98 protein-coding genes (1 of these 98 running past the window's edge) are annotated in these 111,860 nt (G+C 69.5%); 33 read left to right on the top strand and 65 right to left on the bottom strand.

Translation table 11 applies throughout. The features are described 5' to 3' along the window. Window positions 1–141: 141 nt before the first annotated feature. From N8A90_RS10725 to N8A90_RS10760, 8 genes are all read right to left on the bottom strand, one after another. Window positions 142–624 (bottom strand): histone H1-like DNA-binding protein, encoded by a 483-nt coding sequence (locus tag N8A90_RS10725; protein WP_262074852.1) that lies wholly within the window; start codon window positions 622–624, stop codon window positions 142–144. 196 nt (window positions 625–820) lie between these two features. Next, on the bottom strand, window positions 821–2,050 hold the full coding sequence (locus tag N8A90_RS10730) for a ribonucleotide-diphosphate reductase subunit beta (protein ID WP_262074853.1): 1,230 nt from the start codon (window positions 2,048–2,050) through the stop codon (window positions 821–823). A 150-nt stretch (window positions 2,051–2,200) separates the two neighbouring features. Continuing rightward, window positions 2,201–5,137, bottom strand: coding sequence for a ribonucleoside-diphosphate reductase subunit alpha (locus tag N8A90_RS10735; protein WP_262074854.1), 2,937 nt, complete (start codon window positions 5,135–5,137; stop codon window positions 2,201–2,203). 355 nt (window positions 5,138–5,492) lie between these two features. Then, window positions 5,493–6,104 (bottom strand): 1,6-anhydro-N-acetylmuramyl-L-alanine amidase AmpD, encoded by a 612-nt coding sequence (gene ampD, locus N8A90_RS10740; RefSeq protein ID WP_262074855.1) that lies wholly within the window; start codon window positions 6,102–6,104, stop codon window positions 5,493–5,495. Continuing rightward, entirely contained in the window at window positions 6,097–7,644 is a 1,548-nt protein-coding gene (locus tag N8A90_RS10745; protein ID WP_262074856.1) for a sigma-54-dependent transcriptional regulator, read from the bottom strand. Before N8A90_RS10745 ends, ampD begins: the two co-directional genes overlap by 8 nt. A 4-nt stretch (window positions 7,645–7,648) precedes the next feature. Next, complete coding sequence (locus N8A90_RS10750) at window positions 7,649–9,340, bottom strand: sensor histidine kinase (RefSeq protein ID WP_262074857.1); 1,692 nt, start codon at window positions 9,338–9,340, stop codon at window positions 7,649–7,651. A gap of 19 nt (window positions 9,341–9,359) precedes the next feature. Beyond that, a complete protein-coding gene (locus tag N8A90_RS10755) occupies window positions 9,360–9,605 on the bottom strand; it encodes a PP0621 family protein (RefSeq protein WP_262074858.1) in 246 nt (81 codons plus the stop codon). Then, window positions 9,602–10,411, bottom strand: coding sequence for an inner membrane protein YpjD (locus tag N8A90_RS10760; RefSeq protein ID WP_262074859.1), 810 nt, complete (start codon window positions 10,409–10,411; stop codon window positions 9,602–9,604). Before N8A90_RS10760 ends, N8A90_RS10755 begins: the two co-directional genes overlap by 4 nt. Window positions 10,412–10,521: 110 nt before the next feature. Here N8A90_RS10760 and ffh point away from each other — a divergent pair, with 110 nt between their 5' ends. Both ffh and N8A90_RS10770 read left to right on the top strand, forming a co-directional pair. Further along, entirely contained in the window at window positions 10,522–11,910 is a 1,389-nt protein-coding gene (gene ffh / locus N8A90_RS10765) for a signal recognition particle protein (protein ID WP_262074860.1), read from the top strand. Between the two features lie 145 nt (window positions 11,911–12,055). Further along, window positions 12,056–12,301, top strand: a complete 246-nt coding sequence (locus tag N8A90_RS10770) for a GlsB/YeaQ/YmgE family stress response membrane protein (protein ID WP_262074861.1) — start codon at window positions 12,056–12,058, stop codon at window positions 12,299–12,301. Between the two features lie 240 nt (window positions 12,302–12,541). Here N8A90_RS10770 and mdoH read toward each other — a convergent pair whose 3' ends face one another. The 16 genes from mdoH to N8A90_RS10850 form a co-directional block, all read right to left on the bottom strand. Beyond that, window positions 12,542–14,539 (bottom strand): glucans biosynthesis glucosyltransferase MdoH, encoded by a 1,998-nt coding sequence (mdoH, locus tag N8A90_RS10775; RefSeq protein WP_262074862.1) that lies wholly within the window; start codon window positions 14,537–14,539, stop codon window positions 12,542–12,544. Window positions 14,540–14,958: 419 nt separating this feature from the next. Further along, window positions 14,959–16,383, bottom strand: a complete 1,425-nt coding sequence (locus N8A90_RS10780; RefSeq protein WP_262074863.1) for a sigma 54-interacting transcriptional regulator — start codon at window positions 16,381–16,383, stop codon at window positions 14,959–14,961. 21 nt (window positions 16,384–16,404) lie between these two features. Next, window positions 16,405–17,055: a hypothetical protein gene (locus N8A90_RS10785; RefSeq protein ID WP_262074864.1), complete on the bottom strand. Its 651-nt coding sequence runs from the start codon at window positions 17,053–17,055 to the stop codon at window positions 16,405–16,407. A gap of 73 nt (window positions 17,056–17,128) precedes the next feature. Beyond that, window positions 17,129–18,556, bottom strand: a complete 1,428-nt coding sequence (locus N8A90_RS10790) for a sensor histidine kinase (RefSeq protein WP_262074865.1) — start codon at window positions 18,554–18,556, stop codon at window positions 17,129–17,131. Beyond that, on the bottom strand, window positions 18,556–19,935 hold the full coding sequence (gene miaB / locus N8A90_RS10795; RefSeq protein WP_262074866.1) for a tRNA (N6-isopentenyl adenosine(37)-C2)-methylthiotransferase MiaB: 1,380 nt from the start codon (window positions 19,933–19,935) through the stop codon (window positions 18,556–18,558). The genes N8A90_RS10790 and miaB overlap by 1 nt, the downstream gene beginning before the upstream one ends. A 97-nt stretch (window positions 19,936–20,032) precedes the next feature. Next, window positions 20,033–20,524: a hypothetical protein gene (locus tag N8A90_RS10800; protein WP_262074867.1), complete on the bottom strand. Its 492-nt coding sequence runs from the start codon at window positions 20,522–20,524 to the stop codon at window positions 20,033–20,035. An 82-nt stretch (window positions 20,525–20,606) separates the two neighbouring features. Further along, window positions 20,607–21,605, bottom strand: coding sequence for a serine aminopeptidase domain-containing protein (locus N8A90_RS10805; protein ID WP_262074868.1), 999 nt, complete (start codon window positions 21,603–21,605; stop codon window positions 20,607–20,609). Next, entirely contained in the window at window positions 21,598–22,407 is an 810-nt protein-coding gene (locus tag N8A90_RS10810) for an alpha/beta fold hydrolase (protein WP_262074869.1), read from the bottom strand. Before N8A90_RS10810 ends, N8A90_RS10805 begins: the two co-directional genes overlap by 8 nt. Beyond that, entirely contained in the window at window positions 22,404–23,135 is a 732-nt protein-coding gene (locus tag N8A90_RS10815; protein ID WP_262074870.1) for a 4'-phosphopantetheinyl transferase family protein, read from the bottom strand. The genes N8A90_RS10810 and N8A90_RS10815 overlap by 4 nt, the downstream gene beginning before the upstream one ends. Before the next feature lie 11 nt (window positions 23,136–23,146). Then, window positions 23,147–28,150 (bottom strand): non-ribosomal peptide synthetase, encoded by a 5,004-nt coding sequence (locus N8A90_RS10820; RefSeq protein ID WP_262074871.1) that lies wholly within the window; start codon window positions 28,148–28,150, stop codon window positions 23,147–23,149. Beyond that, entirely contained in the window at window positions 28,147–35,481 is a 7,335-nt protein-coding gene (locus N8A90_RS10825) for a polyketide synthase (protein WP_262074872.1), read from the bottom strand. Before N8A90_RS10825 ends, N8A90_RS10820 begins: the two co-directional genes overlap by 4 nt. A 385-nt stretch (window positions 35,482–35,866) precedes the next feature. Then, window positions 35,867–36,511 (bottom strand): histidine phosphatase family protein, encoded by a 645-nt coding sequence (locus N8A90_RS10830; protein ID WP_262074873.1) that lies wholly within the window; start codon window positions 36,509–36,511, stop codon window positions 35,867–35,869. Between the two features lie 25 nt (window positions 36,512–36,536). Beyond that, window positions 36,537–37,190 (bottom strand): DUF4136 domain-containing protein, encoded by a 654-nt coding sequence (locus N8A90_RS10835; RefSeq protein WP_262074874.1) that lies wholly within the window; start codon window positions 37,188–37,190, stop codon window positions 36,537–36,539. 50 nt (window positions 37,191–37,240) lie between these two features. Then, on the bottom strand, window positions 37,241–38,155 hold the full coding sequence (gene ttcA, locus N8A90_RS10840; protein ID WP_262074875.1) for a tRNA 2-thiocytidine(32) synthetase TtcA: 915 nt from the start codon (window positions 38,153–38,155) through the stop codon (window positions 37,241–37,243). Then, entirely contained in the window at window positions 38,152–38,523 is a 372-nt protein-coding gene (locus N8A90_RS10845) for a dihydroneopterin aldolase (protein ID WP_262074876.1), read from the bottom strand. The genes ttcA and N8A90_RS10845 overlap by 4 nt, the downstream gene beginning before the upstream one ends. A gap of 7 nt (window positions 38,524–38,530) precedes the next feature. After that, complete coding sequence (locus N8A90_RS10850; RefSeq protein WP_262074877.1) at window positions 38,531–39,316, bottom strand: SDR family oxidoreductase; 786 nt, start codon at window positions 39,314–39,316, stop codon at window positions 38,531–38,533. Between N8A90_RS10850 and N8A90_RS10855 the strand changes: the two genes are divergently transcribed. After that, window positions 39,315–40,445, top strand: coding sequence for a class I SAM-dependent methyltransferase (locus N8A90_RS10855; protein WP_262074878.1), 1,131 nt, complete (start codon window positions 39,315–39,317; stop codon window positions 40,443–40,445). The two genes, N8A90_RS10850 and N8A90_RS10855, sit on opposite strands and share 2 nt — an antisense overlap. 15 nt (window positions 40,446–40,460) lie before the next feature. Here the strand turns inward: N8A90_RS10855 and N8A90_RS10860 are convergent, their stop codons facing one another. Next, window positions 40,461–40,874: a DUF5329 domain-containing protein gene (locus N8A90_RS10860; RefSeq protein WP_262074879.1), complete on the bottom strand. Its 414-nt coding sequence runs from the start codon at window positions 40,872–40,874 to the stop codon at window positions 40,461–40,463. Between the two features lie 83 nt (window positions 40,875–40,957). On the opposite strand from N8A90_RS10860, the gene hisN reads away from it, so the two are divergent. From hisN to N8A90_RS10875, 3 genes are read left to right on the top strand one after another with little or no spacing between them, the layout of a single operon-like run. After that, window positions 40,958–41,731 (top strand): histidinol-phosphatase, encoded by a 774-nt coding sequence (gene hisN / locus N8A90_RS10865; protein ID WP_262074880.1) that lies wholly within the window; start codon window positions 40,958–40,960, stop codon window positions 41,729–41,731. 10 nt (window positions 41,732–41,741) lie between these two features. Next, complete coding sequence (locus tag N8A90_RS10870) at window positions 41,742–41,936, top strand: DUF2905 domain-containing protein (protein WP_262074881.1); 195 nt, start codon at window positions 41,742–41,744, stop codon at window positions 41,934–41,936. 22 nt (window positions 41,937–41,958) lie between these two features. Further along, a complete protein-coding gene (locus tag N8A90_RS10875) occupies window positions 41,959–42,888 on the top strand; it encodes an ROK family protein (protein ID WP_262074882.1) in 930 nt (309 codons plus the stop codon). Window positions 42,889–42,892: 4 nt separating this feature from the next. Here N8A90_RS10875 and N8A90_RS10880 read toward each other — a convergent pair whose 3' ends face one another. Next, window positions 42,893–43,657: an SDR family NAD(P)-dependent oxidoreductase gene (locus N8A90_RS10880; RefSeq protein ID WP_262074883.1), complete on the bottom strand. Its 765-nt coding sequence runs from the start codon at window positions 43,655–43,657 to the stop codon at window positions 42,893–42,895. 105 nt (window positions 43,658–43,762) lie between these two features. Between N8A90_RS10880 and N8A90_RS10885 the strand changes: the two genes are divergently transcribed. Further along, window positions 43,763–44,674, top strand: a complete 912-nt coding sequence (locus tag N8A90_RS10885) for a LysR family transcriptional regulator (protein WP_262075169.1) — start codon at window positions 43,763–43,765, stop codon at window positions 44,672–44,674. A 6-nt stretch (window positions 44,675–44,680) separates the two neighbouring features. On the opposite strand, the gene otsA is transcribed toward N8A90_RS10885, so the two are convergent. The 3 genes from otsA to N8A90_RS10900 form a co-directional block, all read right to left on the bottom strand. Then, window positions 44,681–46,069, bottom strand: a complete 1,389-nt coding sequence (otsA, locus tag N8A90_RS10890) for an alpha,alpha-trehalose-phosphate synthase (UDP-forming) (protein WP_262074884.1) — start codon at window positions 46,067–46,069, stop codon at window positions 44,681–44,683. Beyond that, the gene (gene otsB / locus N8A90_RS10895) at window positions 46,066–46,842 is read right to left on the bottom strand and encodes a trehalose-phosphatase (RefSeq protein WP_262074885.1); all 777 of its coding nucleotides are present in this window, start codon (window positions 46,840–46,842) and stop codon (window positions 46,066–46,068) included. The genes otsA and otsB overlap by 4 nt, the downstream gene beginning before the upstream one ends. A 72-nt stretch (window positions 46,843–46,914) precedes the next feature. After that, a complete protein-coding gene (locus N8A90_RS10900) occupies window positions 46,915–48,174 on the bottom strand; it encodes a multifunctional CCA addition/repair protein (RefSeq protein WP_262074886.1) in 1,260 nt (419 codons plus the stop codon). A gap of 118 nt (window positions 48,175–48,292) precedes the next feature. Here N8A90_RS10900 and N8A90_RS10905 point away from each other — a divergent pair, with 118 nt between their 5' ends. After that, window positions 48,293–49,018: an OmpW/AlkL family protein gene (locus tag N8A90_RS10905; protein WP_262074887.1), complete on the top strand. Its 726-nt coding sequence runs from the start codon at window positions 48,293–48,295 to the stop codon at window positions 49,016–49,018. Between the two features lie 61 nt (window positions 49,019–49,079). On the opposite strand, the gene N8A90_RS10910 is transcribed toward N8A90_RS10905, so the two are convergent. The 3 genes from N8A90_RS10910 to N8A90_RS10920 form a co-directional block, all read right to left on the bottom strand. After that, a complete protein-coding gene (locus N8A90_RS10910) occupies window positions 49,080–49,769 on the bottom strand; it encodes a glutathione S-transferase family protein (RefSeq protein WP_262074888.1) in 690 nt (229 codons plus the stop codon). Window positions 49,770–49,851: 82 nt separating this feature from the next. Beyond that, entirely contained in the window at window positions 49,852–50,421 is a 570-nt protein-coding gene (locus N8A90_RS10915) for an MgtC/SapB family protein (RefSeq protein WP_262074889.1), read from the bottom strand. Next, window positions 50,421–52,418: a lytic transglycosylase domain-containing protein gene (locus tag N8A90_RS10920; RefSeq protein ID WP_262074890.1), complete on the bottom strand. Its 1,998-nt coding sequence runs from the start codon at window positions 52,416–52,418 to the stop codon at window positions 50,421–50,423. The genes N8A90_RS10915 and N8A90_RS10920 overlap by 1 nt, the downstream gene beginning before the upstream one ends. 9 nt (window positions 52,419–52,427) lie before the next feature. On the opposite strand from N8A90_RS10920, the gene N8A90_RS10925 reads away from it, so the two are divergent. Continuing rightward, window positions 52,428–53,057, top strand: coding sequence for a 5-formyltetrahydrofolate cyclo-ligase (locus tag N8A90_RS10925; protein WP_262074891.1), 630 nt, complete (start codon window positions 52,428–52,430; stop codon window positions 53,055–53,057). A 121-nt stretch (window positions 53,058–53,178) separates the two neighbouring features. Here N8A90_RS10925 and N8A90_RS10930 read toward each other — a convergent pair whose 3' ends face one another. Continuing rightward, complete coding sequence (locus tag N8A90_RS10930; RefSeq protein WP_262074892.1) at window positions 53,179–54,162, bottom strand: LysR substrate-binding domain-containing protein; 984 nt, start codon at window positions 54,160–54,162, stop codon at window positions 53,179–53,181. Window positions 54,163–54,291: 129 nt separating this feature from the next. Here N8A90_RS10930 and N8A90_RS10935 point away from each other — a divergent pair, with 129 nt between their 5' ends. Continuing rightward, window positions 54,292–54,621: a DUF2917 domain-containing protein gene (locus N8A90_RS10935; protein ID WP_262074893.1), complete on the top strand. Its 330-nt coding sequence runs from the start codon at window positions 54,292–54,294 to the stop codon at window positions 54,619–54,621. A 6-nt stretch (window positions 54,622–54,627) separates the two neighbouring features. Here the strand turns inward: N8A90_RS10935 and N8A90_RS10940 are convergent, their stop codons facing one another. Continuing rightward, window positions 54,628–55,029 carry a BLUF domain-containing protein gene (locus N8A90_RS10940; RefSeq protein WP_262074894.1) on the bottom strand — a complete coding sequence of 134 codons (402 nt, stop codon included), beginning with the start codon at window positions 55,027–55,029 and terminating at the stop codon, window positions 54,628–54,630. A 160-nt stretch (window positions 55,030–55,189) separates the two neighbouring features. On the opposite strand from N8A90_RS10940, the gene N8A90_RS10945 reads away from it, so the two are divergent. After that, window positions 55,190–55,891 carry a Crp/Fnr family transcriptional regulator gene (locus tag N8A90_RS10945; protein ID WP_262075170.1) on the top strand — a complete coding sequence of 234 codons (702 nt, stop codon included), beginning with the start codon at window positions 55,190–55,192 and terminating at the stop codon, window positions 55,889–55,891. A 124-nt stretch (window positions 55,892–56,015) separates the two neighbouring features. Then, window positions 56,016–57,308 carry a hypothetical protein gene (locus N8A90_RS10950; RefSeq protein WP_262074895.1) on the top strand — a complete coding sequence of 431 codons (1,293 nt, stop codon included), beginning with the start codon at window positions 56,016–56,018 and terminating at the stop codon, window positions 57,306–57,308. A gap of 7 nt (window positions 57,309–57,315) precedes the next feature. Here the strand turns inward: N8A90_RS10950 and N8A90_RS10955 are convergent, their stop codons facing one another. Continuing rightward, window positions 57,316–58,248 carry a hypothetical protein gene (locus tag N8A90_RS10955; protein ID WP_262074896.1) on the bottom strand — a complete coding sequence of 311 codons (933 nt, stop codon included), beginning with the start codon at window positions 58,246–58,248 and terminating at the stop codon, window positions 57,316–57,318. Window positions 58,249–58,418: 170 nt separating this feature from the next. Here N8A90_RS10955 and glmU point away from each other — a divergent pair, with 170 nt between their 5' ends. Beyond that, window positions 58,419–59,843 carry a bifunctional UDP-N-acetylglucosamine diphosphorylase/glucosamine-1-phosphate N-acetyltransferase GlmU gene (glmU, locus tag N8A90_RS10960; protein ID WP_262074897.1) on the top strand — a complete coding sequence of 475 codons (1,425 nt, stop codon included), beginning with the start codon at window positions 58,419–58,421 and terminating at the stop codon, window positions 59,841–59,843. On the opposite strand, the gene N8A90_RS10965 is transcribed toward glmU, so the two are convergent. Then, complete coding sequence (locus tag N8A90_RS10965) at window positions 59,840–60,337, bottom strand: Lrp/AsnC family transcriptional regulator (RefSeq protein ID WP_262074898.1); 498 nt, start codon at window positions 60,335–60,337, stop codon at window positions 59,840–59,842. The two genes, glmU and N8A90_RS10965, sit on opposite strands and share 4 nt — an antisense overlap. Before the next feature lie 140 nt (window positions 60,338–60,477). On the opposite strand from N8A90_RS10965, the gene glmS reads away from it, so the two are divergent. Further along, window positions 60,478–62,358: a glutamine--fructose-6-phosphate transaminase (isomerizing) gene (gene glmS / locus N8A90_RS10970; RefSeq protein ID WP_262074899.1), complete on the top strand. Its 1,881-nt coding sequence runs from the start codon at window positions 60,478–60,480 to the stop codon at window positions 62,356–62,358. 134 nt (window positions 62,359–62,492) lie between these two features. Then, the gene (locus N8A90_RS10975; protein ID WP_262074900.1) at window positions 62,493–63,497 is read left to right on the top strand and encodes a sodium:calcium antiporter; all 1,005 of its coding nucleotides are present in this window, start codon (window positions 62,493–62,495) and stop codon (window positions 63,495–63,497) included. A gap of 37 nt (window positions 63,498–63,534) precedes the next feature. Here the strand turns inward: N8A90_RS10975 and N8A90_RS10980 are convergent, their stop codons facing one another. Then, window positions 63,535–65,256 (bottom strand): EAL domain-containing protein, encoded by a 1,722-nt coding sequence (locus tag N8A90_RS10980; RefSeq protein WP_262074901.1) that lies wholly within the window; start codon window positions 65,254–65,256, stop codon window positions 63,535–63,537. Between the two features lie 271 nt (window positions 65,257–65,527). Between N8A90_RS10980 and N8A90_RS10985 the strand changes: the two genes are divergently transcribed. The 3 genes from N8A90_RS10985 (at window position 65,528) to N8A90_RS10995 (ending at window position 66,425) form a co-directional block, all read left to right on the top strand. Beyond that, a complete protein-coding gene (locus N8A90_RS10985) occupies window positions 65,528–65,827 on the top strand; it encodes a hypothetical protein (protein WP_262074902.1) in 300 nt (99 codons plus the stop codon). A gap of 32 nt (window positions 65,828–65,859) precedes the next feature. Beyond that, the gene (locus tag N8A90_RS10990) at window positions 65,860–66,108 is read left to right on the top strand and encodes a hypothetical protein (protein ID WP_262074903.1); all 249 of its coding nucleotides are present in this window, start codon (window positions 65,860–65,862) and stop codon (window positions 66,106–66,108) included. Window positions 66,109–66,176: 68 nt separating this feature from the next. Further along, window positions 66,177–66,425 carry a hypothetical protein gene (locus N8A90_RS10995; protein ID WP_262074904.1) on the top strand — a complete coding sequence of 83 codons (249 nt, stop codon included), beginning with the start codon at window positions 66,177–66,179 and terminating at the stop codon, window positions 66,423–66,425. Window positions 66,426–66,433: 8 nt separating this feature from the next. Here N8A90_RS10995 and N8A90_RS11000 read toward each other — a convergent pair whose 3' ends face one another. Beyond that, window positions 66,434–66,958 (bottom strand): chemotaxis protein CheW, encoded by a 525-nt coding sequence (locus N8A90_RS11000; RefSeq protein ID WP_262074905.1) that lies wholly within the window; start codon window positions 66,956–66,958, stop codon window positions 66,434–66,436. 185 nt (window positions 66,959–67,143) lie between these two features. On the opposite strand from N8A90_RS11000, the gene N8A90_RS11005 reads away from it, so the two are divergent. Further along, window positions 67,144–68,139 (top strand): Bug family tripartite tricarboxylate transporter substrate binding protein, encoded by a 996-nt coding sequence (locus tag N8A90_RS11005; RefSeq protein WP_262074906.1) that lies wholly within the window; start codon window positions 67,144–67,146, stop codon window positions 68,137–68,139. A 13-nt stretch (window positions 68,140–68,152) separates the two neighbouring features. Here N8A90_RS11005 and N8A90_RS11010 read toward each other — a convergent pair whose 3' ends face one another. Both N8A90_RS11010 and N8A90_RS11015 read right to left on the bottom strand, forming a co-directional pair. Next, window positions 68,153–70,447 carry an FdhF/YdeP family oxidoreductase gene (locus N8A90_RS11010; protein WP_262074907.1) on the bottom strand — a complete coding sequence of 765 codons (2,295 nt, stop codon included), beginning with the start codon at window positions 70,445–70,447 and terminating at the stop codon, window positions 68,153–68,155. Between the two features lie 23 nt (window positions 70,448–70,470). After that, complete coding sequence (locus N8A90_RS11015) at window positions 70,471–70,968, bottom strand: antitoxin Xre/MbcA/ParS toxin-binding domain-containing protein (RefSeq protein WP_262074908.1); 498 nt, start codon at window positions 70,966–70,968, stop codon at window positions 70,471–70,473. A 259-nt stretch (window positions 70,969–71,227) separates the two neighbouring features. Between N8A90_RS11015 and N8A90_RS11020 the strand changes: the two genes are divergently transcribed. Then, window positions 71,228–72,853, top strand: coding sequence for a hypothetical protein (locus tag N8A90_RS11020; protein WP_262074909.1), 1,626 nt, complete (start codon window positions 71,228–71,230; stop codon window positions 72,851–72,853). Between the two features lie 40 nt (window positions 72,854–72,893). On the opposite strand, the gene N8A90_RS11025 is transcribed toward N8A90_RS11020, so the two are convergent. The 3 genes from N8A90_RS11025 to N8A90_RS11035 all read right to left on the bottom strand — a co-directional run bounded on the left by N8A90_RS11025 (window position 72,894) and on the right by N8A90_RS11035 (window position 74,782). Then, entirely contained in the window at window positions 72,894–73,181 is a 288-nt protein-coding gene (locus tag N8A90_RS11025) for a hypothetical protein (protein WP_262074910.1), read from the bottom strand. A 163-nt stretch (window positions 73,182–73,344) separates the two neighbouring features. Then, the gene (locus N8A90_RS11030) at window positions 73,345–74,220 is read right to left on the bottom strand and encodes a RibD family protein (RefSeq protein WP_262075171.1); all 876 of its coding nucleotides are present in this window, start codon (window positions 74,218–74,220) and stop codon (window positions 73,345–73,347) included. Window positions 74,221–74,428: 208 nt separating this feature from the next. Then, complete coding sequence (locus N8A90_RS11035; protein ID WP_262074911.1) at window positions 74,429–74,782, bottom strand: HPF/RaiA family ribosome-associated protein; 354 nt, start codon at window positions 74,780–74,782, stop codon at window positions 74,429–74,431. Window positions 74,783–75,089: 307 nt separating this feature from the next. Between N8A90_RS11035 and N8A90_RS11040 the strand changes: the two genes are divergently transcribed. The 3 genes from N8A90_RS11040 to N8A90_RS11050 are packed head-to-tail and all read left to right on the top strand — an operon-like array spanning window position 75,090 to window position 77,463. Then, a complete protein-coding gene (locus N8A90_RS11040) occupies window positions 75,090–75,953 on the top strand; it encodes a methionine ABC transporter ATP-binding protein (protein ID WP_262074912.1) in 864 nt (287 codons plus the stop codon). Continuing rightward, on the top strand, window positions 75,946–76,608 hold the full coding sequence (locus N8A90_RS11045; RefSeq protein ID WP_262074913.1) for a methionine ABC transporter permease: 663 nt from the start codon (window positions 75,946–75,948) through the stop codon (window positions 76,606–76,608). The genes N8A90_RS11040 and N8A90_RS11045 overlap by 8 nt, the downstream gene beginning before the upstream one ends. Before the next feature lie 30 nt (window positions 76,609–76,638). Next, on the top strand, window positions 76,639–77,463 hold the full coding sequence (locus tag N8A90_RS11050) for a MetQ/NlpA family ABC transporter substrate-binding protein (RefSeq protein WP_262074914.1): 825 nt from the start codon (window positions 76,639–76,641) through the stop codon (window positions 77,461–77,463). A gap of 6 nt (window positions 77,464–77,469) precedes the next feature. On the opposite strand, the gene N8A90_RS11055 is transcribed toward N8A90_RS11050, so the two are convergent. After that, window positions 77,470–77,721 (bottom strand): hypothetical protein, encoded by a 252-nt coding sequence (locus N8A90_RS11055; protein WP_262074915.1) that lies wholly within the window; start codon window positions 77,719–77,721, stop codon window positions 77,470–77,472. 271 nt (window positions 77,722–77,992) lie between these two features. Here N8A90_RS11055 and N8A90_RS11060 point away from each other — a divergent pair, with 271 nt between their 5' ends. Beyond that, window positions 77,993–78,994, top strand: a complete 1,002-nt coding sequence (locus tag N8A90_RS11060) for a ferritin-like domain-containing protein (protein ID WP_262074916.1) — start codon at window positions 77,993–77,995, stop codon at window positions 78,992–78,994. A 70-nt stretch (window positions 78,995–79,064) separates the two neighbouring features. Further along, a complete protein-coding gene (locus N8A90_RS11065) occupies window positions 79,065–81,185 on the top strand; it encodes a TonB-dependent receptor family protein (protein WP_262074917.1) in 2,121 nt (706 codons plus the stop codon). 33 nt (window positions 81,186–81,218) lie between these two features. Here N8A90_RS11065 and N8A90_RS11070 read toward each other — a convergent pair whose 3' ends face one another. From N8A90_RS11070 to N8A90_RS11145, 16 genes are all read right to left on the bottom strand, one after another. Next, entirely contained in the window at window positions 81,219–81,515 is a 297-nt protein-coding gene (locus N8A90_RS11070) for a DUF3325 domain-containing protein (RefSeq protein WP_262074918.1), read from the bottom strand. After that, window positions 81,512–83,128 carry a PepSY-associated TM helix domain-containing protein gene (locus N8A90_RS11075; protein WP_262075172.1) on the bottom strand — a complete coding sequence of 539 codons (1,617 nt, stop codon included), beginning with the start codon at window positions 83,126–83,128 and terminating at the stop codon, window positions 81,512–81,514. Before N8A90_RS11075 ends, N8A90_RS11070 begins: the two co-directional genes overlap by 4 nt. A 23-nt stretch (window positions 83,129–83,151) precedes the next feature. Then, window positions 83,152–83,451, bottom strand: coding sequence for a DUF3649 domain-containing protein (locus N8A90_RS11080; RefSeq protein WP_262074919.1), 300 nt, complete (start codon window positions 83,449–83,451; stop codon window positions 83,152–83,154). Further along, window positions 83,448–84,164 carry a DUF4198 domain-containing protein gene (locus N8A90_RS11085; protein ID WP_262074920.1) on the bottom strand — a complete coding sequence of 239 codons (717 nt, stop codon included), beginning with the start codon at window positions 84,162–84,164 and terminating at the stop codon, window positions 83,448–83,450. The genes N8A90_RS11080 and N8A90_RS11085 overlap by 4 nt, the downstream gene beginning before the upstream one ends. A 170-nt stretch (window positions 84,165–84,334) precedes the next feature. Beyond that, window positions 84,335–85,054 (bottom strand): type 1 glutamine amidotransferase, encoded by a 720-nt coding sequence (locus N8A90_RS11090; protein ID WP_262074922.1) that lies wholly within the window; start codon window positions 85,052–85,054, stop codon window positions 84,335–84,337. Between the two features lie 5 nt (window positions 85,055–85,059). After that, entirely contained in the window at window positions 85,060–86,439 is a 1,380-nt protein-coding gene (locus N8A90_RS11095) for an amidase (protein WP_262074923.1), read from the bottom strand. After that, entirely contained in the window at window positions 86,439–87,611 is a 1,173-nt protein-coding gene (locus N8A90_RS11100; protein WP_262074924.1) for an ABC transporter substrate-binding protein, read from the bottom strand. The genes N8A90_RS11095 and N8A90_RS11100 overlap by 1 nt, the downstream gene beginning before the upstream one ends. 92 nt (window positions 87,612–87,703) lie before the next feature. Further along, on the bottom strand, window positions 87,704–88,423 hold the full coding sequence (locus tag N8A90_RS11105; protein WP_262074925.1) for an ABC transporter ATP-binding protein: 720 nt from the start codon (window positions 88,421–88,423) through the stop codon (window positions 87,704–87,706). Next, window positions 88,416–89,192, bottom strand: coding sequence for an ABC transporter ATP-binding protein (locus N8A90_RS11110; RefSeq protein ID WP_262074926.1), 777 nt, complete (start codon window positions 89,190–89,192; stop codon window positions 88,416–88,418). Before N8A90_RS11110 ends, N8A90_RS11105 begins: the two co-directional genes overlap by 8 nt. Beyond that, entirely contained in the window at window positions 89,189–90,148 is a 960-nt protein-coding gene (locus N8A90_RS11115; protein ID WP_262074927.1) for a branched-chain amino acid ABC transporter permease, read from the bottom strand. The genes N8A90_RS11110 and N8A90_RS11115 overlap by 4 nt, the downstream gene beginning before the upstream one ends. Beyond that, window positions 90,145–91,005 (bottom strand): branched-chain amino acid ABC transporter permease, encoded by an 861-nt coding sequence (locus tag N8A90_RS11120; protein ID WP_262074928.1) that lies wholly within the window; start codon window positions 91,003–91,005, stop codon window positions 90,145–90,147. Before N8A90_RS11120 ends, N8A90_RS11115 begins: the two co-directional genes overlap by 4 nt. Window positions 91,006–91,069: 64 nt before the next feature. After that, entirely contained in the window at window positions 91,070–92,269 is a 1,200-nt protein-coding gene (locus N8A90_RS11125) for an ABC transporter substrate-binding protein (protein WP_262075173.1), read from the bottom strand. A 25-nt stretch (window positions 92,270–92,294) separates the two neighbouring features. Beyond that, the gene (locus tag N8A90_RS11130; protein ID WP_262074929.1) at window positions 92,295–93,539 is read right to left on the bottom strand and encodes an NAD(P)/FAD-dependent oxidoreductase; all 1,245 of its coding nucleotides are present in this window, start codon (window positions 93,537–93,539) and stop codon (window positions 92,295–92,297) included. Continuing rightward, complete coding sequence (locus N8A90_RS11135) at window positions 93,539–93,862, bottom strand: (2Fe-2S)-binding protein (protein WP_262075174.1); 324 nt, start codon at window positions 93,860–93,862, stop codon at window positions 93,539–93,541. Before N8A90_RS11135 ends, N8A90_RS11130 begins: the two co-directional genes overlap by 1 nt. A 22-nt stretch (window positions 93,863–93,884) precedes the next feature. Continuing rightward, entirely contained in the window at window positions 93,885–95,324 is a 1,440-nt protein-coding gene (locus tag N8A90_RS11140; RefSeq protein ID WP_262074930.1) for a glutamine synthetase family protein, read from the bottom strand. 13 nt (window positions 95,325–95,337) lie between these two features. Further along, on the bottom strand, window positions 95,338–96,672 hold the full coding sequence (locus N8A90_RS11145) for an aromatic ring-hydroxylating dioxygenase subunit alpha (protein ID WP_262074931.1): 1,335 nt from the start codon (window positions 96,670–96,672) through the stop codon (window positions 95,338–95,340). Between the two features lie 285 nt (window positions 96,673–96,957). Here N8A90_RS11145 and N8A90_RS11150 point away from each other — a divergent pair, with 285 nt between their 5' ends. After that, on the top strand, window positions 96,958–97,692 hold the full coding sequence (locus N8A90_RS11150) for a GntR family transcriptional regulator (RefSeq protein WP_262074932.1): 735 nt from the start codon (window positions 96,958–96,960) through the stop codon (window positions 97,690–97,692). A gap of 483 nt (window positions 97,693–98,175) precedes the next feature. Here N8A90_RS11150 and N8A90_RS11155 read toward each other — a convergent pair whose 3' ends face one another. Further along, entirely contained in the window at window positions 98,176–99,078 is a 903-nt protein-coding gene (locus tag N8A90_RS11155; RefSeq protein WP_262074933.1) for a LysR family transcriptional regulator, read from the bottom strand. 119 nt (window positions 99,079–99,197) lie between these two features. On the opposite strand from N8A90_RS11155, the gene N8A90_RS11160 reads away from it, so the two are divergent. From N8A90_RS11160 to N8A90_RS11180, 5 genes are read left to right on the top strand one after another with little or no spacing between them, the layout of a single operon-like run. Beyond that, a complete protein-coding gene (locus tag N8A90_RS11160) occupies window positions 99,198–100,433 on the top strand; it encodes an NAD(P)/FAD-dependent oxidoreductase (protein ID WP_262074934.1) in 1,236 nt (411 codons plus the stop codon). Further along, a complete protein-coding gene (locus N8A90_RS11165) occupies window positions 100,433–102,388 on the top strand; it encodes a hydantoinase/oxoprolinase family protein (RefSeq protein WP_262074935.1) in 1,956 nt (651 codons plus the stop codon). Before N8A90_RS11160 ends, N8A90_RS11165 begins: the two co-directional genes overlap by 1 nt. Beyond that, window positions 102,385–104,007, top strand: coding sequence for a hydantoinase B/oxoprolinase family protein (locus tag N8A90_RS11170; RefSeq protein ID WP_262074936.1), 1,623 nt, complete (start codon window positions 102,385–102,387; stop codon window positions 104,005–104,007). Before N8A90_RS11165 ends, N8A90_RS11170 begins: the two co-directional genes overlap by 4 nt. After that, on the top strand, window positions 104,004–105,008 hold the full coding sequence (locus N8A90_RS11175) for a tripartite tricarboxylate transporter substrate binding protein (protein WP_262074937.1): 1,005 nt from the start codon (window positions 104,004–104,006) through the stop codon (window positions 105,006–105,008). The genes N8A90_RS11170 and N8A90_RS11175 overlap by 4 nt, the downstream gene beginning before the upstream one ends. Window positions 105,009–105,015: 7 nt before the next feature. Next, window positions 105,016–105,402, top strand: coding sequence for a RidA family protein (locus tag N8A90_RS11180; RefSeq protein WP_262074938.1), 387 nt, complete (start codon window positions 105,016–105,018; stop codon window positions 105,400–105,402). Window positions 105,403–105,681: 279 nt separating this feature from the next. On the opposite strand, the gene N8A90_RS11185 is transcribed toward N8A90_RS11180, so the two are convergent. Genes N8A90_RS11185 through N8A90_RS11195 form a run of 3 tightly spaced genes read right to left on the bottom strand, consistent with a single transcriptional unit; the run spans window position 105,682 to window position 108,409 of the window. Next, entirely contained in the window at window positions 105,682–106,551 is an 870-nt protein-coding gene (locus tag N8A90_RS11185) for an ABC transporter permease (protein WP_262074939.1), read from the bottom strand. A gap of 23 nt (window positions 106,552–106,574) precedes the next feature. After that, complete coding sequence (locus tag N8A90_RS11190) at window positions 106,575–107,381, bottom strand: ABC transporter ATP-binding protein (RefSeq protein ID WP_262074941.1); 807 nt, start codon at window positions 107,379–107,381, stop codon at window positions 106,575–106,577. A gap of 2 nt (window positions 107,382–107,383) precedes the next feature. After that, window positions 107,384–108,409, bottom strand: coding sequence for an ABC transporter substrate-binding protein (locus N8A90_RS11195; RefSeq protein WP_410087671.1), 1,026 nt, complete (start codon window positions 108,407–108,409; stop codon window positions 107,384–107,386). Window positions 108,410–108,563: 154 nt separating this feature from the next. Here N8A90_RS11195 and N8A90_RS11200 point away from each other — a divergent pair, with 154 nt between their 5' ends. Together N8A90_RS11200 and N8A90_RS11205 are read left to right on the top strand one after the other, a co-directional pair. After that, the gene (locus N8A90_RS11200; protein WP_262074943.1) at window positions 108,564–109,238 is read left to right on the top strand and encodes a response regulator transcription factor; all 675 of its coding nucleotides are present in this window, start codon (window positions 108,564–108,566) and stop codon (window positions 109,236–109,238) included. 1 nt (window position 109,239) lies between these two features. Continuing rightward, window positions 109,240–110,655: a sensor histidine kinase gene (locus tag N8A90_RS11205; RefSeq protein ID WP_262074944.1), complete on the top strand. Its 1,416-nt coding sequence runs from the start codon at window positions 109,240–109,242 to the stop codon at window positions 110,653–110,655. Between the two features lie 328 nt (window positions 110,656–110,983). Here the strand turns inward: N8A90_RS11205 and metK are convergent, their stop codons facing one another. Continuing rightward, window positions 110,984–111,860, bottom strand: the 3' portion of a protein-coding gene (gene metK / locus N8A90_RS11210; protein ID WP_262074945.1) for a methionine adenosyltransferase. Its footprint extends 305 nt past the window's final position; 877 of the gene's 1,182 nt are visible here — the last part of the coding sequence; the start codon falls outside the window, past its right edge; it ends in the stop codon at window positions 110,984–110,986.

Consider the following 111,860-nt stretch of genomic DNA (forward strand, 5'->3'; position numbering starts at 1 on the left):
TGTGCGCTTGACACTCGATTCCATGACACCTGCCCTTTCTGCAAGGTCGAGGTGTCAACGCTGGGTAGGACGGGTCAGCGCCATGAAAAAAGCCCGGCACCTTGCGGTACCGGGCTCTTGCCTTCAAGGCCGCTGAGAAACTCAGGGCTTGCTGGCCGTCGGAAACGGCCATGCAGCCTGAGGGTTCAGCGTCGTTTGCGCAGCAGGGGCAGGCGCTACGGCGGCAGCCTTGGCGGGCGCTTTCGCAGCCTTCTTGGCAGCGGGCTTCTTCGCAGCTTTCTTGGCAGCGGGCTTCTTGGCCGCCGCCTTTTTCGCGGGGGCCTTCTTTGCAGGCGCCTTCTTGGCAGCAGCCTTTTTGGCCGGCGCCTTCTTGGCAGCAACTTTCTTCGCAGGCGCCTTCTTGGCGGCTACCTTCTTGGCAGCAACCTTCTTGGCCGGGGCCTTCTTCGCTACGACCTTCTTGGCCGGCGCCTTCTTGGCGGCTACCTTCTTGGCAGCGACTTTCTTGGCCGGAGCCTTCTTCGCTGCGACCTTCTTAGCCGGTGCCTTCTTGGCCGCGACCTTCTTGGCCGGAGCCTTCTTTGCTGCGGCTTTCTTCGCCGGCGCTTTCTTTGCAGTTGCCATTTCTTTCTCCTTGGTCAAGTTGAAAAATCAACCTTTTGAAGCACTTCGCGCGCGCTGTTGCGCTTGAAGCGATCCATGGCGTTGGAAATCAAGTCCCAGCACCATGAACACCTGAGCCCTCGGCACCGCCGCGCTCTGTGGCGCAGTCGATGTGGAGGGCAATTCCTGAATCCATCGATTGTTGTCGTTAAAAAGCTCAATCCCAGGAGAGCGCGCCACCCGACTGGTATTCGATCACGCGGGTTTCGAAGAAATTGCGCTCTTTCTTCAGGTCAATCATTTCGCTCATCCAGGGGAACGGGTTTTCTTCGTTCGGGAAGAGCGTCTCGAGGCCGATCTGCTGCGCGCGCCGGTTGGCGATGTACCGCAGGTAGCCCTTGAACATGGAGGCGTTCATGCCGAGCACACCGCGGGGCATGGTGTCTTCGGCGTATTGGTATTCGAGCTCGACGGCCTTCAGGAAAAGGGCCTTGATCTCCGCCTTGAACTCTGAGGTCCAGAGGTTGGGGTTCTCGAGCTTAAGCTGGTTGATCAGGTCGATGCCGAAATTGCAGTGCATCGATTCGTCGCGCAGGATGTACTGGTACTGCTCGGCCGCGCCGGTCATCTTGTTCTGGCGGCCGAGCGCCAGGATCTGCGTGAAGCCGACATAGAAGAACAGGCCTTCCATCAGGCAGGCGAACACGATCAGCGACTTGAGCAGGGTCTGGTCGGTCTCGTGCGTGCCGGTCTTGAAGTTCGGGTCGCTGATCGCTTCGATGAAGGGGATCAGGAACTCGTCCTTGTTGCGGATGGAGGCGACCTCGTTGTACGCGTTGAAGATCTCGCTCTCGTCCAGGCCGAGCGATTCGACGATGTACTGGTAGGCGTGCGTGTGGATCGCTTCCTCGAAGGCCTGGCGCAGCAGGAACTGGCGGCACTCGGGCGCCGTGATGTGGCGGTAGGTGCCCAGCACGATGTTGTTGGCGGCCAGCGAATCGGCGGTCACGAAGAAGCCGAGGTTGCGCTTGACGATGCGGCGCTCGTCTTCGGTGAGGCCGTTCGGGTCTTTCCACAACGCGATGTCGCGCGTCATGTTCACTTCCTGCGGCATCCAGTGGTTGGCGCAGGTGGCGAGGTACTTTTCCCAGGCCCACTTGTACTTGAACGGCACCAGCTGGTTGACGTCGGTCTGGCCGTTGATGATGCGCTTGTCCGCAGCGTTCACACGGCGCGCGACGGTCGGCGCTGCGACTTGCCGAACAGGTGCCGATGCGCCGTCGTCGAGCGTCGTGCGAGGCGCAGGCGTGGCGGTGGAGGCTGTTTGCGGCGTCGGGAATTCCATCGAGCGGGCGACAGGTGCGCCGCTTTGCGATGGTGAGTGCTGCAATCCTTGTGGCATGTCCTTTGGCAAGGATGGCTTGACTTCTTCGTCCCAGGTCAACATAGAAAAATCCAATGCTCAAATTATGTGAGCAACGATGCGAGTTGCAAAGTGCAGCCTCGCATCGCGCCCGAATTATCTCTTGCTTATGTTGTTCGCAGGCATCGCATTTTGTCGGGCGATGCCGCGAATCACATTCGCATCACGCCGACATCACTGGCACGCTTCGCAGGTCGGGTCGTCGACACCGCAGAACGCGATGTCGGTGGCGGGCATCGCATTGAGCTGCGCTTGCGCAGCGGCGGCTGCGGCTTCGATCGCGCTCATCTTGGGCGCGTCGTTGCTGCCGCCCGAGGACACCGCGTTGAGCCGGCCCGACTGCACGGTCGACTTCTCGGCATGCGTCGCGCTCTGCGTGCGCAGGTAGTAGGTTGTCTTCAGGCCGCGCAGCCAGGCGAGCTTGTAGGTGTCGTCGAGCTTCTTGCCCGATGCACCCGCCATGTAGATGTTCAGCGACTGCGCCTGGTCGATCCACTTCTGGCGACGTGCGGCGGCTTCGACCAGCCAGGTGGTCTCGACTTCGAACGCGGTGGCGTAGAGCGCCTTCACGTCCTGCGGCACGCGGTCGATGGGGCGCAGCGAACCGTCGAAGTGCTTCAGGTCCATCACCATCACGTCGTCCCACAGGCCCAGGCGCTTGAGGTCGCGCACCAGGTAGTGGTTGATCACGGTGAACTCGCCCGACAGGTTCGACTTGACCGACAGGTTGCCGAAGCAGGGCTCGATCGAGGCGTCGACGCCGATGATGTTCGAGATGGTCGCGGTCGGCGCGATCGCCACGCAGTTCGAGTTGCGCATGCCGTCGGCCTTGATCTTCTGGCGCAGTGCGTCCCAGTCGAGCGTGGCCGAGCGGTCGACCTCGACGTAGCCGCCGCGCGCCTTCTCGAGCAGGTCGAGCGTGTCGATCGGCAGGATGCCCTTGTCCCACAGCGAGCCCTTGTAGCTCGAGTACTTGCCGCGCTCCTTGGCCAGGTCGGTCGACGCCCAGTAGGCGTGGTAGCAGATGGCTTCCATCGACTCGTCGGCGAACTGCACCGCTTCCTGCGAGGCGTAGGGGATGCGCAGTTCGTACAGCGCGTCCTGGAAGCCCATCAGGCCCAGGCCCACCGGACGGTGGCGCAGGTTCGAGTCGCGCGCCTTCTTGACCGCGTAGTAGTTGATGTCGATCACGTTGTCGAGCATGCGCATCGCGGTCGAGATCGTCTTCTTGAGCTTGGCCTGGTCGAGCACCTTGGCGCCGGCCTCGTCTTTCAGGTGGTTGATCAGGTTGACCGAGCCGAGGTTGCAGACGGCGGTTTCGGTGTCGCTGGTGTTCAGCGTGATCTCGGTGCACAGGTTCGACGAGTGCACGACGCCGGCGTGCTGCTGCGGCGAGCGCACGTTGCAGGCGTCCTTGAACGTGATCCAGGGGTGGCCGGTCTCGAACAGCATCGTGAGCATCTTGCGCCACAGGTCGGCCGCAGGGATCGTGCGCGATGGCTTGATCTCGCCGCGCTGTGCCTTCTCTTCATAGGCGACGTAGGCGCGCTCGAACTCGGCGCCGAAGAGGTCGTGCAGGTCGGGCACGTTGTTGGGCGAGAACAGCGTCCAGGTGCCCTTTTCCATCACGCGGCGCATGAACAGGTCGGGGATCCAGTTGGCGGTGTTCATGTCGTGCGTGCGGCGGCGGTCGTCGCCGGTGTTCTTGCGCAGCTCCAGGAACTCCTCGATGTCGAGGTGCCAGGTTTCGAGGTAGGTGCAGACGGCGCCCTTGCGCTTGCCGCCCTGGTTCACGGCCACGGCCGTGTCGTTGACGACCTTGAGGAAGGGCACGACGCCCTGCGATTCACCGTTGGTGCCCTTGATGTGGCTGCCCAGGGCGCGCACGCGGGTCCAGTCGTTGCCCAGGCCGCCGGCGAACTTCGACAGCAGCGCGTTTTCCTTGATCGACTCGTAGATGCCGTCGAGGTCGTCGGGCACGGTCGTCAGGTAGCAACTCGACAGCTGCGAGCGCAGCGTGCCGGCGTTGAACAGCGTGGGCGTGCTCGACATGAAGTCGAAGGACGACAGCACTTCGTAGAACTCGATGGCGCGGGCTTCACGGTCGATCTCGCCCAGCGACAGGCCCATGGCCACGCGCATGAAGAAGGCCTGCGGCAGTTCGATGCGCGTCTTGCGCACGTGCAGGAAATAGCGGTCGTACAGCGTCTGCAGGCCGAGGTAGTCGAACTGGTTGTCGCGTTCGGCCTTGAGCGCGGCGGCCAGGCGCGGCAGGTCGAACTGCAGCAGCTTCTCGTCGAGCAGGTCGTTGTCGACGCCCTTCTTGATGAACTGCGGGAAGTAGTCGACGTAGGCTTGCGAGCGCTCGGCGGGCATCACTTCGCGGCCGATGATCTCCTTGAAGATCGTGTGCAGCAGCAGGCGGGCGGTGGCGAAGGTGTAGTCCGGATCTTTTTCGATCAGGGTGCGGGCGGCCAGGATCGAGGCCTTGTAGACCTCGTCGAGCGGCACGCCGTCGTACAGGTTGCGCATCGTCTCGGCCTGGATCGGTGCCGCGGTGATGCTGTCGCCGAGTCCCGAGCAGGCCGATTCGATCAGGCCCTTGAGTTCGTTCACGTCGAGCGCGACGCGCTCGCCGCGGTCGAGCACATGCAGCGTCGGTGCCGCCGGCGCTTCCTGCGCGCCTTGCCTGGAGCGCTCCTGCGTGCGGCGTTCGCGGTACAGCACATAGGCGCGGGCGATCTCGTGGTGCCCGCCGCGCATCAGGCCGAGTTCGACCTGGTCCTGCACGTCCTCGATGTGGAAGGTGCCGCCGCCCGGACGCGAGCGCACCATGGCGCGCACCACGGCCTGCGTCAGCGTGTCGACCGTCTCGCGCACGCTGGCCGATGCCGCGCCCTGGGTGCCGTGCACCGCGAGAAAGGCCTTCATCATCGCGATGGCGATCTTGTTGGGCTCGAAGGGCACCACGGCGCCGTTGCGGCGGATGATCTGGTAGTGCGCGAGCGCGTTGCCGGCAGGCGAGCCGGCGGTGTCGCGGGCCGCCGCGCCAGCGGTGGGCGAGGGGGTGGCGCGAGCGGTGGTGGACGGGGTGTTCAGAGCTGTTTGCATTCGGTCCTCGGTTGGCAAATTCTTGTTGGGGGCGCGCGGCGGAAGCGGCGTCCGGCGCGGTCGACCGGGGGATATCGGTCGGGCAGCACACTATATCTAGTGTGTGGGGGGGTCACAATCACTAGATGTAGTGTTTTTCACGAAGATCAATGTCCGTGAAGAATTTCACATGGGACGCAGGGGCCGGCGCATGCCGCATGGTGACTGCATCAGTCTGAACGAAGCCAGCAGCGATGCACTTTTCCGGCGGATTTGGGCTTGAAAGCCGCATGGTTGCTGGACATTCGCCGATGGCTTCGCGCGGCACGCCGGTCGATCGGCCGGGCATCGAGTGCCGGGCCTCGATTGAAAATTTTTAGCGGCTCGCGGTCTGCGGCTGACACTGCGGCGGAAACATCGCGCTCGGCCACCCGGTGTCGGCCTGCAGGCGCGCCCACCGGAAGCCTGCGCCCGGGTCGTGCTTGCGGCCCGGCGCGATGTGCTCGTGGCCGGCGACGAAGCCGATGGGGTAGTGCTGCGCGATCGCCGGGCAGAGCGTGGCGAGGGTGGCGTACTGCGCCGCTTTGAAGGTGTCGCCCTCGAGGCCTTCGAGTTCGATGCCGACGGAGTCGTCGTTGCAGTTGCCGCGGCCGCGCCAGGCCGACGCCCCCGCGTGCCAGGCGCGCGCATCGCAACTCACGAACTGCCAGAGCGCGCCGTCGCGCCGCACATAGAAGTGCGAGGAGACCTGGGCGCCGCGGATCTGCTGGAAGTAGGGGTGCGCGTCCCAGTCGAGCTGGTTGGTGAAGAGCCGCTGCACCTCGTCGCCGCCGTACCGGCCGGGCGGCAGGCTGATGGAGTGCAGCACGATCAGGTCGATGTGCGCGCCCGGCGGCCGCGGGCCGAAATTCGGCGAGGGCAAACGGTTCGCGCTGCGCAGCCAGCCGTCCTGCCAAAGGCCGGAGGCCGCCTCCGGGGCGTCATTCATCGCCGCCGGCATCGTCGTTGCCGTTGGGCGTGCCGATGCCCAGCCGCGCGATGCGGTAGCGGATCTGCCGCAGGCTCAGGCCGAGCCGTGCGGCCGCGGCGGTGCGGTTGAAGCCGCTCTCGCGCAGGGCGCGCACGAGGATCTCGCGTTCCTGCTGGTCGAGGTAGGTCTGCAGGTCGGCCGGCACGGCCGGTGGCGTGTCCACGCTCGCTGGCACCGGCGCGGTGGTCACGGGCGCGGGCGGCGGCGGTGCCGGGGGCGGCGCGGCGATCGCCATCGGCGCGAAGTCGGACACGCGCTCGAGCGGCGCGATGTTGCTCGGCTCGAAGTCCAGGTGCAGTTCGTCGCCGTCGTTGAGCGCCACCGCGCGGTGCAGCAGGTTTTCGAGTTCGCGCACGTTGCCCTGCAGCGGGTGGGCCGCCAGGCTGTCGATCACCGCGGGCGACAGCACCGGCACCTCCATGCCGGCGTCGTGCGCGATGCGCGCAAGCAGTGCGGTGCACAGCGCGGGCAGGTCCTCGCGCCGGTCGCGCAAGGCGGGCACGGCGATCTCGATGACGTTGAGCCGGTAGAACAGGTCCTGCCGGAAGCGGCCGGCCTGCACCTCGCCCTGCAGGTCCTTGTGGGTGGCGCTCACGATGCGCACGTCGACCGCATCCTCCTGCGTCGAGCCGATCGGCCGCACGCTGCGCTCCTGGATGGCGCGCAGCAGCTTCGACTGCATCGCCAGCGGCAGGTCGCCGATCTCGTCGAGGAACAGCGTGCCGCCGCGGGCCGCCTGGAAGTAGCCGTCGCGGTCGGCCGCCGAGCCGGTGTACGACCCCTTGCGCGCGCCGAAGAACTCGGCCTCGAGCAGGTTCTCCGGAATGGCGCCGCAGTTGACGGCAACGAAGGGGCCGTCGCTGCGCTGGCTGCAGGCATGCACGGCGCGCGCGACCAGTTCCTTGCCGGTGCCCGATTCGCCGCGCACCAGCACCGGCGCCATGCCGCGCGCCACCTTGGCGATGCGCGACTTGACCAGGCGCATCGGCTCGGATTCGCCGACCAGCCGCGCCAGCGCCGCGTTGCCGTGGCCACCGACGGCCGGCTCGCTGCTGCGTCCGTGGTCGGCGGTGCCGGGGGCCGGCGTGCTGGGGCGTGCCGCTGTGGGTTGCGCCTGCACCGCAGAGGCCACGACCCCGCGGAACTGCTTGAGGTCGACCGGCTTCGTGAGGTAGTCGAAGGCACCGGCTTTCAGCGCCTCGACCGCGTTCTCCGCCGAGCCATAGGCCGTCATCACGATGCAGCGCTCGCTGCGCTGTTCGCGGTGGATGCGCTGGAGGATCTCCATGCCCAGCCCGTCGGGCAGCCGCATGTCGGTGATGACCACGTCGAAGCGCTCCGCCTGCAGGCGCTGCGCCGCTTCGGCCACGCTGCCGGCGGCCTCGACGCGGTAGCCCTCGCGCAGCAGCGTCAGTTCGTACAGGGTGCGCAGGTCGGGCTCGTCGTCGATGACCAGGATCTGGGCGATGCGCGGCGCGGACGGGTGGGGAGTGCTCACGGCGTTATTGTGTCAGCCGCACTTCGGCGGCCGCGAAGTTGACGAAGAAGGCGTTGCCTTCCGGGCCGTCCCGCACGGCGATGCTGCGGTCGTAACCCATGGTCGCGCCGTGCCGCTCGCAGAGTTCGCGGCACAGGAAGAGGCCGAGCCCGCTCGAGCGGCTTTCCGACGAGAAGAAGGGCTCGAACAGGTGCCGTTGCACGGCGGGGTCGAGCGGCGCCCCGTCGCTCCACACCAGCAGGCTGGCGCGCCCGGCGCTGCCGCGCCGCGTGCTGACCTGGATCGCGCCCTCGCGCGCGCTGGCGTAGCGCGCCGCGTTGTCCAGCAGGTTGACCAGGATGCGGCGCAGGTGCTCGACGTCGAATCGCACGTCGAGTCCCGCAGCCTCGAGCACCACCTGCACGCCGCGGCACTGCGTCTGCTGCACCCACTCGTCGACCATCGCGCGCACCGTCGGGTCGAGCGACAGCTGCTCGTCCAGCGGCAGCACGCGCTGCTGGCGCGCGCGCGCCACGTCGAGCACGTCGTCGACGATGCGCGCCAGCCGCAGCGCGTTCTGCTCGACCATCGCGGTGAGCTGGCGGTGTGCCGGATCGGTCAGGTCTTCGCTGAGCAGCGCGCTGGCCTGGGTGATCGCGGCCAGCGGGTTGCGGATCTCGTGCGCCACCGCCGCCGACATGCGGCCCATCGCCGCCAGCTTCTCGGTGCGGATGCGGGCCTCGAGTTCGCGCAGGTCCTGCAGGAACATCACGCACAGGCTGTCGTTGCGCCCGTTGCTGGAGGGCGTGAGACGGGTGCGCACCCGCACCTCGCGCGCCGGGCCCTGGGCCTGTGCCACTGGCAGTTCGCGCGACTGCGCGGCACGTCGCGAGAAAGTGCGCCCGGCGAGCGCGGCCAGCGGGCGCCAGGCCGGCTGCGACGCCAGCACGAAGGGCGGCGTCATCGACGCCAGGCCGTGCCCGAGGATCACGTCGGCCGCCGGGTTGGCGGCATGCACCCGGCCGTCGGCGTCGATCACCAGCACGCCTTCGCTCAGCGTTTCGATCACCAGGTCGTTGACTTGCGCGTGCATCTGCGCCGCGCTGCGTCCGCGCTGCGCCAGCGCTTCTTCGCGCGCCAGGCGCCGCGCCAGCTCGTGCGCCAGCAGCGCCACCACGAACAGACCGGTGCCGGTGAGCGCCGCCTGCACGAAGCGCGCGCTGGCGTCGCCCGACGAATCGATCCAGCGCCAGCCCGCATCGGCCAGCAGCAGCAGCGTGACGGCCGCGCTGGTGCCCAGCCCGACGGTGACCGTGCCGAGCACCGCGCCCATCAGCACCGGCAGCGCGAACAGCGGCGTGTAGTTGATGCTGCCGACCTGCAGCACCTGCAAGGCGGTGAAGGTGGCCAGATCGATGCCGATGGTCACGGCCCAGGCCGCGCCGAAGCCGCGGATCGGCGGCCGGAAGGGCGCGAAGCGCGCGCCCAGCAGCGCGGCGATCAGGTAGCCGGACGAGAGGCCGACCGCGACCCAGTGCACCGACTGGCCGATCGCATAGGTCACGAACTGCAGCAGCAGCAACACGGCCGCCACGAAGCAGCGCGCCGTCATGAAACCGCGCCACAGGCGCTGCAGGGCGGTGTCGCGTTCGGTGCGGGTATCGAGCGCGGCCCAGTCGGTCAGGGGGTCGCCGCGTGACCAGAGCAGGGAGGCCATGGCGGGGCGGTTCAGCTTCTCAGCCTTCGGCCGCGCGCCGATGCGCCGCGCTGCAATACAGCGCACCGCCCGGCCCCGGCAGGGCGTCGGTCGCCGGCAGATGCAGGCCGCAGTGCGCGCAGCGCACCATCGCCTGCGGCGCACCGACCGCGGGTGGGGCAGAACGCTTGGGCGGCGCCGCGCGTTCGCGGATTTCGTCTTGTCTGTTCTTGCGCCAGAGCCAGATGCCGACCGCGACCACGAAGAGGACCAGCAGGTACTTCATGCGGCGCCCCGCGCCAGCAGCACTTCGAGCACGAAGCGCGAGCCGACATAAGCCAGCAGCAGGAGCGCGGCACCCGCATACAGCACGCGCCGCGCGGTGCGGCCGCGCCAGCCGAAGCGGGCACGCCCGACGAGCAGCATCGCGAAGGTCAGCCAGGCCAGCACCGAGAACAGTGTCTTGTGGTCCCACTTCCAGACCCGCCCGGCGGCGCCATAGAGCGCCTCGCTGAACAGCAGCCCGGCCAGCAGCGTGGCCGACAGCAGCACGAAGCCCGCGCTCACGAAGCGGAAGGTCAGGCGCTCCAGGGTGAGCAGCGGCACGCCGGCCTGCGGTTCGGTGGCCAGGCGAATCTGCTTCTCGGCGCGGTTCGTGAGCCAGGCGTGCACCACCGCAGCGCCGAACAGGCCGTACGACGCGACCCCCAGCGCCAGGTGCAGCGGCAGCCAGGGCGAGGCCGACACGTGCAGCGGCGTGCCCGGAAACAGCACGGCGAGCAGCACGGCCAGCGCGCCGAGCCCGGCCAGGGTACGGCGCACGGTGAGCTGGGGGAACATGCGGCTTTCGACGGCATACACCGTGAGCACCAGCCACGCCATGACCGACAGCGCCGGCGCGAAGCCGAAGCGCGGCATGGCGCTGATCAGCCCGACGCCGAGCGCCAGCGCATGAAGCAGCCAGGCCAGGCCCAGTGCGGACTGGGTGGCCTGTCGGTTCAATCGAGGGGCCGCGGCGGCCGTCAAGGCATAGGCACCGGCAGTGGCGATGCCCAGTGCCACGCCGAGTGGGGAGGGGCTCGCTAAAATCATCCGTCGATGATAAGGGCTTGCCCGTAGAGCCCGTCGCGTTTCGCAACGCCGCCCCCGGCGTTCCGCCCCCATTTCAAAGCGCCCGCAGCTGCGGGCACAAGGCACCCTCCATGGCCACCGCGCTCACCGAAAAATTCTCCCGCCTCGTCAAGACGATGAGCGGCCAGGCCCGCATCACCGAAGCCAACGTGCAGGACATGCTGCGCGAAGTGCGCATGGCGCTGCTCGAGGCCGACGTGGCGCTGCCCGTGGTGCGCGACTTCGTGGCGCGCGTGAAGGAGAAAGCGCTCGGCCAGGAGGTGCTGGGGTCGCTCAAGCCCGGCCAGGCGCTGGTCGGCATCGTCAACCGCGAGCTCGCCGCCACCATGGGCGAGGGTATTTCCGACATCAACCTGGCGGCGCAGCCCCCGGCCGTCATCCTCATGGCCGGCCTGCAGGGCGCCGGCAAGACGACGACCACGGCCAAGCTGGCCAAGCACCTGATCGAGAAGCGCAAGAAGAAGGTGCTCACCGTGTCGGGCGACGTCTACCGCCCGGCGGCCATCGAGCAGCTCAAGACGGTCACCAAGCAGGCCGGCGCCGAGTGGTTCCCCAGCACCGCCGACCAGAAGCCGATCGACATCGCGCGCGCCGCCATCGACCACGCGCGCCGCCACTTCTTCGACGTGCTGCTGGTCGACACCGCCGGCCGCCTGGCCATCGACGAAGTGCTGATGGAAGAGATCAAGGCGCTGCACGCCGAGCTCAACCCGGTCGAGACGCTGTTCGTCGTCGATGCCATGCAGGGCCAGGACGCGGTGAACACCGCCAAGGCCTTCAAGGACGCGCTGCCGCTCACCGGCATCATCCTGACCAAGACCGACGGCGACTCCCGCGGCGGTGCGGCGCTGTCGGTGCGGCAGATCACCGGCGTGCCCATCAAGTTCGCCGGCACCAGCGAGAAGATCGACGGGCTCGAGGTGTTCGACGCCGAACGCCACGCCGGCCGCATCCTGGGCATGGGCGACATCGTCGCGCTGGTCGAGCAGGTCACGGCGGGCGTCGACGTCGCCGCGGCCCAGAAGCTCGCTGCCAAGGTCAAGAGCGGCGCCGGCTTCGACCTCAACGACTTCCTCGGCCAGCTGCAGCAGATGAAGCAGATGGGCGGCCTGTCGAGCCTGATGGACAAGCTCCCGCAGCAGATGGCCGCCAAGGCGACCGAGGCCGACATGACCCGCGCCGAGCGCGACATCCGCCGCAAGGAGGGGATCATCCAGAGCATGACCCCGCTGGAGCGTCGCAAGCCCGAACTGCTCAAGGCCACCCGCAAGCGCCGCATCGCCGCCGGCGCCGGCGTGCAGGTTCAGGAGGTCAACCGCATGCTCAACGAGTTCGAGCAGATGCAGACCATGATGAAGAAGATGAAGGGCGGCGGCCTGATGAAGATGATGAAGAAGATGGGCGGCATGAAGGGGATGCCGGGCATGGGCGGGCCGGGGGGGCCGAAGCTGCCGTTCTGAAATGAATCCAGCCGAAGCGCCGTGGCGCTGCCCCTCTCGAGGGGCACCCCGCCGGTTCCATCGGCTGCGGCGGGCTCCTCGGACGCAGCCCATCGACGTGCGACTAGACTTCAGCCGCCGTTTTGGCATCTTTCGGGAGTAATAAATGAGTCTTCTCTGGTTTCTTGTGGTTGGTCTTGTCGCTGGTTGGTTGGCCGGTGTGCTGGTCAAAGGTGGCGGGTTCGGCCTGGTCGGTGATTTGGTGGTCGGTGTCATCGGGGCCTTCCTGGGCGGCTTCCTGTTCAGCACCTTTGGCGTCTCGCTGGGCGGCGGCCTGATCGGCAGCATCGTCGTGGCAACCATCGGCGCCGTGGTGTTGCTTTTCCTCGTTCGCCTTGTCAAGCGCGCCTAGCGTCTGACCCTTCCCTCAGGCGGACTTGCTTGGGCGGGTCCGCTTGAATTGCGCATCGGGGCGTGTCGGTGCGCATCCTTGGGCCGGCGCCTCCCCCGCGCGAGCTTTTCCTCTTTTCCTGCACCGATTCGGCAACTGCTCGCCCACCAAAGAGAAAGCCCGCTCAAGGCGGGCTTCTTGTGAATGCGACAGGCCGTCAGGCCCGTGCAGTCTGGGCGAGGCGCTGTGGGTCCCCCAGCATCAGGCGGTCGCCAGTGCCGGGCGCGCCAGCTTCAGCGCATGCATCCAGGCGCGGCGCAGGACGGCCGGCGAGCGCGATTCCTCGGGGATCAGCAGGTAGCCGCGGTCGCGCAGCGTGGTGCCCAGCGCGATCTGGCTGGTCAGCACGGTCAGCGGGATCGCCAGCAGCAGCGGCAGGCCCACGGGCATCAGCCAGATCAGCGCGCTCGGGTCGATCAGCGCGATGCCGACGGCCAGCAGGGCAACGATCGCAGTCATCGGTGCGAGCTGCGACAGGGCGATGCGCCACGGCACGGCAGCGGCTTCACGGGGAGGCGACTTCCAGTTCAGCTTGACACCGGTGAGGGCGACCACGACGAACAGCGAGTGCGCCAGCATGCGGACCGGGGCTTGCACGATGGCCAGCGCGCTTTCCAGCAGCGAACTCTTGAGCAGGCCACCCAGGCCACCGAACTGGCGTTGCTCGCCGCGCATCAGCACGGCAGCGATGCCCAGCACGCGCGGCAGGAACAGCAGGCTCAGCGTCCAGGCCCACAGGGCAGCCAGCTCGCCCGGCAGCACGTGCCAGCTCGAGACCAGGCTCGAACCCGACAGCCACAGGGCGGTGCCCAGCGTGAGGAAGGCCAGCCAGAGCGGGGCCGAAACATAGGCCATGGTGCCGGTCACGAACATCGCGCGGTGCACCGGGTGGATGCCGGGCTCGGCCATCAGGCGGGCGTTCTGCAGGTTGCCCTGGCACCAGCGGCGGTCGCGCTGCAGTTCGGACAGCAGGTCCGGCGGTTGCTGCTCGTAGCTGCCGACCAGGTCGGACACCAGCCACACGTGGTAGCCGGCGCGGCGCATCAGCGCGGCTTCGACGAAGTCGTGCGACATGATGCCGCCCGACATGCCGCCGGTGCCGGCGATCGGTGCCAGCGCGCAGTGGTCCATGAAGGGCTTGACGCGGATGATGGCGTTGTGGCCCCAGTAGTGCGATTCGCCCAGTTGCCAGAACTGCATGCCCAGCGTGAACAGGCGGCCCGTCACGCGGGAAGCGAATTGTTGGGCACGGGCGTGCAGCGTGACGTGGCCGATGGCCTGCGTCGCGGTCTGGATCACGCCGGCCGTCGGGTTGGCTTCCATCAGCTTGACCATGGCGGTCAGGCAGTCGCCGCTCATCACCGAGTCGGCGTCGAGCACGACCATGTACTTGTAGTCGTTGCCCCAGCGGCGGCAGAAGTCGGCCACGTTGCCGGCCTTGCGGTGCGTACGGCGGGTGCGCAGGCGGTAGTACACCTCGACCTGCGGCTGGTTCGGGCTCTCGGCCAGTGCGGCGCGCAGGTCTTCCCAGGCGGCGCGTTCGGCCTTGGCGGTCTCGGCGTCGTAGCTGTCGGACAGCACAAACACGTCGAACTGCTTCGAATGACCGGTGGCGGCGACCGATTCGCAGGTGGCGCGCAGGCCGGCGAACACCGTGGCCACGTCCTCGTTGCAGATCGGCATGATGATCGCGGTGCGTGCGTCCGGGTTCATCGGGTGGTCGGCCACCTGCTTGACGGACAGCGCGTGCTTGTCACCGCGCACGGAGACGTAGAAGCCCATCAGCGCGGTCACGAAGCCGGTGACGACCCAGCCGGACAGCAGGCCGTACAGGCCGATCTGGCCGTATTCGAGCCAGACGTTGTCGTAGTCCGGTTGCACGCTGGCGAACAGGACCGACGCGATCACGGTGCTGACCAGCGCCAGCACCATGAAGGCCAGGCGCCGCTGCTTGGCGGCGCGCTGCCACGGTTGCTGCGGGCCGAGCTCGACGGCCTGCTCGCGGGCGGTCTGGCCGCCGGCGCCGAGCTTCACCAGCATGGAGGTGCCGATGCTGTTCCAGAAACCGCGCCAGGGGCGGGGTGCCATGGAGCCGCGGTTGATCGGCGGCGCAGTGACGGCGTTGGGGTGGCGGTCCTCGCGAAACGCGCTGCGTTGCGGGCCGAGGGGGCCGAGGTCGGCCGGGGTCAGAACCTTCATCTGGGAGAAATCGTTTGGTTTCATGTGCGGCTCACCAACGTTGCTTTTGAAGGGAAGAGGGGGTGTCGCCAATCGCTGGAAAGCGCTTGAAGACGCAGTCGGGGGCGGCGCCGCCCAATCCGTCGGATCCGGCCGCCAGGGGGCTGGCGGCACGGGGCCGCGAGAGGGAAGCCTGCGCAGAACGCAGACCATCGCGCTGCGGACGCAGTGCGAAAGAGGGGCTGGAAAGGACGGTCATGCCTCTACAGGGGCAAACCCTGTGCCAGCATGGAAAAGCGCTTTTAAATCAAAGGCTTAGGTGAAAACCAGGTCAAAAAAACCGGGGAAAGCGAAGAGGCCCGCTGAAAACCCCTTGATTTTGTCGCCAAACCCCGACAACCCGGGAGGCTGAGAGGCACAAATTCAATGAAATCAAAGGCTTATGTGCGTCGCTCGTCAGCGACAGCGTCGCCGGGTGGTGACGACGGGCCGTCCGCCTTGAAGTGGCCGGGGGTCAGTTCGTGCTTCTGCAGCAGCCGGTAGAACTCGGTCCGGTTGCGGTCGGCCAGGCGCGCGGCGTCGGCCACGTTGCCGTCGGTCAGCTTGAGCAGGCCGACCAGGTAGTCGCGCTCGAAGCGCTGCTTGGCGTCGGCGTAGGTCTGGACCTCCACGCTGGGCACGCGCAGCGCCCGCTGCACCAGCGCCAGCGGAATCAGGGGTGAACTCGACAGCGCACAGACCTGCTCGACCACGTTGAACAGCTGTCGCACGTTGCCCGGCCAGGAGGCGGTGGTGAGCGCCTTGATCGCCTCCGGCGCGAAGCCGGACAGCCGCTTGCCGTATTTGGTCGACAGGCGCTGCAGGAAGTGGTTGGCCAGCAGCGGGATGTCTTCGCGCCGGGCCGACAGCGGCGGCAGCGTGAGCGTCACCACGTTGAGCCGGTAGTACAGGTCTTCGCGGAACTGGCCCGCCTCCATCGCGGCGTCGAGGTCGCGGTGGGTGGCCGAGACGATGCGCACGTCGACCGCGATCGACTGGGCGGCGCCCACGGGCCGCACCGCGCGCTCCTGCAGCACGCGCAGCAGCTTGACCTGCAGGGCGGGCGGCATGTCGCCGATCTCGTCGAGCAGCAGCGTGCCGCCGTCGGCCTGCTGGAACAGGCCCTTGTGGTTGGCATGCGCGTCGGTGAAGGCGCCCTTCATGTGGCCGAACAGTTCCGACTCGAGCAGGGCCTCGGGGATGGCGCCGCAGTTCACCGCCACGAAGGGCTTGTCGGCGCGTGCGCTGGCCTTGTGGATGGCGCGGGCCAGCAGCTCCTTGCCGGCGCCGCTGTCGCCGCGCAGCAGCACCGACGCGTCGGACTTGGCGACCATGCGCGCCTCGGCCAGCAGTTCGGCCATGCGGTTGCTGCGGCTGACGATCTCGGAGCGCCAGCTCTCGTCGCCGCTGGCGCTGGGCGTGGTGGCCGGCGAGCCCATGGCCAGGGCCTGGCTGATTTTCTCGAGCAGTTCGCGGGCGTCGTAGGGCTTGGTCAGGTAGGTGAAGACGCCGCGCGCCGTCGCCTCGACCGCGTCGGGGATGGTGCCGTGCGCGGTGAGCAGGATCACCGGCAGCGTCGGGTGGTCCTTGCGGATCTCGTCGAAGAGGGCGAGCCCGTCGCGGCCGGGCAGGCGGACGTCGCTGAGCACCAGTTGCGGGTGCTCGATCTCGAGTTGCGTCAGGGCCGATTCGGCCGAGGTCACGGCCGTCACTTGGTAGCCGGCCGAGTTCAGCCGCATCGACAGCAGGCGCAGCATGTCGGGGTCGTCGTCGACCACCAGCAACCGGGCGCCGGTGGCTTTCGCGGGACTGGGTGCTTCACTCATGGGCGTTCCTTGGTGCGCCGCTCAGGGCTTGCCGCCGTGGGCCGGCGCCGGTGCATTCGGCCGGGCGAAGCTGCGCTCGATGGCACGCAGCGCTTCGATGCGGTCGTTCAACTGGTCGATGCGGCGCTGGGCGTCGCGCGCCTGCTGGGCCTGGCGGTCGCGGTCGTCCTCGACCTTGCGTTGTTCGAGAAAGCGCGCGGCCAGCAGGCGGGCCAGCGGCTGCAGCGGCCGCGCGTCGGCCGATGGATTCGAGATCACGCGCTGCAGCAGCCCCAGCGAGCGGGCCAGGTCGGCCGGCACGCGCGTCTGCGCCAGCACCAGGGCCACCTGCATCTGCACCAGCGGTGTGTCGCCCGGCTCGCCCAGCCGCGCCAGTTCGGCCGTCAGCTCGTTGGCACCGAGCGAACGCAGGCGGTCGGCGTAGGTGAGGACGGCGTCGGCCGGGGAGGCGCCGCGCAGGGCGAAGGCCAGCGCCGGCTGGGTCGCCAGGGCGATCGGCTCGGCCTCGACCGGGGTCACGCGCACCGCCGGCGGCGGTGGTGCCGGCATGGGCGCTGGGGTGGGCGGCGGTGCCGGCGCGGGCGGCGGCGTGGTGCAGGCGCCCAGCAGGGTCAGTGACGAGAGGGCGAGCGCCGAGGCAAGGGCCGGACAGCGGACGAACGAAAAAGACATGGTGCGGGACAGCGTGGGACGCGAGGTGTTCGGGGCGGGGATGGCGCGAGGATGGAGCGGAGAGGGTGGTGGCTCAGGCGGAGCGCGGAAGCTCGATGCGGAATCGCGCCCCGGGGCCGTCGGGAAGCAGCGCGATGTGGCCACCATGTGCAGCAATGTACTCCTGCACGATCGACAGGCCGATGCCTGTGCCTTTGACCGCGTGCTCCGGTTGGCGTTCCCCGCGGAAGAAGGGCTCGAAGACGCGGTCTCGGTCGCCCTCGGCGATGCCGGGGCCGGCGTCGGCGATCTCGATGCGCGCGGTGTCCGAGGTGCCGGAGACCTCGAAGCGGATGGTGCCGCCGCGCTCGGAGAAGCGGATGGCGTTCGACAGCAGGTTGGCCAGGGCGGTGCCCAGCTTGGCCGGGTCGACCGTGATCGACAGCGGCTCGCCCTCGACCTGCACCTGCAGCCCGTGCGCCTGCCATTGCAGGCGCTGGGCCTCGACCTGCTCCTCGATCAGCGGCAGCAGGGCCGTGCGCTCGCGGTGCAGGTCGCGCGCCTCGAAGGCGGCGGCGTTGAAGCGCAGCAGCGCCTCGATCTGGCTCTGCAGCGAGATCGCGTTCTGCTGCAGGATCTGCGCAACCTCGCGCTGCGCCGGGTTGAGCGCGCCGGTCACGCCGTCTTCCAGCAGCGAGATGCCCTCGCGCAGGGCCGCCAGCGGCGTCTTGAGTTCATGCGACACATGACGCAGGAAGCGTGCCTTGTCGGCATCGAGTTCCGTCAGACGAAGCCGCAACCATTCGAGCTGCTGCGACACGCGCCGCACGTCGGCCGGCCCGCGGATGTCGATCGGCTCGTCGAGCCGGTTCTCGCCCAGGCCGACGATGGCGCGCTGCAGCCGCTTGAAGGGCCGCGCCAGCCACACGCCGAAGGCCAGCGCCAGCGCCACCGCCAGCGCACTGGCGGCCAGCACCTCGCGCATCAGCCGCGTGCGGGCGTCTTCCAGGCGGGTCGAGAGCGCGGTGTTCTGCGCCTCGATCTGCGTCTGCGCCTGCTGGGCGATGTCGGTGTTCACGGCGTCGAGGTCGCGGAACTGCATTGCCAGCGTGGTCTCGCGCGTGAGGGCCGTCTCCGACGGGCCGACCAGCAGCCGTTCCATCGCGTCGAGCTGCATGCGCCAGGCGTCGATGGAGGTGCGCTGCACGCCGTTGTCGGCCAGCCGGGTCAGCACGTTCTGCGCGTCGCGGGCGGCGTCGTCGAAGCGGCGGCGCAGCACCGCGTCGTTGAGCACCAGCGACTGGCGGCCGGCCCGCTCCATCGCCGCGCTGCGCTCGGCCAGCGACTGCGCCGCGCCCGAGAGCGTGAGCGCGCGCGTGGCCGCATCGCGGCTCTGCGCCATCAGCGCGTCGTACTGGAACACCGCACGCAGGGCCACGCCCACCAGCAGGGCGGTGATCAGGAGGAAGGCGAAAAGCAGCAGTTGCTGGAACGAACCGCGTGTCGTGGTGAGCTTGGCCATCAGACGGCGATCGCGGCACTGGCTGATGCGGCGTCGGTGACCTCGCGCGTGGGCACTTCGCCGCGGAGCGTGTAGGCCAGCGAACGGGTGATGCGCAGGTCGATCATCTGGCCGACCAGGCGTGCGTCGCCCTCGAAATTCACCACGCGGTTGCAGGCGGTGCGGCCCATCAGCTCGTTGGCGTTCTTGCCTGCACTTTTTCGTGAAGCACCTTCCACCAGCACGCGCTGGGTGGTGCCGACCAGCGCCTGGCCGAAGCGCTTGACGTTGACGTCGATCGCGGCCTGGACCTGCTGCAGGCGCGCCAGCTTCACGGCATGCGGCGTGTCGTCGTGCAGCGCGGCCGCGGGCGTGCCGGGGCGCGGGCTGAAGATGAAGCTGAAGCTCGAATCGAAGGAGCAGTCTTCGATCAGCTTCATCATCTTGGCGAAGTCCTCGTCGGTCTCGCCGGGGAAGCCGACGATGAAGTCGCTGCTCAAGGCCAGCTCGGGCCGGATGGCGCGCAGCTTGCGCACCGTGCTCTTGTATTCCATGGCGGTGTAGCCGCGCTTCATCGCCATCAGGATGCGGTCGCTGCCGTGCTGCACCGGCAGATGCAGGTGGCTCACCAGTTTCGGCACCTTCGCATAGGCCTCGATCAGGCGCGGCGTGAATTCGTTCGGGTGGCTGGTGGTGTAGCGGATGCGCTCGATGCCGGGGATCTCGGCGATGTACTCGATGAGCAGCGCGAAGTCGGCGATCTCCGCCGTGTCGCCCATGCGGCCGCGGTAGGCGTTCACGTTCTGCCCCAGCAGCGTGACCTCGCGCACGCCCTGGTCGGCCAGGCCGGCGACCTCGACCAGCACGTCGTCGAGCGGCCGGTTCACTTCTTCGCCGCGGGTGTAGGGCACCACGCAGTAGCTGCAGTACTTGGAGCAGCCTTCCATGATCGAGACGAAGGCGGTCGCGCCCTCCACCCGTGCCGGCGGCAGGTGGTCGAACTTCTCGATCTCGGGGAAGCTGATGTCGACCTGCGGGCGGTCCTGCACGTCGCGCTGGGCGAGCATCTCGGGCAGGCGGTGCAGCGTCTGCGGGCCGAACACCACGTCGACGTAGGGCGCGCGCGCGATGATCGCCGCGCCTTCCTGGCTGGCCACGCAGCCGCCCACGCCGATCTTCACGCCGCGCGCCTTCAGGTGCTTGATGCGGCCGAGGTCGCTGAAGACCTTTTCCTGCGCTTTTTCGCGCACCGAGCAGGTGTTGAACAGGATCAGGTCGGCCTGCTCGATGTCCTGCGTCGGCTCGTAGCCCTGCGCGGCGTTCAGCACGTCGGCCATCTTGTCCGAGTCGTACTCGTTCATCTGGCAGCCGAAGGTTTTGATGAAGACTTTTTTGCTCATGGCGTGTGGAGAAGAGGGGAAAACCGCCGCAAGAGGCAGCGCAGGCGCTCGATGAAGCGCCGAACAAGAGGGATGGACGCGGCGCCGGCCGCCAGCGTCATTGCCCGAAGGTGGGCAACTGGTTGTACGGCGTCTTGCCGTCGTCGGTCGCGCCGCTGGTGGCCACGAAGGGCCAGAAGTTGAGGAAGGGCCGCCCGACCGAGGCGCGCTTCACGCTCGCTTCGGTCGCCGTGAGGACCCAGACCTCGCGCACCAGGCCGGCCGGGTCGCGCGTGTAGTTGACCAGCAGGTTCTGGCCGGTGATGGCGCCCGTGGTGACGACCATGTTCTCGGCGCTGCGGATGCGTGCGCCGGGCGACAGGCGGTCGGGCTGGCCGTCGAGCAGGATCTCGGGGGCGGCGACCACCATGAACTGGCCACGCAGCGTGCCTTCGGGGAAATTGCGGCCGCCGACGGCGGCCTCGTTCTGCACGGGGGCCTCCAGCGTCTGTGCCGACGCGGGCGGCGCCCAGGCGAAGGCCGCCACCAGGGCGACCAGGGAGAGGAAGGGGAAAAGGGCGGGGGCGGCGATGCGCGGGCAGCGGTTCATGGGGTATATCCAGAGGCTGTGGAGCGGCCGATTTTAGCGGCCGGCCCCACCCCCGCCGCGCCCATCGGCTCCGCCGCGCCGCTCAGGCCGCGACCGATGCCTGGCCGGCGGCCTGGCGCGCCGCTGCCGCATTCGTGCCCACGCCGGCCCCGGGCAGCGGCTGGCGGGCGCTCGTCCCGAAGGCGGCGATGCGCGCCCATTCCTCGACGGCGTCGAGCAGCTTGGCCTGCATGACCCGGGTGGTCGCCGTGTGATCGATGTCGGGCCAGAAGCGGTACTTCACGCGCTCGAACAGGCGCGATCCGCGCAGCTGGCTCAGCATCCCGTGGTTGCGGTCGGTCGAGTTGTAGGTCACCGAATACATCAGGGACACATCCACGCCGCGATCGACCAGCGACAGCAGGCGGCGTTCGTGCTCGGCGGCATCGACCACCGGTGCCTCGGCGCTGCCGAAGATGCTGCCCTGCTCGACGGCCGGTGTGCGGTTCGGCAGCAGCGCGGCCACGCGCGCCATCGTCCGTTCACGGGCGGCGGCATCGCCCGCACCGAGCCAGTCGGTCAGGTCGCGCCACCAGAGGTAGCTCGCACGCACCGCGGCATTGAAGGGGAAGGCGGCCAGCCGGCGCAGCTTGCGCTCCAGGCGCACGCCGCGCGTCAGGTACATCTCGCCGTCGAAGGCGAGCATGCCGGTGATGCGCGGATCGGCCAGCGCCACCGCCATGGCGTTCTCGGCGCCCGAGCAGATGCCGAACACCAGGAAGCGGCGCACGCCGTAGCGCTCGCCCAGGAAGTCCATGGCCGCCTTCATGTCTTCCACGGCCTGCGCGCGGAAGGCGTTGCGGCTCTGCGCGGCCACGCTGTCGCCGATGCCCGAGAGGTCGAAGCGCAGCGTCGGGATGCCGGCGCTGGCCAGCCGGCGCGCCGTCTTCACGTTGATGCGGTGCGGCCCGATGCGGTGGTTCACGCCGGTGTTGAGCACCAGGCATGCCACGTCGGTGCGGCCGGCCTGAGGCTGGCTGAGCATGCCGAACAGGCCCTCGTCGGGGCCGAACAGAACGGGTGTCTCGCTGTAGTCATTCATGGATTTCTGCCATCACGCGTTGCAATGCCTCTGCGGGAACCATCTCATTATTGGGGTGGGGATTGCTCGTCCATATCATGGTATGCGGCAATGGCACATGCCGCGCGCTGCGGTCTTGCGTCTGCGCCGTGACCCACTGGCGCGTGGTCGCGTCGTCGGGTTTGGCGATCACCACCAGTTCGGTGCCGGTGCCCAGCTGGAGGCTGTCGGGCGTGAGCGCGGCAACCTGGCGGCGCAGCAATTCGGAGATGCCGAAGCCGAAGGCCTCGCCGCTGAAGGCGTCGGGGTCCTTGCGCAGGCTGCGGCGCCATCCGGCGTCGGGAATGGAGTGGCTCAGTTCCAGTTCGGCCACGTGTTTCTCGCGCAGGTCCTGCAGGTAGCTGCGGCCTTCCAGCACCGGTTCCCACAGCACCAGCCGCGCGATGCGGGGACTGGCCGAGGCGGCGGCCTGCAGTGCCAGCGTGGCGCCGATGCGCGCGCCGAACCACACGATGCGCGCCGCGCCGGAGCGCGCGATCAGTTCGCGGTGCGCCTCGCCGATGTCGCGGCGCCAGCCCTCCAGGTCGCCGTCTTCGTCGTCGCCGGGCGAGTCGCCCGTGCCGTAGGGGTCGAAGCGCAACACCGGCACGCCGCGGCGCGACAGGCGCAGCGCGAGCAGGCGGTAGAAGCGGTGGCTGCGCAGGGCTTCGTGGCCCATCGGCGGGCACAGCAGCACGGCCGTGTCGCTGGCCCGTGCGCCTTCCGCGTCGTGAAAAAGACCGAAGAGCCGCCGCGAGGGCGGACCGAACATCAGGGGGGTCATGCGGTGAATTCCAGGGGCGCTGCGGCGCTCGTGCCGGCGTCCGCCGTGTACGAGCCGCGGCGCGGCAGGCGCAGCGCCAGGGCACCGATCGTGTCGTCGCCGTCCTCGAAGGACTGCAGGCGCAGCTGCTCGACGCCGTCGGGGGTGGTCAGGGTGACGGGCTGCGCGACCGGCGCGATGCCGACGTCGAAGCCGTTCGTGGCCAGGTCCAGCCCGATGCCGACCGCCTTGAGGCAGGCTTCCTTGCGGGTCCAGCAGACGAAGAAGGCGCGGTCGCGCTGGGCCGGCGGGCAGGCGGCCAGCGCAGCCTGCTCGGCGGGTGAGAAATAGGCGGCGGCCAGCGCGAGCGCGTCGGGCATCGGCCGAACGACCTCGACGTCCACGCCGAGTTCGTCGCGGGTCGACAGCGCGACCACGCCGGTATCGTGGCTGTGGCTGAGGTTGAAGTGCAGGTCGGCCGCCACCAGCGCCGGCTTGCCGAAGCGGCCGGCCACGAAGCGCAGCCCTTCGCCGGCCTGGCCGCAGCGCTGCGCCAGCAACTGGCGCAGCGCCGCATGGGCGGCGATGAAGCGGTGCCGGTCGCGCTCGAAGACGAAGCGACGCGCCCGCGCCACCTCGTCGGCCGAGAGCTTGGCCAGGGCGGCGGCAGGGACGTGCTGGTCCAGGTCGATGCGCCACAGTTCGCAGTGGGGCGCATCGACGGGGAGGACGAGCGGCGAGACGATCATGCGCACCCCGCTCAGCCCTTGCGACCCCAGCCGGAGAACACCCGGCCGAGCAGGCCGGGGCGCGCGGACGCCGGCTCCTCGGCGGGGGTCAGCGGCGCGGGCGATGTCACCTGCGACGCCGCGAGCTGCGCCAGGCTCTCGAACATGTAGCGGCGCGCCTCGATGCGCTGGCCGAAGCTCTGCTCCGACTGCTGCACCACGCGCATCGCCAGCAGCGAGTCGCCGCCCAGGTCGAAGAAGTTGTCGCTCGCGCGGATGTCGTTCACGTCGATGTTGAGCACGCCGGCCCAGATCTGCGCGAGCTGCGCCTGCTCGGGTTGCAGCAGGGGCGCGCCGCCGCCTCGGGCCGCGGCGGCCTGCTCGCGCGCGGCCACCGTCTGCGGCGGCGGCTCGGCGCTCGACGCCAGGCGCGAGAGGATGCGCGCACTGTCCGAATCCGCCGGTGCCAGCAGCTCGGCCACCGGCGCGTCGGGCCGGTCGGCCAGCGTGCGCAGGATCTCGACGAAGCGGTCGCGAAAGGCGGTGCCGGTCTCGGGCAGGTAGATGTCGGCGTTGTAGGCGATGGGGCCTTCGAGGCCGTGCGGCTTCTCCAGCAGCCACAGGCCCAGGTCGTCGGTCGCGCCGCGCTGCAGCAGGTGCACCTGCTTGTGCGCCAGGCCGCCGAAGTCGAGCGGTCGCTCGCGTGCATCCTGGAACGAGAAGAGGCCCTGGTACAGCCCCGCGCCCTGCGCCAGATTGACGAACTCGGGCTCGGTCGCCATGCGCTCGAAGGGCACCTGCTGGTAGCCCATGACCGCCACCAGCTCGTTCTTCACGTAGCGGATGAAACCCCCGAAGCCCAGCGTCCGGTCGACCTGGAAGGGCAGCGGCAGCACGTTGTTGAAGAAGCCCATCACCGATTCGAGCTCGGGCACTTCGCGGCCGCGCACCGGCGTGGCGATCACGACCGATCGGCTGTCGATGGCGCCGCTCATCATCAGCACGTAGGCGCCCAGCGCCAGCATGCTGAGCGTGACGTCGTGCTGCCGTGCCACTTCGCGCAGGCGCTGCGTGGTGGGCTGGTCGATGTGGATCCAGTTCACGCCGCCCTTGCCGGACATGCCGGCCTTGCGCGGCATGTCGGTCTTGGCGGCGCGCGGGGCGGGCATGCGTGCGAAGCGCTGCTTCCAGAAGTCGAGCTGCCGGGTGAATTCGGGCTGCGCCATCCAGTCGGCGTACCACTGGGCGTAGTCGCCCATCGACACCGGCGGCTCGGGCAGCGTGTGCTTCTGGCCGCGCACCAGCGCACCGTAGATGGCCGACAGCTCGGTCTGGTAGATGTCGAAGGACCAGCCGTCCCACACCAGGTGGTGCGGCACGAACATGAAGGCGTGGTCCTCCGGCCCCATCCGGTAGAGCGCCATGTGGAAGAGCGGCGCGCGGTGGATGTCCAGCGGCTGGTCGGCCAGCTGCTGCATGCGGTCGGCGAGTTCGGCCTCGCGCGCTTCCTCGGGCATCGCGCTCAGGTCGATCAGCGGGATGTCGAAATCGACCTGCGGCGCGATGACCTGCACGGCCCTCCCGTCTTCGTCGGTGCCGATCGCGGTGCGCAGGGCGGCGTGCCGCTGCACCATCGTCTGCAGCGCGCTGCGGAACTTCGCGACGTCCAGCGGCCCGCGGAAGCGGTGGCCCGACGGCGCGTTGTAGACCGGACGGCCCGGGTGCAGTTCTTCGAGGAAACGGATGCGCTCCTGCATCGGCGTGAGCGGCGCGCTGCGGCGATCGGGCATGGCCACGATCGGCTGCTGCGCTTGGGCCTGGCCGGTGCCGCGCAGGCGGTTCACGGTCTGCGCGATGCGCTCGACCGTGGGTGACTCGAACAGCGTCGACATCGGCAGCTTGAGCTGCAGGTCGCGGCCGAGCTGGGCCGTCAGGCGCGCGGCCAGCAGCGAGTGCCCGCCGAGTGCGAAGAAGTCGTCGTGGATGCCGAGGCCAGGCAGGCTCAGCGTCTGCTCCATCGCCGCCAGGATCTGGCGTTCGAGCTCATCGCGCGGCGGCACCGCGGCGTCGCGGCGCGTGGCGGCGGCGCTGACGGGCGGAGGCAGCGCCTTGCGGTCGATCTTGCCGTTGGGCAGCAGCGGCAGCGCCTCGAGCGCGACGTAGTGCTGCGGCAGCATGTACTCGGGCAGGAAGCTGGCCAGGTGCTGGCGCAGCGCCGCGGCCTCGGGCATGGGGCCGCGCGGCACCACGTAGGCCACGATGCGCACGTCGCCCGGCGCGTCCTCGCGCGTCACCACCAGCGCACGGTCGATGGCGCCGTGGCGTGCCAGGTTGGCTTCGATCTCGCCGAGTTCGATGCGGTAGCCGCGCACCTTCACCTGGTGGTCGGCCCGGCCCAGGCATTCGAGCACGCCGTCGGCGCGCCAGCGGCCCAGGTCGCCGGTGCGGTACCAGCGTGCGCCGCTGCCGTCGTGGGCGGGCACGAAGCGCTCGTCGGTCAGTTCGGGGCGGTGGAGGTAGCCGAGCGTCACGCCGGCGCCGCCGATGTAGAGCTCGCCGGTCACGCCCACGGGCAGTGGCTGCCCCTGGGGGTCGAGCACGTGGAACTGGGTGTTGATCACCGGACGGCCGATGGGAATGACGCCCTCGGCGCGCAGCACGCGGTGGAAGCTCGACCAGACGGTGGTCTCGGTTGGGCCGTAGCCGTTCCAGAGTTCGCCGACCATCGGCAGCAGCTGGCGCGCCAGGTCCGCGGGCAGCGGCTCGCCGGTGCAGATGGCCAGCAGGTCGCGCCGGCCGGGCCAGCCCGCGTCGATCAGGATGCGCCAGGTGGAGGGCGTCGCGTCGACGAAGTCGACTTCCTCGGACTCGATCAGCTCGCGCAGGCGGTCGCCCTGCATCGCCTGCGTCTTGTCGGCCACCACGATGCACGCGCCCACCGTCAGCGGCAGGATCACTTCGGACACGGCGATGTCGAAGGACAGTGTGGTGACGGCCAGCACGCGGCGCTGGGCGTCGATGCCCGGCACTGTGCGCAGGCCGGTCAGCAGGTTGACGACCGTGCGGTGCGGCACGCGCACGCCCTTGGGCCGGCCGGTGGAGCCGGAGGTGTAGATCACGTAGGCCACGTTGCCGGCATCGCCGCCGTGCGCGGGTTGCCCGGGCGTCGGCTGCACGCCGTCGGCTCGCACGCGGGCCAGCGCCTGCAGCGGGGCGGTGGCATCGGTGTCGGCATCGGTCACGGCGACGCGCAACTGCGCGTCCTCGATCATGAATTCGAGCCGCTCGCGCGGGAAGGCCGGGTCGAGCGGCACGTAGCCGGCGCCCGACTTCAGGATGCCCAGCAGCGCCACCAGCATGTGCGCATTGCGCGCGCAGCACAGGCCGACCAGGTCGCCCGGGCCGATGCCCTGCGCCTGCAGTGCGGCGGCGAGGCCGTTGGCACGCTGGTCGAGTTCGCGGTAGCTGAGCGACGCGCCGCCGGCACGCACCGCCACGGCATCGGGCGTGGCCTGGGCCTGCCGCCCGATGAGCGTGTCGATGCGCAGTTGCGCGTCGTAGGGCGCGGCCGTGGCGTTGAAGGACTGCAGCAGCGTGAGGTCTTCGCTGCTGCAGGCCAGGGCCTGGGCGACGGTGGCCTGGGGCTGGCGCGCGAGCTGCGCCAGCGCGTCGCCGTACAGCGCGAGCCAGCGCCGCACGGTGGCTTCGTCGAACAGCGCCGTGTTGTATTGCAGCTCGAGCTGCAGGCCGTCGGCCGCCGGTACCGCGTTGAGGAACAGCTCGAAGTTCTCGTAGTGGCGGGCGTTGCCCGACAGCCGGCTCTGCAGCCCGGGGAAGCTGCCGCCCTGCACGGTCGTTGCGCGGTCGAGGTTGAACATCACACTGACCAGCGACGGGCGGCTGGGGTCGCGTGTCACCGGCAGGTGGCGCAGCAGCGTGCCGTAGGTGAGCGTCTGGTGGTCGAAGGCGTCCAGCAGCGTGTTGGCGACCTGGCGCAGCAGGACGTCGAAGGGCTGGGCCGGATCGATCGCGACGCGCACCGGCAGCAGGTTGACGCAGTGGCCGACCAGCTTGGGCATGCCGCTGGCCGCCTGGCCGGCGGAAGGCACGCCGACGACGAGGTCGTCCTGCTGCGACAGGCGATGCACCAGCGCGGCAAAGACGCTGAAGAGCGTGGCGAACAGGCTGACGCCGGCGCGCGCGCCGAGCTGGCGGGCCGCCTCGACCAGCGGCGCCGGCAGCAGCACGTCGACACGCCGCGCGTCGAAGCTGCGGCGCGCGGCGCGCGGGCGGTCCAGCGGGAGCTCGAGCGCGGGCAGCGCGTTGCCGGGGTACTGGCCGAGCCAGTACGCCAGTTGCGTCTGCGCCATGGGCGTGGCGGCTTCGGCGCGTTCCCACTGGGCGTAGTCGCCATAGCTGGGCGCCGGGTCGAGCGCCGTGACCTGGCCGCGCTGCGCAGCATAGAGCAGGCCCAGGTCGTCGGCGATGACACCCCACGACCAGCCGTCGCACACCGAGTGGTGCGCCGTCATCAGCAGCACATGCTGCGTGGGCGCCAGCCGGTAGAGCGCGGCACGAAAGAGCGGGCCCTGTTCCAGGTCGAAGGGGGTCTCGACCGCTTCGGTGTGCGCCTTGGCCATGGCCAGGGCTTGCGCCTGGGCGTCCAGCGCGCTCAGGTCGTGCAGCGGCAGCGTGAAAGCGCCGGGCACGGCGACGACCAGTTGCTCGCCATCGGGCGAGAAGCTGGCGCGCAGCGCATCGTGCCGCGCCAGCAGGGCGGTCAGCGCCGCCGACAGGGCGGCGGTGTCGAGCGTGCCGTCCAGGTGCAGGTCGACCGACTCGTTGTAGGCCAGCGAGGCCTGGCTGCCGAGCCGATGCGCCAGCCAGACTTCGCGCTGGGCCTCGGTGGTCGGGATGACACCGGAGATCGCGCCCAGGGCGAAGGGGTCGAAGTCATCGGCCTCGGTGTCGTGGGAAACGTTCTGCAGGTTCACGTCGTTCTTCGCTGCGTCGTGGGTGTCGGGCCAGCTGCTCACGCGTCCACCTTCCGGTACTTGCCGGGGCTCGCGGGGTCGGGCACGAACCAGGCGGGCTGGCCGTCCTTGTCGCGGCCCAGGCGCGCATCGGGCACCGGCGGATGCGCGGCGTCGAAGGCGCGGCTGGCCGGTGCGCGGCCCGGCAGGAACTCGGCTTCCTGCATCTCGGCGATCGATTCCTTGAAAGCCGACTTGATGGTCGCGATGTCGTCCCGCGTGTGTGCGGTCGTCATGAAGCAGGGGAAGTTGTCCAGGATGTGCACGCCGCGGCTGCGCATCATCGCGAAGAGCAGGTCCTGCAGCGGGTGGTCTTCCAGCCAGCTCACGCGCCAGAGCGACGCGAAGTAGCGGATCTCCAGCGGCGCGCCCACCTCGCGGCAGAAGGCCGTGAGCTCGTCGGCCATCGCGGCCGTGTGCAGGTTCAGCTGCGTCTGCAGCGCGTTGCCCGAGGCCTTCAGGTGGTCGAGCGATGCCTTGGCCGCGGCCAGCGTGAGCGGGTGCCGCACGAAGGTGCCGGCGAAGTAGGTGACGCCGACGGTCGGAATGGAGTCGTCGCCGTAGTTCCAGGCGCCGCCATCGAGCGCGTCCATGTACTCGCGCTTGCCGGCGATGGCGCCGATGGGCATGCCGCCGCCGATCACCTTGCCGTAGGTGGCGAGGTCGCCGCGGATGCCGAACAGCGCCTGGGCGCCGCCCGGGTGCGAACGGAAGCCGGTGATGACCTCATCGAAGATCATGCAGGTGCCGCTCTGCGCCGTAATGGCGCGCACTTCCTGCAGGAATTCCTTCGGCTGGAAGTCGGGGCGGCGGCTCTGCACCGGCTCGATCAGCACGGCCGCCAGCTCGTCGGCGTTCTCGCGGATGAACGAGAGCGATTCGGGCGTGCCGTAGTCGAGCACGCGCACGTCGCCGAACATGCCGCTCATCACGCCCGGCGTGGCCGGGATGCCGCGGGCGCCGCGGCCGGCACGCACCAGCACCTCGTCGAAGGTGCCGTGGTACGAGCCGCTGAACAGCACGATGGTGCTGCGGCCGGTGTGGGTGCGCGCGATGCGGATGGCCGCCATCACAGCCTCGGAGCCGGTGTTGCACAGCGCGGCCCGGTCGAAGCCGGTGAGTTCGCAGATGCGCTGCGTCACCTCGGCGGCCAGCGGGTGCTGCGGGCCGATCTCGTAGCCGAGGTCGAGCTGCTTGCGGATCGCGTCGTTCAGAAAGTCCGGCTGCCAGCCGAACATGTTCATGCCGAAGCCGTTGAGCGTGTCGACGTATTCGTTGCCGTCGATGTCCCACACGCGCGAGCCCTTGGAGCGGTCGACCACCAGCTGGTAGGTGATCTCCTTGGTCGCCGGGCGGAAGCCGTTGACCACGCGCGGGTCGGCCATGTGGGCGCGGTTGGCGGCGGTGAATTCCTTGCTCTTGCGGCTGCGTTCGACGTAGCGCCGCACGAAGGCATCGAGGCGGGCCTGCTGGCGCGGCGTGATCTCGCGGTTGGGCGTGGTGTGGATGCGCGCGATGGCGCCGAAGGCCTTCTTGACGTCGTAGGGCACGCCGCCGGTCGGCCGGTCTTCCGTCGGCGTGGCCGTTACCACGGGTGTCACAGCGGCGACGGGCGGCTCGGCGGCGACAGCGGCGGGCGCGGCCAGGGCCGGCGTGCCGGCCAGCAGCGCGAGCTGCTGCTGCATCAGCTGCATCTGCTGCGCGATCACCTGCTGCAGCACTGGCGCGCCGGCCTGCGGCAGCGCGGGCGCGAAAGTCGGTGCCGCCATCGACGGCAACGCGGCCGCGGTGGCCTGCGGCGCGACGACCAGGGCCGGCGCGGCGCGCACCGGCGCCGGGGTGACGCTCGCCGTCGGCTCGGGCGGCAGGCTCTTGTCGAGGTGGTCGACCAGCAGGTCGAAGCTGCGGCAGCCTTCCATCAGCTGGCGGAAGCTGAGGTTGATCTTGAAGTGCTTCTTGACCTGCAGCGCGGCCTGCGTGAGCACCAGCGAATCCATGCCCTGGTCGATGAAGGTCGTCGCGCCGTCGGCGTCGGCCATCGGCGTGCCGGAGATGTCTTCGAAGAGTTCGCGCACCTTGGCGTGCAGGGCGGCGTGGCGGGCGTTCAGGACGGCGGTGGGCATGGCGTGCTCCGTGGATGGTTCGATGACAGGGGCGGAAGCGGCAGGCGCGGGCGGCACCGGCACGGCGGCCGAGGGGGCCGGTGCTGCGATGTCGACCCAGTGGCGCTTGCGCTCGAAGGGGTAGGTGGGCAGCCGGACGCGGGCCTTGCGGCTGCGCGTGTCGAGCTGCTGCAGGTCGGGCGTGGCGCCCAGCGTCCACAGCCGGCCGAGCGCCAGGCGGTGGGCGACGAGTTCGTCGGCCGGCGCGGTGCCGAACACCGGCAGGGCGGTCGGCGCCGGCCGATCGCGCGTGGCCTGCTGGCGCACCAGCGTGCTCAGCGTGTTGCGCGGGCCGAGTTCGACGAAGAGCGGCTGCGCGAACTGTGCGAGCGCCTCGGTCACGGCGGGCGCGAAGCGCACCGCCTCGCGCAGGTGGCGCGCCCAGTAGGCCGGGTCGGTGGCTTCGGCGGCGCTCAGCACGCGGCCGGTGAGCGTCGAGAGGATGGTGCGCTGCGGCGCCGAAAGCGTCACCTCGCGCACCAGCGCCTCGAAGGGCGCCATCGCCGGCACCATCATGGCCGAATGGAAGGCGTGCGAGGTCTGGAGCAGGCGGGCGGCGACGCCGTCGGCTTCGAGCCGCGCCTGCAGCCGGGCGATGGCCTCGGCCGGACCGGCGGCGACGCAGGCGTTGGGGCCGTTCTCGGCGGCCAGCGACAGGTCGTCGCCCAGGTAGGGCGCGAGCTGGGCGGCGGCCAGGCGCACCGACAGCATCTGGCCGGCCGGCAGCGCCTGCATCAGCGCACCGCGCTGCGCCACCAGGCGCGCCGCGTCGGTCAGCGACATCACGTTGGCGATCACCGCGGCGGCGAATTCGCCCACGCTGTGGCCGATCATCGCCGCGGGGCGCAGGCCGAAGGCCAGCGTGCGGCGGGCCAGCGCGACTTCGAGCGCAAAGGTGGCCGGCTGCGTGACGGAGGTCGGCAGCAGCGCGTCGGCGTCGTCCGAGAACATGCGTTCGCGCAGGCTGAAGGGCAGCACGGCGTCGAAGGCGGTGAAGCATTCGTCGAGCGCGGCCCGGAAGATCTCGTCGTGTACGTACAGCGTGCGGCCCATGCCAGCGTACTGCGCGCCCTGGCCGGGGAAGAGCAGCACCAGGTCGTGCGAGCGGGGGGCCACGGCGCCGCTCACCTTGTAGGGCGTGGCGGCGTCGCGCAGGAAGGCCACGGTTTCCGCGCTGCTGTCGGCCACCAGCGCCAGCCGCTGGGCGAAGGCCTTGCGGCCGACGCGCAGCGTGTGGGCCACGTCGCCGAGGTTGAGCGTCGGCTGGGCCTCGAGGTGGTCGGCCAGTTGCGCGGCCATGCGGGCCAGCGCGGTGGGCGTGCGGGCCGACAGCGTGATCAGCTGCGGACCGGCGACCGGCTCGGAGGGCTGTGCCAGCGGCGCTTCTTCGAGGATGATGTGCGCGTTGGTGCCGCCCACGCCGAAGGAGCTGACGCCCGCGCGGCGCGGCGTGCCGGCCTCGCGCGGCCAGGGCGAGAGCTGCGCGTTCACCTGGAACGGCGTGCCGTCGAAATCGATCGAGGGGTTGGCGCTGTCGAAGTGCAGCGAAGCCGGCAGGCGCTGTTCGTGCAGGGCCAGCGCGGTCTTGATCACGCCGGTGGCGCCCGCGGCCATCAGCGTGTGGCCGATGTTGCTCTTGACCGAGCCGATGGCGCAGAAGCCGCTGTCGGCCGTGTGGCGTGCGAAGGCGCGGGCCAGGGCGGCCACCTCGACCGGGTCGCCCATCGGTGTGGCGGTGCCGTGCGCCTCCACATACGAGATGCTGCGGGCATCGACGCCGGCCGAGGCCAGCGCCATCGACACCACGGCGGCCTGGCCGTCCACGCTGGGCGCGGTGAAGCTGGCCTTGACCGCGCCGTCGTTGTTCACGCCCACGCCGCGCAGCACCGCGTAGATGGTGTCGCCGTCGGCCTGCGCGTCGGACAGGCGCTTGAGCATGACCACCGCGGCACCGTCGCTGAACACCGTGCCCTGGGCCTGGGCGTCGAAGCTGCGCGTGTGGCCGTCGGGCGAGTACATCGCGCCTTCCTGGTACAGGTAGCCGCTGTTCGGCGGGCAGTTGATGGCCACGCCGCCGGCCAGCGCCATGTCGCACTGGCCCGAGCGCAGGGCGTGGAAGGCCTGCGCCATGGCGACCAGCGAGGTCGAGCAGGCGGTGTTCAGGCTGATGGCCGGGCCGGTGAGGTTGAGGCGGTTGGCCACGCGGGTGGCGAGGTAATCCTTCTCGTTGCCGAGCATCACGGCGAAGTCGCCGATGGCGTCGATCAGGTCGTCGCGCGGCATCACATGGCGCTGGAAGTAGGTCGCGTTGTGCATGCCGGCGTACACGCCGACCGGGCGCTGCTGCTGGTCGGGCGCGTAGCCGGCGCGCTCCATGCATTCCCAGCAGATCTCCAGGAACAAGCGCTGCTGCGGGTCCATCAGCGTCGCTTCCTTCGGGTTGATGCCGAAGAAGGCGGCGTCGAACTGGTCGATGTCGTCGAGCACGCCGCGGGCGCGCACATAGGCCGGGTCGGCCCGCAGTGCGGCGCTCACGCCGGCGTCGAGCGTGGCGTCGTCGAAGAAGCGGATGGTGTCGCGGCCGGCGACCAGGTTGTCCCAGAACTGCTCGACGTCGGCGGCGCCAGGGAAGCGGCCGGCCATGCCCACCAGGGCGATGGGTTCCTGCGCGTCGCCGCCGAGGGGTGCGGCGCGCACGGCCGCCGGCGCAGCGGCCTCGCCGTCGAGTTCGCGGGCGATCGCCTGCGGCGTCGGGTTCTGGAAGAAGAGGTTGGTCGACAGGCGCTGGCGGCTGCTGGCCTGCAGGTCGGCCAGCACCTTGAGCACCCGCAGCGAGTCGCCGCCCAGGTCGAAGAAGTTGTCGGCGCGGCCGGCCTGGTCGATGCCCAGCGCACGCGCGAAGGCGGCGCACACCAGGCGTTCGGTGTCGGTGCGGCCTTCTTCATAGGGCTCGGCCATCTCGGGGCGCTGGGCCAGCGGCTCGGGCAGGGCGCGGCGGTCGATCTTGCCGTTGGGCGAGCGGGGCAGCACGTCGAGCACCACGAACAGGCCCGGCACCATGTAGGGCGCCAGCGTGGCCTTGAGGTGGGCGCGGAAATCGTCGGCGCCGGGCGCGGTGCCCGGTTGCGTGGTGACATAGGCGACCAGGCGCGCGTCGCTGCCGCCGTCGTGGCGGGCCAGCACCGCGCACTCGCGCACGGCGGGGTGCGTCAGCAGCACGCTTTCGATCTCGCCGAGCTCGACGCGGAAGCCGCGCACCTTCACCTGGTGGTCGTTGCGGCCGATGTAGTCGATCTCGCCGATTTCGCCGTCAATGCGCCAGCGGCCGATGTCGCCGGTCTTGTAGAGGCGCGCGTCGGGGTCGTCGCTGAACGGGTCGGCCACGAAGCGCTCGGCCGTCAGCTCGGGCCGGTGCAGGTAGCCGCGCGCCACGCCGACGCCGCCGATGTGGATCTCGCCGGCCACGCCCAGCGGCGCGACCCGGCCATGGCGGTCGAGCACGTGGATGCGGTTGTTCGCCACGGGCCGGCCGATGGAGGGCAGGGCGGCCCATTCGCGCGGGTCGGCGGCCAGCTGCAGCGCGGTGACGACGTGGCTTTCGGTCGGGCCGTACTGGTTGTGCAGGCGGCAGCCGGGGTGGCGCGTGAAGAAGGCGCGCACGGCCGGGCTGGCGTGCAGTTGCTCGCCGGCGGTCATCACGTCCTGCAGGTCGGGCAGCGATTCGCCGGCGGCGACCGCGTACTCGGCGAAGTTCTGCAACGCGATGAAGGGCAGGAACAGGCGTTCGACGCGGTGCTCGCGCAGCACGGCGACCAGCGCCTGGGGGTCGCGGCGCACGCTCTCGTCGATCAGCACCAGCGTGCCGCCGGCCACGAGCGTCGCGAAGATTTCCTGAAAGGCCACGTCGAAACCCAGCGCCGCGAACTGCAGCGTGCGCTGCGGCCGGGCGACCTCGGGGTTGGACCGCTGCCAGTGCAGCAGGTTGACCAGGCCGCGGTGCGGCATGGCCACGCCCTTGGGCGTGCCGGTCGAGCCGGAGGTGTAGATGACGTAGGCCAGCTGCGACGGCGACATCGGGAGCACGGGGGCCGGCAGCGGTGCGGCGGCATCGGCCGATGCGTCGGGTGCCGACATCAGCGCGTCGAGCAGCAGCACCTCGGCCGTGCCGGCGGGCAGCGCAGCCTGCAGCGAGCGCTGCGAGAGGATGACGGCCGGGCGGGCGCCTTCGAGGATCACGGCGGTGCGGTCGGCCGGGTGGCTCGGGTCGAGCGGCACGTAGGCGCCGCCGGCCTTGAGCACCGCCAGCAGGCCGACCACCATCTCGAGGCTGCGTTCGACATACAGCGCCACCGGCACGTCGGGGCCGACGCCGCGGGCCCGCAGCTGGCGGGCGAGGCGGTTGGCCTGGCGGTCGAGCTCGGCGTAGCGCAGCGTGCGCTGGCCCAGGCGCACGGCCTCGGCGTCGGGCGTGCGCGCGGCCTGCGCCTCGACCAGTTCATGGATCAGTCGATCCGACGGCCAGGCGGCGGTCGTGGCGTTGAAGGCGTCGAGCAGCGCCTGTTCGTCCGCGCCGATCATCGGGAGCGCGTGCCACGGCGTGTCGGCGTGGTCGGGCAGCGCCGCCAGCACGGTCTGCACATGGCCGGCCCAACGGGTGGCAGTGGCCGCATCGACGCTCGCCGCGTGATGCAGCACGCCGTCGAGGCCGCCGTCGGGGCGCGCGGCGAGCGCCAGGGTGAGTTCGCAGGGAGCGTCGGTGCCCCGGGGTGCGAGGGCGCCGAAATGGAAGGCCGCCTGCGTGTGCGGGTCGGCGGTGCCGGGCTGCGCTGCGGTCTCACGCAGCATCGCGTCGAGGCGCGGCAGCCAGGCGGCCAGCGTCGGTTCGCCGCGCAGGTCGATCTGTAACGTACGCAGGGTCGCGTCCGCGCCGGGGCGGCCCGCCAGCAGGAATTCGTCCTGGGTGCTCAGCCGCGCCAGCACCACGGCCCAGGCCGCGAGCGCCAGCGTCTGGACGGAGGACCCGTGCGCACGGGCCAGCCCGTCGAGGCGGGCGGTCAAGGCCGGGGCGACCGTGAAGGCGAAGGCGGCGGCGCTGCCTGTGGCGAGCGGCGACGGCAACGGGAGCTCGAGGGGGCCCGGGGAGGAGCGAAACGACGGAAGTGCCTGGTTCATCGGTGTGCCTTTCAGGCGACGGTTCCCAGTCCGGAAACCTCCGCGCTCATCTCTCTCGGTTCGCCCTGTCTGACTTGTCAGATTTAATAACAAAGCGCTCTTTTTTGCTGCTGATCTTCCACCTTGTGGATTGCGTTCGCCCATCTGCCGAAAGTCAGTCCAACGGCATAGGCCGTTCCGACAGATGTGACCGTGGAGATGCAATTGGTTGCTATTGCCAACTTGACAGCAATCACCGTCACAAGGCGTTACGCACGCTGCATTGTGCGCCCATTCGCGCAAGAAATGAATACTAAACACCTCAGGGTGACGCGAGGGCGACCCGACTGGCCGGCGGATGTGTGATGTATTTCCGCTGGGCGCTGCCAGGGCGCCAGCCGGCCACTCAGTCGATGGCTTCGTCGAGGGCGTCGTCGACGAGGTGGCCCACGTCACCCCAGCCGACCAGGCTCAGGCCCTGCGGCGTCCAGAGCAGCCGGTTGATGGCGGCGTTGCCGAGGTGCCAGGTGCGCGGGGCCTGCAGGTCCTGCCGCGTGGCGGCGCGGTACAGCACGTCCATGACGCCGCCGTGCGCCACCAGCACGACCAGTTCGCCGGCGTGCCGCGCCGCCAGTTCCTCGGCCACGCCGGTCACGCGTGCCCGGAAGGTGAGCAGCGACTCGCCGTGGCCGCCGGGCCGGTATTCGGGGTCACGGGTGCGCCAGCGCCGGGCGTCGTCGGGCGTCTCGGCGTCGATCTCGGCGAAGGTCCGCCCCTCGAAGCTGCCGAAGGCGCGCTCGCGCAGCCGCGGCTCCGGTTGCACGGCCAGGCCTCGGGCCGCGCCGATGGCCTCGGCCGTCTGCCAGGCACGGGCGAGATCGCTGGCGTAGATCGCCGAGATCGGCTCCTCGCCGAGCGCCTGCCCGAGCTGCCGGGCCTGGCGCAGGCCGGTGTCGTTGAGGCCGATGTCCAACTGGCCCTGGATGCGCGTGTCCACGTTCCAGGCGGTTTCTCCGTGGCGGACGGCGATGAGCCGGGTCGCCTCCATCATGCGGCGGGTGCGCGCCGGCACTGCGTCATGGCGCGGCCTTGGGAATCTCGATGTTCACCCGGCGCTCGCCCTCGGGCGGGTTCGGAAAGCCCTGCAGGGCCGCCTGGAACATCACCGGCAGGACGGCCGAATCGGCGCTGTACGGCCCGTCGTTGCGGGCACGGGTCTCGTACACCACCTTGTTCGACGGCAGCTCGCGCAGCACCACGCTGACTTCGCGCAGGTACCAGGGGCTGGCCGCCGGCGGGAAGCCCGGGCCGTACCAGCCGGGGCCGTACCACGCCGAGCCGTACCAGCCGCGCCCGTAGCCCGGGCCGAAGCGCGGCCCCGGACCCCATGGGCCCCAGCCCGGATAGAAGCCGGGGTCGGCCCATGGGGAGTAGGTCGGCGTGACGCGGGCCCCGATCTGCGCGGTGTAGCGGGCGCCGGCGTCGTCGCGCCGCAGGCCCGCGCGTTCGAGCGCCGGGGCGGCCATGGCTTCGAGCGCCGCCGCACCGCGCGCGCCGTCGCCGCCCTGCTGCGAGGGCAGCCGCTCGAAGCGGTAGGTGGCGCCGGCCGCGACGTCGGCAGCCGGCAGGTTCGAGAAACTGCGCACGTCGCTGTCGACCACCCAGCGGGTGGCGCAGCCGCTGAGCGTGATCAGCAGCGCGGCGGCGGTCAGGATTCGGCGAAGAGGCATGGCAAGAGATCTCCAAAGGCGCGATGACGGCGCCAGCGCCGTCGCGCCGCTCAGAGCTGGACGATGCGCAAGGACGAGGCCGCCGCAGGGAATTCGGGTGTGTCGAAGGCCTTGTCGCCTTCGGGGTCGGGCACACCCGTCGCCTTCAGACCCTTGAAATCGAAGGATGTTCCGTCGAGCAGGTGCGACGGCACGATGCTCTGCAGGGCGCCGAACATGTTCTCGATGCGGCCCGGGTGCTTCTTCTCCCACTCGCGCAGCATCTCGCCGACCTGCTGGCGTTGCAGGTTTTCCTGGCTGCCGCACAGCGTGCACGGGATGATCGGGAATTCGCGGTGCTGCGCCCAGCGCACCAGATCCTTCTCGGCCACGTAGGCCAGCGGGCGGATCACGACGTGGCGGCCGTCGTCGCTCACCAGCTTCGGCGGCATCGACTTGAGCTTGGCCGCGAAGAACATGTTGAGGAAGAAGGTCTGCAGCATGTCGTCGCGGTGGTGGCCCAGCGCGACCTTGGTGGCGCCCAACTCGTCCGCCACGCGGTAGAGGATGCCGCGTCGCAGCCGGCTGCACAGGCCGCAGGTCGTCTTGCCCTCGGGGATGACGCGCTTGACGATGCTGTAGGTGTCCTGTTCCTCGATGTGGAAGGGCACGCCCAGCGCCTTCAGGTAAGTCGGCAGCACGTCTTCGGGGAAGCCCGGCTGCTTCTGGTCGAGGTTGACCGCCACGATGTCGAAGTGGATCGGCGCACGGGCGCGCAGCTTGAGCAGGATGTCGAGCAGCGCGTAGCTGTCCTTCCCGCCCGAGACGCACACCATGACCTTGTCGCCCTCTTCGATCATGTTGTAGTCGACGATGGCCTTGCCGACTTCGCGGCACAGGCGCTTCTCGAGCTTGTGCGTCTCGCGCTCGATCTTCAAGACCTTGTCCTGCGACACAACTTCTTCCTCGACCCAGATAGCGCTCATGACCATTGCCCCGTTTCCACGCGAATCGCCACTTCGCAGTCGTCGAAAATCTTCAGCTTGGCGATCTTCACCCGCACGCCGAGCACGCCCGGCAGCTGCATCAGCCGGTGCGCCAGCTTGCCGATGAGGCTTTCCAGAAGGTTCATGTGCACCTCGGTGCACTCCTCGATGATGATGCGGCGCACCTTGCGGTAATCCAGCACATGCGTGATGTCGTCGTCGGCCGGCAGCAGCGGCTGGCTGCCGAGGTTGAGCTCGGCGTCGACCTGGATCTGCTGCGGCGCGTCTTGTTCCTGCGCGAGGATGCCGACGCTCGCGTCGAAGCGCAGGCTGGTCAGCGTGAGGATCTGGGTGCCCTTGGTCAGCATCGGTGGCTCACATCAGCGAAAAATCGCGTTTGAATTTCATGAGGTGCTGGCCACCGTCCACCAGCAGCGTGGTGCCGGTGATGGAGGAATTCTCCAGCGCGAATCGCACGGTGGCCGCCACGTCGGCGGCCGTCGAGGAGCGGCCCAGCGGGCTGGCCGAATGCAGGCTGCGGAATTTTTCTTCGCTCAGCATGTGGCTCGTGAGCGTGAGGCCCGGCGCGACGCCCACCACTCGCAGTTGCGGCGCGAGGGCCAGCGCCAGCATGGTGTTGGCGGCTTCCAGCGCGGCCTTCGACAGCGTGTAGCTCAGGAAGTCGGGGTTCTGGTTCCAGAGCTTCTGGTCGAGCAGGTTCACCACGGCGCCTTGCGCCTCGGCGCCGCGCGACAGCAGGTGCGTGTGCAGGGCCTGCGCCAGCAGGATCGGCGCCGCCGTGTTGGTGCGCAGATGCGCCTCCAGCGACGCGAAGCCGATGCTCGCGGCGTCGTCGTGCTCGAACAGCGAGGCGCTGTTGACCAGCGCGTCGAGCCGACCGAACTGCGCGACCACCTGCGGCACCAGTTCGCGCGCCTGGGCCTCGTCGGCCAGGTCGGCGCTGACCATGGCCGAGGGCAGCCCCGCGCGCGCGGCGCAGTCGGCCGCGGTCTGGCGGGCCTCGTCGGCCGAGTGCCGGTAGTGCACCGCCACCTGCCAGCCGCCGTCGGCCAGCGCGAGCGCGATCTCGCGGCCGAGCCGCTTGGCGGCGCCGGTGACGAGAACGGTGCGCACGGGGCGCGCGGACGAGGTCTGGGGCATGGGGGAGGAAGTGAAGAGAGACAATCGTGGCGTGACCACGACCCCCCCAATTTTAACGACCGCGCTCGACCGGCTCATCGGCCAGGCCATTCAGCGCGCCGGCGGCTGGATCGGCTTCGACCGCTTCATGGCGCTCGCGCTCTATGCACCGGGACTCGGCTACTACGCCAACGCGAGCCGCAAGTTCGGCCACCTGCCGTCGTCCGGCAGCGACTTCGTGACGGCCCCCGAGCTCACGCCCCTGTTCGGCCAGACGCTGGCCGTCCAGGTCGGCGAGGCGCTGGAACGCAGCGGCACCGACGAGGTGTGGGAATTCGGCGCCGGCTCCGGCGTGCTGGCGCTGCAACTGCTCGACACGCTGGGCGAGCGCATCGCGCGCTACCGCATCGTCGACCTGTCGGGCACGCTGCGCGCGCGCCAGCAGGAGACGCTGGCGGCCCACGCGACGAAGGTCGAATGGCTCGACGCGCTGCCCGAGGCGATGCAGGGCGTGGTGGTCGGCAACGAGGTGCTCGATGCCATGCCGGTGCAGCTGCTCGCGCGCGTCGGCGGCCGCTGGTTCGAGCGCGGCGTGGTGGCCGGCGCGCAGGGGGGCTGGGCCTGGGAAGACCGGCCCACCACGCTGCGCCCGCCGATCGAGATCGAGGGCGAGCACGACTACCTCACCGAGATCCATCCGCAGGCCAAGGCCTTCATCGCGACGCTGGCGGACCGGCTGAAGAAAGGCGCCGCCTTCTTCCTCGACTACGGCTTTCCAGAATCGGAGTACTACCATCCGCAGCGCCACATGGGCACCGTGATGTGCCACCAGGCGCACCGTGCCGACGACGACCCGCTGGTCGACGTCGGCGCCAAGGACGTCACCGCGCACGTCGACTTCACCGGCATCGCCCTGGCCGCGCAGGACGCCGGGCTGCACGTGCTGGGCTACACCAGCCAGGGGCGCTTCCTCATCAACTGCGGGCTGCTCGGCCTGTCCGACCAGGCCAGCGTGGCACAGCGCGCGCTGGCGGGCCACCTGGTGCACGAACACGAGATGGGCGAGCTCTTCAAGGTGATCGGGCTGGCCGCCGGCGAGCCGTGGGAGCCGATCGGCTTCGCCGCAGGCGACCGCAGCCACACGCTGTAGGGTGCCGAGCCGGCGTCAGGGCGGTGGCAATCCGCGGAGGGCGCGCAGCTCCTTCTTCAGGAAGGCGTTGGCCTCCACCGGCGCGGCGTCGCCCAACTTCACCAGGTACGGCTTGCCGGTCATTTCCGAGCGCGAGGCGCACCGCTCGATGAAGTCGTCGGCGGTGACGATCTCGTCTTTGAAGTGCGCGTACTTCGCCTGCATGTGCTTCGCCGCCTCGGCGGCGTTGTGGGCGCTGCCGTTGCGCAGGAAGGTCAGGGTCGACATCTGCTCGACGCGCCGGATCAATGTCTGGATGATCGCGTGCTCCTCGGGCGAAGGCGTTGCCGCGCTCGACGACGCCCAGGCCAGTAGCAGCGTCGGCAGCAACAGCCACCGAAGCCAACGATGAAACGCCATGCCTTTGTCTTTCATGAAGGGATCGGCCATGCTTGCAGCCTCGGCGCGGCGTGTCAAACCCACTCGGGTCTAATGGCGCCTCGTCCCTGGTCACTTCCCCCGAATTCCGCCCGATGAGCCTCACGCCCGATCTCCTCCGCACCGCCCATGCCCTCGCCGACGCCGCGGCCGCCCAGTCGATGGCGTACTTCCGCACGCCGCTCGACATCATCACCAAGGCCGACGAAAGCCCCGTGACCCTGGCCGACCGCGCCGCCGAGACGGCGATGCGCGTGGTGCTCGCCGCCGAGCTGCCGGCCGACGGCATCTATGGCGAGGAGCACGGCTCGGAGCGCGTCGACGCTGCAAGGGTGTGGGTGCTCGACCCGATCGACGGCACGCGCAGCTTCATCACCGCCTCGCCGCTGTGGGGCACGCTGATCGGCGTGCTCGAAGGTGGGCGTGTGGTGCTGGGCATGGTCGACATGCCGGTGCTGGGCGAACGCTGGGTCGGGCAGGCCGGCGTCGGCGCGCACCGCAACGGCGTGACCGTGCAGGCGAGCGCCTGCCGCGAGATCGCGCAGGCCCGCATCGTCACCACCTCGCCCGACATCTTCAGCGCCGCCGACTGGCAGGCCTTCGACGCCTTGAGCCGGCGTTGCGCCATGCGCCGCTTCGGCGGCGACTGCTACGGCTACGCGCAACTGGCCGGCGGCACGGTCGATCTGGTGGTCGAGACCGGCCTGCAGCCCTACGACTACCTCGGGCCCGCCGGCCTGATCGAGGCGGCCGGCGGCGTGATCACCGACTGGGAAGGCCGCGCGCTCGGCCTGCAGTCCGACGGCCGTGTCGTGGCGGCGGCCACCCCCGAGCTTCACCGACAGGCGCTGGCTGCGCTGGCCGCCTGACCTGGGTTGCATGATCCGCTGGCTGGTCGTCGTCGTGCTCGCGTTGCTGCTCATGAGCGGGCTGACGGCGTGGCTGCGGCGCTTCGGCTTCGGGCGCCTGCCCGGCGACTTCGAGTTCCGCGCCTTCGGGCGCGAATGGCAATTGCCGATCGGCAGCACGGTGGCGCTCAGCACCCTCGCCGCGCTGGTGGCCAAACTGATCTGATTCCCAAAGAGACACCCACGCCATGAGAGCCTGCGTCGACATCGGTGGTACCAAGGTCGCGGTCAGCCTGGCCCTGCCGGGCAACGACACGCTGATGGCGCGCCAGACCGCGCCCACCGCCAAGACCGGCCGCCACGACGCGGTCGCGCAGCAGGTGCTGGGGCTGATCGATGCGGCCTGTGCCGCCATCGGGGTGTCGTCGTCGGCCATCGAAGCGGTCGGCGTGTCGTCGGCCGGGCCTTTCGTGCTGAACGGCGGCTGCATCGAACTGGCCACCCCCAACATCTGCGGCGGCCTGGCCGGCCCGGCGCGCGGGCTGCCCAACGACTGGATGACCGCCCCGATCGAGGCGCCGCTGCGCGCGCGTTTCGCGCGCGTGCGGGTCGAGAACGACGCGGTGGCCGCGCTCGAGGCCGAGCGCCGCTGGGGTGCGCTGCAGGGCCTGGACCACTGCGCCTACGTCACCTGGAGCACCGGCGTGGGCGTCGGCCTGTGCGTCGACGGCCGCCCGCTGCGCGGCAAGAACGGCAACGCGGGCCATGCCGGCCACACCTTCGTGGCCGACGACGACAACCGCGATGCGCTGTGCGGCTGCGGCAACGTGGGCGACGTGGAAGGGCTCGTTGCGGGCAACGCGATCGCGCGCCGCTTCGGCCTGTCGGCGCAAGCGCTGTTCAAGGCGGCGATCACCGGCGAGCCCGAGGCCCTGCGCACCACCGACGCGCTGTGCCGCGTGATGGGCCGCACCCTCTACAACCTGGTCGCCACGCTCGACCTGCAGGCGATCAGCCTGGGCGGCAGCGTGTTCTGGCACAACCGCGACTTCCTGCTGCCGCGGCTGCAGGCGCAGATCGACGGCCACCTGGCGCCGCTGACCCGCGGCGTGCGGCTGCACGCGGCGGGCCTGGGCGACAAGGTCGGCGACTACGCCGCGCTGGCGCTGGTGGACTGAGACCTCACAGGAACATCCCGCCGGAAGCCTCGATGCGCTGGCCCGTGATCCAGCGGTTGCCCGGCTGCAGCAGCATTGAGATGGCGCCGCCGATGTCGTCGGGCAGGCCGACGCGGCCGAGCGCGGTCTGCGACGCGATCATGGCGTTCAACTGCGCGTTGTCGCGCACCGCGCCACCGCCGAAGTCGGTCTCGATGGCGCCGGGCGCCAGCACGTTCACCGAGATGCCGCGCGGGCCCAGTTCCTTCGCGAGATAGCGCGTCAGCACCTCGATGCCGCCCTTCATCGACGCGTAGGCGGCGTAACCGGGCAGGACGAAGCGGGCCAGGCCGGTGGAGACATTGACGATGCGGCCGCCGTCGGCGATCAGCGGCAGCAGCGCCTGCGTGAGGAAGAACGGGCCCTTCAGCTGGATGGCGACCAGCGTGTCGAACTGCGCTTCGGTCGTCTCGGCGAAGGCCGCATGGATGCCGATGCCGGCGTTGTTCACCAGGTGGTCGAAGGTCTCGCGCTGCCAGACGCGGGCCAACGCGGCTTTCACCTCTTCAGCGAAGGCCGGGAAGCTGCCGCTCTTGGACACGTCCAGCGGCAGGGCCACCGCGCGGCGCCCGAGCGCCTCGATCTCGCGAACCAGCGCCTGGGCTTCGTCGGCGCCGCTGCGGTAGGTCAGGATCACGTCGGAGCCCTGGCGGGCGAGGTGCTGCGCGGTGTTCTTGCCGAGGCCGCGGCTGGCGCCGGTGATGAGGGCGATGGGTGCGTTCATGGTCATTCCTTGTGGGTTGAGATGCAGTGGAATGAACTGTAGGGAAAGACAATTGTCGGATAAATTCCCTGAAATCAACCAGACTGTTCAGCCATGAAGAATAATGGCGCCATGGTCATGGAACTCGGCGCGCTGCGCACCTTCGTCACGGTCGCCGAGCTGGCGAGCTTCACCCGCGCGGCCGAACAGCTCGGCATGCCCAAGGCGCGGGTGTCGACCACGGTGCAGCAGCTCGAGGCCGAACTGGGCACGCGGCTGTTGCACCGCACCACGCGCACGGTGCGCCTCACGCCCGACGGCGAGCAGTTCCGCGAACGCGCGCTGCTGCTGCTGGCCGATGCGGACGAACTGCAGGCGCTGTTCCAGCAGGCGCCCAGTGCGCTGCGCGGCCGGCTGCGGCTCGACCTGCCCATCGGGCTGGCGCGCGCGGCGGTCATCCCGCGGCTGCCGGAGTTCCTGGCCCTGCATCCGCAGCTCGACGTGGAGTTGAGCACCACCGACCGCCGCGTCGACCTGATCCACGAAGGGTTCGACTGCGTGCTGCGCATCGGCACGCTGGAGGATTCGGGCCTGGTGGCGCGCCGCCTGGGCGAACTGGCGCAGATCAATGTCGCCAGCCCGGCCTACCTGGCCGCGCACGGCACGCCGCACACGCTCGCCGATCTGGCGGCCCACCGGCTGGTGCGCTATGCGCCAGGGCTCGGCGGCGCGCCGGCACTGTGGGAGTACGACATCGGCGATGGATTGAAGACGCTGCCGATGGCCAGCATCGTCACGGTGACCAGCACCGACGCCTACCAGGATGCCTGCATCGCCGGGCTCGGCATCATCCAGGCGCCGTCCTTCTGGCTGTGGGCATTCATCGATGCGGGCCGGCTGGTCGAGGTGCTGCCGGCATTCCGCGCACCGCCGATGCCGGTGTCGCTGCTCTACCCGCACCGCCGCCATCTGTCCAAGCGGGTGCAGGCGCTGATGGACTGGATCGACGGCGTGCTGCGTCCGTTCCTGCAGGCGCCCGCCTGAGCCGCGTCAGGAGCGCACGTTCGGCAGGGCGCGCAGCGTGTCGAGGAAGGTGTTGCGCCACCAGTGCACATCGTGGTCGCGGATGCGCTGCAGCAACTTCTGATGGCGCGCGCGCCGTTCATCGAGCGGCATCTGCAGCGCCTGCTGGATCGTCTCGGCCGTGCCGTGCACGTCGTAGGGGTTGACCAGCAGCGCTTCCTTCATCTGCTCGGCCGCGCCGGCGAAGCGCGACAGCACCAGCACGCCGGGATCGGCCGGGTCCTGGGCCGCGACGTATTCCTTCGCCACCAGGTTCATGCCGTCGCGCAGCGGCGTCACCAACCCGACGGCCGCCGCCCGGCACAGGCCCGGCACGCGCTTGCGCGCCACCATGCGGTGGATGTAGCGCACCGGCATCCAGTCGAGTTCCCCGTAGTCGCCGTTGATCGCGCCGCACAGCGACTCGAGTTCTCGCCGGATGTCGCCATAGGCGTCGACGCTCTCGCGCGTCGGCGAGGCGATCTGGATCAGCGTTGCGCTGCGCCGGTTCTCCGGGTAGTTCGCCAGCAGCTCGCGGAAGGCGCGCACGCGGTGCGGGATCCCCTTGGAGTAGTCGAGCCGGTCGATGCCCAGCAGCAGACGACGCTGCGAATACTCGCGCTTCATCGTCTCGTACATGTCCTTGGCTTCCTTGGCATGCGTGAGCGCCAGGAACTGGTCCACGTCGATGCCGATGGGGAAGGCGCGGCAGCACACCGTCTGCCCGTAGGCGCGGTACATGTCGTTGCCCAGCGCCTGGCCATGCGCCTCGTTGATCACGTAGCGCTCGAAGTGCTGCACGTCCTGGTTGGCCTGGAAGCCGATCAGGTCGTAGGCGAAGAGCGAGCGCGCCAGCCATTCGTGCTGCGGGATCGCCGCCAGGATGATCTGCGGCGGCAGCGGAATGTGCAGGAAGAAGCCGATGCGCTGCCGGCACCCCATGGCGCGCAGCTCGGCCGCCAGCGGGATCAGGTGGTAGTCGTGCACCCAGATGATGTCGTCTTCCTTCAGAAGCGGCATCAGCTTGCGCGCGAACAGCTGGTTCACGCGGCGGTAGCCGCCGATGAAGCCGGCGTCGAAATTGGCCAGGTCCAGGCGGTTGTGGAACACCGGCCACAGCACGTCGTTGCTGTAGCCCGCGTAGTAGCTGTCGTGGTCTTCGCGGCAGAGGTCGAGGGTGGCCAGCGTGACCTTGCCGGCCTGGTGCTTGTGCATCTCGCCTTCGCCGGTCGGGCCGTCTTCGACGATGGTGCCGCTCCAGCCGAACCAGAGCCCGCCGGTCTCCTGCAGCGATTCGCCCAGGGCCACGGCCAGGCCACCGGCGGCGGGCTTGCGCGGGTCGGCCACGCGGTTGGAAACGACGACCAGGCGGCTCATCGTTGCGTCTCCGGTCGCGGACCGCCCGGCCTCGGGTGGGGTCCATCCGCCAGCAGGTCGCGCGCCTCCAGCAGCCATTCGTAGACGGCCAGTGTCGAGTCGAGCCGGTGCAGCGCCTGCGTCGGTCCGGAACCCACCTTGATGGCGATGCCGCCGCGTGGCTGGACGACCGCGAAGCCGGTCTCGTCGGTCGTGTCGTCGCCGGCGAACACCGGCACGCGCCCGGCGAAGGGCGCCTCGCGCATGAAGGCGTCGATGGCGACGCCCTTGTTCACGCCGGCCGGCTTCACCTCGAAGACGAACTTGCCGTGCAGCAGTTCGAGTTGCGGTTGGTCGTCGAGCAGGCGCACGAGTGCGTCGCGGCAGACCTCGCCCAGGTCGGGCGCCATGCGGTAGTGCAGTGCGATGGCCGAATGCTTGCGCTCCACCAGCAGGCCCTTGTGCGCGCCGGCGAGGTCGTTGCACGCATCGAGCACGAAGGCGAGGTCGGGCGGGCGCTGCTCCTGCATGTCGCCTTCGGCGTCACGGCGCTGCACGCCGTGCTCGCCGGCAGCCGGCAGGCGCAGCGGCGCGAGGAAACGGTCGAGCACGTCGATCTGGCGACCCGAGACCACGGCGAGTGCGCCACCCAGCAATCCGTGCAGATCGGTGAGCAGGGCCACCAGCGCGGGTGGCACTTCGATGGCTTCGGGGGTTTCGGCCAGGGCGACCAGCGTGCCGTCGAAGTCCAGGAAGAGGGCGGCGTCGGGGGTGAGTCGGGGAGGCTTCTGCATCGCGACAGACCTTAACAGCCGTTGCTGCGGCGTCGCGTCGGCCAACGCCGCGAGTGCCTGGGACCGTATGGCTCAGCCCGCCTCGCCCAGCAATGCCGCCACGGCCTCGGTGCGCGCGCGGCTCACGGCCTCGCCGATCTTGGGCCCCGTGGCGCCCCGCTGCGCCGCCGCCTCGGCGATGGGCCGCGTCGGCACGGCCAGCGCGGCGTCGAGCACGCGCTGCAGGCGTTCGCGCGGCGGATACGGCCGGTCCTCGAAGCCGAGCCGGCCGCGCGCATCGCATTCGCAGGCCAGCAGCGCCTGAGCGAAGCGCCCAGGCTTGCGCAGCGCGTCGCAGCGCTCCAGCAGGCGCATCAATGCCGCGGCGCCCAGGTCGGCACTGCGGTGGATGTTGCCGTGCTCGCGCGCCACCACGTTGGCCAGCTCGCGCAGTTCGACCGGAATGCGCCAGCGTTCGCACACGGCCTGCAGCAGCCGGGCGCTGCGCTGCTCGTGCCCGATGTGGCGCGGCAGTTCGTCGGCGCGGGTCGTGCCCTTGCCCAGGTCGTGCACCAGGCAGGCGAAGCGCACCGGCAGCGGCGCCTGCAGACGGGCCGCCATGTCGAGCACCATCATCAGGTGCACGCCGGTGTCGACCTCGGGGTGGTGCGCCGCCGGCTGCGGCACGCCCCAGAGCCGGTCGACCTCCGGCAGCAGAACCTTCAACGCGCCGCAATCGCGCAGCACCTCGACCATGCGCGACGGGCGCGTTTCCATCAACCCACGCGACAGCTCCTGCCAGACGCGCTCGGGCACCAGGGCATCGACCTCGCCGGCGGCCACCATCTCGCGCATGAGCGCCTGGGTCTCGGGCGCGATCGAGAAGTCGGCGAAACGTGCCGCGAAGCGCGCCACCCGCAGGATGCGCACCGGGTCTTCACGGAAGGCGTCGGTCACGTGGCGCAGCACCTTCTGCCGCAGGTCGCGCTGGCCGTGGTACGGGTCGACCAGCGCCGACGCGTCGATCGGGACGTCGGCGGCGCGCTCGGCGGGCAGGGCGATGGCGTTGATCGTCAGGTCGCGCCGGGCCAGGTCCTGATCGAGCGTGACGTCGGGCGCCGCGTGCACGACGAAGCCGCGGTAGCCCGGCGCGCTCTTGCGCTCGGTGCGGGCCAGGGCGTATTCCTCGCGCGTCTGCGGATGCAGGAAGACGGGGAAATCGCGGCCCACGGGCAGGTAGCCGCTCGCTTCCATCTGCGCCGGTGTGGCGCCGACGACCACCCAGTCGCGGTCGCTGCCGGCCCGGCCGAGCAGGGCATCGCGGATGGCACCGCCGACGAGAAATGTGTTCATTCGTTCAAGTGTAGGGATTGCCCGGAGATGAAAAAAGCACGATCGTTCGTAATATTCCGGACGGCAGATACGCAGAGGGCGAATGCCGGCATTCATCTTCACTCGGAGCAACTCGTCAATGAAAAAATCACTCTTCGCGCTGGCGGCCGTCGCGGCCTTGGGGTCGGGCAGCGCCATGGCACAGAACGCGGGCGATTGGGTGCTGGGCGCCGGCTGGATGCACTTCGCACCGCAGGATTCCAGCACGCCGCTGCGCTTCACCTCCCCGATCAACGCCGTCGTGCCGGGCTCCGGCGCCAGCGTCGGTAGCTCGGACACGCTGGGCCTGACCACCACCTATTTCTTCGACAGCAGTTGGGCGGTCGAAGGCGTGTTCGGCATCCCGCCGACATTCAAGCTGGCGGGCGAGGGCTCGCTGGCGTCGCTGGGCAAGCTCGGCGACGCCAAGCAGTGGAGCCCGACGCTGCTGGCCAAGTACTACTTCGGCAACGGCAACGATGCGTTTCGACCCTTCGTCGGTGCGGGCGCCACCTACGTCTGGTACAGCGACGTCAACCTGACGTCGAACCTGCAGAACACCCTGGGCGGCCGGCTGGGGCGTCCGGCGGGCAGCACCAGCACCAAGGCGAAGCTCGGCGACTCGTTCGCACCGGTCGTCAACATCGGCGCGGGCTACCAGATCGACAAGCACTGGGGCGTGTCCTTCTCGGTGTCGTACATCCCGCTGAAGACCAAGGCGAAGCTCACCACCCGCACGGCGGCAGGCACCACCATCGGCACCAGCGAGACCAAGCTCACGCTGAACCCGATCGTGACCTACCTGCAGGCAACCTACCGCTTCTGAGCCTCGTCCGAATAGAAAACGCCGCGCAGTGCGCGGCGTTTTTCATGGCCGTGGAGGGTGCTCAGTTCTGCAGCCGATACGGCTCGTCTTCCACGACGAATTGATGCTCCGCCAGCGCCGCGTCGGTCCAGGCCCTGACCGATGGCAAGGCATGCACGCGCGCCACGTATTCCGCGATGGCCGGCGGCACCGGCAGCGCGTAGGTCTTCAGGCGCGAGGCCATCGGCGCGAAGTAGGCGTCGGCAATGCTGAAGTCGCCCAGCAGCATCGGCCCGCCGTGCTGCGCCAGCAGGCCGCCCCACAGCTGCACCAGCCGCGCGAGCTCTTGGCGCACGTTGGCCCGGTCGCGCAGCAGCAACCGGCCCTGGGAGGCGAGTTCGGCCTCGATGTTCATGCCGCAATGGTTGCGGATTGCGCGGAAGCCCGCGTGCATCTCGGCGCAGGCGCTGCGGGCCTGCGCGCGGCGGGTCTTGTCGGCGGGCCACAGCGCCTTGTCGGGGAAGGACTCGGCCAGGTACTCGGCGATGGCCAGCGTGTCGGACACGACGATGTCGCCGTCGACCAGGAACGGCACCGTGCCGGCGGGGTTGATGGTCCGCACGGCCTTCTTGAAGGCGGCGTCGGGGCTGGAGAAGTCCGGGCCGAAGCGCACCATGACTTCCTCGAACGGAATGCCGGCCTGCGTCATGAGCACCCAGGGGCGCATGGACCAGGACGAGTAGTTCTTGTTGCCGATGTAGAGCTTGAACATGGCGGTTTCCCCATTCAAAACATCCGATGCTAGCGGCGAAGCACTGCGCGATTGATGTCCAAGCGCAGCGCGATTGATGCGCTCAGCGCGGCGGCGGCCGGTCGTCCGACGAACCTGCGATGCGCCGCTCGTCGCCGGCGCTCTCCGGCGGCGACTGGCCGGGACCGACGAAGCGCTCCAGCAGCGCCACCACGCGCGGCACCAGCGACAGCACCGCCAGCGCCAGCAGCGTGCTCAGGATGGCCGTCGTTTCCCGGCCGAGCCCGCAGGCCATGCCGATGGCGGCGGTCATCCACAGGCCGGCGGCGGTGGTCAGGCCCTGCACCTGCTGCTCGTCGCGGCCGTGCTTGAGGATGGTGCCCGCGCACAGGAAGCCGACACCCGCCACCAGCCCCTGGATCACACGGCTCATGTCGGCCGGCACGATGCCGGTCTGTTGCGGGATCAGCACGAACAGCGCCGAGCCGACCGCCACCAGCATGTGCGTGCGCACGCCGGCCGCCTTGCCCTGCTGCTCGCGCTCGAAGCCGAGCGCGAAACCCAGCACGCTCGCGAGCGTGAGACGCACCCCGATGCGGGTGAACTGGGCGCCGTCGCCGGCGTCCGAAAACTCGGCCGCGACGGTGTCGAGCACCACGTCCACCCAGGCCATCAGGGCAGGTCCTTGTTGGGCTCCGGCTCGGCGGCATCGCGCGGGCCGATGCGGCCGAGCCGGCTCCTGAGCGACTGCGGCTGCCCGCTGATGATGGCGGCGTAGTTGGTGGTGTTGGCCAGCACCTTCTTCACGTAGTCGCGCGTTTCGTTGAAGGGCACGTTCTCGGCCCAGATGGCGGCGTCGAGCACCGGCCCGTTGCGCCAGTTGCGCGGCCGGCCCGGGCCGGCGTTGTAGGCGGCCGCGGCGAGCGCCATGGAGCCGTCGAAGTCGTCGAGCGCGAGCTTGAGGTAGTTGGTGCCGATCGTGATGTTGGTTTCGCGGTCGTTGATCTGGTTGGGCGTGAAGCCCGTCAGCCCGATCTTTCGGGCGGTCCACCGCGCGGTGGCCGGCATCACCTGCATCAGGCCGGAGGCACCGACGCCCGAGCGTGCCTCCATGATGAAGCGGCTCTCCTGGCGGATCAGGCCGTAGACGTAGGCCGGGTCGAGCCCGATGTCCTGGCTCTTGCGCAGCACCGTGTCGTGGAAGGGCATCGGGAAGCGCTGCTCGATGTCGATCGCGCCCTTGGTGCGCTCGCTGGTGTTGATGCAGCGGTCCCACACCTCGCGCTGGCAGGCGAGGTCGGCGGCGGCGAGCAGTTCGCGGTCGCCCATGCCGCCGTTGTCGTGCAGGTTGGTGGCGTAGTTCCACTCGCGCACGCCCTCGGGCCGCAGGCCGATCGCGATGGCGTACAGGCCGCGCGCGAGCGACGGGTTGTTGCGTGCGGCCTGCTTCTCCTCGGGCGTGAGCGGGTCGGGCTTGGTCGGCACCACGGCGCGCTGGCCCAGGTCTTCCAGCGCCAGCAGCTCGTAGAAGCCGCGCGTGCCGGCGATGGTCTCGAGCAGCGTGCGCGCCTGGGTCTTGCGCTCGTCACCGCCCATGGCGGTGAGGGCGCGGGCGCGCCAGTAGACCCAGGTCGGGTCGTCCTGGGCCTTCTCGCTCATGGCCAGGACGGCGGCATTCACGTCCTTCCACTGGCCGGCGCGCAGGGCGGCGCGCACCTTCCAGCCGAGCATGTCGTCGGTCAGATCGCTGTTCTTCGTGACGTTGGCGAAGTAGACGTTGGCCTGCGGCGAGAGCTTGGTCGCGGCCTGCCGGCCGATGGTGCCCCACAGCCAGTTGCGCTCCTCGGCGCTGAGCATCGGCGCCCATTTGCCCTCGAGCTGGCCGGCGGCCTGGTCGGGGTCGGCGACGGCGACCTTGATGAGGGCCAGCACCACCATTTCCTTGCGGGCACGCGATGCGGCGATGATCGCGCCGCCCAGGAACTTCGCGGCGCTGGCGTTGACCTGGTCGAACGTGGGCAGCGCATCCGGTGCGGCCAGCGTGATGGCGGCGCGCGCGGCCTGCGGCCGGTTGGCCTCGATCGCCAGACGGGCCTTCTTCCAGGCCGTCTCGGGCGTCAGCAGGCGGGAGGCGATCAGCCGGTCGGCCGCGGTCAGACAGCCGTCGTCGGCGTCGCGCTGGCGCAGCCAGGTGTCGCGCACCGATTCGACCTGTGCCTTGGTGGCCGCGCCGGTCTTGAGGACGTCCACCAGCGTCGCGTAGCACTGCACCTGCGCGTCGTCGCGCATGCGAAAGCCGGCGTACATGTCGGCGAAGCCTTCCCAGTCGCGGCGCTGGCCGAGCAGCAGCAGCCAGTCGTTGCGCAGGCGGTCTTCCTGGTAGGTGCCGGCGTAGCGCGCGAGGAAGTCCTGCACTTCGAGCGGGCTCGCTTCGTTGAGCCGCGCCTTGAGTTCCCAGTAGGCGGCCCAGGGTTCGAGCGCATGGCCGCGCGCCTGCGGCAACAGGGCGGCCAGACGCGCCTTGTCGCCGCGCTGGAAGGCCTGTTTCATCTGGACGAGCACGTCGTCGTTCGTGTTCTGCGCGCACGCGGGCTGGAACAGCGCAGCGAACGTGAGGGCGATCGCGCCGAGGAGGTGGCGCCGGGGTGCCAAAATGCCAGTAACTTGCATCGGGGGATTATGGACAAGGCACACGACGAAAACGCGGCGGATGGCCGCAAGGAAACGGCTGCTTTTCTGAAGGCTCAGCTGCGGGCAGCGCTCATCGAGCAACGCCTGACGATGCCCGACCGTGGACAGCGCGCCGATCTTTTGCAGCGCGTCATGCGCATCTGGCTGGTCGGCCGACCCGACACGGTGATCGGCGCCTACTGGCCGATCAAGGGCGAATTCGACCCCTTGCCCGCGCTGCACCGCTGGAAGGAGGACGGCGAACTGCAGGGCGAACCGCATCGCCGCCGCATCGGCCTGCCGGTGGTCAACCGCGACCACAAGACCCTGACCTTCCACGCGTGGTACCCGGGCTGCCCGATGGAGAACGATGCCTACGACATCCCCAAGCCCAAGGACACCGAACTGATCGTGCCGACGCTGCTGTTCGTGCCCTGCCTGGGCTACAGCGCCGGCGGTTACCGGCTGGGCTACGGCGGCGGCTTCTACGACCGCACGCTGGCCTCGCTCGAGCCGCGGCCGTTCACGGTGGGGCTGGGCTTCACCGGCGGTTTCCTCGACGACCTCGAACCCGAGGCGCACGACGTGCCGCTGGACGCCATCCTGAACGACAACGGCGTGGTCTGGCCGATTTCTTGACTCTCCCCCGAGGGCTCGCGCACTGCGTGTCGCGTCGCCTTCCCCCATCCGGGGGCGACACCAGCGGCCCGGCAAAGCCGGTTCCGCGGTGTCTCTGGCCTGGAACACCCAGGTGCCAGCATCAGTCCAGATGATCGACGGTGTCCGGGTCGGGCACCTCGCCGATGGTTTCCCGCGTGATGGCCGCCTGCTCGCGCAGCCAGTCGCAGAAGGCCTTGATCTCCGGTCGCGGCGCGCTGCGCGGGCCGATCAGCAGCCAGTAGGCCATCGGTGAATCGAGCCGGTGCTGCGGCAGCACCTCGACCAGGTCGCCGTTGGCCAGGCTCTCGGCGATGAGCGAGCTGCGCGCCAGCACCACGCCCTGGCCGGTGAGGGCGGCCTGCACCATCTGGTAGGCGTAGTTGAAGTAGAGCCAGCGCTTGGGCTGGGCGCGGCTCTGGCCGTTGTCCTCGAACCAGCGGCGCCAGGTCAGCCATTCGAGGTGCGTGCGGTGGGCGTCGCCGGCCTCGATCAGCGTGAAGCGGGCGATGTCCGCCGGCGTCCTGATGGGCGGGTTGCTCTTGATGAGCCAGGGGCTCGCCACCGGCGTGAGCGTCTCGCCGAACAGGCGGATGGCCTCCGGCGGCATGTTCTCGCGCGGGGCGTAGCGCAGCGCCAGGTCGACGTCGGCCACGTCGAGGTCGACGGCCGTGTCGCTGGCGTCGATGCGGATGTCGATGTCGGGGTTGTCGCGCTGGAAGGCTTCCAGCCGCGGGATCATCCACATCGAGGCGAAGGACGCGAAGGTGGTGAGCGACACGCTCTTGCGCCCGGCGCTCTGGCGGATCTGCCGCACCGCCCCGTCGATGCGCGGCAGCGACTGCTGCACTGCCAGCAGCAGCAGCGCCCCGGCGCTGGTCAACTCGACCGCGCGCGTGTGGCGCAGGAACAGCGCCACGCCGACTTCCTCCTCCAGCGACTGGATCTGCCGGCTCACCGCGGACTGCGTGAGCGCCATCTCCTCGGACGCGGCCCTGAAATTGAGGTGGCGTGCGACCGCCTCGAAGGCGCGCAGGTGGCCGGCCGAGATCGGGCGGGTGCGCAGGTGGGTCTGGGAGTGCTGCATGGATTGATGCGGGAATGGAATCAGTAGCGTACTTCCATTTCATTGGACCGCCAATGGCAGGGCGCCGATCATTCATTCCCGAAGCGTGCCATTGCGCTTTGGAGATCCAGCCCGTCAAAGGAGTCCGCCATGTCCGCCGCCCTCAGCCCTACGTCCTCGCTTTCCTCTCTGCCGTTGCCCAGCGCGGCGCTGGTCCCGCCGGCGGTTCGCCGCGGTGCCTGGCAGATCGCCGCCGGGCAGGCGATGACGCTGAAGGCGCGCAGCGAGAGCGTACTGCGGGTGCGCCAGGGGCGGCTGTGGGTCACCTGCAATGCGACCGCCCAATGGGGCAGCGAAGACCTGGTGCTGGCGCCGGGCGAGTCGCTGGTCGTGGCGGCCGGGCAGCAGCTGGTGATGGAACCCTGGGACAGCTTCGGGGCGACCTACAGCTGGGATGGCAGCGCAGACGCGGCGGCCTGAGCGCCTTCAGCCATTGACGTCGAAGCTCGGCCGGAGCGCCAAAAAGCGCTCCAGCGCGGCCGGGCCTTCGAGCGCATGGATGCCCGCCATGTCGTCCGGTTCGTCGCTCTGCGCGAAACCCAGGTCGAAACGATGGTAGCGGCGCTCGGCGCGCGGGCCCTCGTACAGCACCCGCACGTCCTCGTGCCGCGCGTCCTGCCGAATCCGGTCCATCAACGGGGCCAGGGCGTCGGGCGGACCTTCGAAGTGCTGGCAGAAGTGGAGGCCGTCGAACACCAGCAGCCCCGTGATGCCGCGCTCGGCATTGCGCGCGCGCGCCTGGGCGACGATCTGGCCGACCACGGTGGGCCGCTGGCGGGGGGCGAGAACGCTGACGTAGAGAAGTTCGAGAAGTGCGGGTGCGGACATGGACGCGAGAGAGTGGCCCAGAAGTGTAGGAAGCAGCGGCCATTCTTGAAATGTCAAAAGACACTCCCGCCGCGCCTATAGTCCCGGCGTGAAATTCGACGAACACACAGGGCCCACGCCCCTGCCGCCCCATTGCGACCGCCCGTGCGAAGCGTGCGGGCTGCGCGGCAACGTGGCCTTCCTGCCGATTTCGGCCGAGGAACTGAAGGCGATCGAAGCCTTCCGGGTCGGCACCCGTCGTGTCGAGGCGGGCGGCACGGTCATCGAGGAGCATTCGCGCAGTGCCCAGCTCTACACGCTCTACGCAGGATGGGCCTTCCGCTACAAGTCGCTGAGCGACGGCCGGCGCCAGATCCTCAGTTTCCTGCTGCCGGGTGACTTCATCGGGCTGCAGGACGAGTTCGCGGAAGGGCAAACACACGGGGTGGAGGCCGCATCGGACGCGAGCTTCTGCGTGTTCGAGCGCCGCCGGCTGTGGGACCTGTTCCATGCGCAGCCCAAGCTGGGCTACGACATCACCTGGCTCGCCGCGCGTGAGGAGAAGATGATCGACGACAACCTCGTCACGACCGGCCGGCGCAATGCCGGCGAACGGGTGGCGATGCTGCTGATGCATCTCTACCGGCGGGCGGAGCGCGTGGGCATGGTGCGCGACGGCTGGGTCCCGTTCCCGTTCAACCAGCGGCACATCGCCGATGCCCTGGGGCTGTCGCTGGTGCACACCAACAAGACACTGCGGCGATTGCAGCGCATGGGGCTGCACAAGATCGACGGCGGCTGGCTGCGCATCCTCGAGCCGCATGCGCTCGAGGCGCTGGGCGACTATTTCGAGCGGCCTTTGCGACATGTGCCACTGATCTGAGGCGCCCGCCTGGCCGAAACGGCCGCGCCTTCGCGTATCGTCGGGGCTCCTCGCCGGGAGGCGGCCGCTGCTGTCGGCTTCGTCCTCCCCCTTTCATGCCGTCACCCTGCGCCCCCTCCATTCCGTGAAGCTTTTTTCCCGCGAACGCCTGCGCCAGGTCGTCATGGTCGGCGGCATCGAGTCCTTCGGCGTGATCCTGAGCGGCATCGCCGGCCTGCTCATCGTCAACGTGCTGCCCAAGGATCAGTACGCCGCCTACACCTTCCTCATCGCCTGCACGACGCTGATGATGGGCATCACCGACCTGGGCGTGGCGCATTGCTGCATGCCGGTGGTGGGCCAGCGCACGCGCGACGTGCCCTGGGTCGTCGCCGTCTGCCATCACGTCTTCCACAAGCGCTGGCTGTTGCTGTCCCTCGGGCTGGTGATCATCGTGCCGTACTGGTACTTGAGCTCGCGCGAGCACCGCTGGACCGGGCCGGGCTACTGGCTCGCCTCGGCGGTGGCGATGGGCGGGGTGCTGGTGACGCTGCGCGAGCACAACGCCAATACCGTGCTGCTCATCCTCGGGAAGATCTCGACGCTCAATCGCGTTGCCTTCAGCACCCATGCCGTGCGCATCGTCTTCGTCGGTCTGGTCCTGTTGCTGCCCATGACCATTTATTCGACAGCCGGGTTGATCGCTGCGACCGTGGCGGCCAGCATCGTGTCGCTGGTGTTGTACATGCGCGCGTTCCGCGCCCAGCACATCGGCGATCACCGGCTCGATGCCGAAACGGGCCGGCGCGTCGATGGCGAGATCATCCGGATTGCCAAGCCGCTGATACTGCCGGCCATCTTCTACCAGGTGCAGGGCGTGGTGACCGTCTTCATCGTCTCGCTCTTCGGCACCGCCAACATGGTGGCCGAGGTCGGCGCCTTCGGCCGCCTGGCGATGGCGCTGGTCGTGGTCGACCGGGTGGCGAACATTCTGCTGTTCCCGGCCATCGCCCGGGCACAGACGGGGCCGCGCTTCGTGCGGGTGCTGGCGCAGGTCCATGGCCTCTACCTGCTGGCGATGGCCTGCACCTTCATGACCTCGCTGCTGTTCCCGCAGTACTGGATCCTGCTGTTGGGCGAGCAGTACCGCAGCATGACGCCGCTGGTCTGGATGATGTTCCTGTCGTCGCTGCTGAGCAATGCGTCGGGCTTCGCCTTCCGGACGCTGACCGTGCGCGGCGCCACCGCGCGGCAGAGCTTCAGCATCGTGGCGACGTTGGTCACGCAGGTGCTGTACCTCTGGCTGATCGGCATCAGCGATCTGAAGTCGGTGCTTGGTTTCGGCCTGGCCAGCAGCGCCGCCAACTGCGTGTTCCAGTACGCCCTGCTGCTCGCGCGCTGGCGTGAATGGCGCACCGAAGCGCCGGCGTCCGCCTGAAGGCGCTTCAGCGCCGCTGGTAGACCCGGCCGATGGCCGATGCCACCCGCAGCGCGAGGCGGTGGCGCTTGAGTTCCGCGTCCGAGAAGATCCGGATCGGCCCCTCGACATGCTCGAAATACGCCTTGGTCGCCACCGACGGCGACTGGCCGGCGAGCGCCTTGCGGATGTGCGGCGTGTTCCAGGGTTTGGGCGAGCCGATCGCGTGCGACAGGTAGTAGCCGCCCGCGATGAAGTCCATCGCGTCGGGGCCGGCCGTGTTGAGCGCCGCCTCGTGCGCGGTCAGCGCGAAGTTCAGCGCGTCCTGGTCGGTCGAATGGAAGAGCGCCGCCGAGCCGCCCGCCTTCAGGTGCTTGACGCCCTGGTTGTAGCCGAGCACCAGCTGGCACAGCCGCTCCCAGAGCACGAGGAAGTCCAGATGCTGCCGCGGCACGCCGATGAAGCCGGCGTTGTAGTAGCGCTCGCCCGGCCGGATCGACGGGATGCCGTGCTCGGTGAAGAAGGCGTTCCAGAGCAGGCGCTTCGGGTGGCGCGACGGGAAAGCCCAGTTGACGTCCTCCGCCAGCGACAGCGCGTCGTCGGTGAACCAGCCGCAGAACGACGGCCAGTCGCACTTCACGACGATGTCGGGGTCGATGTAGGCGACCAGGTCGGTGTCGGGCGCATGCTTCTCGAAGACCTCGCGCAGGAAGGTCGGCTTGTAATAGGTGAAGTGCATCGGCGTGTCGAGCAGCACCATGCGCAGCTGGAAGGCCGGACTCACCTGGTAGGTGGCGGTCGCCGCGTCGTAGGCGGGCGATTCGGTGAGCCACGCCGGCAGGGCGCCCCGGTAGCCGGCCCACAGCACGCCGGAGAATCCGGCCGTGACGAGCGAGTTGGACAGCGCGGCAACCCCGAAGTGGTAGTTCCCTTCGAACAGCGTACAGAGAGAAATTTTCATGAAAGCTTGGGTTGGCGGCGCCAGAAGTGTATTCAAAAGTTTTAGTTTCCAGGTGCTTTTCCAGGAGCGCCGCGCGATTGTTGCAGTTTGGGGGCGCCAAACCGTGACGAAATGGGCAGTGCACCTCGGCCGATAATCCGGCCCCACCGAACGCGAGAGAAGCAAGAAGCATGAACCAGGCGCAAACCGAGAAACACGCAGCGGCGGTCGATGTCGTGGTGATGGCCGCGGGCAAGGGCACCCGCATGAAGAGTGCCCGCCCGAAGGTGCTGCACCGTCTGGGCGGCCGGGCGCTGGTGGCGCGGGTGCTCGACACGGCGGTGCGCATCGGCGCGCGCCATGTGGTGGTCGTCACCGGCCATGGCGCCGACGCGGTCGAAGCGGCCATCGGCGCCGAGTTCGCCGGCATGGCGCCCCGTTTTGCGCGTCAGATGCCGCAACTCGGCACCGGGCATGCGGTGCAGCAGGCGGCTCCGTTGCTGCCCGACGATGGCGTCGTGCTCATCTTGTCGGGCGACGTGCCGCTGATCGGCGAGCCCGCGCTTCAGGCGTTGATCGCGGCCTGCGCCGGCGAGCGGCTGGCGCTGCTGACCATCGAGTTCGACGACCCGACCGGCTACGGCCGTGTCCTGCGGGATGCATCCACCGGCCAGGTGCTCGCCATCGTCGAGCAAAAGGATGCCACTGCGGCGCAGCGCGCCGTGCGCGAGGTCTACAGCGGCGTGATGGCCGTGCCGGCGCGGCAGCTCAAGACCTGGCTGGCCCGACTGGACAACCGCAATGCGCAGGGCGAGTACTACCTCACCGACATCGTCGGCTTCGCGACCGCCGACGGCGTGCCGGTGGTGGCCCACCGCATCGACGACCCGGTCCAGGTGGCGGGCGTCAACAGCCCGGCGCAGCTGGCCGCGCTGGAACGCGCCTTGCAGCAGCGCCAGGCCGACGCGCTGATGGCCGACGGCGTGCGGCTGGCCGACCCGGCGCGCTTCGACCTGCGCGGTACGCTGGCCTGCGGCATGGACGTCGAGATCGACGTCAACTGCGTGTTCGAGGGCGCCGTGGTGCTGGGCGACGGCGTGCGCATCGGCGCGAACTGCGTCATCGCCAACGCGCGCATCGAGGCGGGTGCGGTGATCCACCCCTTCACCCACATCGACGGCGAACAGGCCGGCGTGACCGTCGGCCCCGATGCGCGGGTCGGCCCCTTCGCCCGTCTGCGCCCCGGCGCCCAGCTGGGCGCGGAGGTGCACATCGGCAACTTCGTCGAGGTGAAGAACTCCACGCTCGCCGCCGGTGCCAAGGCCAACCATCTGGCCTACCTGGGCGACGCCACCGTGGGCGCCCGCGTCAACTACGGCGCGGGCAGCATCACCGCCAACTACGACGGCGCGAACAAGCACCGCACCGTGATCGAGGACGACGTGCACGTCGGCAGCAACTGCGTCTTGGTGGCGCCGGTGACCATCGGTGCGGGCGGCACCGTCGGCGGCGGCTCGGTCGTGAGCAAGAGCACGGCGCCCGGCGCCCTCACGGTGGCGCGCGCGCGGCAGACCAGCTTTGCGAACTGGCCGCGGCCGCAGAAAAAGCAAAGCTAAGGCGCTGCGGCCGGCAGGACCGGCAGCCGGGTGTCGAACTTCGCCCGCTTGATGGCGAAGAAGGCCTTGACGTTGCGCACGTTCGCGTCGGCCGTGAACAGGCGCTGCGCCAGGGCCTGGTAGCCCGGCATGTCGCGCGCGATCACCACCAGCAAGAAGTCGGGGCCGGGCGAGACGCGCCAGCACTGCTGCACCGCGTCGTCGGCGATCGCGCGCGCCTCGAAGGCGTCGAGCGCCGCGGCGTCCTGCCGATCGAGCGAGACCTCCACCAGCGCCTGCAGGCCGTGGCCCAGCAGCGGCGCCAGCCGGTCGGGCGACAGGATCGCGACCTGGCGCTCGATCAACCCGGCGGCGCGCAGCCGCTGCACCCGGCGCAGGCAGGTCGGCGGCGAGATGTGGTGGTCGGCGGCCAGTTGCTGGTTGGTCTGCGAGGCGTCGCGCTGCAGGGCATCGAGCAGGCGCAGGTCGATCGCATCGAGTGATATGGATTCCACTATCGGCCAATCAATGGAATAAAAATTCATACAAATGAGTGGATGGAATTTTATTGCTATCAACCTCAAATAAGGAAAACATCATTCATGCGGTGCGGCCTACGATCGCCGCACTCGGACACAACCCCAAAGGCCCTCCCATGTGCGGCATCGTCGGCGCAGCCTCCCATCGCAACATCGTTCCCGTCCTCGTGCAGGGCCTGCAGCGGCTGGAATACCGCGGCTATGACTCCTGCGGCGTGGCCGTCCACGCCAACGGCCTCACCCGCACGCGCACGACCTCGCGCGTCGCCGACCTGGTGGCGCAGGTGCGCGACGACCATGTCGAGGGCCTGACCGGCATCGCCCACACGCGCTGGGCTACGCATGGCGCGCCGGCCGTGCACAACGCCCATCCGCACTTCAGCTACGGCCCCGGCGAAGGGCCCGACAGCACGCGCCCGCCGCGCGTGGCGCTGGTGCACAACGGCATCATCGAGAACCACGAGGCGCTGCGTGCGTCGCTGCAGGCGCGTGGCTACGTGTTCTCCAGCCAGACCGACACCGAGGTCATCGCCCACCTGATCGACAGCCACTACGACGGCGACCTGTTCGAGGCGGTCAAGGCGGCGGTGCAGCAGCTGCACGGCGCCTACGCCATCGCCGCGATCTGCCGCGACGAGCCGCACCGCGTGGTCGGCGCGCGCGCCGGCTCGCCGCTGATCGTCGGCCTGGGCGCCGACGGCACCGAGCGCTTCCTGGCCAGCGACGCGATGGCGCTGGCCGGCGTGACCGACCAGATCGTCTACCTGGAAGAGGGCGACGTGGTCGATCTGCAGCCGGGCAAGCACTGGATCGTTGATCGCGCGCACAAGCCGGTGAGCCGCGCCGTGCGCACGGTGCAGGCGCACAGCGGTGCCGCCGAGCTCGGCCCCTACCGCCACTACATGCAGAAGGAAATCTTCGAGCAGCCGCGCGCCATCGCCGACACGCTCGAGGGCGTGCAAGGCATCGTGCCCGAGCTGTTCGACGGTGTCGGGCAGGACGGCGCGGTCGGTGCCAGCGCGCACCGCGTCTTCCAGGCCATCGACAAGGTGCTGATCCTCGCCTGCGGCACCAGCTACTACAGCGGCTGCGCGGCCAAGTACTGGCTCGAAGGCATCGCGAAGATCCCGACCCAGGTCGAGATCGCCAGCGAGTACCGCTACCGCGACTCGGTGCCCGACCCGAAGACGCTGGTGGTCACCATCACGCAGTCGGGCGAGACGGCCGACACGCTGGCCGCCCTGAAGCACGCCCGCTCGCTCGGCATGGCGCACACGCTGACCATCTGCAACGTCGCCACCAGCGCGATGGTGCGCGAATGCAAGCTGGCCTACATCACGCGCGCCGGCGTGGAGATCGGCGTGGCGTCGACCAAGGCCTTCACCACGCAGCTGGCGGGCCTGTTCCTGCTGACGCTGGCGCTGGCGCAGGCCAAGGGGCGCCTCCGCGACGAGGCCGAAGCCGGCTACCTGAAGGCGATGCGCCATCTGCCGGTCGCGCTGCAGTCGGTGCTGGCGCTCGAGCCGCAGATCATCGGCTGGGCCGAGGACTTCGCGCGCAAGGAGAACGCGCTCTTCCTCGGCCGCGGGCTGCACTACCCGATCGCCCTGGAAGGCGCGCTGAAGCTCAAGGAGGTGACCTACATCCACGCCGAGGCCTACGCCGCCGGCGAGCTCAAGCACGGGCCGCTGGCGCTGGTCACAGCCGAGATGCCGGTGGTCGCCGTCGCACCGAACGACGCGCTGCTCGAAAAGCTCAAGAGCAACCTGCAGGAAGTGCGCGCGCGCGGCGGCGTGCTCTACGTGCTGGCCGATGCCGATACGCACATCGAGAACAGCGAAGGCATCCACGTCATCCGCATGCCGGAGCACTACGGCGCGCTGTCGCCGTTGCTGCACGTCGTGCCGCTGCAATTGCTGGCCTACCACACGGCCTGCGCGCGTGGGACCGACGTGGACAAGCCGCGGAATCTGGCCAAGAGCGTGACGGTGGAGTGAGAGGCCCCTTCAGGCCGCAGCAGCATCTTCTGTTCTGCGACCCCGCGATCCTGCGCTGAATCAACCCCGGCGAAGAAGGCGCCGATAGACTCACGGCTCCTTCCCTCCTGGCATCGCCAGCACCGGCCCTTGAGATGACCCTGTCTTTCCTCGCGTGGGCGAAGTTCTTCCTGTGCGTTTCCGTCATCGGTCTGGCCGGCTTCAGGCTGGTCCGGTACGGCGATGCCATCGCGGCCCTGACGGGCATGTCGCGCAACTGGGTCGGCATGATCCTCATCGCCACCGTGACCTCTTTGCCGGAGTTGGTCACGGGCCTCAGCGCCGTGACGCTCGTCGCGGCACCGGATATCGCGGTCGGCGACGCCTTGGGGAGCTGTGTCTTCAATCTGGCGATCTTCGCGCTGGTCGATCTTCTCTATCGTGACGAATCGGTCTACGCGCGGGCCAGTCCGACCCACGTCCTGTCGGCCGCTTTCGGCGTCCTGCTGCTTGGCGGGACCGGTCTGGCGATTCTGCTGTCGGCGGGCGAAGTCATCCCTGTCTTCGGCCACGTGAGCGCCGCCAGTGGCGTTCTGCTGATGCTCTACCTGTTCGCGATGCGCACGATCTATCGACTGGAGCAGCGCCAGGGCATCGATCCTGCGGCGGAACTCACGGGCATGTCGCTCGGACGCGCATTGACCGGCTACGGCATCGCCGCCTCGGCGATCGTCGCAGCAGGCATCTGGCTGCCGTTTGTCGGTGTCGAACTCGCCCAGACCATGGGTTGGACGAACTCCTTCGTCGGCACGCTTTTCATCGCCTTTGCCACATCGGTGCCGGAAATCGCAACGACGCTCGGGGCGCTGCGCATCGGGGCCATCGACATGGCGCTGGGCAACCTTCTGGGCAGCAACCTGTTCGACGTCCTCATCCTGGTGCTGGACGACCTGGTCTATCGGCCAGGCCCGATCTTCCGAGACGTGGCGCCCGTGCACGCTGCCACAGCGATCTTCGCCTGCGTGATGAGCGGCGCCATCATCGTTGCGCTTGTCGTGCGTCCGACGACGCGGGTGCTTCGCACGATGAGCTGGGCCAGCCTGTCGCTCGTCGCGCTGTACCTGATCAACGCGGCGGTGCAGTTTCGGCACGGTCAATAGCGCGCACCTGCAGGCATGGGTCGCGGCGCCGGCCTCCTCACACGACGGGGCCGCCCGCCTCGCGGATGGTCAGCCCGGTGGCGCCCAGCTTGGCTTCGTGCTTGGCCAGGGCGGCGGCGTTCGCCACGTCCTGGGCGTCCTCGAAGTCGCCCGGCGCCACCAGCAGCGCGCCGATCGACAGGGTGGTGAAGCCGAAGAAGCGCAGCACGCCGTGCCGGTCTTCGCCCTCGATGCCGCCGGCCTCGAGTTCGCTGTCGTCGTAGAGGCGCATCGCGGCGCTCTCGAACTGGTCGATCATCCGCAGGCAGCGCTGCTTCCAGTCGGCGCTCCGGAAGAGCACCAGGAAATCGTCCCCGCCGATGTGGCCGACGAAATCCCGCGTCGCATCGGCGTTGCGCACCGCGATGCGGGCCAGCAGCCGGATCATCTCGTCGCCGCGCCAGTAGCCGTAGTGGTCGTTGAAGGCCTTGAAGTTGTTCAGGTCGCCGTAGCAGGCGACGAAAGGCGTGTTGTCGATCAGCAGTTGCTCGATGTGGATGCTGATCGGGATGTTGCCCGGCAGGAAGGTGAGCGGGTTGGCGTGGCGCGCGGCCTCCACGCGCAGCTCGGTCACCGCACGCAACAGCTGGTCGGCCCGGCCGAGCCCGGCGTATCGCCCGTTCTCGGTGACGATGAAGCCTTCGCTCAGGTAGCGCGGGTCCGAGGCCATCAGCGTGGCCACCAGCTCCTGCACTTCGGCGTCGAGTTCGACGATGTGCGGCGACGGGTTGGCCAGGGCACGGCACGACGCGCGGCCCGACATCTCGCGAAAGCGGGGGTGTGCGTAGGCGTTCATGAAGGCCAGGCGCCCGATCAGTGCGACCGGCCGCCCGTCTTCCACCACCGGCAGCGCCTGGAGGTCCATGCGCGATTCGAAGAGGGCGAAGACCTCGTCGTTGACCGTGTGCCACGGCACCGTGGGTGCGTCGACCATGGGCAGGCTGCGCAGCACGGTCTTGAGCGATCCCTGTGCCGGCGGCGAATCGATGTCGGGCGCCGGGCCGTGCAGGGCGTCCTGCACGGCCGGCGCCACCTCCGGCGTGGCAGGGTCGGAGGTCGCGGTGCCGACGAGCAGCGGCCCCTGCGCATGCGACACGCCGATGTCGCGCAACGCGGCGAGGTCGTCGGGGTCGGCCACACCGGTGGCGATCAGCGTGCTGCCCATGGCGTGTCCGAGTGCCACCACCGCGCGTGCGACCTCGAGGCGCCGCATCGACCGGGCGATCCCGCGGGTGAGGGCGCCGTCGATCAGCATGTAGTCCGGGGCGAGCTCCGCCCACAGCCGGACATGGGTGGATTCGTCGCCGAGCTGGCCGATGGCCCAGCGCAAACCCTGGTGGCGCAGGGCGGCGACGATGCCGCGCAGGTCGGCGTCCGAGCATGTGCGGACGGCGGCGCTCACATCGATGACCAGCGGCGCCCGGGGCATGCCGAGCGCGGCGAGCAGCTTCTGCGTCCAGCGTGCGGTCGGGCAGGTGGCCGCTTCGTGCAGCGCGGCCGCGCCGGGCGCCACGATCAGCAGCGCGGTGCTGCTCGTGGCATCGAAGGCCGCCGCATCGGCCGGCGCGCGGCTCGGCGCCGCGGGCAGCCGCGTGCCCCATCGGCCCGGCAGGCGCAGGTGGTGGCCCACCGCGACGACCCGGTTGAGGTCGACGATGGGCTGGCAGCGGAGCGCGAGCGGATCCGTGTCGATCTGTTCGGGCAGGGTGTCGATGGGCATGGGGCATTCACCGGTTTCATGAACCGGTCCCTGGATATCGGCACGGGCCGTGCAATCTTGAAGCGCGGGGCCCTCCGTGCGAGGAGGCGCCGCCGAATGTCAGAGGGTGCCCGAAGGCGTCAGCACCTTGTCCGATTGTTGGATGTGACGATTTCCCATAGGGTGTTCGCATGCCGAATGCCTGCTGCTGCCTCCCTGATCATCGCCCCTCGCGGGGCCGCGTGCCTCGTTGCGCCCTCCTCTCGGTGTTGCCTGCCAAGGGGCGATCGCGATGAGCTTCATGTCGACGCTGGAGGGCCTGCGCGAGGCACTGGCGTGCTGCGCGGCCACGCTCGTGGAGCACCGGGCCGACCTGATCGAGTCGCTGGGCGACCGCATGTGCGGCAGCGGCACCGGGCCCCGGCCGGAGGAGGTGGAACACCTGCACCTGCTCGAGCGGATGCATGACGCGCTGCGTCTGGCCTATGCAGAGGGGTTGCTGCGCGCGGGGCAGGGAGCCACACCGGAGGCACTGCAAAGTAGTACCTTGGTTTTCGTTAAAAACGCCCGCGATGCGGCTTCAATTCGTTGACAGTCTTGTGACTGCAAGAAAGTGTAGGCACAATGTACTACATGACGCCTACATGCCCCCCCTCATGGACCTCGAAGGGACTGCTCGCGGTCCTGCGTGACACCCTTCCGGAGCACGACCTCGCCTCGGCCACCGCGCCCGAGGCCGTGCCGGCCACGCTGCGCGCGCCGTTGCTCGACGACGTCGACGCCCGGCAGGCGCGGATCGAACGCATGGGGCAGCGCCTCAAGCAATTGGTGCAAGTGGCTGACGCGCCCGCCGCGACGGCCGTGACAGCATAGTCCTTGCAAGCAGGCGACTTCTCCCGTCTTTCTCGTTGTCCATCCAACCTTCCAGCAGGGCCACTCCCATGAAATCTCAATCGGAAGCCATCCGCGACGGTTACTCCGTCGATCTGTCCGGCCCGGGCCGCCCCATGGGCGCGCGGGGCAAGTACCCCAACTACGACGTGATTCCCCTGCTGACGGACATGGAAGCCGAGTTGCTCAACACGCTGTCGTTGATTCGTTCGCTGCTCGCCGAAGGCGCGGCCACCGAAGACTCGAAGCACGGCGTGGTCCAGGCGATCGACGGCTTGCTGTCGGTGGCCCGTCACTGAGGCGTGCGTCAACCCGCCTCGGCACAGGCCGGCGCCCGGTCGTCGTCCGGGTGTGTCGGGCAGGCCTGGCGCGCGTCGGCCTCCAGGAGCCGGTCGAGGTCCAGCAGTCGCAGGGCTTCACCGTCGTGGGTCCGAATCTCCAGGCTGTAGGCGTCGTCCCGCCGCGGGGCATGCGTCATGTCGCTGCGGCGCACGCCCAGGACACCATCGGCGGTGAAGCACGCCAGCCCTGCATCGATGGCCGCCACCACCACCACGGCCGAATGCGCCAGGTCGGCGGCGGGCAGCCCGAGTGCACGGCGCAGATCGAGGTGCGGAACCATCGCCCCCCGCAGGTCGAGCCAGCGCCGCTGCTGCACCGAGGGCCGGCTCAGGCTGGCCACGGCGCCATACCCGCGCAACTCCTGCACCTGCCGCATGTCGATGCCGCAGGCCGTTCCGGCGAGCCGGAATGCCAGGCATTCCGAAGGCAGGAACGAGGCCACCCGCATCGCAGGGGGAAACGATCGCGTGGGGGGCAGGGCTTCTCTCATCGGGCGGCTCCGGTGGCAGGGGCTGGCGGTGCGGGCGACGGCCGTCGTCTCGCTTCCTTTCCTCTATCGTCCCTTTCCGAAGAAACTTGAGGGGCCCTTCATTTCGTCGAATGAAACATTTTGTTGACTTGTGTGATGGAGTTTCCATGCGTAACGTCATGTAACCCATTTCCTCGTCTCTTTCGATGATCACCAAGCGCCGCGCCCTCGAATCCCTCGCCCTGACCCTCTGCGCTCCGGCCGCCTGGGCACAGAAGCCGACCGCTTCGGGCGGCACCGGCGCCTGGCCCGTCAAGCCGGTGCGGCTGCTCGTCGGCTTCCCGGCCGGCGCGTCCCCCGACCTGGCGGCGCGCGCCATCGCGGCGCCCCTGTCGAAGGCGCTCGGCCAGCCGGTGCTGGTGGAGAACAAGCCGGGCGACAGCGGCAACCTGGCGGCCGATCTGGTGGCGAAGGCGCAGGACGATCACACCATCGGCGCATTGATCAACGGCAATCTGACGATCGCCAAGCTCCTCAACCCCAAGACCCCTTTCGATCCCGAGAAGGATTTCGCGCCCGTCGCCATGGTCGGCACCGCGCCGCTGGTGCTGGCCGTCACCGGCAAGGCGCAGGGCGCCACGCCCACCGAACTGCTCCTGTGGGCGCGCAACCTGAGTTCGCAGGGCAGGTACGGCACGCCGGGCATCGGCACCGTCGGCCATCTGGGCATGGAACTGGTCAAGAGCCGCAGCGGCATTCTGGCGACGCACGTGCCGTTCACCGGCAACCCGCAGGTCATCGCGGCGATGCTCGCAGGCGATGTGCAGCTCGCGCTGCTGCCGCCGGCGCTGGTCAGGCCGCACCTGCAATCGGGCAAGCTCAAGGCCATCGGCGTGACCTCGCCGCAGCGCAGCCCGCTGTCCGGCGACATGCCGACCCTGCGCGAGGCCAACGTGCAGGGCGCCGATCTGGAGATCTGGACCGCCATCGCGGCGCCTGCGGCCATGCCGACGGCCGCCGTGGCGCGTCTGAACGAAGCCCTGTCGGAAGTGACCCGGGTTCCCGAGGTGCAGCAGGCGTTGCTCGCCGCGGGCTGGCAGGCCCAGCCGGGCACGCCGAAGGCGCTCAGTCACCGGATGCGGCAGGACACCTCGCTGCTGGGCGGGGTGATCCTGATGCGCGGTATCAAGATCGAGACCTGAGTCCGCTCACGCTTCAGCCGGCGCGCCGCAGCCGCACCGGCACCGACTTGTACGACGGCGTCCCGCTCTGCGGATCGCGGTGCGCCAGGGCGACCAGCACGTTGGCTTCCGGGTAGTAGGCGCCAGCGCAGCCACGGGGGATGTCGTACGCGACCGCGGTCAGGTTGCGCAGGACCGCACCGGGCGCCGGCGCCTCGCCCTCGAAGGGCGCGGCCTCGAGGTCGACACGGTCGCCGGCGGCCAGGCCTTGCGCCGCCAGGTCGTCGGCGTTGACGAAGACGATGTCGCGCCGGCCGACGATGCCGCGGTAGCGGTCGTCGAAACCGTAGATCGTGGTGTTGTACTGGTCATGGCTGCGCAGCGTGGTCAGCGTCAGCACCTGGTCGCCGGCGGTGCGCGGGTCTTCCTGGATGCCGGGCATGACGATGAACGCCGCCCGGCCCGACGCGGTGGGCCAGACCCGCTCGGCCGGCCCGATCGGCAGGCGGAAGCCGCCCGGCTGCCGGATGCGCTGGTTGAAGCGCTCGAAGCCCGGCAGCACGCCTTCGATGCCGTCGCGGATGCGGTCGTAGTCGGCGACCATGCCCTCCCAGTCGATGCCGTACCGGCCGGCGAGTACCGCCTTCGCGATGCCCGCGACGATCGCGGGCTCGGAGCGCACCTGGTCGGACGGCGGCGGCAGCCGGCCGGTGGAGGCATGCACCATCGACATCGAGTCCTCGACGGTGATGGACTGCGCGCCGCCGGCCTGCAGGTCGAGTTCGGTGCGGCCGAGGCAGGGCAGCAGCAGGCTCTGGCGGCCGATGAGCAGGTGCGAGCGATTGGGCTTGGTCGCGATGTGCACCGCCAGTTCCAGTCGGCGCATCGCCGCGAAGGTGCGGCCCGGGTCGGCCATCGCCACCGCGAGGTTGCCGCCCAGGCACATGAGGAAGCGGGAGCGCCCCGCGGCGATGGCCTCGATGGCCTCGCCCGCGTCGTGGCCGCACTCGGCGGGCGGCACGAAGCCGTAGACGCGCTCGATGCCCTGGCGCAGCGCGAGCGGCGCCTTCTCGTCGATGCCCACGGTGCGGTTGCCCTGCACGTTGGAGTGGCCGCGCAATGGGCAGATGCCCGCGCCGGGCCGCCCGTAGTTGCCGCGCAGCATCAGCAGGTTCGAGATCTGCTGCACGTTGTCGGTGCCCAGCCGGTGCTGGGTGATGCCCATGCCGAAGGCGACGATGGTCGACCTGGCATGGCAATACAGCGCGGCCACGCGTTCCATCGCGGGCCGGTCCAGACCCGAGGCGCGTTCGATGTCGGGCCATGCGGTGGCGTGCAGGTCCTGCACCAGCGCGTCGAAGCCGTTCGTGTGCGTGGCGATGAAGTCGCGGTCGAGCACGCCCGGCCCGCCCGCGGCGAGGTCGTTGGCATCCAGCGCCAGCACGCCTTTCATGATGCCCTTGAGCGCGGCGGCGTCGCCACCGACCTTCACCTGCAGGTAGTCGCTGGCGATCTGCGTCGCGCCGAAGGTCGCCATCTCGAGCGGGTCCTGCGGCGCCGCGAAGCGCTCCAGCGCGCGTTCGCGCAGCGGGTTGAGCACCACGATCGGCGTGCCGCGCCGCGAGGCCGCGTGCAGCGTCGTCATCATCCGCGGGTGGTTGGTGCCGGGGTTGTGCCCGATCGAGAGAATGAGATCGGCCTGGTCGAAATCCTCCAGCGACACCGTCCCCTTGCCGATGCCGATCGAGCGCGGCAGGCCCACGCTGGTGGCCTCGTGGCACATGTTCGAGCAGTCGGGGAAGTTGTTGGTGCCGTAGGCGCGCACGAAGAGCTGGTAGAGGAAGGCCGCCTCGTTCGACGCGCGGCCCGAGGTGTAGAACTCGGCCATGTCGGGCGAGGGCAGCGCGTGCAGCACGGCGGCGATGCGGGCGAAGGCATCGTCCCAGCCGATCGCCACGTAGCGGTCGGTGGCCGCGTCGTAGGCCATCGGGTGCGTGAGCCGTCCCAGGTCTTCGATGTCGTGGTCGTTCCAGCCGAGCAGTTCGGTCACGCTGTGGCGCTGGAAGACTTCGGGCGTCGCACGCTTGCGCGTGGCTTCCCAGGTCACGGCCTTGGCGCCGTTCTCGCAGAACTCGAAGGTCGAGGTGTGCTTCGGGTCGGGCCACGCGCAGCCGGGGCAGTCGAAGCCGTGCGGCTGGTTGTTTCTGAGCATGATGCGCGTGCCGGAAATCGCATTCATCTGGCCGTGGATGGCCTTCGCCACCGCGCCCAGCGCGTCCCAGCCGCCGGCGGGGTGCGCATAGTCCCGGATGCCTGAATCGTTGGCCATGGGTGTCTCCGATCGATGGGTGTTCAGTGGCCGCAGGCGAAGCGCAGCGCACGGGCCGTGTCGTGCACGCGGGCGAAGTCGGTGTCGACGAGACGCAGCGGCGGCGCACCGCCCAGCCAGGCATTGGGTTCGACGAACCAGTCCGCGAGCTCCCAGTCGTCGAGCACGTCCGACAGCTCCTCGATCAGCACGCGCACCGGTGGACGCACGGCCAGATCGCCCGGCTCGAACTGGAAGATCGGCAGCCAGCGCTGTCCCGCCCAGTCGAGGCTGACCACCGTGCGCGCCGTGATGGCGCGGGCGAGCGCGGACAGCCCGGTGAACGGCTGCCGGGCCGCGATCTCGGCCCCGTCGGCGAGCCCGCCCGACGCGCGGTAGGCGTTCAGCAGGGCGATGAAATGCGCGTCGCTGTCGGCGACGGCGACGGCGACGGCGACGGCGTCCATCGCGCCAGGCCACGCCGCCAAGCCGGCGCTGCGCGGTGGGGAACGGGTGTCGGCGGGGTTCTGGATGGCTGGCATGAGGGCTCCTCGGCGGCAGTGCGAACGCGTTGAAGCCCCGATGGTGCGAGCCGGTCCTTGCCGGGCGGTGTCATTTCGCGGGCGGCATGTTTCAGTTGCAATGCAGTGCGCCTCGGAGCGCCGCGCGAGGTCCGCCCCCGCCTGTCCGTGTCGCTTCCGCTTGCGCGGCTGCGCGTGGCGTGCGCTCAAGTTTTTCACGCTGCGGCCGATAAGAAGGATGACCCGGTCATCGGGCGCCTTCTTTCGATTGGAGTTCGGAGTGATCCTCAACCTGACCACGGTCAGCCCTTCGGTGGGGGCCGCGGCGATGGGTTCCTCGCGCACGACCAGCCCGGTGGCCCCCACGGACAGCGCATCCTCGCAGGCAACGGCCGTACCGGCCGCCGTCTCCGTGACCCTCGGGCAGGCGGCCCGGTCCGCCGATACGACCTATTCGATGTCCAGCCGCACGGCCGTGGCGACGGTGTGGGAGCAGCGGCCGGACGACGCGATCTCGTCGCGCATGGCGAGCAATGTCGCCTACCGCTCGTCCGGAAGCCGGTTCCAAGGCCTGGGCGCCGCGATGCTGGAGCGCTTCGGCACGGAGGCTGTCGACTTCTCGCAGTCGGTGACGGTGCAGAACACGTCCGCTGCCAACCAGGGCTCGGCTGTCTCGGCCCTGCAGGCCGCGATGCAGTCATCGCTGCACACCGACGCCGACAACCAGATCACCTTGTCGATCCAGACCGCCAGCGGCGCGACGGTCGAACTGAGCCTGGGCAGCCAGGACGAAGGCCTGGCCGTGCAGGTCAAGGTCTCCGGTGGCGAGCTCACCGAGGCCGAGCGCGAGGCGCTGGTGCAGCTCTCGGGCGCCTTCCAGGAAGCCATCGACGGCCTGGGCGCCCTGCCGCCGAAGCTGGCGCTGAGTGGCCTCGCGAAATTCGATCCGACGGTGCTGTCGTCGGTCGACTTCCAGGCGCGCATCGAGACCGACGACAAGGGCGCCATCGGAGCCGTCGCGTTCCATGCCGACGCGCAGTCGCGGTCGGTGAGTGCCACCGGGCCGTCCGGCACGGTGAAGGTCGACGTCGATCTGTCGAACCCGGCCATCCTCGGCAATGCCGCGCAGCAGGCCCGGACCATGGCGCGCTATCTGCAGCAGTTCGACACCGCCGGCAGCCGGGGCCGGGGTGACGCGGCCCTCGTGGCGATGTTCAAGGATGCCTTCACACAGATGAACAGCGACTACGGCGTGACGGCCCCCGTGGAGGGCCGCGCGGCGCCGGGTGTGATCGCGCTGAACGCGGGTGACCACAGCCTGCTGAGCGGGCTGGCCGACTTCAGCGCGTCGATGGTGCAGGCCTCGGAGGCGTCGAACCCGATGCGGTCGGAAGAACTCGACACCTTCTCGTACAAGGTCTCGCAGAACACGAGCGTGACGGGCCGCGATCCGCGCGACCGCAGCATCCACCAGGACCAGCAGGCGCAACTGAGCGCCAGCTACCACCGGGCGCTGTCGCCGGAGCTGTCGCTCTTTCTCACGATGGCGAAGGAATCGCAGTTCTACGAGTACGTCCAGATCGACGACGAGGCCAAGGTGTCGACCGATGTCGCGTACAGCGACGGTGTGCGCATCGATGCGTCGGTCCAGCAGTCCGCGCGCCAGTCCACGCGCGTCCAGCGCTACCTGATGGGCAAGCTGGAATCCGACACGACCTTCCCGTCCGAGGTCACGCGTGCCGCGAACGTGCGCGAACTGCTGAGGACCGTCGAGAAGGCGGCGCTGTCGCGCGACCCCGAGGATGCGCGCCGCCGCGACCAGGCGCTGGCGGTGGCCGGTTCGCTGGCGGTGCTGCCGGACAGTCCGGCAGCGCTGCAGCGGGGCATCGACACGACGCCCCCTTGATCGTCGTGTCGCCGGCGCGTGAGCGGCACGGAACGAATACTCAGGCGCCGACGAAGCTCAGCCGTGCCTCGTGGGCGACGCTGTCGCGCACGATGTCGCGGGCCTCGTCGTCGGCGAAGTCCATCAGGGCATCGCCGATCTCGTCTTCGTCGAGCGCGAACAGCAGTTCGATCGCCTCCTGCTGCGCTTCCGAGAACGTCCCGGCCTGGCTCAGGCGGTCGAACGTCGCGGCGGTTTCCTGCGGGGCCAGCAGACGCATGTCGAGCAGCTCGAGGACATGGCGGATCTGCGAAGGGGTCAAGGGCTGCGGGTTGGCGAGAGGCTTCATGGCGATGGATCTTTCAGTGGGTTCGGGGACCGTTCCTTTGTGGCGAATCGTGTCTTGGTGGTGAGACCCGAGCGTCGCCGAAAGGGCTGCCAGCGTGCTGGCGGGTCCGCGCAAAGCGCGGGCGCCCGTGTGGAAAGTCTCGAACGCGTGGGGTGTGCTGTCGTTAATTCGATACGGGCCGCTGCGCCGGGCTCAGGTCGAGGTCCCACAGCACGTCGCCGCCGAGCGCGAAGGTGCGCGCAGGCGGACGCAGCGCGTCGCCCATGGCGTCCGAGCGCCGGACCTGCAGGCCCGGTTGCCCCGCGCCGATGACCACCGGCGCCACGATGAGATGCAGCCGATCGAGGCAGCGCTGATGCACGAACTGCGAGACGGTCACGCCGCCGCCTTCGACGAAGAGCAGGCGCAGGCCGCGTTCGCGCAGTGCGCCGACCACCTCCGGCAGCGACAGCCGATCCCCCAGCGCCGGGTGACGGGGCAGGGCGATGACGTGCGCAGCGCCCAGGCGCGTTTCGGCGCGCGTGCGATGCGCGGCGTCGCACACCAGCAGCGTGGGCGCCAGCCCGTCGGTGAAGACGCGCGACGTGGCTGGCACGCGCAAGGAAGGGTCGAGCACCACGCGCGTCGCGTTGTCGCCGGGCACGCGCCGGGTCGTCAGCTGCGGGTCGTCGAGGCACACGGTGCTGGCGCCGACGATCACGGCATCGCACAGCGCGCGCAGCCGGTGCAGGTGCACCAGCCCTTCCGGGCCATTGACGAAGCAGGAGTCGCCGCAATGCGTGGCGATGCAGCCGTCGAGGCTTTGCCCCAGCTGGCCGACGGTCCAGTCGGCGTCGTCGCCGCGGCGGTCGAGCAGGGGCTTGAGCAGCGCGAAGAGTGCGCGCGCCTCGTGGTCCCAGCCGTGCTGCAGCGCGTAGCCCTGCGTGGGCGACCACGAGAGCGGCAGGTCGGCGTCGACCGGGCGCAGTCCCTGGCGACGGCGGCGCGCGATGTCGATGCACCACGGCCACAGCGCGGCGACGTCGCCCTCGGCGGGCATGGTGTTCAACGGAAGCGGAACAGCGCTCACACGACCTCCTGTCGCGCCATCGTGGCGCCGACGGCGCCAGACCGGGGGCTGGCCAGCCAGCAAAGTTGTAACGGGATCCTCAACTTTTCCCGGGTGGCGCCGATGAAGTAAGTGGTTTCTCCATGGATCCCTTACCAAGATCCCTTCGGCCCGCTTCGTGCGGGCCGTTTTTTTGGGGTCAGAGAATTTCCGGCTCGGTCCGGATCGACGTGTGGTCGCGCCGGTCGGTCAGCTTGCCGATGGCGCTGTCGAGCGCGCGCCGTGCCTTGGCCTCGGCGCCACGGAAGGCTTCGTCCATGTTGTCGGCCTGGTGCGTCACGGCCACGGCGGCATGGCCGATCACGTGTGCTTCGATCATGCAGCGCTTGTCGTCGGCGCCGCCCTTGCCGCTGTTGTCGTCCGACAGGTGGACCTCGATGCGGCGCACGTCGTTCGAGAAGCGGCCCAGGGTGCGGCGGATCTCGGCGTCGGCCCAGGCCTCGAGCGTGGCCTTGTTGTCCATGCCATTGCCGGTGTTGATGTGGATTTCCATGCGGATGCGTCTCCGGGGTAAGCGCTGCTTTGCTGCAGCGGGCCACGCGGTGCGGCGTGCCGCTGCGTGGTTCGATGAATGCCAGCATGCCCCATACCGGCCCGGTCGCGACGTAGGTCAACGGAGGCTTTTGGACGGTGTCGGCCCGGTGCCCAGGCGAGGCCGATGTCCCGGGGCTGTGGGCGGCGGCATATAAGACCAGCGAATAAGCAGATCGCGATTCGGTCGTTCGTTTCTCTCCGAACATCTCGCATACTCGCGTCCCCTTCTCCTGCCCGAGGGCCGCCCAGGCCCCGGCGATTGCGTCGTGACCTCCATTCCCCTGACCGACGCGGCCCACAGGCCGCCGGTGATCCGCCTCGAAGCGGTCCAGAAATCATTTGCACTGCCCAGCGGCGACGTCTTCGACGCCGTGCGTGCGCTGTCGCTCGACATTCCCGAGGGCGAGATCTTCGGCCTGATCGGCAAGAGCGGCGCGGGCAAGTCCACGCTGCTGCGCCTGATCAACCTGCTCGAGCGCCCCGACGCCGGCCGCGTGATCGTCGGCGGCCGCGACCTGACCACGCTCACGCGCCGCGAGCTGCGCGACACGCGGCAGAACATCGGCATGATCTTCCAGCAGTTCAACCTGCTGCAGAACGCCACGGTCTTCGATAACGTCGCCTTTCCGCTGAAGATCCACGGCCGCCATTCGCGCGCCGAGATCGACGCGCGGGTGCGCGAATGCCTGGCGCTGGTCGGCCTCTCGGAAAAAATCGACACCTACCCCGCGCAGCTGTCCGGCGGCCAGAAGCAGCGCGTGGCCATCGCCCGTGCGCTGGCGCCGCGCCCGCAGGTGCTGCTGTGCGACGAACCCACGTCGGCGCTCGACAGCGAGACCACGCGCTCGCTGCTCGAGACGCTGCGCGACATCAACGCCAAGATCGGCGTGACCATCGTGATCGTCACGCACGAGCTGTCGGTGGTCGAGGTGCTGTGCCGCCGCGTCGCCATCCTCGAGAAGGGGCAGCTCGTCGAGCAGTTCGCCGTCGACGAGGCGCCCGATGCCGAGCGCCTCACGGCGCTGGGCCGCGAGATCGACGCGCTGGTGCGCCGCCGCGAACGCGATGCGCGCGAAGCTGCCAACGCACCCCTGTCCACGACTGCCGCCCGAGGAATCGCCCATGCCTGAGAACATCGCCGCCATCCTGCCCGAGCTGTGGCTCGCCGCCGGCCAGACCTTCTTGATGCTGGGCATCGGCCTGTCGGCCGCGGTGCTCATCGGTGGCCCGCTGGGCGTGCTGCTGTTCCTGCTCGGCCCCGGCCAGTCGCTGGCCAACAAGCCGGCCTTCCTGGTGCTGAACTGGCTCGTCAACACCGTTCGCTCCTTCCCCTTCATCATCCTGCTGGTGGCGCTGGTGCCCGTCACGCGCGTCATCGCGGGGACGTCCATCGGGCCACTCGCGGCAGCGGTGCCGCTGTCGGTCGCGGCCATCCCGTACTTCGCGCGGCTGGTCGACCAGTGCCTGCGCGAAGTGCCACGCGGCGTCATCGAAGCGGCCCACGCCATGGGCGCGTCGGAACTGCAGATCGTCTGGCGCGTGCTGGTCGTCGAGGCTCGCTCGGGCCTGGTGCTGGCGCTCACCGTGCTATCGGTCAGTTTCCTCTCCTACTCGGCCATCGCCGGTGTGGTGGGCGGTGGCGGCATCGGCGACCTCGCCATCCGCTACGGCTACTACCGCTTCCAGACCGACGTGATGGTCTTCACCGTGGTGCTGCTGGTGGCGCTGGTGCAGATCATCCAGTTCGTCGGCAATACCTTCGCACGTCGCTTGGACAAGCGCTGATTTCCTCTCCTGTTCCCTGATCCCTCTGTCATGAAAACCTCTGCCCTCCGCCGCTCCTTCCTCGCCCTTTCGATCGCCGCGATTTCGCTCGGCGGTCTCTCGCTCGACGCCCAGGCGCAAGCCGACAAGAAGAACCTCGTGATCGGCGGCACGGCCGGATCGAACTTCGACCAGCTCAAGCTGGGCATCGTGCCGATCCTGGAGAAGAAGGGCTACAAGGTGAAGCTGGTCGAGTTCAACGACTACGTGCAACCGAACCTCGCGCTGGCGCAGGGCTCGCTCGACGCCAACTTCTTCCAGCATCTCGTCTACCTCAAGAAATTCGCCGCCGACCAGAAGCTCGACATCGTCGAGCTGGTGCAAGGCCCGATCGCGCCGCTGGGCGTGTACTCGACCAAGCGCAAGACCCTGGCCGAGGTGAAGGACGGCGACCGCGTCACGCTGCCGAACGACCCGAGCAACCTGGCGCGCGCGCTGGTGCTGCTGGAACAGAACAAGCTGATCACGATCAAGCCGGGCGTCGACGCCATCCGCGCCTCGGAGAAGGACGTCGAGCAGAACCCGCACAAGCTGAAGTTCATTCCGCTCGAGGCCGCGCAGCTGCCGCGCTCGCTGGGGGATGCCGAGTACGCCATCATCAACGGCAACTTCGCGATCTCGTCGGGCCTGAAGCTGAAGGAGGCGGTGGTGCTCGAGAAGCCGGCCGACCACTACCTGAACGTGGTGGCCGTCAAGCGTGCCGACAAGGACACGCCGTGGGCCAGGGACATCGCCGACGCCTACCGCTCCAAGGAATTCAAGGCCGTCGTCGACAGCAAGTTCCCGGGCTACGCCAAGCCCGCCTTCCTGCAGTAAGCCCGGTCAGCGCCGCGCGCCGGTGAATGCGCGTACCAGGCGATCCAGCCCGCCGCGCCCGCTGGCCGCGCGGCCGAGCAGCGCGCTGCCCGCGGCGCCGGCCAGCGTGCGCCCCAGGAACGAACGGCTGCGGCCTGCCGCCAGCAGCAGGAAGAGGCCGGCGCCCATGACGGCCCAGTGCTCGCCCGGCAGGTCGGGCCGTCGGTCGTCGGCCTTGCGGGCTTCGTCGATCCAGGATGTCGCGTCATTCGAGTTCATGCAGGTCCTTGCAGCGTGATGCATTGAGAAAGAAGCCCTGTTGATAGGCCATCGCAACGCACAGCGCATGTAGGCCGTGCCCGGCGTTGCAGGGCGTCGCGTACCGCAGGCCGCGCAGGCGATGCCCTACAGGCAGCGTCTGGCGTTCCTGACCCGGAGATGCCTGCGCGTGTTCAGGATGAAGTCTTCAACGCGCCACCGCCGAAGCCTCTTGCGTATCGCGAGGTATTCCGGCGGAGGGCATTTCCAACCCTTCTCTCAAGGAGCCGATATGGCCAAGGAAAAAGACTTCACGACGAACGACATGAACCGCGATCCCATCACGGGCGCGCCGGGCGCACACCCCGTCGGCACCGGGGTCGGTGCGGCGGGCGGTGCGGTGGCAGGCGCTGCCGCAGGTGCCGTCGCGGGGCCGGTGGGCGCTGTGGTCGGCCTGGTGGCGGGCGGTCTGGCGGGCGGGCTGGGCGGCAAAGCGGTGGCCGAAAGCGTGAATCCCACCGCCGAGGAGGCGTACTGGCGTTCCAGCTACGACCGCGAAAGCTATTACGAGCCGGGCCGCAGCTACGACGACTACGCGCCGGCCTATGCGCTGGGATGGTCGAGCCGCGCTGTGCGCGAGGACAGCTTCGACACGCTCGAACCCACGTTGGCCGATGAATGGGCCACGCGCCGCGGCAACTCGACCCTCGACTGGCCGCAGGCACGCCACGCGTCCCGCGCCGCCTGGGTGCGTGCGGACCGCACCTACTTCGGCGAGGCGGCGGTGATGGCGTCGCGCGGCACGGCAGCGTTCGATGCCGATCGCACGACGGGTGATGCGATGTCGAACGACGACGTGGTGGATGTGCTCAACGACCTGATCGAGAACTCGCACGACGGCGAGTACGGTTTCCGTACCTGCGCGGAGGAGGTGGAAAACGCCAGCCTCAAGCAGGTGTTCGCGGAGCGCGCGGCGGGCTGCCGTACGGCGGCCAACGAGCTCGCCCAGCTGGTCACGCAGTACGGCGGCACGCCGGCCGACGGTGGCACCACGAGCGGGGCGATGCACCGTGGCTGGGTGCACGTGAAGGGCGCGGTGGGCGCCAACAGCGAGGCATCGATCCTCAACGAGTGCGAGCGTGGGGAAGATGCGGGGCTGGCACGCTACCGCAAGGCGCTCAAGCAGGCGCTGCCGGCCGACGTGCGTGCCGTGATCGAGCGCCAGGCGCAGGGCGCGCAGCGCAACCACGACCAGATCAAGGCGTTGCGGGACCAGGCCCGCGCCCGCAGCTGACGGGGTGACGCCTCGACCATAGGGCCGATCCTGTCAGGTGCATCGCGTGGTGCCCTGCAGAATCGGTCCCATGAGAAAGACCACTGCCGCTACCGTCACCGCCTTGTTCGCCACCACCCTGTACGCGCAGGAGGCCGCCGGCGACGCCCCCAGCTTGCGGACGGTCACCGTCTCCACCCCGCGCGGCGCCGCGGTGCCCTTCGACCTGCCGGGCTCGGTCGACCTGGTCGACCGCCAGCAGTTGCGCGACGGCAAGCTGCAGGTCAACCTGTCGGAAAGCCTCGGTGGCGTGCCGGGTCTGCAGGTGCAGAACCGGCAGAACTACGCGCAGGACTTGCAGATTTCCATCCGCGGTTTCGGCGCGCGTTCGACCTTCGGCCTGCGCGGCGTGCGGCTGTACGTCGATGGCATCCCGGCCACATTGCCCGACGGGCAGGGCCAGAGCACCAACATCGACATCGGCTCGGCCGACCGCGTCGAGGTGCTGCGCGGACCCTTCTCGGCGCTGTACGGCAATTCGTCGGGTGGCGTGATCCAGGTCTTCACCGAAGACGGCGAGGCGCCGCCGCGGCTCGGCTTCTCGGTGGCGGGCGGCAGCTTCGGCAGCACGCGCTTCGGCGCGAAAGCCTCCGGCGCGAGCGGCAACATCGACTACGTGCTGAGCGCGAGCCGCTTCCGCACCGACGGCTACCGCGACCACAGCGCGGCCACGCGCGACATCGCCAACGGCAAGCTCGGCGTGCAGCTCGACGACGGCAGCCGGCTCACGCTCATCGCCAACAGCGTGCGCATCGATGCGCAGGACCCGCTGGGCCTGACGCAAGCACAGCTCGACAGCAACCCGCGCGCCGCACCGCTCGCGACCCAATACGACACGCGCAAGACGGTCGACCAGACGCAGGTCGGCCTGCGCTACGAACGCCGCATCGACGCGGACCAGGACCTGCGGCTGATGCTCTACGGCGGCGACCGGCGCACCACGCAGTTCCAGTCGATCCCGCCATCGGCGCCGCCGCAGGCGAGCGTCCTCGGCGCGGGCGGCGTGATCGATCTGCAGCGTCGCTACGCCGGCTTCGACGCGCGCTGGACGGTGCGCACCGCGCTGGCCGGCCGGCCCTTCGAGCTGTCGACCGGCCTGGCCTACGACACGCTGCGCGAGCAGCGCCGCGGTTACGAGAACTTCGTCGGCACCGGCACGACGCAACGCCTCGGTGTGCAAGGCGCGCTGCGGCGCGACGAGCGCAACGAGGTCGGCAATGTCGACCCCTATGTGCAGACGCGCTGGGACTTCGCCGAACGCTGGTCGCTCGAAGCCGGCCTGCGCCAGAGCACCGTGCGCTTCGACTCGGACGACCGCTACCAGCGCGGCATCAACGGCGACGACAGCGGCGACGCGCGCTATCGCCAGCTGCTGCCGGCGGCCGCGCTGCGCTTCGCGGCCACGCGCGACCTCAACCTCTACGTGAGCGCGGGGCGGGGCTTCGAGACGCCGACGCTCAACGAACTCTCGTACCGGCCGGGCAACGTGGGTGGCCTCAACTTCGCGCTGCAGCCGTCGGTGAACCACAGCCTGGAAGTCGGTGCGAAGGCGCGCGTGGCCGACGGCCTGCTGACCGCCGCGGTGTTCCAGACGCGCACCGACGACGAGATCGTGACCGCCACCAACAGCGGCGGCCGCGCCACCTTCCAGAACGCCGGCCGCACGCAGCGCGACGGCGTCGAGCTGGCCTGGCTGCATGAGACGCGCAGCCATTGGCGCACACAGCTGGCCTACACCTGGCTCGATGCGCGCTACCGCGACGGCTTCTGCTCGCCGTCGCCCTGCACGGGCGGCAATGCGGTGGCGCCGGACAACCGCATCCCGGGCATCGCGAAGCAGTCCTTCTTCGCATCGTTCGGCTATGCACCGCCTGTGGGTTGGCGCGCGGGCGCCGAGCTGCGCGCGCTCAGCCGCATCCAGGCCAACGACGCCAACACCGCGAGCGCGCCGGGCTACGTCGTCGCGGCCCTGCAGGCAGGTTACGTGCAGCGCTGGGCGGGATGGGAGTGGAACGCCTTCGCCCGCGTCGACAACCTGTTCGACCGCCGCACCGTCGGCTCGGTCATCGTCAACGAGAGCAACGGCCGCTACTTCGAGCCGGCCCCCGGCCGCAACTGGACGGTGGGGGCGGGCGCGACCTACGTCTTCTGACGGCGGGCGCCCGCAGTGCCGGTGGGCCTGCCCTCAGCGTCGGCCGGGCCGCTTCGCCTTGCGCCGTGTGCCGATGACCAGCGCCCCGAAGACGAGGCCGGCGCCCAGGCTGGTGTGGCCGCTGAAGCTCGCCAGGCCCACGCCCCAGCCCTGGGCCCTGACGATGACTCCGAGCGCCAGCAGCAATGCCGCCCACCCGATGCCGCGCAACCCGTGGGTCGTGTTCGCCGGAAGCGCGCGGCCCAACAGGTCTTCCTGGTGGCGCTCCATGGCGAGCGCGAGCGCCGTGAAGCCCAGCGTGCTGAGCAGGAAGACGGTCAGATGCGTCATGCGCTTTTCCCGGCCGACGATGGCGTGGTGCGAAGTGGGGCGGGCCGGCGTGCGGCCCGGGTTTGGGGGCTGTGTCGCGCCGTACGGATCGCCAGCATCGCGTGCAGCGCGGCCAGCACCCACAGCATCCCGTCGACACCGGCGAAGACCCAGTCGCCTTCGGCCAGGCTGCGCCACAGCGGGCGATCGGTCGTGACCGCGTTGAGCAGGGGCAGCAGCGCGAGCGCCGCGGTCGCCAGCCAGAGCTGTTCCAGCCAGGCCTTCTTCGCGGGCCGCAGCACCGCGTGCACGCCCATCAGGCCCCAGACGATGAAGAAGGTGTGGATCTCCCAGGCGCCGCGATCGGGCAGGCCGGTCGGCAGCAGGCGGTTGGCCCACAGCATGCCGGCCATGGCGATCGACAGGCCCGCGATGGCCGCGATGTTCAGCCGCTCGACGATGCGAAAGCCCAGGTAGGGCCGCTCCGGATCGGCCAGTTTCTGCCGACGCTTGACGGTCCACATCACGAGGCCGGTGCCCACCATCGCCGTGCCCGCGAGGCTGACGATGAAATACAGCCAGCGCGTCACGCCGTCGCCGAAGCGGCCCAGGTGCAGCGCGTACATCACGCCGCGCGTTTCGGCCGCGGGGCCGACGTGGTCCCTGGTCTCCAGAAGCCGGCCGGTGCTGCCCTCGAACAGCATGTACTGCGGGCTGACCGACGCGCGGCCGGGGTCGCCGCGCGACACGCTCACGCGGGCTGCGGCATCGCCGGCGTTGGTGATCGTCACGCGTTTGATCTTGTCGCTGCCCCAGCGCGCCTGCGCCTGGCGCACCATGTCTTCCACCGGTGCGAGCCCGGCCTTCTGCCCGCTCGGCTTGACCGGCTGGATGAAGGCGCTGAGTTCGGCCGTGAGCTGCTGCCGCTCGGCCGGCGTCTTGAAGGCCGCCTGGCTGCTCCAGGGCATGTACAGGGCCATCAGCGTCACCAGGCCGGTGTACGTGATCATCAGGTGGAAGGGCAGTCCGAACACCGAGAGCGCATTGTGCGCATCGAGCCACGAGCGTTGCCCCTTGCCCCATCGGAAGGCGAAGAAGTCGATGAAGATCTTCTTGTGCGTGATGACGCCGCTGACGATCGCCACCAGCATGAACATCGCGCAGAAGCCGGCCAGCCATCGGCCCCACAGCACCGGCATGTAGTGGAACTGGAAGTGGAAGCGGTAGAAGAATTCGCCGCCGGGTGTCTCCCGCGATGCCACCTTGTGGCCCGTGTCCGGGTCGAAGCTCGCGCTCTTGAAGGCGCGCCGGCCCTCGGCGCCGGGGATGCGCCAGAACGCCGAGGCGACGTTGTTGCGCGCGTCCGGCAGCCCGATGCTCCACTGCGGGCTGTCGGCGGCTGTCGTCGCGAGTTCGTTCGCGATGCGCCGGGCCACCCCCGCCGGGTCGGGCACGGTGGCCTGGTGCGGCAGCTCGGGCCGCATCCACTGCGAGAGCTCGTCCTTGAAGTAGCTCACCGTGCCGGTGAGGAACATGGCGTAGAGGAACCACCCCGTCAGCAGACCGGCCCAGATGTGCAGGTCGGACATGGTCTGGCGGATGCCGCGGACCTGGGGCTGCGCCCTGCGCGCCATCGAAGGCCGGTCGTTCAGGAGGCTCACGAGGCGGCACCTCCGGCCCACACGGACCAGGCCGCGAGCAGCGGCGGCACGGCCGCGACCAGCAGCCCGGCCCAGGCACGCCGCGCGCTGCGCACCGCGAAGACCCAGACCACCGCACCGGCGTAGATCGCGAAGCTCGCCAGCGTGCCGGTGATCACCGCCTGCGTCTTGTCCATCGGAAGCGCGAGTGCGGCGACGCTGCCCAGGGCTGCCAGCACATAGCCGCCGAACACGGCGGCGACGATGCGCGAGAGGAGCGGGCCCACGCGCCGGGCCCGGTCGAGCGCGGCGATCACTTGTTGGGCGTGGCGGCCGGTCCTGCGGGGATCGGGGCGACGCCGTCGGCCTTGACGTAGGTGAGCGTGGTGACGTAGCTCACGCCGTCGTACCTGTCGGCGCCACGCTCGCCCGGCGTGCGGTCGGTGTGGCTGGCCTCGGCCACGTAGGTGCCCTGCCAGGGCATGTCGAAGGTGACCACGCCCTGCGCGTCGGTACGGCTTTCCTTGGCCCAGCCCGATTGCGTGACCAGCGACACCTTGGTCTTCGGCAGCGGCTGGCCCTTGAGGACGAGCTTGAATTCGCCCGGCGTGCCGGTGGGCACGATGTCGAAGGCCAGCTTCGGCGCCTGCGCCGCGAAACCGGTGATCAGCCGCGCGCCCGGGCGGTACCAGTTCTTCGTTTCCTTCTCGCCCTGCTTCATGGTGAAGAGCGGGTAGCTGGCGTCTTCGGCCACGATGCTCTCGCCGGCGCCGGCCTGGAAGGGCAGCGTGAAGCCGTCGCCGGTCTTGGTGCCGTCGCCCACATTTTCACCTTGGGCCGACACCAGCGTGCCGGTCGGCTTGACGAACTTGTCCAGCAGGCCGGGCGATGCCTCGCGCAGGTTGTCGCCGAATTCGCCGAAGCGGATCACGGCGCGCTGGCCGGCGGGCTGTTCGAGCCAGATCTGGTGGGCCTGGGCGGTGGTGACGAAGCCCAGGAGGGCGGCGACGACGATCCGTGTGTGTTTCATGGCTGAGGGCTTTCGTGCAGCGTTCGGTCGATGCCGACAGCTTCCGCATGCGGTCGGCGCGACGTTCTTTAGAAATGAGAACGTTTCTCATTCTAATTCCATAAGAGGCTGCGATTCAGCCATCGCCCTGCGACCCCGGCCCCTGGCGCGGATGATTCGTTCGCAGCTTCTCAGGGGAGGGTGCCGCACCAACGGGCGTAGAGCCGCTGCAGATGGCCCGCCATGCGTGCGGTCCGCGCAGGCACCTCCTGCTGCGTCGCATCCATCGACGCCACGGCCGGATTGCCCGCAGCGTGCTGGCGCAGCAGCTGCGCGCCGTTGCGCGCCAGCGAGAGCGCCACCAGCGCCGGCGTCATCTCCAGGTGCGACTGCACCAACAGGTGCCGGTCGTCCAGCACGTAGGCCTGCGCGGCGCAGTGCACGCCGGTGGCGATGCGCACCGCGCCCGGTGGCGGCGTGAAGGTGTCGCCATGCCACTGGAAGGTCTCGATGCGCTGCCCGGCCGCGTCGCCCCACCAGTTGCGGGCCAGCGCGTGGTCGTCGGCCACGATGTCGTTCCAGCCGATCTCCGGGCGCGTGTGCGTGTGCACGCTGCCGCCCAGCGCGCGCGCCACCAGCTGGCTGCCGAGGCAGTGGCCCGCGACAGGGATGCCCTGTGCGGCGGCGGCGCGGATGAGGGCCAGTTCCTGCCCGATCCACGGCAGCGGGTCGTTGGCGCTCATGTAGCCACCCATGAAGACGAGGCCCGCGAAGGCGGACGCATCGGTAGGCACGGGCTCACCGTCGACGATGCGCACCACCTGCACCTCACGCCCCAGCGCCTGCAGGATGGGCACCACCGTGCCGGGTGCGCCGACCTCGGTGTGCTGGAAGACGGCGATGGGTTTCATCGTCGTCACGCGTCGTGCGCCAGCAGCGCTTCGACCGTCCGCCCGAAGCCCAGGACCTGCGCGTCGTGGTACTTGCGCCCGGCGATCTGCAGCCCGAACGGCAAGCCAGCAGGGTCGCGGCCGAGCGGCAGGCTCAACGCCGGTTGCTGCGTGAGATTGAAGGGGTAGGCGAAGCCGTTGTCCGAGAACCAGTTGGTGACCTGCGCGAGATCGGTCTGCAGCGCGGGGGCCACGGTAGGCGTCGACGGGCTCAGCAGCAGGTCGAAGTCGGCGAAGGCACTGGCGAGCTGGCCGCTGAATTCGCGCAGGCGAGCGCGGCTGCGCGAAAGCGCGTCGACGCCGAGCGCTGCGCCGTCGGCGTACACCGTCTGCAGGCCGGGGCCGAGCTTCTCGCGCTCCGCGGGCGGCCAGGCGACGAAGGATTCGTGGACGCGTGATGCCCAGACGGTCCACATGTCGGTGGCGCAGTTGGTGCCGGTGCTGGTGGCGGGCAACGGCACCAGCGTGTGGCCGGCGGCGGAGAGCCGCCCGAGCAGTGCCTGGAACGCTTCGACGATGACGGGTGCCACCTGCATCTCTGCGCCCAGTTCCAGTGTCCAGCCGATACGCAGCGGCCGCGTGCCCGTGGCGCGAACCACGTCGCGCGGAAAGAGCGATGTCGGGTCGCGCACATCGGGCTGCGACAGCACGCCCATCGCCACGATGGCATCGTTCACGTTGCGCGTGAGCGGCCCCATGTGCGCGAACTCTGCGAAGGCACTCTGCGGTGCCACGGGGATCGCACCGAAGCTCGGCTTGAAGCCCACCAGGCCACAGTACGAGGCGGGGATGCGCACCGATCCGCCGGCATCGCTGCCCAGTGCCAACGGGCCCCAGCCGGCCACAACCTGCGCGGCTGCGCCGCAGCTCGATCCGCCGGGCGTGCGGGTGGTGTTGAGCGGATGGCGCGTGGTGCCGGCCTGCGGGCTGGTCGAACCGATCTGCCAGCCGAACTCGGTCGTGGTCGTCTTGCCGAAGAGCACGCAGCCGGCGGCGCGCAACGGCGCCACGCAGGGCGCGTCCTGCGGTGCTGGCGCAGCGCCGGCCGCGGCGAGCGAGCCGCGCCGTGTCGGCCAGCCGGCCACGTTCATCAGGTCCTTGATCGACACCGGTACGCCGTCGAGTGCGCTCAGCGGGCGGCCGGCGCGCCAGCGCTCGCCGGCGGCGCGTGCTTGCGCGCGGGCGCCCTCCGCGTCGAGCAGGCAGAACGCGTTGATGCCGCGCGTGTCGGCGGCGATGGCCGCGAGCAAAGCGTCGAGCACCGCCTCGGGCGTGTGAACGCCGTCGCGGAAAGCCGCGATCAGCGCGGCGATGTCGAGCGCCAGCCGCGGGTCGCGCGCCGGCATCAGCGGGCGGCCTTGAAGGTCTCGAACTCGATGTTGGCCAGCGTGCCGTCGACCTTGCCGACCTTGCGGATGAATTCGTCCTGCACGATGTCGCGCGTCTTGGCGTCGATGCCGATCGGGCCGCGCGGGCTCTCGAACTGCAGGCCCTGGAAGGCGCCGATGAGCGTCTGGCCGTCGGCGTTGCCGCCGGTCTTCTTGAGTGCGGCGTAGAGCGCGGCCATGCCGTCGTAGGCGGCCACGCTCATGATGGTGGGGCGGGCCTTGGCGCCGCGCAGCGCCTTGAAGTCCTTCACGAAGCGCTCGTTCAACGCCGACTTGTGGTGCATCGAGTACGGATACACGGTGGTGATGTCGAGCGCGCGGTCGCCGATGGCTTCGATGATGGCCTCGTCGACGATGTCGCCGGTGCCGATCAGCTGGATGCCCGCTTCGCTCAGGCCCTTGTCGCGGAACTCCTTGATGAAGGCCGGTGCCACGTCGCCGCCGTTGACGAAGGCGAACAGCACGTCGGGCTTGGCGTCCTTCACGCGCTGCATGTAGGGGGAGAAGTCGAGCGTCACCATCGGCGTGCGCACGTTGCCGACGATCTCGCCGCCGGCCTTCCTGTAGGCATCGAGGAAGGCGGCTTCGGCGTCATGCCCCGGCGCGTAGTCGGCCACGATCACGTAGGCCTTCTTCGAGCCGTTCTTGACCGCCCACTGCGCGATCGGCGGCACCACGTCCGGGTAGGTGAACGAGGTGCGCACCATGAAGGGCGACTTGGCCGTGAGGTTGGCGGCGGCCGCGTTCATCACCACCATCGGCACCTTGGCCTGCGTGGCGATGGGCGCCACCGACAGCGCGTTCGGCGTGAAGCCGAAACCGGCCAGCACCTGCACCTTGTCGCGCGTCACCAGTTCGGTGGCCAGCCGCTTGGCGAGCTCGGGGTTGGGGCCGCCCACGTCCTTCACGATGACCTCGACGCGCTTGCCGGCGACGGTCTCGCCGAACTGCTGCTGGTAGACCTTGATCCCGGCCTCCATCTGCTTGCCGAATTCCGCGAAGGGGCCGGACATTTCGGCAATCAGGCCGACGCGCACGGTGTCCTGCGCGAAGGCGGCGGGCGCGGCCAGCGCGAGGGTGCAGGCGGCGAGGAGATGGCGGCGGGAGAGGGTGCTGAGCAATGCGGACATGGAACTGGTTCCTTCGATCGACAAGAAAGACGAGGGCGGTCCCGACGCGCCGACAGCGGCGACGTGCGGGCCGGGAAACGATGCGCCGTGCCTCAGGCGGGCACTTCGGCGATGCCGACGCCCAGCAGCCCATCGAGCAGTGCCGCATCGGCGGCCAGCGCGGCGCTGGTGCCGGCGTGCACGACGGTGCCGCGTTCGAGCACGATGGCCTGGTGCGTCATCTCGAGCGCGAGCACAGGGTGCTGCTCGACCACGATCGACGCCAGGCCTTCGCCTTCGCACAGGCGGCGGATCGATGCGGCCAGCTCTTCCACGATGATCGGCGCGAGGCCTTCCATCGGTTCGTCGAGCAGCAGCAGCTTGGGGTTGGTCATGAGGGCGCGGCCGATGGCCAGCATCTGCTGTTCACCCCCCGAGAGCTGGTTGCCGTAGTTGCCGCGGCGCTCGCGCAGCCGCGGGAAGAAGCCGTACACGCGCTGCAGGTTCCAGGGGCCGGGGCTGGCGACCACGGTGAGGTTCTCCTCCACCGTGAGCGAGGGGAACACCTCGCGCTCCTGCGGCACCCAGCCCAGGCCGGTGCGCGCGCGGCGGTGCGCCGGCCAGCGCGTGATGTCCTCGCCGCACCAGCGGATGGCGCCCTGCGTGACGCGGGTGTTGCCCATCAGCGTCTCGAGCAGCGTGGTCTTGCCCACGCCGTTGCGACCGAGCACGGCCAGGCTCTGGCCCTCGGCCAGCGTGAAGCCCAGGCGGTGCAGCACGACCGCGTTGCCGTAGCCGGCGACGACGTTGTCGAAGGCGAGCAGTTCAGCCATGGGCCACTCCTGCATGCGTGCCGGCGTGGGCGTGGCCCAGGTAGACCTCGCGCACGCGCGGGTCGATGCCGATCTCGGCAGGTGTGCCTTCGGTCAGGATCTGCCCGGCCACCAGGACCGAGATGCGGCGCGAGAAACGGAAGACGAGTTTCATGTCATGTTCGATGAACAGCACGCTGATGTCCTGCGGCAGTTCGGCAATCGCTTCGAAGAGTTCGCCGCTCTCGTCCTCGGGCACGCCGGCCGCGGGTTCGTCGAGCAGCAGGATGCGGGGTTTGGCGGCCATGGCGAGCGCGATCTCCAGCAGGCGCTGCTTACCGTAGGCCAGCTCGGCCACCGGCACGTCGGCCAGGGCGTCCAGCCTCAGGCGGCCGAGCAGCGCGTGCGCCTCGTCGAACAGCGCCGTGTGACGCACGAGCGGCCGCCACCACACCGCGCCCAGGCCTTCGCGCTCGCTGATGGCGAGCACCACCGACAGCAGCGGCGTGAGGCTGGGGAACAGCGTGTTGATCTGGAAGGTGCGCGCCAGGCCCATGCGCGCGCGGCGGTCGGCGGCGAAGCCGGTGATGTCCTGGCCGTCCATCTCGATGCGCCCGGCGGTCGGCCTGATCACGCCGGTCAGCAGGTTGATGAGCGTGGTCTTGCCGGCACCGTTGGGGCCGATGAGTGCCTGGCGCGCGCCGGGTTCGAGCGAAAGGTGCACGTCGTTCACCGCCTGGAAGGCGCCGAAGCGCACGCCCAGGCCGTGGGTCTGCAGTGCCGGCTTCATGGCGCGCTCCGCTTCGCGAGGCGCGACAGCGCGCCCATGATGCCGCCGCGGCCGACCATGACGGCCGCGATCAGGAAGATGCCGAGCCAGAACATCCAGTACTCCGGGTTGAGGTCGGCGAAGGCGTCGTGCACCAGCATGTAGACCAGCGCGCCGATCATCCCGCCGTAGAGCCGGCCGGTGCCGCCCAGCACCAGGATGATCAGCACCTCGGCCGAGCGGTTGAAGCCGATCGACTCGATGCCGACGAACTGCGTGGTCTGCGCCAGCAGCGCACCGGCCACGCCGGCCACCGAGGCCGACAGCGCATAGGCCATGCGCAGGCGCGACGCCACCGGCGAGCCGATCGCCAGCATGCGCTTGCGGCTGTCGTGGATGCCGCGCAGCGCCAGGCCGAAGGGCGAGCGCAGGATCAGCCGCACGCCCAGGAACATGACGAGCACCACGCCGAAGGCGTAGAGAAAGGCGGTCTTGCCGTAAAGGTCGAACTCGAACAGTCCGAGCACCGGCCACATGACCATGCCCTGCAGGCCGTCGGTGCCGCCGGTGATGCCCGACAGCCGGTTGGCCAGCTCGGCCAGCAGCACGCACACGCCGATGGTGATCATCAGCCGCGTGAGGTCGGCGCCGCGCACCACCAGATAGCTCAGCAGGTAGCCGAGCGCGGCGCAGACGACCAGCGCCACCAGCAGCCCCGTGAAGGGCTCGCCCCAGCCGTGCTTGGCGAGCAGGCCCGCCGCATAGGCGCCGGCGCCGAAGAAGGCCGCGTGGCCGACGGTGAGGATGCCGGCGTAGCCCAGCGCCATGTCGAGCGACACCGCGAACAGGCCGAAGATGAGGATCTGGCTCATCAGCGTGAGCTTGTCCGGCAGCAGGAAGAAGCAGGATGCGAGCGCGAGCCAGAAGGCCACCTCGGCCCAGCGCAGTCGCTGCGGAGAAAGGGTGATGCGCGTCATGCGATGCCTTTGCGCGGAATGATGCCGTTGGGCCGCAGCAGCAGCATGACGATCATCACGACGTAGATGAGGAAGGCGCCCGCTTCCGGCCAGTAGTACTTGCCGGCCATGTCGACGATGCCGACCAGCAGCGCCGCGACGAAGGGGCCGGTGATGGTGCCGGCGCCGCCGACGCACACCACGATCAGGAAGTACACGAGGTACTTGAGCGGGAACGACGGCTCCAGCCCGAGCATGCCCAGGCTGAGCGCGCCGCCCAGGCCCGCCAGGCCGCAGCCCAGCGAGAAGGTCAGAAAAAACAGGCGCTGCACGTGGATGCCGGTGCCGGCCGCCACGCGCTGGTTGTCGACCGCCGCGCGCACCATCGCGCCGTAGCGCGTCTTGCCGATGCCCAGCAGCAGCACGGCCAGCACGAGCACGCCGCAGAGGATGAGGAAGAGCCGGTAGCGGCCGACCTCGAGCCCGCCCAGCGACACCCGTCCGTCGAGCAGCGGCGGCAGCTGGAAGGGCTGCATCGTCGGGCCGAAGAAGTAGGTGAAGACGGCGATCGAGACGAACACGATGCCGATCGACAGCAGCACCTGGTCGAGCGGGTGGGCCTTGTAGAGCCGCCGGTAGAACGTGAACTCCAGCACCGCGCCGATCAGTGCCGCGGCGACGAAGGCCGCGGCCAGCGCCGGGAAGAAGCCCACGCCGTAGCGGCTCATCAGCACGCTCGCGGCGTAGCCACCGACCATCGCGAATGTGCCATGGGCGAGGTTGACGAAGTTCATCAGGCCCATCGTGATGGACAGGCCCACCGCGATGAGGAAGAGGAGCATGCCGTAGGCCACGCCGTCAAAAATAACGATACCCATGAAATTCCCGTTGTTGGCTGCGCGCCGGTGTCGGGCCGGCGGTGCTGGCTGTGCGCCGCGCTGCTTACTTCGCGGCTTCCTTGGCCGGGTCCTTGACCTTGTCGAACTTGTCGAACTCGACGTTCACCAGCTTGCCGTCGACCTTCTCGGTCTTGCGGATGTACACCGTCTGCACGATGTCGCGCGTGACCGGGTCGATCTCGATCGGGCCGCGCGGGCTCTCGAAGCGCAGGCCCTTGAGCGCGTCCATCACCTTGTCGCCCGACACGTCGCCCTTGGTCTTGGCGAGCGCCAGATCGATGGCGGCCATGGCGTCGTAGGCGGTCACGGCGAAGTAGCTCGGGCGCATCGAGGTGCCGAACTGCGCGACGAAGTCCTTCACGAACTTCTGGTTCTTGGGCGAGGGGTGGGCGTACGAGTAGTGGTGCGCGGTGACCAGGCCCAGCGCGACGTCGCCGGTCGCATCGAGGTAGCTGTCGTCGGTCGCTTCGCCGGTGGCGAAGAGCTTGATGCCGGCCTCGTCCATGCCGCGTTCCTTCCACACCTTGAGGAAGGCCGGGGGCATCACGCCCGAGGGGAAGAAGAAGAACACCGACTGCGGCTTGGCGTCCTTCAGGCGCTGCACGTAGGCCGAGAAGTCGGGGTTGTTCATCGGCGTGCGCAGTTCGCCGAGGATCTTGCCGCCGCCTTCCTCGAAAGCCTTCTTGAAGGCGGTGAACGAATCGGTGCCCGACGCATAGTCGGCCACGACCACGTACGACTCCTTGATGCCGTTCTTGATCATCCAGCGTGCCATCGGGTCGGACACTTGCTGCACGGTGAACGACAGCCGCGCCACATACGGCGAGCTGCTGGTGATGGCCGACGACGATGCGTTCATCACGATGGTCGGGATCTTCGCCTGCGTGGCGATGGCGCTCACCGCATAGGCGTTGGGGCTGAAGTCGAGGCCGGTGAGGATGCTCACCTTGTCGCGCACGACCAGTTCCTGCGCCATGCGCTTGGCGGCATCGGGCGCCGGGCCGGCCGTGTCCTTCTTGATGATCTCGACGGTGCGCCCGGCGATCTTGCCGCCGTGTTCCTTCAGGTACAGCGCCACGCCGGCGTCGAACTGCCGGCCGTAGTCGGCGTAGGGGCCGGAATAGGTGGCGATCATGCCGATGCGCAGCGGCTCGTCGGCCGCGTGCGCGCTGCCGAAGGCGCCCATGGCCGTGAGCGCGGCGAGGGCGAGGGTGGCAAGGGTGCTTCGCTTGGTCATCTTCATCATGGAACTCCGAGGTTGGAAGGAATCAGGTCGTGGCCGTCGGCACGCTCTTCAGGTCGAAGGAGGTGTCGGCCAGTTGCGCGGCGGTGGGCTGCGCGCGTGCGGCGATCAGCTTGCGGCTGTGCATGTGCTCGGCCGGCTTGTTGACCGAGTGCGCACCGACCAGCACGCCGTCGCGCAGGTAGAACAGGCTGAACTTGTCACTGGCGATGTCACCACGGGTCACGACCTCGTCGCCGTGCATCGGTAGGCCGGCCATCTGGAACTTGAGGTCGAACTGGTCGCTCCAGAACCACGGCACCGCGGTGTTGGGCTGCTCGCGCCCGACCACCACCGAGGCCGCGGCACGCGCACCGTCGTTGGCCGCCTGGATCGATTCGAGCCGCACCCGCGTCGGGCCGCCGGGTACCGGCGCGATCGTCATCGAGGCCACGTCGCCGGCCGACAGCACGCGCGGTGCCGAGGTGCGGCCGAAGGCGTCGACCACGATGCCGTTGTCGACCGCCAGGTGCGCCGCCTGCGCCAGCTCGACGTTCGGCAGCACGCCGACGCCGAGCACCACCAGGTCGCAGTCCACGCGGTGGCCGTCTGCCAGCTCGACCGCATCGACATGGCCGTTGCTGCCGTGCAAGGCGCGCACGCCGCGGCCGGTGAGCAGCTCGATGCCGCGGCGCCGATGCGCGTTCTCGACGTAGGCCGACATGATGGGCGGGAAGCTGCGGGTCAGCAGGTGCGGTTGGGCCTCGACCACCGTGACCTCGACGCCGCGCGTGCGCAGGGCCGATGCCACTTCGAGGCCGATGAAGCCGCCGCCGATGACGCAGGCGCGCTTCGTGCGGCCGGCCGCGTCGGCCACGCGCAGGGCGTCGTCGAGCGTGCGCAGTTCGAGCACGCCGTCGAGTTCCGCGCCCGGCACCGCGAAGGGCCGGCAACGCGCGCCGGTCGTCAGCGCGAGCCAGCCGTAGTCGAGCGTGCGGCCATCGGCCAGCGTGACCGTGCGCGCGCCGGCGTCGACCGCTGCGGCGCGCTGGCCGAGCTGCAGGTCGATGCGGTTCTGCGTGAAGAAGTCCGGCCCGCGCAGCTGCAACTGGTCGACCGTCGTCTTGCCGGTAAGCAGCCCCTTCGACAGCGGCGGCCGCTGGTAGGGCAGGTGGCGTTCGTCGCCGAGGATCGTGATCGGTTCCTCGAAGCCGAGTTCGCGCGCGGTGGCCGCGAGCTGCACGCCGGCATACGACGCGCCGACGATCACCAGGGTTTTCGCGCCGGGCATCAGATCTGCGTCTCGGGCACGCGCACGGTCAGGCCGTCGAGCGCGGCCGTCATCGTGATCTGGCAGCTCAGGCGGCTGCCAGGCCGGCGTTCGGCGGCGACGCCGTCGAGCAGGTCGTTCTCCATGTCGTCGGCCGGCGGCAGCAGGGCGATGAAGGCGTCGTCGACGTAGACGTGGCAGGTCGCGCAGGAGCAGGAGCCGCCGCATTCGGCGTCGATGCCGCGCACGTTGTTGCGCACGGCGTTTTCCATCACGCTGCTGCCGGGCTTGGCGTCGATGGCGCGGGTGCTGCCGTCTTGGAGGATGTAGTGGATCGTGGGCATCGTGGTTATTGGCATCAGGGCTTCAGAACATGTCGAAGTACTCGCGATGTTCCCATTCGCTGACGTCGAGGTTGAAGCGGGCGATCTCCGCTTCCTTGATGTGGCAGAGGTAGTCGACGAAGGTCTTGCCCATTTGTTCGGTGAGCATGGCGTCGTCGCGCAGGCAGGCCAGCGCATCGCCGAGCGAACGCGGCAGCTGCTGCGCAGGCGTTTCGTAGGGCGCATCGGCCGAGGGGCCGGGGTCGGTCTGGTTGCGGATGCCGTCGAGCCCGGAGAAGAGTTGCGACGCGAGGTAGAGGTACGGGTTGGCGGTCGGTTCGCCCACGCGGTTCTCGATGCGCGTCGCCTTCTGGCCAGGGCCGCCGAGCACGCGCAGCATCGCGCCGCGGTTGTCGCGCGCCCAGATGGCGCGGTCGGGCGCCAGTGAAAACGGGCGGTAGCGGCGGTAGCCGTTGATGGTCGGGCTCGCGAGCGCGGCGGCGCCGCAGGCGTGCGCCTTCAACCCGCCGAGGTAGTGCAGGCCGAGCGGGCTCAGATCCTGGCCGTCGGCCTCGGGCATGAAGGCGTTCACCCCATCGCGCTTGCGGCGCAGCGACTGGTGCAGGTGCCAGCCGCTGGACATCACGTTCGGGATCTTCGGCCGGCACATGAAGGTGGCGTGGTAGCCCGCACGCTGGCAGATCTGCTTGATGGCGCTGCGCAGCAGCACCATCGTGTCAGCGGGCAGCACGCCGGCGGTGGGGCCGAAGGTCAGCTCGAACTGGCTCGGGCCGTATTCGATCTCCAGCGAGCGCAGCGGCAGGCCGAGCGCGATGAGGTTGGATCGCAGCAGCTCCATCACCGGGTCGAGCCGGTCGTAGCGCAGCTCGGTGAGGTACTGGTGGCCGTGCGACAGCAGCGACACGCGCGGCGGCTCGCCCGGCTGGCCCGAATCGCCCAAGCCGAGGCGCGGGTCGTCGAGCTTGAAGACATGGAACTCGACCTCGAGCCCGGCGATGAAGTCCAGGCCGAGCGCGTCGAGCTGCTGGACCGCGCGCTGCAGGATCTGCCGCGTCGCGAAGGGGCAGGGCTTGCCGTCGGCCATGTACGCATCGCACAGGACCCAGCCCGTGCGCGGCGACCACGGCAGCACCTTGAAGGTGGCGGGGTCGGCCACGACGGTGAAGTCGGCGCCGCCCTGGAAGCCTTCCATGGCGAAGCCGCCGCCGGCGCTGAACACCGGGAACACGGTCTTGTGCGAAGTGTCCTTGGCGAGCAGGGTGGAGGTGAGGTTGACGCCGTCCCACAGCGCGTCGCGCGCCTCGCTGGCCACCAGCGTCTTGCCGCGCAGGATGCCGTGCTGGTCGGGGAACGCGAAGCGCACCACGTCGACCTCGCCGCTGTCGAGCCGGCGCACCAGCTCCTTGGCCTGCTTCTCCTGGTCGTCGGACCAGAGGCCGAAGCGATTCACGAAATTGCTCATGGCGTGCCGGGGCTCAGGCGCCGAGCCGCGCAGCGGCCCAGGTGGACTTCAGGCGGCGGTCGCGGTCGGCCTGCTGCCAGTACGCTTGCGGGCCGACGCCTTCGCCGGCCTTCTCGTTCACGCCGTCGATCGAGGGCGGGCCCGACATGGCGCTGGCCTGTTCCTGGCCGATGACCATCGGTGCGCCTTCGCCGGCCTGCGTGCTCTCGATGGCCTTCACCAGCAGACGGCGGTAGGCAATGATGCCCTTGTCGGTCGTGCCCAGGTGTTCGCGCGTGCGGTCCTGGATCGGGCCTTGCGACTCGACCGCCCACTGGTCGTGCACGTTGATGTCCTCGCCCATGCCGGTGTAGGTCTTGGTGAGCTGTTCGTTGACGTCGTAGCCGTAGTCGTTGCGCTTGTTGCGGCGCGAGGTGTAGTTCGGCAGCTCGTACAGTTCCAGGCGTTGGTCGCGCATCTGCTGCTTGTTCACCGGGCCGGTGAAGCTGGTGAAGATGGCGTACCAGTAGCAGTGCGTGTCGTCCACCGGCACGTGCCATTGCGAGATGGTCATCTCGGTGCTCATCGGGATCACGAAGGCCTGCGGGAACACCACGTTGGTGACGCGCACATGCGTGTCGGTGGCCGACACCTTGCGCAGCGTGGTCAGGCGCATGCCGTAGTCGGTGTTGTCGACGTTGATCTCGGGCAGGTCGAACTCGCGCAGCACCTTGGTGATCGGCAGGTCGGAGTCGGCCGAGGCACCGCGGAACTGCTTGCCGTAGCTCTCCGACGTGTCTTCGTCCTCGAAGAAGCGGTGCAGGTACGAGGCATGCGCCGGGTCGATGCCCACCTCGAGCGCCTGGAGCCAGTTGCACTCGAACAGGCCCTTGAAGGCGAAGGTGTGCGTGTCGGGCGCGACGAAGCAGTCGAAGTCGGGGAACGCGGGCGGCTCGCCTTCGCCGATGTAGGCAAAGATGGTCCCGCTCTTCTCGACGACCGGATACGCGGACTGTTTGATGCGCGTGCACAGCTTGCTGCCGGCCGGCTCGGCCGGTGTTTCCAGGCAGGTGCCCTTCACGTCGAACAGCCAGCCGTGGAACGGGCAGCGCAGGCCGCCGCCTTCGAGCCGGCCGAAGGCCAGGTCGGCGCCGCGGTGCGGGCAGTCGCGGTCGAGCATGCCGAGCTGGCCGTTCTCGTCGCGGAACAGGACGAAGTGTTGTCCCATCAGCTGCACGGCCTTCACCGGGCGCGGCCCGGAAAGCTCGTCCGAAATCGCCACCGGCTGCCAGTAGCGGCGCAGCAGCTGGCCGGCGGGCGTTCCGGGGCCGACCCGGGTGATGAGATCGTTCTGTTCGGCGCTGATCATGCGTGGAGCTCCATCGAGGTTTTGACGAACATGCTTTGCATGCAATTGCATACATTGTCGGAGTTGTCTTTGTCGAAGGTCAACGTCTTTCTACGAAATCAGTGGGTTATTGGGTGGATCGAACCGGTAGATGGTGATTTTTGAGCGCACCTTTGATGTGCGTCAACGTCCTGATTTGGGTCTTTGGCGGGAGTGTATGCAACAACCGGACCAATGCGGGTCGCTTGTGTGCATGCTCGGCGCCTCTCCTAGAATGGGGCTTCTTTGCTGCGCCTTGCGAATCCCATGGACTCCCAACAATCCCGCGTGCTGGTTCAGTTGCGCGACATGATCCTCAAGGGCGAATTCGTGCCCGGCGAGCGGCTGGCCGAGATCCCGCTGGCCGAGAAGCTCGGTGCCTCGCGCACGCCGGTGCGGCTCGCGCTCACGAGCCTCGAGCACGAAGGCCTGATCGAGCCCTCGCCCTCGGGCGGCTACCAGATGCGGCGCTTCACGTCCCGCGAGATCGCCGATGCGATCCGCGTGCGCGGTTTGATCGAAGGTTTCGCCGCGCGCCTGCTGGCCGAAGACGGTGCGCCGCGTCAACTGCTGCGCGATCTCAACGCGTGCCTCGACGACGGCGACAAGGCGGTCAACAAACCCACGATGGAACTCGACGACTACGCGGCCTACGTCGAGATGAACGACCGCTTCCACAAGCTCATCATGGACGGCTGCGGCAACTCGGCGCTTCGCCGCGTGATGGACATGCTCGACGGCCAGCCCTTCGCGTCGCCGAGCGCGATGCTGCCGATGCAGTCGTCGATGGAAGAGGGCCAGCAGTGGATGCGGCAGGCGCACCGCACGCACCACGCGCTGGTGCAGGCGATCGAGCGAGGGCAGGGCTCACGCGCGCAGGCGCTGGGCGAGGAGCATGTGGAGATTGCGCGGATGAATCTGGACTATGCGTTGGAGCGGCCGGAGTTGGCGGCGGAGTTGATGCCTGGGATGAAGCTGGTCGCGGGGAAGGCGCGGGGCTGAGGTTCTATCGTTGGTTCTGGTGAGGGCGCCCGGCAGGCGGTGCGGGCCGTTCGACCCCGGTGCGCCGGCCCTTCGGGCTGCCTTGCGGTGCTCGCCTTTCGCGGGGTCCCGCCCAAACTCGCTGCGCTCAGACAAGGGCGAGCCCTGATCCGCGAAAGGCTGCGCTCCTCAGCGGCGCACAGGGGATCGCCCGGCCCGCACCGCCTGCCGGGCTTGGTGGGCGCGCGACGATTGCGCTCGCCGGGGAGAGAGATGCACAACGATCGCGTCCACGTTGGTGGGTGGTATGTCTTTGGGCGGCTGTTGAGGCTCCGGCGAGCACCGCAGCGAAAGGCGGATCAGGGCCGCGCGTGTTTGAGCGAAGCGAGTTTGCGCGGACCCCACCTTTCGTGAGGAGCAGCAGCGAAGCCCGAAGGGCCGGAGACGTCTGCCGCCCAAAGGCATACCGCCCGCCGACGCCCCCGAACCCCCGAACCGTTTTGCTCAGCCCTTCGACGCCCCCCGCCCCGCATGCCGCTGCATCATCGCCACGAACGCTTCCGCGGCCGGTGACAGCGCCATCCCCCGCCGCTGATAGATATAGAACTGCCGCCGAATCTCCGGCCCCCGCAACGGCACGAAGCGCACCTTGAAGTTGTCCGCGAACATGCGCGCGTAGTCGGGCACCGCGGCCAGTCCCGAGCCCACACCGACCATCGCAAGCGCCGTCGTGAGGTAGCCGACCTCCACGGCGGTCTGCATCGACAGCGACGCATCGTGCGACTGCAGGATGCGTTCGAGCTGGCGGTTGAACTCGCTCGAATAGATCACCCAGCGCTCGTTGCGCAGTTCGTCCCACGACACGCCGCGCCGCCCGGCCAGCGGGTGCGTCGCAGGGCAGACCATGCGGATCGGCACGTCCATCAGGAAGCTGCGCGTCACGTCCTCGCCCACGGTGCGTTCGGGGCCGACGCCGAGTTCCGCCTCGCCGCGGCGCACCACGCCCACCACGTCGTCGGTCGTCGCGTCGGTCACGCGCAGACCGATGTCGGGGTGCGCCGCCGCGAATTCGCCCAGCACCGTCGAGATCCAGGTGCAGCTCAGCATCTGTGGCGCCACCACCCGCAGCAGCCCGGTGCGCAGCGATCGCAGGTCGGACGCGCCTTCGACCACCTGGTTCACGTCGTCGAGGATGCGGCGCGCCAGCGGCAGCAACTGACGGCCCGCTTCGGTCAGCGTGACGGCCGCGCCGCGGTCGAACAGCGCCACGCCCAGTGCCTCTTCCAGCTGCTGTACCAGCATGCTGACGGCGGACTGCGTGAGGTTCACCTGCCTGGCCGCGGCGGTGAAACTGCCGGCGCGCGCCACGGCGGAAAAGGCGCGCATCTGGCGCAAGCTGATGTTCATGGCTGCACCAGGGTGGGATGGTCGAGGACGGGCATGGTGGCCGATTATCAGAAAGTCTGATGCGCACATCAAAAGAACTGGCTTGATTGATGATGGCGCCGATTCACAGAATGCGCCGCATGCACATCGCCGTCATCGGGACCGGCATCGTGGGCGTCTGCACCGCAGCATGGTTGCAGCGCGACGGTCACCAGGTCACCTTCATCGATCCCCTCGAACCGGGCGAAGCCTGCTCGTTCGGCAACGCGGGGTCGCTGTCGCCCAGCGCCTGCCTGCCGGTCGGCATGCCCGGCATGTGGAAGCGCGTGCCGCGCTGGCTGCTCGATCCGCTGGGGCCGCTCACCGTGCGCTGGCGTTATGCGCCGGTCGTGTTGCCCTGGCTGGTGCGCATGCTGCAGCACTCGACGCGCGAAGAGGTCACGCGCATCGCCACCGCGCTGCGCACGCTGCTCGAACCCATCTTCGACTGCTACGACCCGTTGCTGGCCCATGCCGACGCGCAAGCGCTGGTGAGCCGCAGCGGCTGCCTCTATGTCTACTCGTCGCGCGAAGCCGCAGCGCAGTGGCAGTGGGGCATGAACCTGCGGCGCTCGCTCGGCGTGAAGCTGGTCGATGTCGAACGCGACGAGCTGGAAGCGCTGGAGCCCGACCTGAAGGGCCGCTTCCGCTTCGGCCTGCTGGCGCCGGACAACGGCTCGACCGCCGACCCCTCCGCGCTGGTGAAGGCGCTGCACGCGCGCTGCATCGTCGATGGCGCCAGGCGCAACGGGCACAGCGTCGTGGGCTTCGAGCGCCAGGGGGGGCGGGTGACCGGCGTGCAGCTCGATTCGGGTGGCTCGCTCGCCGTCGACGGCGTGGTCGTCGCGGCGGGTGCCTGGTCGGCACCGCTGGCCGCAGCGCTGGGCGAGCGCGTGCCGCTCGAAACGCAGCGCGGCTACCACGTCACCGTGCGCAGCTCGAACCTCGCCCTGCGCCACACCGTGATGGCGGTCGAGCACAACCTGATGGTCAACCCGATGGCGATGGGCCTGCGCCTCGCCGGCACGGTGGAATTCGCCGGCCTGCAGGCGCCGCCGAATTACGAGCGCGCCGATGCGCTGCTGCAGCAGGGCCGCCACCTGTTCCCGCACCTCGACACCTCCGAGATCACGCGCTGGATGGGCCATCGACCCTGCCTGCCCGACAGCCTGCCGGTGGTCGGCCGCGCACGCGGCGCCGACAACGCCTGGCTCGCCTTCGGCCACGGCCACATGGGCATGTGCATGGGCGCGAGCACCGGCCGCGAGATCGCTCACCTGGTGGCCGGCCGCGCGCCGCAGGTCGACCTGACGCCGTTCCGGCCCGACCGCTTCTGATGGCCACGCCCGACACGTCACGCTGGGCGATCGGTGTCGACATGGGCGGCACCTTCATCGATGCCGTCGCGGTCGCCGACGACGGCCGGCTGGCCAGTCTGAAGCATCCGCGCGTGGCGGGCCAGTTGGCCGGGCCCGTGCTGGCCGCCATCGACCGCATCTGCGCCGAGAACGGCGTCGCGCCGCAGCAGGTGGCCCGCATCGTGCACGGGTCCACCGTGGTCACCAATCTGCTGCTCGAACAGAACGCGCCGCCGGTCGCGGTGCTGACGACTGCCGGCATGGGCGACGTGCTGGCGCTCGGCCGCCAGGAGCGGCGCGAGCTGTACCTGCCTGTCATCGCCAGGCCGACGCCGGACGAGCGGCTGTTCCCCGAGCACCTGCGCTTCGAGATCGGCGGGCGCATCGACGCACAGGGTCGCGAGACAGCACCGCTCGCGCTCGAAGGCTTCGACCGCATCGCGGACGCCATCGCGCAGTCGGGCGTGCGCGCCGTGGCCGTGTGCCTGCTGTTCGCGCACCGCAACCCAGCGCACGAACAGAAGTTGCGCGATGTGCTCGCCGCGCGCCTGCCGACGCTGATGGTGTCGCTGTCGAGCGAGGTCGACCCGAAGCCGCGCGAGTTCGAGCGCTTTCTCACCACCGCGCTCGACGCCTATGCCAAGCCGATGGTCGCCGACTACCTGCGCGAACTGGCCAGCGCCCTGACGGCGCGCGGCCTGCCCGAACCCTTCCTGATGCGCTCCGAAGGCGGCACCGGCGCCTGGTGCGACGTGGCCGCACGGCCGGTCGGCCTGGCGATGTCGGGGCCGTGCGCCGCGCTCGAAGGCGTGGCCGCGAGCCTGGGTGGGCGTGCCGGCGCGTCGCCCGTGGTGATGGCCATCGATGTCGGCGGCACCAGCACGGACATCGGCATCGTCGAGCACGGTCGACCGGCCTTCGGCGACGCGTTGCAGGTCGGCGACCTGAGCCTGCGGCTGCGCTGCGCGGATGTCGAATCGCTCTCGGTCGGTGGCGGCAGCGTGGTGCGCGCATTGCCGGGCGGCGCGCTGCGGCTCGGTCCGCGCTCGCAGGGCGCTTGGCCGGGGCCGGCGGCCTACGGTCTGGGTGGGGATCGCGCGACTCTGACCGACGCGCTGTGCGTGCTCGGCCGCTTGCCGGCGCGCCTCGCCGGCGGCGTGTCGCTCGACCGCGCCGCGGCCGAAGCCGCGTTGCAACGCGATGCCGCGGCGCCGCTGGGCATCGACGTGAAGGACGCGGCCCAGGCCGTCGTCCGCACCGCCGCGTCGGCGATGGCCGAGGCACTGAAGATGCGCAGCTTCCAGCGCGGGCTCGACCCGGCCGACAGCCTGCTCGTGGCCGCCGGTGGCGGCGGTGCGCAGCACGCTGCCGAGGTCGCCGATCTGGCCGGCATGACGCAGGTGCGCGTGCTGCCGCAGGCCGGCGTGATCGCCGCGCTCGGCATGCTGTGCGCTGCGCCGACGCGCACCCTGGAGCAGTCCATGGATGTGCTGCTGGACGACGACCGGCTGCAGGCCCTGCGCGCGCAGGTCGACGCGCAGGGCCAGGCCACGCGGTGGCACCTCGCGCTGTGCCACGTCGGCCAGGAATTCGCCATCGACGTGCCGTGGTTGCCCGACACCGACACGGTCGCCGCGCTCGCCGAACGCTTCGAACAACGCCATGCGCAACTGCGCGGCAACCTGCCGGCACGAGAGGCGTTGCAGGTGCGCCAGATGCGGACCGTGTTCGAAGCGGCGCTGCCGCAGCCCGCGCCTTTCACGGCGCCGCCCGCAGCGACGGCCAGTGCGTGGGCTGGCCTGCCGCCCTCCGGCAACGGCCCGGCCTCGCTCTTCGCCGCGCTCACCACCGTGTGGGTGCCCGAAGGCTGGCGCTGGCAGCGCCTTGCCGACGATTCATTGCTGCTCGAGCGCAGCGAGAGGGCATCCGAATGACCGACGCGACCATCACCGCCCGCATGGAGCCGCTGCGCCTCGCGCTGCAGGGCGCGGTCGATCGCATGCAGAGCGGCATGATGCGTGCCGCCTACTCGTCCATCGCCCGCGAGGGCGGCGACTGCGCGGCGGCCCTGTTCCTGCCCGACGGCCGGCTGCTGGCGCAGGCGCGCTCGTTGCCGCTGCTGCTGGGCTCGCTGATCCCCGCGGTCGGCGGCGTGCTCGCGCGCTTTCCCGCCGCATCGATGCGCGACGGCGAGGGCTACCTGATGAACGACCCGTGGTCCGGCGGCACGCACCTCCCCGACCTCGTCGTGGTGCGGCCGGTGCTGCTCGGCGACACGGTCATCGCCGTCGCCGCGACCTGCATGCACCACCAGGACGTGGGCGGCATGACGCCGGGCTCCATCCCGCCCAATGCCACCGAGATTTACCAGGAAGGCCTGCGCCTGCCGCCGCTGCGCTGGCGCACGGCCGGCGGCATCGACGCCAGCGTGCAGAACATCCTCGACGCCAACAGCCGCACGCCGGTCAACCTGCGCGGCGATCTGGCGGCGCAGTGGTCGGCGGTGAGCCTCGGTGCGCGCGAACTCGCAGTGCTGGCCGAGCGCACCGGCGACGTCTTCCTGCCCGTGTGCGACGCGCTCATCGCCCAGGCCGAGCAGATGACGCGCGCCGCGCTGCGCGAGGCACCCGACGGCGACTGGGCCTGGGAAGATCAGCTCGACGGCGACGGCGTCAGCGACGACCCGGTGTGCATCGCGGTGCGCATCCGCAAGACCGGCGACGCCATCGACATCGACTTCGCCGGCAGCTCGCCGCAGGTGCGCGGACCGGTCAACGCCTCGCCCGGCAGCGTGCTGTCGGCGGCGCTCTTCTTCATGCGCACGCTGGCGCCCGACGCGCCGAACAACGCGGGCTGCCTGGCGCCGCTCACGCTGCACCTGCCGCCCGGCAGCGTGCTGAACCCCGACCTGCCGGCCGCGGTGAACGCGCGCACGGCCACCGTGAAGATGGCCTGCAACGCGATGCTCGGCGCCTGGTCGCAGGCGGCGGCCGGCGTGTCGGTGGCACCGCATGCGGGCGTCGCGACCGTGGTGTCGCTCAGCGGCACGCGCGACGACGGCCGGCGCTGGATGCTCACCGAGATCATCGCGAGCGGCGCCGGCGCGAGCGCGCTCGGCGCCGGCACGCCGGGCGTGTCGACCGACATCGGCAATGCACGCAACACGCCGGTGGAAGTGCTCGAGAGCGAGGCGCCGCTGCAGGTCGAGTGCTACGCCATCCGCCACGGCTCGGGTGGTGCGGGCCAGCATGAAGGCGGCCACGGCGTGCGCCGCGTGTACCGGCTGCTCGAAGGCCGCGCGTCGGTGTCATACCGCGGTGAGCGGCATGTGTCGCAGGCGCGTGGCGCGCAAGGCGGCGGCGCGGGTGCGTCGTCGGCCGCACGGATCGAGCGCGCCGATGGACAGGTGGAAACGCTGGGCGCACGCGCCCGGACCGAATGGCATGCCGGCGACCGTCTCGTGATCGAGACGGCCGGCGGTGGCGGCTGGGGCGCGCTCGACGCTGCCACCGCGAAGGACCCCCATGCAACGAACCCAGGAGTGAATCGATGAAACGCAGCCCCCTTCTTGTCCGCACCGCTCGCCGTGTCGCCCTCGGTGGCGCCCTGGCGCTGGCCGCTGTCGCGTTGCTGCCGTCGCTGGCCATCGCGCAGAGCTACCCGGCCAAGCCCATCCGCATCGTCGTGCCGTTTCCGCCGGGCGGCAGCACCGACCTGCTGGCGCGCCGCATCGGCGAGAAGCTGGCCGCGGCCTGGGGGCAGCCGGTGGTGGTCGAGAACCGTGCCGGTGCGGGCGGCACGCTCGGCGCCGACTACGTCGTCAAGTCGGCGCCCGACGGCTACACGCTGCTGATGGGCGTGACCGGCAGCAACGCCATCGCCGGTGCGCTGTACCCTAAGCTGCCCTACGACGTGGTGAAGGACTTCGCGCCGGTGTCGCTCGTCGTCTCGTCGCCCCTGGTGCTGGTGCGCAACCCGGGCTTCGCGCCGAAGACGGTGCAGGCGCTGGTGGCCGCGGCCAAGGCCAAGCCGGGCTCGATCAGCTACGGCTCGCCGGGCAATGGCACGTCGATGCATCTGACCGGCGAGATGTTCAAGCTGTCGGCCAAGGTGTCGATGCTGCACATCCCCTACCGCGGCAGCGCGGGGGCGCTGAGCGACCTGATGGGCGGGCAGATCGACACGATGTTCGGCGACTTCCTCGTGGTCTGGCCGCAGCTGGAAGCCGGCAAGCTGCTGCCGATCGCGGTGACGTCGAAGACGCGCCACAAGATGCTGCCCAACGTGCCGACCATCGCCGAGAGCGGCTACCCGGGCTTCGAGGCGCTGTCGTGGCAGGGCCTGTTCGCGCCGGCTGCCACGCCGCCGGCCATCGTCGAGCAGCTCAACCGTGAAGTGAACAAGGCGCTGGCCAGTGCGGACATCCAGGAGTACTTCGGCTCGCGCGGCTTCACGCTGGGCGGCAGCAGCGCCACGGAGTTCAAGGCCTTCGTGAAGGTCGAGGCCGACAAGTGGGCCAGGATCGTCCAGGCCTCCGGCGCCAAGGCGGACTGAGCGCCGCATGGGAACCATCACGCACATCGGGCCGCCAGTGGTTCGCGCGGGGAAGACGCAACCGATCTCACCGGCCGTGGTGGCCGAAGGTGCGCTGGTCTTCGTGTCGGGGCAGGTGCCGATGCGCGACGGCACGCCCGCGGCGCCCGACATCGCGGGCCAGACGCATGTGGCGCTGGACATGATCGAGGCCATCCTTGAGCGCGCCGGTTGCACGCTGGCTGACGTGGTGAAGACGACGGTGTGGCTGGTCGACGGGGACGACTACCCGGCCTTCAATGCGGCTTGGGGGGAGCGCTTTGCGCCTGAGACGGCGCCAGCGCGATCGACCGTGATTTCGGGGTTGATCGCGCCGGTGTTGGTGGAGATCGAGGCGGTCGCTGTGCGCCGCTGAATTTGGCTTGTGCTTGTGGGTGGGCCGTGGGCGGCGGGTAACTCCTTCCGCGAATGTCCCCCGCTTCGCTCCTCCTTTATTTCGCTGCAGGAGTCACCCACCACCCACGGCCCGGGACGCGCTGTGTCGTTCAGCGCGATGAGCAACCGTCGCGTCCAGGCGCATGTCGGTGGGGTGTACTGCGCAGTGAGGTCAAGGAGGAGGCCGCAGGCCGGGGGACACGAACGAAGCAGTGCACCCCGCCGGCATGAGCCCCGCTACGGCGCATGCAAGCCGAGTTTAGAACGTCGCCGGCCGCCACTTCAGGAGCCGCTTCTCCACCTGGCTGAGCAGGAAGTCCGCAGCCAGTGCCACCACTGCCAGCACGATCATCGCAGCGAACACACCGCTCGCATTGAAGGCACCTTGGGCCGTCGAGATCAACAGACCGATACCTTCCTTGGCGCCGAGAAACTCGCCGACCACCGCACCGACCAGCGCGAAGCCGAAGCTCACGTGCAGGCTCGCCAGGATCCAGGACATGGCCGATGGAATGACTACCGCGGTGGTCAGTTGCCGCGGCGACGCGCCGAGGATCTGCGCATTGGCGATCATGTACTTGTCGGCTTCGCGCACGCCCTGGAAGGCGTTGCCGAAGACCACGAAGAACACCATCACGACAGCCAGCGCCACCTTCGACGCCATGCCCAGGCCCAGCGCGATCACGAAGATCGAGCCGAGCACCACGCGCGGGATCGAGTTGGCGATCTGGATGTACAGGCTGAACACGTCCGACAGCAGCTTGTTGCGGCCCAGCAGGATGCCGCAAACCACGCCCGCCACCGAGCCGATCAGGAAGCCGATGACGGTCTCCTCCAGCGTCACGAGCACCTGCGTCCACAGCGGGCCCTGCGAGGTGCCGTCGCGCACCCATTCGACGATCTGCGCCCAGATCATCGAGGGCATCGAATAGAAGAAGGGGTCGATCACCTTGAAGCGGGCCGCGAGTTCCCAGCCGCCGAGCACGACGACCAGCACCGCCAGCCGGAGGCCGATGATCATGCTGCGACGGCGGCGGATGGCGGTCTGGGCGATCTCGGATTCGCGCGCGAGTGCTTCGTCGCTGAGCGAGGCGGGCAGGGCTGCGGTGGTGGGGGGCAGGGTGGACATGGCAGGGTTCCGTGGGGGCGTGTTCATTCGATGACGACTTCTTCGCGCAGGTCGTTCCAGATGTGCTTGGAGAGCTCGACGAACTTCGGGTCGTAGCGCACCTCGGACATCACGCGCGGGCGCGGCAGGTCGATCTCGTACACGCGCTTGAGCGTGCCGGGCCGCGCCGACAGCACGAACACGCGGTCGGCCAGCGCGATGGCTTCTTCCAGGTCGTGCGTGATGAACACGACCGAGCCGCCGTTGCCCGACCACAGCTGCAGCAACTCGTCCTGCATCAGCGTGCGGGTCTGCATGTCGAGCGCCGAGAAGGGCTCGTCCATCAGCAGGATCTCCGGGTCGTTGATGAAGGTCTGCGCCAGCGCCACGCGCTTGCGCATGCCACCCGACAACTGGTGCGGGTAGTGCTTGCCGAACTTGCCCAGGCCCACGCGGTGGATCCATTCCTGCGCGAGTTCCATCGCCTCCTTCTTGGGCTTGCCGCGGAACAGCGGGCCGGTGGCCACGTTGTCCTCCACGCTGCGCCACGGGAACACGGCGTCGGCCTGGAAGACGAAGCCGATGCGCGGGTCGATGCCGGTCACGGGCTGGCCCATCACCTGCACCTCGCCCACGGTGGGCTTGAGCAGGCCGGTGATCATGTTCAGCGTGGTCGACTTGCCGCAGCCCGTCGGGCCGACGATGGCGACGAACTCGCCGCGTGCGACCGACATGCTGAAGTTGCGCAGCGCCACGGTGGCGTTGCCGTCCTGCGAGATGAAGCGCAGCGACACGTCGCGGAATTCGATGGCGGACGTGGTGGTCCGGCCGGCGGGGGCACCGTTTCGCATGGTCACTTCGCCGCCGCGGCCAGGAAGGCGTTGCTGTAGGTCTTCGACAGGTCGATGTTCTTGCCCTTGATCGACGGCTTGTTGGCCGCGAGCACCTTCAGCACCGTCTCCGGGCCGCCCGCGGGCATCAGGCCGTCGGTGGTGAACATCGGCAGCGAGGCCTTCAGCGCCGCGACGTACAGCGCCTTGTCGCTGCCGTAGTAGTCGCGCGGCACCTTCTCCGCGATCTCCTCGGCGCTGTGGGTGTGGATGTAGGCCATGGTACGGGCGAAGGCATGCGCCAGCTTGGCGGCCTCGGCCTGGTGCGCATCGGCCCAGGCGTTCTGAACGTACAGGCTCGCGGCGGGGTACACGCCGCCCAGCGCCTTCACCGTGTCGGGCTCGGTGCGCAGGTCGATCAGCACGCGGGCGTCGCCGGTCTTGAGCAGCTGCGACACGGTCGGCTCGGTCGTCATGCCGGCCTGGATACGGTCCTGCTTGATGGCGGCGATGAAGGAGTTGCCCGCGCCCACGGGCAGCAGCGAATAGTCCTTGGACGCCACGCCGGCGCGGTCGGCCAGGTAGCGCGTGAGGAAGTCGGTGGACGAGCCCAGGCCCGTCACGCCCAGCGTCTTGCCGCCCTTGGCGTCGGCCATGCTCTTGAAGCCGGCGTCGGAGGCCTTGGTCGACACCATCTCGACCTCGCCCGGCACCTTGCAGAACACGGCGATGGCTTCGATCTCCTTGCCCTTGCTCTGCAGGTCGATGGTGTGGTCGTAGAAGCCGACCACGCCCTGCACGGCGCCGGCGATCAGCTGGTTCTCGGCATCGACGCCGGCCGGCTGCGACTGCAGCTCGACGTTCAGGCCTTCGTCCTTGAAGTAGCCCAGCGCCTCGGTGAGCTTGGCCGGCAGGTAGATGATCTTGTTGATGCCGCCCACCATGAGGGTGATCGGCGCGTCGGCGGCCTGCGCGAAGGGCGCGGCGGCCGCCAGGGCGGTGCAGAGGGCGGTGGCGAGCAGGGTGCGGCGCGAGGGGCGGATGAACATGGACATGGTCTCGGGTCTCCAGATGGGATGGACAAAGTCTAGAAATCGCGATCCTTCGGCCAGCTTTCGCGGCCGGCCGAAAATTCTCATGGTTATCCCTAGGCCGGCGGACTTCGCTGTCCTCTTCCTAGAATCCGCGCACCACCCGCCCGCCATGAAGCTCCTGCTCATCGAAGACAACCCGCAACTGGCCCACTGGCTGTCCAGCCTGCTGCGCGAGCAGGACTTCGTGGTCGACCATGTGGCGGACGGCGACGCGGCCGACCGGCTGTTGATGCAGACCCGCTACGACGTGGTGCTGCTCGACCTCAACCTGCCGCAGCTCTCGGGCAAGGCCGTGCTGCGGCGGCTGCGCGAGCGTGGCGACGCGGTGCCGGTCATCATCCTCACGGCCACCGCCTCGCTCGACCAGAAGGTGCTGTGCCTGGAAATCGGCGCCGACGACTACCTGGTCAAGCCTTTCGAGATCCGCGAGCTGGTGGCGCGCATCAAGGTGCTGGTGCGCCGGCAGACGCCGGGCAAGGCCAACGACATGGCCTGCGGCGACCTGCAGTACGACCTGCGCACGCGGCAGTTCACGCTGGCGCACGAAGAGCTCGCGCTGCCGCCGCGGGAACGCACGCTGCTCGAGACGCTGATGCTCAAGGCTGGCAGCACGGTGTCGAAGCAGGCGCTGATCGATGCGATGTTCGGCCTGGACGACGAACCCAGCGCGGACGCGGTCGACATCTACATCCACCGCCTGCGCAGGAAGCTCGAGACCAGCCAGGCGACCATCATCACCCTGCGCGGCGTCGGCTACCTGCTGCGGACCCGGCAGGAGCACTGAGGTGCTGGCCAGCCTGCGCTTTCGCCTGGCGTTGTGGCTGCTGCTGCCGCTGTCGCTCTTCGTCGCCGTCTGCGGCTACCTGGCCTGGCGCCACGCCGCCGCCGTGGCCGATTACGTGCAGGACCACGACCTGCTGGCATCGGCCAAGGTGCTGTCGGACCGCCTGATCTGGGAGGGCGACAACGTGCAGGCCAGCGTGCCGCCGTCGGCGCTGAGCCTGTTCGTCTCGCCCGAGCGCGACCGCGTCTTCCTCAGCGTCACCGGCGCCTCCGGCGAGCTGCTGGCCGGTTCGCCCGGCTTCCCGATGCCGCAGGTGCGCCGTCCCGAAGGCGCCGACCGCGCGCAGTGGTACGACACGCGCTTCCAGGGCGTCGACCTGCGCGCGGTCGTCACCACGCGATCGATGTTCGACGTGACCGGTGCGCGCGATATCACCATCGCCGTCGGCAAGACCACGGGCAGCCGCGACCACATGCTGCGCAGCCTGTGGTGGCCCTCGGTCGACTACCTGCTGATCGCGCTGGTGCTGGCGGTGGTGCTCACCACCGTGGCGCTGACGCTGGAGCTGCGCCCGGTCGTGCGGCTGAGCCAGCAACTGGCGCAGCGCGACCCGATGCACCTCGACTTCGTCGTCGATACGCGCGCGCTGCACACCGAGCTGCGGCCGGTGGCTGACACCATCAACCGCTTCGTGCGCCAGCTGCGTGCGCACTCGCAGGCGCAGCGCCGCTTCATCGCCGATGCGGCGCACCAGCTGCGCACCCCGCTGGCGATGCAGGCCACGCAGATCGAATTCGCGCGCTACACGCGCCAGCATCGGCAGGACTGGGACACGCGGCGCGCCGACATGGACGCGATGTGGGTCGGCATGCAGGCCAGCAACCGCCGCCTGGTCGACGTCACGAACAAGCTGCTGCTATTGGCGCAGGCCGAGCATGGTGATGCCCAGGCGCATCTCGAACCGGTGGACCTGCCGGAGGTCGCCTTGCGTTGCGTGGAACAGCTCGCAGCGCTGGCGGACCGGCGCCACATCGACCTGGGGCTGGACGTGTCCGCCGCCGCAGGCACCGCACGGGTGAGGGCGCAACCCGCACTGCTCGACGCGCTGGTGACGAACCTGCTGGACAACGCGCTGCGCTACACGCAGGAAGGTGGCCGGGTGACGGTCGGCGTGCGCATCGTCGAGCAAGGCGTCGAACTCACGGTGGAAGACAACGGACCCGGCATCCCGGCCGAAGCGCGCGAGCGCGTGTTCGAGCGCTTCTATCGGGTGTCGCAGGACACCGAAGGCACAGGGCTGGGCCTGGCGATCGTTCGCGAGATCGCGCGGGCGTTCGATGCGACCGTGGACCTGTCGGTGAATGCCAAAGAGGGGCGGGGGTTGGTGGTGACCGTGCGGTTTCCTGTGACTGCTTGAGCCTTGCTCCTTTACCCGGCGCATGCCGGCGGGGTGCACTGCTTCGTTCGTGTCCCCCGCCTTCGGCTCCTCCTTTACCTCACTGCGCAGTACACCCCACCGACATGCGCCTGGACGCAGCCGTGGTTCAACCGCTGAACGACACAGCGCGTCCCAGGCCGCGGGTGATGGGTGACCCCTGCAGCGAAATCAAGGAGGAGCCGAAGGCGGGGGACATTCGCGGAAGGGGTCACCCGTCGCCCGTGGCCGACCCCCGACACCACAAAGCCACAGACCAAAAAAAGCCCGCGGCCGCCGAGACGGGCGCGGGCTGTGACCGAAGGATCGATCAGAGGCCGGCAGCAGCGCGCAGTGCTGCCGCCTGCGTCGTCGCTTCCCACGTGAACTCCGGCTCTTCCCGGCCGAAGTGGCCGTAGGCGGCGGTCTTCTGGTAGATCGGGCGCAGCAGGTCGAGCATCTGGATGATGCCCTTGGGGCGCAGGTCGAAATGCGCGCGCACGAGTTCGGCGATCTTGTCGTCGGGGATCACGCCGGTGCCTTCGGTGTAGACCGTGATGTTCATCGGCTGCGCCACGCCGATGGCGTAGGCCACCTGGATCTGGCACTGGCGCGCCAGACCGGCAGCCACGATGTTCTTGGCCACATAGCGCGCGGCGTAGGCGGCCGAGCGGTCGACCTTCGACGGGTCCTTGCCCGAGAACGCGCCGCCGCCGTGCGGGCAGGCGCCGCCGTAGGTGTCGACGATGATCTTGCGGCCGGTCAGGCCGCAGTCGCCCTGCGGGCCGCCGATGACGAAGCGGCCGGTCGGGTTGATCAGGTAGCGCGTGTTCTGCAGCCACTCCTTGGGCAGCACCGGCTTGATGATCTCCTCGATGATGGCTTCGTTGAACGAGGCCTTCATCTTGGTCGGCGTCTCGCTCTGGTCGGGATGGTGTTGCGTGGAGAGCACCACCGTGTCGATGCTGTGCGGCTTGCCGTCGACATAGCGCATGGTGACCTGGCTCTTGGCGTCGGGGCGCAGGAAGGGCAGCCGGCCGTCCTTGCGCAGCTGGGCCTGGCGCTCGACCAGGCGGTGCGCGTAGTAGATCGGCGCGGGCATCAGCTCGGGCGTCTCGTCGCAGGCGTAGCCGAACATCAGGCCCTGGTCGCCGGCACCGATGTTGAGGTGGTCGTCGCTCGCGTGGTCCACGCCCTGGGCGATGTCG

The organism is Variovorax sp. N23 (assembly GCF_025486315.1).
Lineage (GTDB): Bacteria > Pseudomonadota > Gammaproteobacteria > Burkholderiales > Burkholderiaceae_C > Variovorax.

Excerpts from the sequence above, each read along its gene's own strand:
- N8A90_RS10815 (WP_262074870.1), bottom strand. The coding sequence starts at position 23,135 with ATGATCGTCTCGCCGCTCGTCCTCCCCGTCGATGCGCCCCACTGCGAA.
- N8A90_RS10900 (WP_262074886.1), bottom strand. The coding sequence starts at position 48,174 with ATGAACACATTTCTCGTCGGCGGTGCCATCCGCGATGCCCTGCTCGGC.
- N8A90_RS11015 (WP_262074908.1), bottom strand. The coding sequence starts at position 70,968 with ATGCCAGCCATCCAGAACCCCGCCGACACCCGTTCCCCACCGCGCAGC.
- N8A90_RS10735 (WP_262074854.1), bottom strand. The coding sequence starts at position 5,137 with ATGCAAACAGCTCTGAACACCCCGTCCACCACCGCTCGCGCCACCCCC.
- N8A90_RS11010 (WP_262074907.1), bottom strand. The coding sequence starts at position 70,447 with ATGGCCAACGATTCAGGCATCCGGGACTATGCGCACCCCGCCGGCGGC.
- N8A90_RS10760 (WP_262074859.1), bottom strand. The coding sequence starts at position 10,411 with ATGATTTTAGCGAGCCCCTCCCCACTCGGCGTGGCACTGGGCATCGCC.
- otsB (WP_262074885.1), bottom strand. The coding sequence starts at position 46,842 with ATGCAGAAGCCTCCCCGACTCACCCCCGACGCCGCCCTCTTCCTGGAC.
- N8A90_RS10925 (WP_262074891.1), top strand. The coding sequence starts at position 52,428 with ATGGACAAGGCACACGACGAAAACGCGGCGGATGGCCGCAAGGAAACG.
- N8A90_RS10975 (WP_262074900.1), top strand. The coding sequence starts at position 62,493 with ATGACCCTGTCTTTCCTCGCGTGGGCGAAGTTCTTCCTGTGCGTTTCC.
- N8A90_RS10850 (WP_262074877.1), bottom strand. The coding sequence starts at position 39,316 with ATGCCCCAGACCTCGTCCGCGCGCCCCGTGCGCACCGTTCTCGTCACC.
- N8A90_RS11135 (WP_262075174.1), bottom strand. The coding sequence starts at position 93,862 with ATGCCCACGATCCACTACATCCTCCAAGACGGCAGCACCCGCGCCATC.
- N8A90_RS11030 (WP_262075171.1), bottom strand. The coding sequence starts at position 74,220 with ATGCCCGCCGAGGGCGACGTCGCCGCGCTGTGGCCGTGGTGCATCGAC.
- N8A90_RS10985 (WP_262074902.1), top strand. The coding sequence starts at position 65,528 with ATGAGCTTCATGTCGACGCTGGAGGGCCTGCGCGAGGCACTGGCGTGC.
- N8A90_RS10855 (WP_262074878.1), top strand. The coding sequence starts at position 39,315 with ATGGGGGAGGAAGTGAAGAGAGACAATCGTGGCGTGACCACGACCCCC.
- N8A90_RS11115 (WP_262074927.1), bottom strand. The coding sequence starts at position 90,148 with ATGACGCGCATCACCCTTTCTCCGCAGCGACTGCGCTGGGCCGAGGTG.
- miaB (WP_262074866.1), bottom strand. The coding sequence starts at position 19,935 with ATGAGCAAAAAAGTCTTCATCAAAACCTTCGGCTGCCAGATGAACGAG.
- N8A90_RS10935 (WP_262074893.1), top strand. The coding sequence starts at position 54,292 with ATGTCCGCCGCCCTCAGCCCTACGTCCTCGCTTTCCTCTCTGCCGTTG.
- N8A90_RS10780 (WP_262074863.1), bottom strand. The coding sequence starts at position 16,383 with ATGAGTGAAGCACCCAGTCCCGCGAAAGCCACCGGCGCCCGGTTGCTG.
- N8A90_RS10980 (WP_262074901.1), bottom strand. The coding sequence starts at position 65,256 with ATGCCCATCGACACCCTGCCCGAACAGATCGACACGGATCCGCTCGCG.
- N8A90_RS10725 (WP_262074852.1), bottom strand. The coding sequence starts at position 624 with ATGGCAACTGCAAAGAAAGCGCCGGCGAAGAAAGCCGCAGCAAAGAAG.
- N8A90_RS10930 (WP_262074892.1), bottom strand. The coding sequence starts at position 54,162 with ATGCAGCACTCCCAGACCCACCTGCGCACCCGCCCGATCTCGGCCGGC.
- N8A90_RS10790 (WP_262074865.1), bottom strand. The coding sequence starts at position 18,556 with ATGGCCAAGCTCACCACGACACGCGGTTCGTTCCAGCAACTGCTGCTT.
- ffh (WP_262074860.1), top strand. The coding sequence starts at position 10,522 with ATGGCCACCGCGCTCACCGAAAAATTCTCCCGCCTCGTCAAGACGATG.
- N8A90_RS10830 (WP_262074873.1), bottom strand. The coding sequence starts at position 36,511 with ATGATGGAGGCGACCCGGCTCATCGCCGTCCGCCACGGAGAAACCGCC.
- N8A90_RS11145 (WP_262074931.1), bottom strand. The coding sequence starts at position 96,672 with ATGATCAGCGCCGAACAGAACGATCTCATCACCCGGGTCGGCCCCGGA.
- N8A90_RS11045 (WP_262074913.1), top strand. The coding sequence starts at position 75,946 with ATGCCTGAGAACATCGCCGCCATCCTGCCCGAGCTGTGGCTCGCCGCC.
- N8A90_RS11195 (WP_410087671.1), bottom strand. The coding sequence starts at position 108,409 with ATGTTCATCCGCCCCTCGCGCCGCACCCTGCTCGCCACCGCCCTCTGC.
- N8A90_RS10860 (WP_262074879.1), bottom strand. The coding sequence starts at position 40,874 with ATGGCCGATCCCTTCATGAAAGACAAAGGCATGGCGTTTCATCGTTGG.
- N8A90_RS10770 (WP_262074861.1), top strand. The coding sequence starts at position 12,056 with ATGAGTCTTCTCTGGTTTCTTGTGGTTGGTCTTGTCGCTGGTTGGTTG.
- N8A90_RS11060 (WP_262074916.1), top strand. The coding sequence starts at position 77,993 with ATGGCCAAGGAAAAAGACTTCACGACGAACGACATGAACCGCGATCCC.
- otsA (WP_262074884.1), bottom strand. The coding sequence starts at position 46,069 with ATGAGCCGCCTGGTCGTCGTTTCCAACCGCGTGGCCGACCCGCGCAAG.
- N8A90_RS10835 (WP_262074874.1), bottom strand. The coding sequence starts at position 37,190 with ATGCCTCTTCGCCGAATCCTGACCGCCGCCGCGCTGCTGATCACGCTC.
- N8A90_RS10810 (WP_262074869.1), bottom strand. The coding sequence starts at position 22,407 with ATGACCCCCCTGATGTTCGGTCCGCCCTCGCGGCGGCTCTTCGGTCTT.
- N8A90_RS11120 (WP_262074928.1), bottom strand. The coding sequence starts at position 91,005 with ATGGGTATCGTTATTTTTGACGGCGTGGCCTACGGCATGCTCCTCTTC.
- N8A90_RS10750 (WP_262074857.1), bottom strand. The coding sequence starts at position 9,340 with ATGGCCTCCCTGCTCTGGTCACGCGGCGACCCCCTGACCGACTGGGCC.
- N8A90_RS10995 (WP_262074904.1), top strand. The coding sequence starts at position 66,177 with ATGAAATCTCAATCGGAAGCCATCCGCGACGGTTACTCCGTCGATCTG.
- N8A90_RS11050 (WP_262074914.1), top strand. The coding sequence starts at position 76,639 with ATGAAAACCTCTGCCCTCCGCCGCTCCTTCCTCGCCCTTTCGATCGCC.
- N8A90_RS11200 (WP_262074943.1), top strand. The coding sequence starts at position 108,564 with ATGAAGCTCCTGCTCATCGAAGACAACCCGCAACTGGCCCACTGGCTG.
- N8A90_RS10825 (WP_262074872.1), bottom strand. The coding sequence starts at position 35,481 with ATGAACCAGGCACTTCCGTCGTTTCGCTCCTCCCCGGGCCCCCTCGAG.
- N8A90_RS11005 (WP_262074906.1), top strand. The coding sequence starts at position 67,144 with ATGATCACCAAGCGCCGCGCCCTCGAATCCCTCGCCCTGACCCTCTGC.
- N8A90_RS10905 (WP_262074887.1), top strand. The coding sequence starts at position 48,293 with ATGAAAAAATCACTCTTCGCGCTGGCGGCCGTCGCGGCCTTGGGGTCG.
- N8A90_RS10915 (WP_262074889.1), bottom strand. The coding sequence starts at position 50,421 with ATGGCCTGGGTGGACGTGGTGCTCGACACCGTCGCGGCCGAGTTTTCG.
- N8A90_RS11155 (WP_262074933.1), bottom strand. The coding sequence starts at position 99,078 with ATGAACATCAGCTTGCGCCAGATGCGCGCCTTTTCCGCCGTGGCGCGC.
- N8A90_RS11065 (WP_262074917.1), top strand. The coding sequence starts at position 79,065 with ATGAGAAAGACCACTGCCGCTACCGTCACCGCCTTGTTCGCCACCACC.
- N8A90_RS11090 (WP_262074922.1), bottom strand. The coding sequence starts at position 85,054 with ATGAAACCCATCGCCGTCTTCCAGCACACCGAGGTCGGCGCACCCGGC.
- N8A90_RS10880 (WP_262074883.1), bottom strand. The coding sequence starts at position 43,657 with ATGACCATGAACGCACCCATCGCCCTCATCACCGGCGCCAGCCGCGGC.
- N8A90_RS11140 (WP_262074930.1), bottom strand. The coding sequence starts at position 95,324 with ATGAGCAATTTCGTGAATCGCTTCGGCCTCTGGTCCGACGACCAGGAG.
- N8A90_RS11025 (WP_262074910.1), bottom strand. The coding sequence starts at position 73,181 with ATGAAGCCTCTCGCCAACCCGCAGCCCTTGACCCCTTCGCAGATCCGC.
- N8A90_RS11125 (WP_262075173.1), bottom strand. The coding sequence starts at position 92,269 with ATGAAGATGACCAAGCGAAGCACCCTTGCCACCCTCGCCCTCGCCGCG.
- N8A90_RS11075 (WP_262075172.1), bottom strand. The coding sequence starts at position 83,128 with ATGGCGCGCAGGGCGCAGCCCCAGGTCCGCGGCATCCGCCAGACCATG.
- N8A90_RS10805 (WP_262074868.1), bottom strand. The coding sequence starts at position 21,605 with ATGAATGACTACAGCGAGACACCCGTTCTGTTCGGCCCCGACGAGGGC.
- N8A90_RS11095 (WP_262074923.1), bottom strand. The coding sequence starts at position 86,439 with ATGCCGGCGCGCGACCCGCGGCTGGCGCTCGACATCGCCGCGCTGATC.
- N8A90_RS10755 (WP_262074858.1), bottom strand. The coding sequence starts at position 9,605 with ATGAAGTACCTGCTGGTCCTCTTCGTGGTCGCGGTCGGCATCTGGCTC.
- N8A90_RS11070 (WP_262074918.1), bottom strand. The coding sequence starts at position 81,515 with ATGACGCATCTGACCGTCTTCCTGCTCAGCACGCTGGGCTTCACGGCG.
- ampD (WP_262074855.1), bottom strand. The coding sequence starts at position 6,104 with ATGAATGACGCCCCGGAGGCGGCCTCCGGCCTTTGGCAGGACGGCTGG.
- glmS (WP_262074899.1), top strand. The coding sequence starts at position 60,478 with ATGTGCGGCATCGTCGGCGCAGCCTCCCATCGCAACATCGTTCCCGTC.
- N8A90_RS10875 (WP_262074882.1), top strand. The coding sequence starts at position 41,959 with ATGAGAGCCTGCGTCGACATCGGTGGTACCAAGGTCGCGGTCAGCCTG.
- N8A90_RS10870 (WP_262074881.1), top strand. The coding sequence starts at position 41,742 with ATGATCCGCTGGCTGGTCGTCGTCGTGCTCGCGTTGCTGCTCATGAGC.
- N8A90_RS10940 (WP_262074894.1), bottom strand. The coding sequence starts at position 55,029 with ATGTCCGCACCCGCACTTCTCGAACTTCTCTACGTCAGCGTTCTCGCC.
- N8A90_RS11190 (WP_262074941.1), bottom strand. The coding sequence starts at position 107,381 with ATGCGAAACGGTGCCCCCGCCGGCCGGACCACCACGTCCGCCATCGAA.
- N8A90_RS11160 (WP_262074934.1), top strand. The coding sequence starts at position 99,198 with ATGCACATCGCCGTCATCGGGACCGGCATCGTGGGCGTCTGCACCGCA.
- N8A90_RS11100 (WP_262074924.1), bottom strand. The coding sequence starts at position 87,611 with ATGTCCGCATTGCTCAGCACCCTCTCCCGCCGCCATCTCCTCGCCGCC.
- N8A90_RS10800 (WP_262074867.1), bottom strand. The coding sequence starts at position 20,524 with ATGAACCGCTGCCCGCGCATCGCCGCCCCCGCCCTTTTCCCCTTCCTC.
- N8A90_RS11085 (WP_262074920.1), bottom strand. The coding sequence starts at position 84,164 with ATGAAACACACACGGATCGTCGTCGCCGCCCTCCTGGGCTTCGTCACC.
- N8A90_RS10785 (WP_262074864.1), bottom strand. The coding sequence starts at position 17,055 with ATGTCTTTTTCGTTCGTCCGCTGTCCGGCCCTTGCCTCGGCGCTCGCC.
- N8A90_RS11055 (WP_262074915.1), bottom strand. The coding sequence starts at position 77,721 with ATGAACTCGAATGACGCGACATCCTGGATCGACGAAGCCCGCAAGGCC.
- N8A90_RS11000 (WP_262074905.1), bottom strand. The coding sequence starts at position 66,958 with ATGAGAGAAGCCCTGCCCCCCACGCGATCGTTTCCCCCTGCGATGCGG.
- mdoH (WP_262074862.1), bottom strand. The coding sequence starts at position 14,539 with ATGAAGGTTCTGACCCCGGCCGACCTCGGCCCCCTCGGCCCGCAACGC.
- N8A90_RS11110 (WP_262074926.1), bottom strand. The coding sequence starts at position 89,192 with ATGAAGCCGGCACTGCAGACCCACGGCCTGGGCGTGCGCTTCGGCGCC.
- N8A90_RS11180 (WP_262074938.1), top strand. The coding sequence starts at position 105,016 with ATGGGAACCATCACGCACATCGGGCCGCCAGTGGTTCGCGCGGGGAAG.
- N8A90_RS10955 (WP_262074896.1), bottom strand. The coding sequence starts at position 58,248 with ATGAAAATTTCTCTCTGTACGCTGTTCGAAGGGAACTACCACTTCGGG.
- N8A90_RS11165 (WP_262074935.1), top strand. The coding sequence starts at position 100,433 with ATGGCCACGCCCGACACGTCACGCTGGGCGATCGGTGTCGACATGGGC.
- N8A90_RS11035 (WP_262074911.1), bottom strand. The coding sequence starts at position 74,782 with ATGGAAATCCACATCAACACCGGCAATGGCATGGACAACAAGGCCACG.
- N8A90_RS11175 (WP_262074937.1), top strand. The coding sequence starts at position 104,004 with ATGAAACGCAGCCCCCTTCTTGTCCGCACCGCTCGCCGTGTCGCCCTC.
- N8A90_RS11150 (WP_262074932.1), top strand. The coding sequence starts at position 96,958 with ATGGACTCCCAACAATCCCGCGTGCTGGTTCAGTTGCGCGACATGATC.
- N8A90_RS10920 (WP_262074890.1), bottom strand. The coding sequence starts at position 52,418 with ATGCAAGTTACTGGCATTTTGGCACCCCGGCGCCACCTCCTCGGCGCG.
- N8A90_RS11170 (WP_262074936.1), top strand. The coding sequence starts at position 102,385 with ATGACCGACGCGACCATCACCGCCCGCATGGAGCCGCTGCGCCTCGCG.
- ttcA (WP_262074875.1), bottom strand. The coding sequence starts at position 38,155 with ATGAGCGCTATCTGGGTCGAGGAAGAAGTTGTGTCGCAGGACAAGGTC.
- N8A90_RS10910 (WP_262074888.1), bottom strand. The coding sequence starts at position 49,769 with ATGTTCAAGCTCTACATCGGCAACAAGAACTACTCGTCCTGGTCCATG.
- N8A90_RS11105 (WP_262074925.1), bottom strand. The coding sequence starts at position 88,423 with ATGGCTGAACTGCTCGCCTTCGACAACGTCGTCGCCGGCTACGGCAAC.
- glmU (WP_262074897.1), top strand. The coding sequence starts at position 58,419 with ATGAACCAGGCGCAAACCGAGAAACACGCAGCGGCGGTCGATGTCGTG.
- N8A90_RS11130 (WP_262074929.1), bottom strand. The coding sequence starts at position 93,539 with ATGCCCGGCGCGAAAACCCTGGTGATCGTCGGCGCGTCGTATGCCGGC.
- N8A90_RS10885 (WP_262075169.1), top strand. The coding sequence starts at position 43,763 with ATGGTCATGGAACTCGGCGCGCTGCGCACCTTCGTCACGGTCGCCGAG.
- N8A90_RS11185 (WP_262074939.1), bottom strand. The coding sequence starts at position 106,551 with ATGTCCACCCTGCCCCCCACCACCGCAGCCCTGCCCGCCTCGCTCAGC.
- N8A90_RS10730 (WP_262074853.1), bottom strand. The coding sequence starts at position 2,050 with ATGTTGACCTGGGACGAAGAAGTCAAGCCATCCTTGCCAAAGGACATG.
- N8A90_RS10990 (WP_262074903.1), top strand. The coding sequence starts at position 65,860 with ATGTACTACATGACGCCTACATGCCCCCCCTCATGGACCTCGAAGGGA.
- N8A90_RS10845 (WP_262074876.1), bottom strand. The coding sequence starts at position 38,523 with ATGCTGACCAAGGGCACCCAGATCCTCACGCTGACCAGCCTGCGCTTC.
- hisN (WP_262074880.1), top strand. The coding sequence starts at position 40,958 with ATGAGCCTCACGCCCGATCTCCTCCGCACCGCCCATGCCCTCGCCGAC.